We start from the raw sequence: 115,343 nt of genomic DNA on the forward strand, positions 1-115,343 counted from the left end.
TCAAGGAAATGCAGCGGCTCGCTGCCCTCAGACGTGTCGACCAGCTCACCGAGCTTGTTCTTGAGGACATAATGGACGGTAAATACAGCGGGTTTTTGCATCAGGCGTTCGTGTTTCCTGTATCCGTGGGTGTATCAGTCAGGTTCAGTCCGTGGATCACCAGGCGCTGGTCCAGCTTGGCCTTCAGCCCCTTTGGTTGATCCAGGCTCATACGCTCCAGCAATGACTGGTAGCGGCCTTCGTTGTCTTTTGCCTTCACGGCATGCCAGAGCGTCGACAGTTTACCACGACGGGTCGCCGTTGCGGCCTTCAGGGTTTTCAGTGCCTTGCCCAGCCTCAACTCTTCGTCAGTGAAGTCCCTCCCGAACGGGAACGGAGGAAACACCTCCTTGTCACCGGCGGCCCTGATGGCAGCCTGGATTGCTTCCGGCGTATTGTTGCACCATTCCGGCGGCAGACGGAACGCGGCGTCCACCTTCCCTGCCTTCTGGGCCTGCTTCAGCAGGTCTTGCTGGAACCGCGAGTCGGCAATGCGGATCAGGCGTAGATAAACCTGTTCGTCCGACTGGCCTCGGAGATCGGCGATGCCATACTCCGTCACCACGATATCCCGCAGGTGGCGTGGAATGGTGCAGTGACCGTAACTGAACACAATGTTGGACAGGATTTTGCCGCCAGAGCTCCGGGTACTGCGCAGGGTAAGAATAGATCGCGCGCCCGGCAGTTCATGAGCCATCGCCACGAAATTGTACTGTCCACCTACGCCGCTGACCACGCGGCCATCATCCAGCCCGTCGGACACCCCCGCCCCGTTAAGGGTATACATCATCGCCGAGTTAACGAACCGGCTATGCACCCTTTGTGCGACTTTCAGACGCTGGTTGCCGAAGGGGTGATCGTAAAGGTGATTGATATAATTCACGCTGGTCAGGCAGATGCGCTGTCGGTCTTTCGGCGACAGGTCCCGCAATCGCTGGTAGAACTGCTCCGGACCGACATAGAAGCCACCATGGAGGACGATACCCCCGGTCAGTCGCGCGCCCAGGGCCAGGGAGGCAATGGCCTGCCTCGCCTCTTCACTGTCCAGGTCGGGCTCAAGTGACTGCTCACCAATTCTCAGGCGCCCTCCCTTGAACTCCACACCCGAATGAAAAATGCCGTAGCGACAGAGCCACTCCACGTCCCGGGCCCGCAGCGGTGAATCAATCAGCTGTTCCCGGCGCAGAACATCCAGGGTGTCCAGCGATACGCCCTGTGGCAAATCACCCCGGTTGATCAGTGTCTGCAGGTCAGCATGGTCAAACACTTCCCTGCTCAACACGCCGGCTTCCATCAGGTAAATAAATCCGTCCACCATCATTTCACTGCAGCCATAAAGGCCCTCGGTGAAGGTATCGGTGCCGCCGTATTCGTTAACCACCGGGAACTTCCTGGCTATTCCGAGATGATCAAAGACCTTATTCCAGTGATCATTATCAACGTGCCGCAGGATCGCACTATGCACCAGCGCCGCGCCCAGGGATCCGATGCCAACCTGTAGCGTGCCTCCGTCCTTCAGCAAGGCGCTGGCATAGAAGCCGATCAGGTGGTCTTCCGGGCTGACCGACATCTGCGGTGCCGAGAACAGTGGGTAATCGGACGCCTGGTGTTCCAGAACAATATCGAAACTGCTCCGCTCGACCGCGGCATCGTTACCCATATAGGGCAAGTGACTGTTGGCTTCCGCTACAATGGCGACCGGTGTTCCGGCCTTTTCCTTATCCCGCAGCAGCGGAATGAGATCCAGAGTCAGGTCGGGATTGCAACTCAGGCTGACGTAACCCTGCTGCTCAGGCCCGGGTGCGGGCGCCACCATCTGCCCAACCACATTGACGCCCAGCGCCATCAAGTCGCGTACGGCATGGGTATAATTGGTACAGACATAGTTTCGCTGCTGGGTCTCATTGTGGAGAAAGGACCCTGCCTTGAAGAAGAATTCCGACACTTTCACATTGTCCGGCAGCGTTTGCCGGACAACATCCCGGGCATACTCAAGCTCCGGAATACGACCATAGAGCCGCTCGACAAACGGGCCCATGAAGCGCTTCTCCAGCGAAGAACTTCCGCCCGGGGCCGTGAGGGATAGCGCCGTTACGATGTGCAACTGAATGGATGAGTCATTTTTGGCGCGCTGATAAAGGGCATTCACGAAGCGAACAGGCTTGCCAAGGCCAAGTGGTAAACCAAGCGTGATGTTCTTCCCCACCCGCCGGATCAACTCATCCACACACTCAGAGCTATCCCCCAGCGTTACCGGTTGCTCCTTTGCCATAGCCAATCTCCCTCATTGATGCATCAAAATGCGTTCGACATGGATAATCACATGTGAAAACACATCAGGCAATGCGCCGGATCATATTATCGACGGTTCAGGGATGTTAAGACGAAAAGGGATAATCAGGGGCGATTCCGGGTGCGGGAAACACAGATCAGGGCGCTATCAGAAATTCCATTTCAGATTGAGGCAGGCACCTTCCTCAAGCAACGCAATACCATGATCCGCACGGGCGCGATCCGAGGCATAGGATTTCTTCCGGGAATCCGAGCGGCTGAAACCAAGGCTCAAAAGGCGTGAGCCAAGATTGGCGTACAGGTCTGCGTCTTCATGCTCAAAATCACCCGACATTTCATCCTGGAGCTGATAGATATCCTCAGCAGGCATCTGGTCTGCGAACACACGCTCATTGGCTTCGGCACGAACGACAAAGGCGATCATGTTGAGGGCGAGCAGTGCAATGAAGATACGGATAATCATGGTTTTCTGGCGACCTGTTAGCGAAACGGGATTCTACTGTCACGTACTGCTTAAGTCTAATGATTCAGGGCGGGAAAGATGTGATTTTGTACACATTTGCGCCACCTTTTTGTCGTCAAGTCGCCATGTTTTTGTCAAAAAACCATCGACTTTTGTTGCAGCCTGTAAACAGAGAGCGCTATTCCGCACCTTCAGGGGCGGCAGAATAGCGTTTACCGTGACCAGTCCATTAAAAAATCGTAACCGAGGCGTACTTACGGGCAGGGATAGGTGTACTCCCTGTTTAGGTCTTCAATCGCCTCCAGTACATCGTCACCCAGGACGACAGATGCGGACCCCAGGTTTTCTCGCAACTGCTCCAACGTCGTGGCACCAATAATATTGCTGGTAACAAAATCACGGCTGGTGACATACGCCAGCGCCATCTGCACGGGGGAAAGACCGTGGCTGGCGGCGAGATCGACATAGGCTCGTGTCGCTTCGGCACCACGACCGCCGGTATAACGTGTGAACCGCTCAAACAGGGTCAGCCTTGCACCCTCGGGGCGATTACCATCCAGGTACTTGCCGGAAAGCATGCCAAACGCCAGCGGGGAGTAAGCCAGCAGGCCGACCTGCTCGCGACAGGCGATCTCAGCCATTCCCACTTCGAAGGTGCGGTTAAGCAGATTGTATGGATTCTGCACACTGGCAATGCGGGGCCAATCGTGCTCCCTGGAAAGACGCAGATATTCATTGGTTCCCCAGGGTGTCTCATTGGAAAGGCCGATATGACGAATCTTGCCCTCTTTCACCAGTTCGGCCAGAGCCCCCAGAGTTTCTTCAATAGGCGTGGCCTGCTCATCTTCCTTGTGCCTGTAACCGAGTTTGCCAAAAAAATTGGCATTCCGGTCCGGCCAGTGAACCTGGTACAGGTCGATATAATCTGTCTGAAGCCGGCGCAGGCTGTCTTCACAGGCCTGTCGAATATGATCCCGGGTCAGGCGTGGCCCGTTACGAAGATAGCTCAGGCCATTACCCGGTCCGGCCACTTTGGAAGCAATGACCAGATCATCCCTTCCACCACGCCTCGCCAGCCAGTTGCCGAGATAGGTTTCAGTAAGACCCTGCGTCTCAGGGCGCGGGGGGACGGGGTACATTTCTGCCGCATCAATGAAATTAACACCCTCGGCGATCGCAAGGTCCAGTTGCTCAAAGGCCTGCTGCTCGGTGTTCTGCTCGCCCCAGGTCATGGTGCCGAGGCATATCTCGCTGACATCAATATCCGTCCTGCCCAGCTTGCGGGTTTTCATACGTCCTCCCGATTGTGTGGTTAAAAAGGCAATGAGCCAGTTGGTGAAAGGGTAAAGGGAATGTCACAGAACTGTCCCGCGACTGTCATGCCGGATTTCCATAGTAGGGGTATGAAAGAAAACAGCACAGGAAACACCGTGACCGGAATCACCCAGGCTTCAGGGCGCAGACATCACATTACCATTGTTTCTGAGACCTTTCCTCCGGAAATCAATGGCGTGGCCAACACCCTCAGGTATCTGTGCCTGGGGTTAATGCGGCGTGGGCACACTGTAACGGTGATACGGCCTCGTCAGAGCCATGAGTCAAGGGGCGAGTATTTCGAGGCGGGCGAGTGCCTGTTTTCACGGGAGCATGTTATTGCCGGACTGCCGCTTCCCGGTTATGGCGAATTGCGATTCGGAGTTCCCCGCCCCGGTTATCTGGCCTCACTCTGGAGGCAAAGGCGCCCGGATGCGATCTATGTGGCCACCCAGGGTCCTCTTGGCATTGCGGCCGTTTCGGCGGCCCGAGGCGCCGGAATACCAGTCAGCTCGGGCTTTCACACCAACTTCCATGCCTATAGCCAATACTACGGGGTCGGTTTCCTGGAAAAATTGCTATGCCGCTACGGCCGCTGGTTCCACAATCGCACTGCCACCACCCTGGTGCCCACTCGCAAGATAGCCCAAACCGCTGCCGACATGGGCATTCACCCCACGTCTGTATGGAGCCGTGGGGTTGACTGCAGCCGATTCTCAGCCCAGAAGAGGGACATGGCGCTACGGCAACAGTGGGGCCTGCAACGCAATGACCGGGCTGTTCTCTACGTCGGCAGACTGGCCCCGGAAAAAAATCTTCAGATGGCAGTGTCCTGCTTTGAGCGTATTCGTGCACTGCATCCCTGCGCAAAATTCATCCTGGTTGGCGATGGCCCGATGCGCAAGCGGCTTGCCGCGCGCCATCCGGACTATATTTTTGCTGGAACCCGCCGCGGTGAGGATCTGGCGAGGCACTACGCTTCCGGCGACATCTTCCTGTTTCCCAGCAAGACCGACACGTTTGGCAATGTGGTCACCGAAGCCATGGCCAGTGGCCTGGCTGTGGTCGCCTTTGATGATGCGGCCGCCAGCGAACATATTCGCCATGAAGACAACGGTATGAAAGCGCACCTGTCTGATGATGAAGGCTTCGTGGACCATGCCCTGCGCCTCGTCGACCAGCCAACTCTGATGAGCAGGATCAGGGCCCAGGCACGCCTGGACGCACTGGAGCTGGACTGGGCGGCTCAGATTGAGCAATTCGAGCACCTGATACTGAACCACCCACAGAGGAACAGCTACAATGCCCTCACCAAGCAAGGCATCTCGATTCTTTAACGTGGTGGATCAGAGGGAGTTCGCCCTCTGCCAGTCCATCAACCGGACCCTCAGGTTCCGACCAGTGGAGGGCTATTTCCGGGTGGTCAGCCGGCTTGGAGATGGCTGGCTATGGTACCTGGTGATTCTGGCGATGCCGCTGCTGAGACCGCAGAACGGGCTGTCCATCGCGCTTCTGATGGTGGCCACTGGCTTGACCTGCACCATTACCTACAAGCTGTTAAAGCGCTGGCTGATTCGCGAGCGCCCGTTCATTTCGTTTCCATCCATCAGCTGCGGAACCCCACCCCTTGACCGGTACAGCTTCCCTTCAGGCCACACATTGCACGCGGTCTGCTTCAATACTGTTCTCGCTATGACCGCGACGGAGCTGGCCTGGTTGCTACTCCCATTTACGCTGAGCGTTGCGGCCTCAAGAGTGGTGCTGGGATTGCACTACCCCAGTGACGTCGCCGCCGGGTCGCTGATTGGTGGTTGCCTGGGGCTTCTGTCGGTAAGCTGTTTTTACGATGTGTTCAGTCAAATAGCCGCAACTGCATAACGGGCGACTCATCACTGCGGAACCTTACTCCCAGCCCCAACAGGCGCACAGGTCGCTGCGCATCAGTGACCAGTTCATCCAGTAGCGGCTGATAGTCCTCCATTGCAGGCTCCCGGATCTGGTCGCGAACCCGCTCCAGGGTATGGGTAGAGAAGTCGCTGTAGCGGATCTTGATAAACAGCTTGTGAATGGGTTTACGGGCGGCCTTGCGGCTCAACCTCAGGTTGAGGTCAGCCACCAGCGATGCCATCACCGACTCGCAGGCACGCTTGTCCGGCAGATCCTGGGAAAAGGTACGCTCCACGCTGACGGATTTGGCAATTCGGGACACCACCACATCACGGTCATCCCGGCCATAGGCCATTTCCCGCAACCGATAGCCCTGTTTGCCAAACTTTTCCAGGAGCACATCCGCAGGAATGTTCTGGAGATCGCCACAGGTCGCAACGCCCAACCCATGCAGTTTACCGGCTGTTACCTGCCCCACCCCGAACAGCTTTTCAACCTTGAGATCCTGCACAAAGCCATCCACATCCTCCGGGCGAATCACAAACAGGCCATCGGGCTTTTTCCAGTCACTGGCAATTTTTGCCAGGAATTTGTTGGGAGCCACACCCGCAGAAATGGTAATCCCCACTTCCTCTTTTACACGCTGCCTCAGATACCGGGCCATGAGTGTGGCGCTGCCTTTGTGGTCGGTTACATCGCTGACATCCAGGAAGGCCTCGTCCAGGGACAGCGGCTCCACCAGGTCGGTCAACTCCCGCAATATCGCCATCACCTGTTTCGAAACCGCCCGGTAGCGGGCCATATCGGGCGGCACCGTGACCAGCCCCGGGCAAAGGCGCCGGGCTTCACCGCCAGGCATGGCAGAGCGCACCCCGAAGGCCCTCGCTTTATAGTTGCAGGTGGTCACCACGCCCCGACCACCCTCACCGCCCACTGCCAGCGGAACCTCTCGCAATGAGGGATCGTCCCGCATTTCCACGGCGGCGTAGAAGCAGTCGCAATCTACATGGATAATCTTGCGCTGGGCCATGACTCTTCAATCAGGTAAATTATCTGTACATATGTACAGCCTTGTATCTTACGGTAACATGCCGAGAATGTCAGGAACCCTCAACCCCAACTCTACAACCGGTGCAAGTAACCATGACAAATCCTATCCCAGAGCAATCACAGACAGAAATTGAAGCCGCCGCGTTTCGGAAGCTGGTCAACCATCTGCGTGAACACACCGAAGTGCAGAATATTGATCTGATGAATCTGGCCGGATTCTGTCGCAACTGTCTTTCCAAGTGGTATCGCGCCGAAGCAGCTGACAGAGGCTTCGAGCTTTCAGACCCGGACGCCCGCGAGATCATCTACGGAATGCCTTACGAGCAGTGGAAAGCCCAGCATCAGCAAGGGCCCAAGCAGGATCACAAGGTATGAACCTCAGTGACGCGGTGCGCATACATCTGGCGTCTGTAGACGCCGGCCACGGCGACTTTGACGACACTCTGGCCCTGATTGACCGGTTTTTCGAGTATCAGCCTACCGGGTTCCACAACGGTCCGCTGTACAATGGCGCTGGCGAGAATGCCGGCTCCTGCCGGGTTTTTTCTCTGGCCCAGTACTGCAACCTGAACGAGGCCGACACATTACGCCTGTTTGCAGAACATTACCGGCAGGTGCTGGATGAGCCAGCGGGCGAAAGCCACGGCAACATCCGCCAGTTTATGGGCACCGGCTGGTCCGGTATCCACTTTGACGGCCCGGCGCTTCGCAAACGCCCGGCTGCCACCCAGGACGACACCACGGAAGAGACCCACCCATGAGCGAGACTGCCGTATCGGGGGTAAAACAGTGTTTCCAGCTCAAGAGTGCCAGCGTGTCCATGACGGCACTGGAGCTGTATTTTTTTGACGATGAAGAATTCGAAAGCACCCTGCGGGACAAGATCAGTCAGGCGCCCGGCTTCTTCAAGGATATTCCACTGATCATCAGCCTCGAGAAATACGAAGGCCTGAGCAGCGAACTGGACTTCTTCAAGATCATCGGTACCTGCCGCCGCCACAATATCCACGTGATTGGTGTACGCGGTGGCAACGACGACCAGCGCCGGCTTGCCCGGGGCGCTTCCCTGGCGCTGCTTCCCGGCGGCAACCAGCGGGACCGCGAGATAGACACCGGACCGGACACCGAAGCAACCGAAGCCACGGAAAACCCGACACCGGCAAAGGTGGAAAACCACAGCGACCCGGTTCCCGCGAAAATCATCAACCAGCCTGTGCGCTCCGGCCAGCAGGTGTACGCCCCCGACGGTGACCTGATCATCCTCGCGCCAGTGCAGGCAGGCGCCGAGGTATTGGCCGCTGGTAATGTCCACGTTTACGGACCACTGCGCGGGAGGGCCCTCGCAGGCATTCACGGAGCGGAGCACGCGCGGGTATTCTGCCAATCGCTTGAAGCAGAGCTTGTGTCCATCGCCGGACACTATAAAATCTCCGAAGATCTTCAGGACAACGGCTGGAAAACCGCCGTACAGATCCAGCTCAGGGATGACCTGCTGGTGGTGACGCCACTGGAGAAGGCCTGATCACAACGCAACTGCCCGCACAGGCGGGAAAGCGACAAATCCACCGCAAAACAGGAATGCAACCTTGGCTAGAATCATTGTCGTTACCTCAGGAAAGGGTGGCGTAGGTAAAACCACAACCAGCGCCTCTATCAGCACCGGCCTGGCGAAACGTGGCCACAAGACTGTGGTTATCGATTTCGACGTGGGTCTGCGCAACCTGGATCTCATCATGAACTGTGAACGCAGGGTGGTGTACGACTTCGTGAACGTGATTCAGGGCGAAGCCTCGCTGAACCAGGCCCTGATCCGGGACAAGCGGGTCGACACTCTCTATATCCTGCCCGCCTCCCAGACCCGGGAGAAGGAAGCACTGACCAAAGAGGGTGTTGAGAAGGTCATCAACGAGCTGTCCGAACGGTTTGATTACATTGTCTGCGATTCGCCCGCCGGCATCGAGCATGGCGCCCTGATGGCGCTCTACTACGCCGACGAGGCCGTCGTGGTCACCAACCCGGAGGTCTCCTCAGTGCGGGATTCAGACCGCATCCTGGGCATTCTGCAAAGCAAGTCCCGCCGCGCGGAAATGGGCCAGGACCCGGTCAAGGAACACCTGTTACTGACCCGCTACAACCCGGACCGGGTGCAGAAAGGTGAAATGCTGTCGGTAGCAGATGTGGAGGAAATCCTCGCCATTCCCCTGCTGGGCGTGATTCCTGAGTCACAGATCGTACTGAACGCTTCCAACCAGGGGCTTCCCGTGATTCTTGAGGAAGAGAGTGACGCCGGGCAGGCCTATGAAGATGCCGTTGCCCGCCTGCTGGGCGAGGAGCGCGAGCATCGCTTCATGTCATCCCAGAAAAAGGGTTTCTTCTCACGGATGTTCAAGGGAGGCTGACGGATGAGTTTCTTCGACTATTTCAAGAGCAAGAAGAACAACCGGACCGCCAGCGTTGCCAAGGAACGACTCCAGATCATCGTTGCCCACGAACGGGGCCAGCGTGAACAGCCGGATTACCTGCCACAACTTCAGCAGGAGCTGCTGGAGGTTATCCGCAAGTATGTCCAGATCAGTGACGACATGGTGCAGGTGGAAGTCGACCGTAACGATACCTGTTCGGTGCTGGAGCTAAACGTCACGCTGCCCGAGAAGTGACTGGCCCTGGCATCCCGTGGTGAATCCCGGCAGCCTGCCTGCCGGGACTTCGCGGCCGATGCCTTTGCCCCGTCATATCGGGCCAAAAGTTACCTGACGGAATTCAGTCAGTTACCCAGTTCACAATCCCCTGATTGCAACAGGCCGACTAAACATCAGCCATGATAGACTCGCCCGGACATTTCCAAGGATGTGTGATCTATGCAAAACCTGAGGGCCCCGGGCATTAGCCATCGGGCTTGCACACTGCTGGCCGTACGGTGGATGGTGATGGTTGCGTCTGTCATGTTATCGGCAATGGCACTGGCCGAACTGCCGGATGAAGATGCTGAAGGCTGGAGCCTTCGCAAGGAAACCGACAACATTCAGGTGTTCACGATCGACCAGCCAGACTCCAGCTTTCAGGCCTTCAAGGCCGAGGCTGTTCTTGATGTTCCTATCGAAAACGTCATGGCGGTTATGGTTAATCCGCAGTCGTGCGTGGAATGGGTGCATAACTGCTCTGAATCCTACGCGTTCGGCGATGGCGATTTCCATGACCGCTATGCCTACTCTGTCAATAACATGCCGTGGCCGGTGACAGACCGGGACTATGTCATCCGCATTCGCACTCGAGGCAACCCGCACGACGGCGAGGTTGTTATGGAGCTCAACGCCATTCCCGACGAGCGCAATAAAGAAAGTGACTATATCCGTGTCGACAAATCCGACACCCTCTACCGGTTTATCCCGGAGGGCGACCAGACCCGCATGATCTGGGTCCAGCACACGGATCCCAACGGCTCGATTCCTGGCTGGCTCGTTAACACCCTGTTGGTGGATATACCCGTTCGTTCCATGAAACAGCTGGAGCGTGTGGCGGGCTGGGAGCGCTACCAGAACCACGAACTGGTCTACGATCAGGAGGGCAGACTGAAGGATGTGGTCCCCAAAACCCAAACAGGGGATGACTAGCCTGGAAGTTACAGCTAAGCTCTTTTGCAAAGGACCTGTTAACGGAGCCGAACCGTAAATGACCGTTCTCGCTTACGAGATCATGACCCCGAGTATCAAGGCCGTCCCCCAATCATGGACGATGGATCGTCTTGCAAGATTTCTCACCGATAACGAGATCACTGGCAGCCCGGTTACCGATGAAACCGGTGAGATAGTCGGCATCGCCACCCTCAAAGACATTACCGAATTTCGCTGGAACGCCAGCCGGTCTGAAATTGATACCCGCATGACGCCAGAGGAGGAACAGGAAGCCCGGCGCCTGCGCATGGCCATCTTTGAGGAAATGGGCAAAGTGCCGGTAGAAGTTCGCGACATCATGACCCCAATCGTTTTATCGGTTGACGAGCAAACGCCGGTGCGCGACATTGCCAATATCATGATGCGTGAACATCTTCACCGGATTTTCATTACCAAAGATGAAAAGATCACCGGAATTGTGACCACGTATGACATGCTCAAACTGATCTCCGACCAGGAGCTCACCAACCGCTGTGCCGGGAACGGCTGAACAGAGAGGTATCACACCCTATGCCAAGAGCACCGCAGGCTCGCAGAAAGATGTATGTCCTCGACACCAACGTCCTCATCCATGACCCGAATGCCCTCCTGAATTTTGAAGAACATGACGTCATCATCCCGATGACAGTTCTTGAAGAACTCGACAATCTCAAATCCGGCAAGCAGGCGGTCGCCGCTGACTGTCGCCAGGCCATCCGCAATATCGACAAGTTACTGGGCGATGCCAGCCCCCGAGACATCGAGAAAGGCGTTCCTATCGTGCGCGGCAAGAAGGCCCAGCCCCTGGGTGCGTTGTCGATATTGATGAGCACGGACTACCAGGGCAACCATGGCCTGCCAGAACATCTCAACGACAACAAGATTATCAATACCCTGGCGGCCCTGCAGAACCGACACAAGTCCCGCGATATTATCCTTGTCAGCAAGGACATCAATATGCGGCTGAAAGCCCGGGGCTTCGGTGTGGAAGCCCAGGACTATCACAACGACATGCTGCTGGATGACATCGACCTGCTGCCAAAAGGCTACAAGGAATTCCCCAATTCGTTCTGGGACACCATCGAAAAAGTCGAAACCATCCAGCGGGAAGGGATCACCGAACACATCCTGCGCCGGGAGGGCGACCTGGCAAAGCTGACCATCAACGAATTTGTCATTGATGAACAGGGTTTCGTGGGTAAGGTATCTGACCTGAGCGACAACCAGATTGTCATCCGCGACCTGCACCAGCACGACCTGATGAACGAGGAAGTCTGGGGCCTGGTACCACGGGACATCTATCAGGCCATCGCCCTCAACCTGTTGCTGGACCCGGACATTCACCTGGTGAACCTCACCGGCTCCGCCGGCTCCGGCAAAACCATCCTGGCCCTGGCTGCGTGCATCGAGATGACCGTTGCCAGCAAGATCTACAAACGCATTATCGCTACTCGCAGTACCCAGGGGCTGGACGAGGATATCGGCTTCCTGCCCGGCACCGAGGCCGAGAAAATGGAGCCCTGGCTGGGCGCCATTGTGGACAACCTGGAAGCGCTCCACGAAGACGACGAGAACATGACCGCCAGCGTGGATTACATTCTCAGCAAGGTACCCCTGCACTTCAAATCCATGAACTACATTCGTGGCCGCAGCTTCCAGCACAGCCTGATCATCATTGATGAATCCCAGAACCTGACGCCTCACCAGATCAAGACCATCATCACCCGCGCCGGCAACGGCTCCAAGGTGATCTGCCTTGGCAACCTGGCGCAGATCGACACTCCCTATCTGAGCGCCCTGAGCTCGGGACTGACCTACATGACCGAACGCTTCAAAACCTTCCGCCACGGCGGCCATATCCATCTGCAGGGCGTCCCGAGGTCGGTACTGGCGGAATACGCGGAAGCAAATCTCTAATCAGCCAGGTAAAAGTAAAAAGCCGCACCGGGAAACCGGTGCGGCAAGGTGGGTGGTATTCACCCGGGCACAACAACCTGTTCAGACCACTCAGAACTTGAGCCGCCCTCCGACCAGGACCGTGTCGACATCGTCAAAATCTGCGCCGGGGCGATCCAGCGAGTGGTTGTTGTAACCGGCGTAGGCTTCAAACCACTTGATCGGGGTAAAGACATAGCCAACACCCACGGTCTCAGCGGAGTCACCCTCTTCCGCCCGGTCTTCCGTTTCCATGTAGTGAATATCAAAGGCGTGCCTGCCGATTTTGTAGCCCAGTTTGGCGAGATAGAAATCGGCATCCGGATTGGCCGGGTTATCGTCGCTGGTGGTTGAGTAGGCCCCTGTCAGGTTGATACCGGTGTCATGCAGCCATGACAGCGAGCCACCAAGAGTTTCAGAATCGCCTGTTACACCGCCTACATCCCTGACGGAATACCCCAAAGCACCGTCAATCCTGCCGCCAAATTCACCAGAGAACCTGGCACCGACTTCCGTCACATCATCACCACCTTTAATACCCTGGCTTATCACGGGCTTGAACGCCCCCATGGCGGGGAGGTCGTATCTCACACGGCTATAACGGCTCTCGAAGTCCTGGTCACTTGTTGTTGCCCCGAGCGCGACCCGGGTACTGGTGGCATCATCCAGAAAGTCGAGGCTGCCACCGACCAGGCTGGGGTTGGTGTAGGAAATAACCTTGGTACCCGACAGGTCCCGTTCGATATTTCCGTTTGCCGCCCCGTCACCCTGACCGAGTGATAACTTGCCGAATCCACCTGAAACAAACAGGTTGAGCTGACGCTCGTTGAACTCGCCACTGATTGAGCGCTCTTCAAGGGTCACCTTGTTGGAAGCATTCTGCTGGTACTCCAGCTCCACATGGGCGCCGATTGTCAGGTCCGTACCATCGAGGTCGCCTTTGAGCCTGGCCCCGATCCGGCTACCGCTGTTGTCGTTATCGACGATGAAGTGCTCACTGCCGTCACCGGTATCACCCACCAGAACGCCGTAGTTCAGCTGGCCATAGACATCAACGGCGACATCCGATACCGGCATGTCACTGGAGATCTTCGGCGCCCTGGACTGGGCCACCACGCCGGATGCAGTGAAGCCACCAACAACCGCGGCAATGCAGGACACCAATACTTTTTGTTTTCTCATTGGACAATTCCTCTCTTGATTGTATTTGTTACTTTTCTGGAACAACAAAGGTCCGTTGAATCTGGCCGGACCGGGCTCAGTCACTGGTCGGGCTTTCCTTCATGGCGGCGTTCATGCGACGACGCAGCAAGGGGCCAACCACGTATGGCAATACCAGGCTCAGGCCCGCAACAAGCCAGAAGCTCTTGGCCAGGGTGCTGGCCCAAAGGACGCTCCAGTCACCATCAGACAGCACCAGGGCGTGCCCGAGGTTCTTCTCCATCTCCGGCCCCAGTAACAGGCCGAGAATGATAGGCACCACCGGTATTTCCAGCTTGCGCAGGAAGTAACCCGCCGCACCAAAAGCCACCATGAAGTACAGATCGAAGGTGCTGTTGCTTATGGAGTAGATGCCAACGAAGGCGACCATGGTCACGATGGGCAACAGGTACATGGGAGGAACCGAAAGCAGCCGCACGAAAAATCCGATCAGAGGGATGTTCAGCACCAGCAGAAGAACGTTACCAATAAGGAGGGCTGCAATGACGCCCCAGACAATATCGGCATTCTGGGTAAACATCAGGGGGCCGGGCGTGATGTTCAGTGAAATCAGCATCGCCAGCAGCACCGCCGTAGTGCCACTTCCAGGGACACCCAGGGTCAGCATGGGAACCAGTGCCCCTGAGGAGGCCCCGTTATTCCCTGCTTCAGGGGCTACTACGCCGCGTATGTCGCCTTCACCGAAGTTTCCTTTTTTGCCTAATACCTGCTTCTCAAGGGTGTAGCTGATGAAGCTGCCGAGGGAGGCACCGGCACCCGGCAGAACCCCCGAGATAAACCCCAGTATGCCACCACGCAACTGCGTGGGAATGGTGGAAACCAGCTCTTTGAAAGTAAGCGTCAGCTTGCCCACATTCATCTTTTTGCGTCCGCCACCAATTCGTGACTCGACGAAAAACAGCAGCTCAGATATGGCGAACAGGCCAACGATGGCAAGGATGAAGTCGATCCCTTCGTACAGTTCCAGCACCCCGAAGGTGTAGCGCTGGGTGCCGGTGGAGATATCAATGCCTACCGTGGAGATCATGATTCCCAGGGTGGCGGCAATAACCGTTTTCATCGGGTTCTTGCCAGTAATACCGCCAAGGGTTGCGAAAGCCAGCAGAAACAGCGCGAAATACTCCGCAGGGCCGAAACTCAGCGCGAACTTCGCCAGGACGGGTGCCAGCATGATCAGGCCGATCGTCCCTATCAGGCCGCCCGAGAAGGACGCAATTGCTGAAATCGCCAGCGCATCTGCCGCCCGCCCCTTCTGCGCCATGGGATAGCCATCCAGGCAGGTCATCATTGCCGGCTCGTCACCGGGAATGTTGAGCAGGATGGAGGAGATACGGCCGCCATACATGGCTCCCGCGTAAACCGAAGTCAGCAGGATCATGGCCGTTTCCGGTGGCAGGCCGAGGGCAAACGCCAGGGGAATAAGAATAGCCACGCCATTGGCGGGGCCCAGCCCCGGCAGACAGCCAATCAGGGTGCCGGCAAAGGCGCCGAACAGGGCAAACATCAGGTTGTACGGTGTTAACGCAACCGCAAAACCCTCCATCAGAAAACCGAGCGTTTCCATCAGTTCACCTCCAGTAGGCCAGCGGGCAGATTCAGAGAAAGCCCGTAGTTGAACAGAGCAAACACCACCACCGCGCTTACCAGCCCGGTCACAAAGGCGCGCCTGAAGGGAGCACCCATGCGCCAGCTAAGGGTGCCCACAGCCAACGTTGTCGAAATGACAAACCCCAGGGGTTCAAGCAACAGGGCATACACCACCAGAACCACCAGGGACACCACGAGCTCCAGTGCTGTCTTGCCCAGCGGCCACTGAGCGTCAGGATCCGGCTTGATCATCAGGTAGATGCTGCCAGCAGCCAGAACAACCGCGAGGATGGTCGGGAAGGTTTCCGGGCCCACAGTCTCGGCACCACCAAACGGCTCGGGCCACTGCTGTGCGACCCAGCCATAGGCAACCGCCAGAACCAGAAGGCCAATACCTAGAGACCGATCACCAAGGCCTGTCATTTCAACAGCCCTATTTCCCGGGACAGGTCCTCGATGTCCTGCACCTGTTGTTTGACAAAAGCGTTGAACTCTCCCGCTGGCGGATGGAAGGGGATGAGACCATTGGCCTTCATCACTTTTTTCCACTGGTCGCTGGCATAGAGGGTGTTGATCGCGTCGCGCCAATACTCCTTTGACTCACTGGAGGCGCCTTTGGGCATATAGAAGCCGCGCCAGTTGGGACCAACAGCATCAATCCCCTGCTCTTTTGCTGTGGGGATATCCGCAAAGTCTCCTGGCAGGCGCTCATCCGCCAGCACAGCCAGAACACGAAGGTCACCCGACGACAAGAAACCGGTCACTTCGGAGATGTCGCCAGTAAAGGCGTCCACCTGGCCACCGACCACCTGTGTCATGGCCTCGCCGCCGTTGTTGTAGGAAAGGTAAGGAATGGCAGGCAGCTGATCGGCCCCTGCAGCCTTTGCTGCGATTAGGACTTTCAGATGGTCCCAGCCACCTCTGGCACTGCCACCGGCGAACTTGACCGACTTTGGATTCTTTTTGACGGCATCCAGAAGCTGGTTCAGATTTTCATACCGGGAGTCCTTGCCCACGGCAATAACGCCATAATCTGCACCGAGCGCGCCGATCCAGGTCACCATGTCCGCGTCCAGACCGGGGAACTGCTTCTGGGCCAGACGAGTGGTGGTTGCTGTTGATGCCGCTACGATCAGCTTGTCATCTTCAGCGCGTTTGCTGACGGTGTGAGCGTACGCAACGCCACCCCCGGCCCCTGCCATGTTCACCGTCTGCACGCTGCCATCGACCAGTCCCAGGTCCCTGAGCACATTGCCGGCACTGCGGCAGGTGAAATCCCAGCCACCGCCCGGATCTGACGGGGCAATACATTCAACTTTTCCGGAAGGTTGCCACGCGGTGGCATGAAGGCTGAAAGCCGCTGCCGCGACGAACGACAGGCATCGTTTGATCATCATGATTGTCACCTCTGTCTTGTTGTTATGAGCGCTTCCGGGGCAGAGCCAACGGAGAGCGGTACAAGGCAGAGGTTAGAGGCTGACCAATGCGGCCAGAAGCTTGTGCGCGTAATGCCTTTAAAGAAATTAAAGGGCGTTTAGTTCATAAAATTTACGGGTAATACAGCAACCGGTGATTTAACCTGACCCTATAACGACAACGAACCAATCATTGCTGACAACGTGTTCCGAAAAACCAGACTGAAAACCCGGATGATCCTCACGCTCGGATGCGTCAGCGCTGTGCAGACGATCCTGATCGGCGTGTTCGCCGGCTATTACCTCAGTGACTCCCTGTTTGATGAGATCGGACAACGGGCGCTTATGGTCTCGAAAACCGTCGCGGCAGCCCCCTCAGTCATTGAAGGCGTGCAGCAGCGGGACATCGACGAACTGAACCGGCTGGCAACCCGTATGACACTGACCAACGAAGCCCTTTTCATTGTTATTGGCGACCACTACGGCATCAGGCTTGCACATCCCACCGCGGACCGCATCGGCCGTTCCATGGCGGACGACGACGGCGACTGGGGCCTGCGCGCCCTGAAGGAGGGCGAGGCCTATGTGGCAAGAGCCAAGGGCAGCCTCGGCGAGTCCATGCGTGGCAAGGCACCGGTGATTGATCCGGATTCCGGAGATATCATCGGCATTGTGTCAGTGGGCTATGGGGTCGATCAGGTGGATGCCATTATCAAGCGCTACAGTTTTGTGCTGTACAGCGTTGTTGGCCTCACCCTGCTGGTCAGCATATTCATTGCCATGGTGATTGCCGGCCGTTTCAAGCGCGCCATATTCGGACTGGAGCCGGAGGAAATCGCACGCCTGTTTCAGGAGCGTGACGCCACACTTCAGTCGGTCAGGGAAGGCATCATCGCCATCAACCGGGACGGCGTGATTACCACCTTTAACCGGACAGCCCTGGAAACCCTCGGTATTGATCCAGAAACCCCGCTTTCGGGCAAACCAATTCTCGACGTGCTGCCGGAAAGTGACCTGCTTTCGGTACTTGAATCCGGCGTTCCCGATTTTGACCGGGAGGTCTGGCTGCGAAACCGGCAGATGATCGTTAACCGGTTACCTGTCCGCCAGGGCACGGATATCATCGGTGTGGTGGCGAGTTTCAGGCTTCGCGACGAAGTGGACCAGGTAAGCCGGCAGCTCACCCGCATACAACAATACGCTGACACCCTGAGAAGCCAGACCCACGAGTACTCCAACAAGCTCCACACCATCGCCGGCCTGATCCAGATCGAAGCCTACGACGATGCGCTGAACCTGATCGGTAGCGAAGTCAGCGACCACCAGGCGCTGATTCACCTGCTGCTGGATGCTGTCCCCGACCCGGTCATTGCTGGCTGCCTGCTGGGCAAATACAACCGGGCCCGGGAAATGGGCCTGCGGCTTCACATTGATTCCGAAAGCCGCATGACGGATATCCCCCCCGACCTGCCCCGGGACCAGTTGGTCAGCGTTCTGGGCAACCTGATCGACAATGCCCTGGAAGCCACACGCCAGCACACTGGCGCAGGTGGCATTGTTCAGCTGTCCATGACTGACCTTGGGCATGAACTGATCTTCGAGGTGCAGGACCAGGGGCCCGGCATTCCCGAAGACGCCCGGCAAAGAATTTTCGAAAAAGGCGTGAGCACAAAGCCGGGTGCGGAGCATGGCTATGGGCTGCACCTGGTACGCCAGTTCCTGAATCACTGGGGAGGGTCCATCACGGTGGATGATCTCCCCGGGGAAGGCTCCCGCTTCACACTCTACCTTCCCAAGAAGGCCAAAGGGAGGAATCACCAGTGACCACCATCCGGATCCTGATCGCTGAAGATGATCGGCAAATTGCAGAAATACAGCGACGGTTTGTCGAGAAGCTTGAGGATGTGGAGCTGTGCGGGATCGCCCACAGCCTGGAAGATGCCCGTGATCTCATTGAAGTAATGGCACCTGACCTGATCCTTCTGGATATTTACTTCCCCGATGGCAGCGGTCTGGAACTGCTCCGGGAGCTCAGGGCCAGGGATAGCAGTAGTGATGTCATTCTCATCACCGCTGCCAAGGAGGTTGAATCTCTCAGGAGTGCATTGCGAGGCGGCGTCTTCGACTACATCCTCAAACCACTGGTATTCGAGCGGCTCGAGGAAGCAGTCAGCCGGTATCGCGACCACCTGCGACACCTGTCGGGCCTGGTCCGGATTGCCCAAAAGGAAGTTGATGTCCTGTTGCCCAGAAGTTCTGGCGAGCCATCCCACACAAAGCAGCCGGAAAGGCTGCCCAAGGGCATCGACAGCATTACGCTGGATAAAATCCGCGAAGTGGTTTCCTCCGGACAGCAATGGAGTGCAGAGGAAGTCGGCAACGCCATGGGAGCATCACGGACCACTGCCCGTCGCTATCTCGAGTTCCTGGTCGGCATGGGTGAACTGACTGCCGAAGTGACTTACGGCAGTGTCGGGCGCCCGGAGAGGCGGTACCATATCTAGTGCACCAATCAGGGTAGTGGCTCAATCCTTGAACTGCGCCTTATCCAGTCCGTGCTTTTTCATCTTGTCGTAAAGCGTCTTCCGGGCGATGCCAAGCTGAACCATCGTATCCTTTATGTTGCCATGACAGGCATTCAGCGCACTGACGATGGCCGAACGTTCGAACCCGTCCATCATTTCGGAGAGGGTCTGGCGCCCGCTCACATTGGTGGTATCGGATGGGGCATCTTCCTCGAGCGCCGCGGGCCCCAGCAATACGTAACGCTCCGCCAGGTTGCGTAGCTCCCGCACGTTGCCCGGCCAGCTGTGTTGCATCAACCGTGCTGCCTGGCTGGCAGTCAGTGGAATGCTTTCCCGGTCATAGCGGGCCGCAGCAATCAACACGAAATGGTGAAACAGCAGGGGAATGTCTTCCCTGCGCTCGCGCAATGGCGGAATATCCACCTTGACTACGTTCAGACGGTAATAGAGGTCAGCGCGGAATTCACCCTCATCACTGAGCGCCTTCAGATCGGCCTTGGTGGCTGCGATAATACGGACATCCACCTCCTGTACCTGGTTGCTGCCAAGACGTTCGACCTGCTGTTCCTCAAGCACCCGCAGAAGCTTCACCTGGAGCGCCATTGGCATACTTTCCAGCTCATCCAGGAACAGGGTTCCCTTGTGGGCGTGTTCGATTTTGCCAATGCGCCGCTTGTCCGCGCCGGTAAAAGCCCCGGCCTCGTGGCCGAAAAGCTCACTCTCGATCAGGTGTTCCGGTACGGCGCCACAGTTGATTGCAACAAAGTTGTGGGTGCTGCGAGGGCTGTTCTCGTGGATATAACGAGCGATTGCGTCCTTGCCGGATCCGGTTTCGCCGTGCAAGAGGATGTTGGCGGATATATCCAGGATCGGATCGATAGTCGCCATCACCTTTTGCATGCTCGGGGAGTCCCCCAGAATCCTGGGTCCCGGCCGCGCCAGATGTTTCAACTGGGCTTTCAGACGGCGGTTTTCCTGCGCCAGCTGACGCTTTTCCAGAGCGTGACGCAACAGTTCAAGCAGCTCGTCATGGTCAAACGGTTTTTCGATAAAATCATAAGCCCCGCGCTGCATGGCTGTAACGGCAGTGCTGATGTCCCCCTGACCTGTAAGAATAATCACGGGTATGGCCTCATCCACAGCCCTTACCCGGTCAAGCAGTTCCAGGCCATCCATGCCCGGCATGTTGTAGTCACACAACACGACGCCATTAAACTCCGGCGTAATTTTCTCCAGGCACGATGGCGCATCCTCAAAACACGCTACCGGCATATCTTCCAGGGTGAGTGTCTGGGCGATTGCCTGACGTATGTGCGGGTCGTCATCCACAAAGATCACTGATACATCGCTCATTCCGTGGCCTCCCGCTTTTTAAGAGTTAACACAAATTCCGCACCCGGGCCGTCGCTGCGATTGCGTCCTGTCAGGCTCCCGCCCAACGCATCCACTATCTGACGCGATATGGATAGCCCCAGCCCAAGACCCTGCTTCACAGACTTGGTCGTGAAAAAGGGCTCAAAGATCTGTTCGCTGTTGCCCGGAAGCCCGGAACCATTATCGCGTACCGTGCACCGCCAGCTATCACCGGCTTCATCAATATCAATAGTGATTTCCGGGTGAGCGGCCCCATCCACCGCCTGAACGGCATTGGCCAGGAGATTCACCATTACCTGCTCAATCCTGATCAGATCGCCATGGCACATTACCGGCTGCTCCGGGCGGTTCCAGCGGATATCAATACCGGAGCTGTTATTCTGGGCTTTGATGATCTTCAGCGAGGCATCCACCGGTTGGCGCAGATCCACCTCGGACGGGGGGCCCTCGGATTTGCGGGCGAAAACCTTGAACTGGCGGGTGAGTTCAGCCATCTTGTCGCAGAGTGCGCTGATTTCAACAAGGTTGGCGTCCACCATATCTCCGGAACCCTTCTCAAGGAAGCGGCGACTGTTTCTGGCGTATGTCTGTATGGCCGTCAGCGGCTGGTTGATCTCGTGGTTCAACCCCGCAGACATCTGGCCGAGAACCGCCAGCTTTGCAGCCTGAATCAGTTCCTGCTGGGTTTCCCGAAGCTCGTTCTGAGTTCGCTCGCGCTCACGGATCTCCTGCAACAACTGCTGGTTCGAGCGCTCCAGGTCCGCGGTTCGACGGGCTACGCTACGTTCGAGCTGCTGCCCCCTCAGCGCCAACTCTGCCTCACGGCGATAGCGCTCACGCAGGTAAAGCGCTGCCAGCAGACCACCAATAAACATTGCGATACCGCCCGCCAGGAATCCCAGCCTGGTCCAGAGCACAGAGCGGGTACCCATCATGACCTGCAGGGTCCAGTCCATGCGCGGCAAGGGTGTGCGAACCGTCAGATACTCACCATTCCTTTGCTCTCCGCGAATATGTATCAGGCCGGCCTGATCAGACACTCCCCAGGGAGATTCAACCATCTGGAACGCAACCGGATCGAGTTCACGATCCGGATAGCGTTGCGAAGCTCTTTCGACTGGGCCTTTCTGATCGTTGCCGGAAAAGTCCCGGTACAGCCATTGCGACCGGCTGGCCAGGAAGCTGATCCCGGCGTTATCCAGCACCACCATTTCAGCCTCTTTCCTCGCACCCGGCCGATGCCATTGGGACTCCAGTTCCTCCACAAGGATTTTCATGGCGATCACACCCAGTGTCTCGCCTTCATTGCTGCGAACCGGGTGTGAAAAATAGAGCCCACGAACACCGGAGGTCGTGCCCAGCGCAAAATAGATCGCTGAATCGCTGGTCCTCATGGCGTCCTGGAAATAGGGCCTGAAATCGAAATTACGCCCGACAAAACTGTCTGGCTGGTCATAATTGTTCGCCGCTATCGTTGTCCCGGAGGCATTCATCAGATACACGTCTGAGCTGCCCACAATGGTCGCCATTCGCTGCATCTGGTCATTGGCCCGGAGGACAACTCCGGGGTTTCCGGGAGATGCAAGGGCTTGTGCCAACAATGGATGCTCGGCCATCAGTTCCGGTATTGGCTTATATCGATTCAGCTCGTTAGCCACGAGTTGGCGATAACGAAACGACTCTTCCACGCTCTCCTGTTCAACCTGTCGGTACCCGTACCAGCCGCCGAGCATCCATGAGGCGGCCAGGATGACAAGGAAAACAAGGAAAACAATAATCCGGTAGGGCATACGCTCCGGTCTCTGAAAACCTCTGAAAGCCGTTAGAGTATAGCCCTGTCCGGGGCAGGGCAATCCCGCCCCGGACTTACAGGCCTGACGGATTCAGATACTGGCGGGACGAAGCCTTTGCGGTCGCTGGGCAAGGAACGCAATCACCGCCAGAGCGATACCTGTCAGGTCTGTCCACAATCCTCCTTCAATCATAAGCAACGCAGCTGCTATGAGGAGAAAACGAACCAACGCACCGGCTGACGCCCGGGCAAACCAGCCCATTACACCGCCGGACAACATATACACACCAAAGAGCGCGGTTATCAGGGCACGGGCGATATCAAACCAGCCAGCATCCATCAACAGGGCACCGTTGTAGAAGAACATGAACGGTACAATGAATGCGGCAATACCGATCCTGAACGACGCCACCGATGTTTCCATGGCATTCGCACCGGAGATACCCGCAGCCGCGTAGGACGCCAGGGCAACCGGCGGTGTGATAGCCGACACAACCGCGAAGTAGAACACGAAGAAGTGTGCGGTCAGTGGGTCAATACCCAGTTGTACCAGACCCGGCGCGACCACCGACGCAGCAACCGCATAGGCTGCCGTTGTCGGCATCCCCATCCCCAGCAGAATGGATATGAACATGGCGAAGACCAGTGCCAGCAACTGACTTGCCTCGGCCACATCCAGCAACAGCACGGAAAAACGCGCGCCCACGCCTGTCAGGGAGATAACGCCCACGATCAGGCCTGCTGCGGCACATACCACAATGATCTGGATTGCCATATAGGAGGCAATTTCCAGCGCTTCCAGTATCTTCCGAATGCCCATTTTGTTGGGAGAGAACCAGCTGACAACCGCCGCGGAAACGGTCGCCAATGTACCGGCCCGTATCACCGAATAGCCCATGAAAAGAGCCACAATCAGAATAATGATTGGCACAAACAGATAGCACTGTTTGATCATCTTCTTGAGTTGGGGCAATTCATCGTCGCGCATGCCGCGCATGCCGGTTTTAGCGGCTTCAAAGTCCACCATGAAGTAGACAGACGCGAAATACAGGATGGCCGGAATAATCGCCGCGATGGCAATTTCAGTATAGGGAATGCCGGTAATCTCGGCCATGATAAAGGCACCGGCGCCCATGATCGGCGGCATAATCTGTCCACCGGTGGAGGCGGCCGCTTCCACGGCTCCGGCAGACTGCTTGCTGTAGCCAACTTTCTTCATCAGCGGGATAGTAAGCGAGCCGGTGGACACCACATTGCCGGCACTGGTGCCGTTGATCATACCCATCAGGCCAGAGGCAAAGATCGACACCTTCGCAGGACCACCACGGGTGCGCCCGGCTGCGGCGAAGGCAAAGTTCACGAAATAGTCACCAACCTTGGAGGCCTGGAGGAACGCCGCAAAAACGATAAACAGGATAATGTATGTGGAGGAAACCGCCGTGGTGGGGCCAAGGATACCGGCGTCGGTATAGACCTGGCTGAAGAACCGCTGCACCGACAGGCCAGGATAGCCAAGAAAGCCGGGCAGATGGGGACCGGCGAACACATACACCAGGAACGCCAGCCCGATAACAACCAGGGCCATCCCGGTCAACCGGCGTGTCAGTTCCATGATCAATGCAGTGCCGGCGACAGCGGCGAATGAAATTCCGACCGGCGCAAAGGAGGTGCCCGTGGACATCCGCATGGAGGTGTTATAAACCACCAGGAAATAGGCAGCGACCGCCACCGAGCATACAATCAGCACCAGATCCGGCATGCTGAAACGCGAACGGCCAGTCTGGTAAAACCAGCTCATCACAATGCCCACACCGGTTGCAGCGAGCAGCGGCCAGCCGAAATGCCAGGTTTCCAGGTTAACCGGAATACGCAGCGTGCCATCAAGAATGATCTGATGGAACGAAAACGTCTGATAGAGGGCGTACAACGCCGGCGCCAGAGCCAGGGTGCTGACCCACTTGGCCCAGCGGTGGCGCGCGGAAACTTCTCCAGTGGATACAAAGCGGGCGCCGGCGAACAGGATGAACCCAAGTACAAGGGCGCCTGCAATATGGACGATCCGGAAGGACCAGGTTTCCAGTGGTGCGATGTTCAGGCTATACAGATGGAAGGCCGAATAAGCAATTGCCAGTACCGACACAAGCTTTGCCACGCTGCCTTCAAATAACCGGCGGTTCTCCTCGACCGGCTCCTGGTCAACATCGTGGGCCAGAATATGGTCGTCCTCGGCTTCTGGCGCGGGATGATGTTCGGTGTGTTGTTTGTCAGTCATGATAGACCCTGCTTGCGAGAAAACGGGGCCGGCCATTTGCCGGCTGGACTCCGAAGGGCCACTGTCGTGGCCCTTCATCAAACACGATGATTACTGCGCGATGTTGGCTTCTTCGATCGTGTATCCATTCTCGTTAAACCAGCGAGCGGCTCCCGGATGCCATGGCAACACCTGGTTTTTGGTGTAGTTCTCGGGCACGGAATTCTGGGCCGCCTTGTGGATGGAGACCATTTTGTCGTTGTTCTCCATGGTCAGCCTGGTGATTTCGTACACAAAACTTTCCGGTACATCACAGTTCGCGATGGCGAAGTTCCACATGGAAACCACACGGGATGGCTCACTCAGTGACTGGTAGGTACTGGCCGGAATCATGAACTCGGACACCGGGAACTCCTCGGTCACCTTCTTTGCCTCTTCCTTCGTCATACCGATAATGGTCACATCAGTCTGTACTTCCAGTTGACTGACTGCCGGAATGGGAATGCCGGCGGCGAAAGCCACCACATCAATGAGACCGTCCTGCAACTGGCCGCCCAGGTCGGACCAGCTACCGTTGCGGCGTTCGAAATCAACACCGAGGGTTTCCATGATGCGGGGAAAGTAGGTGTCGGATGTGGAGCCGGCTGGCCCGAAGCCGATGGTAGCGCCATCCGGGATGTCAGAAATCGATGTGATGCCGGAACTACTCAGTGCAGTAACAGAAAATGGCGTTTCATACATGGGAAACATCGCACACGCGTTATCCATTTTCATGCCCGGTGCCAGCGGGCTGGAACCATCAATGGATTCCTGTGCCGGCCCCATGGTGGTGAGCCCGAATTTCAGATCGCCGGTATGAACCAGCGCCATGTTCTGCATCGGGCCGCCAGTGATTTCAGCACCGCCCGACACGTCGAGATTGTCGGCGACAAAATTGGCCCATCCGGACCCATACGCAAAATAGGTTCCACCCTGGCTGGCAGTTCCCACGGTAAAGTTACTCGGCCACTCCGACCGATCCTGGGCAACAACAGAGCTGGTGACAGTGGAGGCAAATGCCAATGCCATTACGGCTGAGGTTTTCATACTGGATGCTCCCGATTTCATTGTGTTTGTTGGGTATTGATCGAAGCTCGACAGGCTTCGGTGTCATAAGTAGGGAGCAAGGAGCAGACCAGGTTTGAAAACTGCTTTTAAAACAGCAACCTTTTGAATTGATCGGGGTTCAGGAGCTTCAGAATGGGTAGAATCCCACCCGCCGGAATCCTGCAATGGGTGGGGATTGGCCAAGATGGAAACTCGCTCAGCGTTGTAAGCCAGCGCCAAAGCCAAGACTGTCAAATCTTGTCCAACACCTTCCATAGGGGAAGGTTACTGTTCACACTATAAATGGGTCCGCCTCAATGTTGAGGGTTATCCCAGCACACGCCGGAACAGCCCGCGTATCAAGGCCGAATGCAATGTCAATTTCCGCGAAAACCACCGTAATGATTCTGCTGATGGGCATCCTGCTCTCACTTTCCGCCTTTTATATCCAGCGCAGCATTGTCTACCCTGCCTTTCAAGAGATTGAGGTTGATTACGCCCAGAATAATATAGACCGTGTGGTTCGGCGGCTGGATGCACAGCGAAAGACCATCGATCTCACGGTATACGACTGGTCGGCATGGAATGACACCTACACCTTCATACAAAGCGGCCGTCAGGAGTACATCGATTCCAATCTTTATCCGGACACATTCCTTAACTTCGGGTTCGATGTTGCACTGTTTCTGAACCTTGACCAGGAACCGGTCTGGGGCAGGGTTTTCGACTTTCCTTCAGACGGCGGATACGTCGATCTGACGGATAGCTACCTTGATGAAGTTCTGTCGGCAACGAAGGGATTCGCTGAGCGGATTGATCCTGAAGATGATATTGATGACCAGAAAACCAGCGGCATCGTCGTGGTCGGCGGCATTCCGGTCCTCTTTGCCATGCGACCAATCGTGCGAAGCGACGGCTCCGGGCCGCGCAAGGGCTATGTGTTGTTCGGCCAGTTTCTGGACGACGAGCTGATCAGCGAACTTTCAGAACAGATTGTCCAGGACTTCAGCATCCAACCGGTGTCGAAAACCGACGCTACGGCGTCCCCGGACAACTACACACTGGAAGCCATCAACCGGCGCGCTCTTTCTGCCTCCAGAATCTACAGCATTGATGGCACACCAAGTCTGAGGGCAACGGCAATCCTGCCTCGCAGCATCACCGAACTGGGCAGAGACATCACCTTCTACGGAGTCGCTCTGCTCGTTCTGTTGTGCACCATTCTCGCAGTGGCGTTACTGGCACTTTTCCGGTGGATCATCATAAAGCCGATCATGGGCCTGAAGGCTGACATCTCAGGTATATCCAATGCCATGGACTACTCCCTGCGGGCCAACATCAGAAACAACGATGAAATCGGGGCCCTGTCACGGGAGTTCAACTCCATGCTGGAGATGATCGAGAGGGCCAACGCAGAGTTGAAACGGCTGTCGGAGCATGACCCTCTCACCGGCCTATCAAACCGACTGGCTCTTGAAAAGAAGCTGGAGCAAGCTTGGGAGATACTGTGCCGGACTGGTGACCCGCTCACCATCATGCTTGTCGATATCGACCATTTCAAACTCTACAACGACCGGTATGGGCACCAGGCAGGTGATAAATCCCTGAAACGTGTTGCGAAGATTCTGGCGGATGCCATGCAGCGGAAATCCGACATGGCCGCACGATACGGCGGCGAGGAATTTCTGCTGGTGCTTCCGGGGACCGGTGCTGATGACGCCATGGCGATCGCCGCATCGATTCGCGAGCAGATCATTGCCGAGAAGATTGAGCACGATTGCAGCCCGGTCGAACCATTCCTCACCGTCAGTATCGGAATTTCATCGGTGGTGCCCCACAGCGATCTTGAAATGGGCGATCTGATCAGGGCCGCGGACCGGGCCCTTTACATGGTCAAGGGCAGCGGCAGAAACAGTTTCAGATACGAGCCCGTTGACCCAGCTTCCCAGAAACAGTAGCCGAAGGCTCTACCACCGCCCCTGCAAAGTAGCCACAATTTTCCGACCACTGGCCCTGTCCCTGTGCTCACAAAGGTAGATCCCCTGCCAGGTGCCCAGCGCAAGGTGGCTGTCGTTCACCGGGATCGTCAGCGACGGACCTACCAGCACACTCTTGATATGGGCCGGCATGTCATCGGGGCCTTCCATGGTGTGCTCATAGTGGGGGGCGTTCTCAGGTACCATTACATTAAAATGCCGCTCCAGGTCGCCGCGAACGTCCGGATCAGCGTTTTCGTTGATCGCCAGGGAAGCGGACGTATGCTGGATGAACAGATGCAGCAGACCAACCTGACAATTCTGCAACGCAGGTGCCTGTGCCAGGATTTCGTTGGTGACCAAATGAAAGCCCCTCGGCAGGGGTGCCAGTTCGATAAAGGTCTGATCCCAGATCATAGCTAGCCTCGTGGTTATTTCTGGCGGTCGTCCCAGGGGTGAACGGGAACCACATCATCGCCCATATCCCCTTCGTAGCTGCTGCGGAAGTAGTCCATGGCTTTCTCCGCTTCGTTGAGCTCGTCGAACCGGGCAATGTGATAGATCGCCTCGCCCTCGTTCACCAGGGGCAGGTTGTTGACACAGATAACGATGCCGGAACAGGGTGAAAGCACAGCCGTTTCAGACTCGCCGAACGGGTCCGCTACCATAGCCAGTTTCTGGCCCTTGCGAACCTTCTGGCCCAGGCTTGCCACCGGGCGCATGATGCCATCTGTGTCCGTTCTTACCCACTGGGAGTTGGCGGCGGTCTCCGAACGTTTTCTTGGCGGCTTGGGGCCTTTCTTTGCGGGTATCATTTCCAGTTCCCGCATCACCCGGATCACCCCTTTCACGCCACTGGAAATCACCACATCGTCAAACCGCAGGGCTTCACCGCCTTCAAAGGTGACCACCGGAATATCCTGGGAATCAGCGTAGGCCCGAAGGCTGCCTTCCCGCAAGCTGGCATTGATGATGATTGGTGCGCCAAACGCTTCCGCCATGCGGATGGTTTCCGGGTTTTTCAGTTCGGCGCGGATCTGCGGCAGGTTGAACCGGTGTATGGCTCCCGTGTGCAGGTCGATAATATGAGACACGTTTTCCATAATCTGCGTGCGCAGCAGATAAGCAATGCGCCCGCCCAACGAGCCGGACTCAGTGCCCGGGAAACAGCGGTTGAGGTCACGGCGGTCCGGCAGGTAACGGGTTCGTTGCACAAAGCCGAAGATGTTAACAATAGGAACCGCTACCAGGGTGCCCCGCAGGTGACGCAGGGCGGAATTGGTCAGCACCCGCCGTACGATCTCCACTCCGTTGATTTCATCCCCGTGAATGGCACCGCACACCATCAGGACCGGGCCACTGCGACGGCCATGCACCACTTCAACAGGGATGTAGAGCGGCGTATGGGTGTACAGTTTGGCAACAGGTATCTCCACCGTTTGCCGGGTACCGGCTTTTATTTCGTTGCCGGCAATAACAAAAGGGGCCCGGGCCGCCATCTCAGCCCCTCCCCTTGGTGCGGGTTTTCCAGGGCTTCTGGTTCTTTTCTGTCCAGTTCATGATCATGCCAGCCACGTTCTTGCCAGTGGCATTCTCGATACCTTCCAGGCCCGGTGAAGAGTTTACTTCCATCACCAGCGGCCCCCGGCTGGAACGAAGCAGATCGACGCCAGCCACATTAAGCCCCATGGATTTGGCGGCGGTAATGGCGGTACGACGTTCTTCCGGTGTAATGCGCACAAGTGACGCCGTGCCACCACGGTGCAGATTGGACCGGAACTCACCTTCCCCACCCTGGCGCTTCATGGCCGCAATAACTTTGTCACCAATGACAAAACAGCGGATATCGGCACCGCCGGCTTCCTTGATGAATTCCTGTACCAGAATGTCGGCTTTCAGTCCCATGAAGGCTTCGATCACGCTTTCTGCCGCCTTGCGGGTCTCAGCCAGTACCACACCAATACCCTGGGTGCCCTGCAGTAACTTGATAACAACCGGTGCACCACCCACCATTTTCAGCAGTTCGGGTACGTTGTCCGGCTTGTTGGCAAACCCGGTCACCGGCATACCCACGCCTTTGCGAGCCAGCAACTGCAACGAACGCAGCTTGTCACGGGAACGGGTAATAGCGACCGACTCGTTGACCGGGAAAACACCCATCATTTCAAACTGGCGCAACACCGCCGTGCCGTAAAACGTCACTGAGGCGCCAATACGGGGGATCACCACATCAAAGTCTTCCAGCACTTCCTCGTGGTAGTGAATTCTCGGATCGGCAGAGGTTATGTTCATGGAGCAGTGCAGGCAGTCGATTACCTTCACTTCATGGCCCCGATTAACACCTTCTTCCACCAGACGACGTGTCGAGTAGAGATGACGGTTACGCGACAGAATCGCAATCTTCATTTTATCGTCCTTAGGGCCGGTTCACCGGCAAGATAGGAACATTCAGGAAGTACAATGGCGCGCCCGGCCATTGCCGTTCGACCAAGCAGCATACGAAAACGCATGGAGTCACGATTGGTCAAAGTCATTTCTATGAGCCATTCGGTGTCGCCTATCACCAGGCGGGTTTCAATCACCAGCCGCAACTCCTTGTGTCCACCAGAATCCGAGACGTTGCGTTCATCCAGTACCAGTGCATCGCACTCCACCACGTGGTGTAAATCGTTCTGCACCGGGTGCACCCAGAAGCGGACCCGGCGCTCGCCATTCTCGGAATAGGGTTCCGTCCGGAATGTGTGGAGGCACGAGGTACGGGCCCCGGTATCCACCTTTGCCTTTATGCGGGAAATATCAAAGTCGGGCAAGGCGACCCATTCGCGCCAGCCAAGGGCCAGCTTGCCGTCTGCCCCCGGGACCCGGCTGGTTCGTGTAGATTCATCCGTTCTGGTCGGCATCCGGATCTCCCTTGTTGGTTGCGGTTTCCGGTCGAAGCAGCTCCACCCGGAAGGGCTCGGAATGGCTTCCGGCATAGATACTGGTATGTGGGAAGGGTATTTCAATACCCTCCTCGTCAAGTGCTTTCTTGATGGCCACCATCATTTGACTGCGCCCCTCCAGTACCCTGTCACCGGGCACCCAGAAAGAAAACTGCAGGTCTACTGAGGATGGACCAAACCCGGTTACCAGCACAAACGCTTTGGGCTCCTCGAGGCTGACACTGTTCTGTCTTGCCAGATCCAGAAGCAGATTCTCCACCCGTTCCACATCTTCGGCGTAGGCAATACCTACGGTCAGATCCATGCGGCGGATGGGAAAGCGCGAGCGGTTTACTACCCGGGTCTTGATCAGCGTCTCGTTGGGGATGCGCACATAGAGGTTGTCCGGAGTACGCAGCTTCACGCTCAGCATGTCAATGGAAACCACCTCGCCAATGGTGCCTTCGACCTCTATAAAATTGCCGATTTCAAACGGCTTTTCCACCAGCAGGAAAAGCCCGCTGATCATATTGGAGGCGGAGGTCTGGGAGGCAAAGCCTATGGCAACGGTCAGTATCCCTGCTGCGCCCAGCACCACGTCCAGAGAGAAACCCGCCTCCCGCAGTGCGGCAAAGAAGAATACGGCCAGGATGATATAGAACACCAGCCTTCTTACCATGACCGCATGGTGACGCGAGGCCCGGTCCTCCATGAACCGGGAAACACCCCGGGCCGCAAAGGACGCCAGCACGATACCGAGAATCAGCAGAAACAGGGTGCTTATCCATTTGCCCCAGGCCACGGCCCCGATAAACTGCATCAGACTGCTTTCAAGCTGCTCAATCAAAAGGTAACTCCATCTACGGTATGGGTAACGACAAACAGCCGGATGTGTCAGCCAAATATGCGGTCGTAAGCTCTTATCAGGCCACCACGGGAAGTCTGCTCGCGTGCCGGAGCCACCAGTTCGCAACGCCCTGCGGCAGCAACAAGATTGTGGTCAACCTTCAGGCGTGCTGAATTCATATCCGTTTCGCAGATAACGGTCACCCCCGGCGTCCACAGGTGTCCCCTGTCATTGCGGTGTAGGGACAACAGAGGCGTGGGCAGGTTGAATCGCTCCAGCAACAGGGGATCCTGACGCTCATTGATTATTCTCACAGGTGTGATGGCACGCCATGGGCGCTTGGGCACAGCATCCAGTACCAGGCGTGCAAAGGTGGCAGCGGAATAACACAACTCGCCCTCCATCGTGGTCCGCCCCACCCAGGTGAGTGACGGATCAGCCAGCGGCAACTCCATCAGGTGCGTACCTTTGCTGCCGGCCTGGATGCGCATCCACAACAGCGTGCCCACATAGATTGTGCATTCACTGTTGGCAGGAATGGTCAGCGGCTGATAGGGACGAATCACGGTGGCGAGGCTCGACATGGCCGGCAGATAATGAAGCTGGCAGCCCCGGTCCGGCCGTACAAATCGTTGAACGTTCATGTCGGCATCAGGCAACGCGATGGTTACCCGCTGCAGCCAGCGTTCCTGGTCGTCATCTTCGGGCATTCGCTGGTAGCGAATCTGCCATTCCTGCTCCAGCAGGGTCACCCAGACCCGGGTATGGCAGAGCTCATGGTACTGTGTCTGTCCGGGTTCGAGCGTGTATTCTACTCCCCATTGGCCATCCTGCATCGTTTGCTGCGCTTCCAGACTCGTTGTCATTCCGGCCCTTTATTCATGAATTCTGACATTAACTATAATCCAATCAGCACGTTCCGGCGAATACCCTGGTTGCCACAAACCTGCCACCGGATAACGGGAAGCGCAATGACTCAGCTAGTCTGGTTCCGAAACGACCTGCGGGTGGCCGATAACGCCGCCCTGACCGCCGCCTGCAAAAGCCAGCAACCAGTGCTTGCCTGCTTTGCCGTCACCGCGAAGCAATGGCACCGGCACGACTGGTCCCCGGCTAGGGCCCGATTCGTTCTGGATCACGCCAATGCCCTGTCGGAAGAGCTGGCAAAGCTGGGGATTCCCCTGTCGTTTATCACTGCGACAGACTTTGCAGGCAGCGTTGAAAAACTGAAAGATTTCTGTCGGCGCGAGAGTATCCGGCATCTACACTTCAACGAGGAATACGGAGTTAACGAAAGACGCCGGGACAAGACCTTGAAACAGGCTCTGGACGCCATGGGCGTCACCGTTAACAAGTACCGGGACCAGACTGTGGCGCCCGTTGGCAGTATTCTCACCCAGCAGGAAGAGCCCTATTCGGTTTTCACTCCGTTCTCGCGGCGCTGGCGTAGCTGGATAGACGCGGCTCAGCCAACCCTGTGCCCTATTCCCGAAGCTGTCGGCGATATCATCGAGGCCGCCCGCTATGACGAGACTCCGGAAGGGTTCGATAGCCCGCCTCCCCGCCTGGTTGAAACCGGCGAAGACGCCGCTCACCAGCGCCTGGAGCAGTTTCTTGACACCCGCGCGGGAGACTACAAAAACCTGCGCGACCTGCCCGCAGTGGACGGCACCAGCATGCTCTCGCCCTATCTCGCCAACGGCGTGCTCTCCGGCAGGCAATGCCTGATTGCTGCCCATCAGCACCAGGCCATGGGTGGCAATCAGGAAGGCCTGGCCACCTGGACCAACGAGATCGCCTGGCGGGATTTCTATATCAACATTCTCTACCATTATCCCAGAGTGAGCATGCACCGGGCCTTCAAGCCGGAAACCGAAGCCCTTCAATGGAACACTCCCGGCGAAAAATTCGAAGCCTGGAAGGCAGGAAACACCGGCATCCCCATTGTCGATGCCGCCATGCGCCAACTGAACCAGACCGGCTGGATGCATAACCGCCTGCGCATGATCACGGCCATGTTCCTGACCAAGAACCTGTTTATCGACTGGCGACTGGGCGAGGCCTATTTCATGTCGAAACTGGTGGACGGCTTCCTGGCCTCAAACAACGGCGGCTGGCAATGGAGCGCCTCCACCGGCACCGATTCAGCGCCTTATTTCCGGGTGTTCAACCCGGCAACCCAGAGTGAGCGGTTCGATCCTAAAGGTGAGTTCATCAGAAAATATGTTCCGGAACTGGCGAAACTGGATAACAAGCGAATCCACCAGCCCTGGGCCGGCGGTGTCATTCCAGGCGGATATCCGAGACCGATAGTGGACCTTAAAGAAAGCAGGAAAGAGGCGATTGCCAGGTTCCAGGCCCTCAAAAATTGAAGTGCTGGCTTCAGATTCTGGAGGAAACGGCCAGCTGGCGGAAGGCTCTGCCAAAACACGCTGTGAATACATCCGTGTACGCTCGGCTCCGCCATCCATGGCTCCGCACGGTTTTGGCAGAGCCTTCCGCCAGCCGGCCTTATGCCGACTCTCTGCTGCTGCAGACAGGACAGCCCGGATCTCTTGCCAGTTTCATTTCCCGCCATTCCATTTGCCAGGCATCCAGAATCAATAACCGGCCTGTAAGGGGTTTGCCAACGCCGGTGATGACCTTAATCGCTTCCATGGCTTGGGAAGCACCGATCATACCGACTAAAGGACCAATAACACCCGCTTCTGAGCAGGTGAGGTCTTCGTTTCCCTGTTCTGAGTATAGGCAGTGATAACAGGGACTGGTTGCATCGCGCACATCATACACCGCCAGTTGCCCTTCTCCCCGAATCGCAGCACCCGACACCAATGGCACGCTTGCCGCAACACAGGCACGGTTAAGGGCAAAACGGGTATTGAAATTGTCGGTGCAGTCGATCACCAGGCTGGCGGAGGCAACCTGGCGTTGCAGTTCTTCTCCTTCCAGTCGCTCGTTCAATGCGGTTACTGACACTTCGGGATTTATGCGGCGCACACGATCAGCCAGGCGTTCGGCCTTGGATTCACCAAGATCCGCCTGCTCGAACGCGATCTGGCGCTGCAGGTTGGCCACTTCCACCTCATCGTCGTCGACCAGGGTAAGGTGACCAATTCCGGCGGCACCGAGGTAGAGGGCCACCGGGCAACCCAGGCCACCGGCACCCACCACCAGAGCCCGTGCGGATTTGAGTTTGGCCTGGCCGGCAATGTCGAACCGGGGCATCAGTATCTGGCGGCTGTAGCGCAGCAGTTCTTCATCGTTCAGCATGATGTTTTCTCCCAAGGGTAAAGCGGTCACGCCGACCGTAGTCCTGGCGGGTTTCCACGCTGGTCAATCCCGCCCCGGTGAAAAGCCGGCGCACAGCCTCGCCCTGTTCATAGCCATGCTCCAGTATCAACCAGCCACCCGGTGAGAGCCAGGCCGGAGCCTCGGCTGTTATCTTCCGGATATCGTCCAGGCCGTCATCGCCGGCGACCAGCGCAGAGGCCGGTTCAAAACGTACGTCGCCCTCACCCAGATGCGCATCATTGCCCGCAATGTACGGGGGGTTGGAAATGATCAGATCAAAGGTGCCGGCGGGCAAGTTTGTAAACCAGTCACTTCGCCGCACAGTCACAGGCAGGCCCAGGCGACGGGCATTGTCGGTCGCAAGAGTCACGGCTTCGGTGACGGCGTCGGAGGCACAAACCCGCCAGCCGGGCCTTTCACTGGCCAGGGCCAGGGCAATCGCCCCGGTGCCGGTGCCAAGATCCAGAACACTGGCGTCTACCGGGAGCTTCAGCGCCAGGGCCGCTTCCACCAGGCATTCCGTATCCGGCCGGGGAATGAGTGTGGAGGGATTGACCGTCAGGGGCAGCGACCAGAACTCCTGCTCGCCCAGCAGATGTGCCACCGGATGGCCTTCGCACCGACGTTCCACAAGGTCCCGGAATCGGGCTGCCTGGGCAACGGTCACCTCGCGCTCGGGCCACGCCCGGAAAGCGGTCCGGGACCAGCCGGTCACAAGCCCCAGCAATAAGTCCGCATCCAGGCGCGGGGAATCGCCGCCGATCAATTCAGCGGCTTCTTTCAGCAATGCCTCACAGGACAGTTTTTTTTCACTCATCAGCCAGGGAAGCCAGCAGATCGGCCTGGTGTTCCTGCTGCAAGGGCACGATGACCGCATCCAGGTCACCGGATATCACTTCATCCAGCTTGTACAGCGTCAGGTTGATACGGTGATCAGTCACCCGCCCCTGGGGGAAGTTGTAGGTGCGAATCCGCTCTGACCGATCACCGCTACCCACCAGACTCTTACGGGTAGCGGCCATGGTTTTCTGCTGGCGTTCAATCTCTTCGTTCTGGAGACGAGAGGCCAGGAGACTCATGGCCTTGGCGCGGTTCTTGTGCTGGGAACGCTCTTCCTGGCACTCCACCACAATACCGGTGGGTATATGGGTGATGCGAATGGCAGAGTCGGTCTTGTTGACGTGCTGACCACCGGCACCGGAGGCGCGAAAGGTATCGACCCGCAGATCGGACTTGTTGATCTCGACCGCCTCGGTTTCGTCCGCCTCAGGCATTACCGCCACCGTGCAGGCAGAGGTATGGATACGGCCCTGGGACTCGGTTTCCGGCACCCGTTGCACCCGGTGCGCCCCGGACTCGAACTTCAGGGCACCATACACGGCACTGCCGGCGATGCGGGCGATAATCTCCTTGTACCCGCCATGCTCCCCCTCACTTGCGCTGATGACTTCCACCTGCCAGCGCTGGCGCTCGGCGTAACGCATGTACATCTTGAACAGATCGCCAGCGAAAATGGCTGCTTCGTCGCCTCCAGTCCCAGCGCGGATCTCCAGGAATACGTTCTTGCCGTCGTTGGGATCCTTGGGCAGCATCAGGCGCTGGAGTTCCTCATCCAGCTCCTCGCTTCTCTGCTCCGCAAGGTTCAACTCCTCTTCCGCCATGGCGCGCATATCGGCATCGCCATCCCGGGCCAGTTCGCTAGCTTCCTTTACGTCCTCACGGGCCTGCTGCCAGGCCTGGAAACAGTGAACGACAGGCTCAATTTCGGCGAACTCCCTCGAAAGGTCACGAAACTTATCCTGGTTGGCAATGGTCCCCTGGTCGCTCAGCAACGCGCTGACTTCCTCGAAGCGGTCGGTCAGCTGCTCGAGGCGGGACTGGATTGATGACTTCATAGTTTTTCCGGGGTGATTGGGGCATCGGCTTCCAGTGCATCAAGCTGATGCAACTCTCTGAGCCACTGGGTGACTTCCGTCCTGCCCTCCGTTGTGGCCTTGCGGACCTGGATGGAGGGCTCGTGGAGCAGCTTGTTGGTCAGCCCCCTTGCCATGCTCCGCAACACGGTTTCCGGATCAGCGCCGTTACGAAGCGCGCGAATCGCCTTCTCCGTTTCCGCGTCTCTCACGGTTTCCGCACGCTGGCGGAACTGTTTCAGCGTTGACACCGCATCCAGCGCCCTCAACTGACTCAGGAACTGCTGCACTCCGTCGGTTACGAGGTTTTCCGCTTCCCGAGCGGCCCCCTCACGGGACCGCACATTTTCCTCGATGACCTGTCGCAGGTCGTCAACCGTGTAGAGGTAGACATCCGCCAGGGAGCTGACTTCCGGTTCAATATCCCTCGGGACGGCAATGTCCACCATGAAATAGGGGCGATGCTTGCGTTTTTTCAGGGCCCGCTCCACGGCCCCCTTCCCCAGGATTGGCAGGGGGCTGGCAGTGGAGGAAATAATAATATCCACGTCGGCCAGGTGGTCGGGAATATCGGAAAGCACAATACCCTTCCCGCCACGGGATTCCGCCAACGCCTGGGCACGTTCAAGGGTGCGGTTGGCCACCAGAAAGTCTTTCACTCCGGCGTCTGCAAGATGCCGGGAAACCAGTTCGATGGTCTTGCCCGCGCCAATAAGCAGAGCCTTGTTGCGGGACATATCCGCAAAAATATGATGAGCCATGCTGACGGCGGCATAAGCCACCGACACCGGGTTCTCACCAATCGCGGTCTGGGTTCGCACACGCTTGGCAACTGAGAAGGTCTGCTCAAACAGGCGCGACAGGAAGGCCCCACTGGCATTGTGCTCCCGGGCCAGGGCGTAGGCATCCTTGAGCTGACCCAGGATCTGTGGCTCACCAAGCACCATGGAATCCAGCCCCGCCGCCACCCGCATGATATGGCGCACGGCCTCGGCATCCCGGTGCACATACAGCACCTCTTCCAGATCCGCGGCCTCCATATCATGGAAGCCTGCCAGCCACCGCAGTACAGCAGGCGCGCAGTCGTCGTCACCCGCCAGGTAGAGTTCGGTGCGGTTACAGGTAGACAGGATAGCCGCTTCACTGGCCCCGGAAGTCGCACGCAATTCGGCAAAAGCCTCCGCCATTCGCTCGGGGGTGAACGCCACGCGCTCACGCAACTCGACCGGGGCGGTACGATGATTGATTCCGAGGGTGACCAGTGCCATGTCGCGGTTAGACTGCCTTATGCCGGAAGACGGAGTATTACCGGTATTTTAACGATCAGGAGCTTCAGTCGCCACCCAAAACCACTGCAATATCGGGAACTGCTGACAGGTTGGGCAATATCAGGCGCTTGTGCCATCATAGAACCTCATTGCATTACGCCACATCTGAGGCTGCCGCCAGAACCATTCCCGGCCCATCAGGTGCACTGTACACAGATCATGGGATGTTGCATGCAAAAGTCCGCATTACTGCTTGTTACCTGCCTGCTCGGGCTTTCCCTGTCCGGCTGCGCGCTTCTGAAGGACAACCAGGAACAGCAATCCGACACTGCACAGGAGGATACCGGGAAGACCACATCCTCCGCCGATCAGGAACCGGAAATCCGCTACGCGGACTTCGAACCGGAAGAGCTCTACCTGCTCCTCTCCGGCGAGATAGCCGCCCAGCGGGGCCGCTTTGACGTTACCCTTGTCAATTACATGAAGGCAGCGCAGCAATCCCGCGACAGGGCGGTTATTGAGAGAACCATGCGCATTGCCCAGTCTCTCAATGCCGACAATGCCCAGCGAAAACTGGCAGAATTATGGCTGGACGTAGATCCCGACAACATGCAGGCCCACCGGGTCTCGGCGATCCAGGCAGTGAAAAACAACGATCTGGAAACCGCGCTTGGCCACATGGAACGCATCATGGATCTGGGCGGCGACGCAGACTTTGACAGCCTGGCCGCCATGGCCGGAAATCTGCCACCGGAGCAACAGCAGGAGCTACTCCAGCTGTATCAACAGATGGAACAGCGGCATCCGGACAACCCGGAGCTGCACTACAGCATTGCCCTGCTTCTGAAAGTGACCGGTAAACCGCAACAGGCCCTGGATAAACTGACTCCCCTGCTTGACGATGAACCGGACTTCCAGCCCGCCCTGGTCCTGAAAGGCGACCTGCTTTACCAGACCGGCGAGAAGCGTCAGGCACTGGACCATCTGCTGCGCAATACCCGGCGATTTCCCAACAACCGCCAGATGGGCACACTCTATGGTCGCATGCTGATCGGTGAAGGCGAGCTCCAGGCCGCCCAGGACGAATTCAGTCGGCTGGTGCGTCGCTTCCCCGACGTGCCCGGCCTGAGACTCTCCCACGCCCTGGTGGCGCTGGAAAATGGCCAGACTGCTCTGGCCGAGGAGGAACTGACCCGGCTGATCGAACAGGGCCACCATACGGATGAAGCGCATTATTACCTGGGCCGGATTGCCGACGAAGAGGACAAGACCGAGCAGGCCATCGGCTATTACAGGAACGTCGAGAAAGGCAACTACTACTTTCCTGCCCTGGCACGGGCCAGCGAGCTTATGGCGGAGCAGGGGGACCTTGATGAGGCACTGTCCGCAATACGGGAACTGAGGGACAACAATCCTGCCCAGGAGGAAAATTTCCACCTGCTGGAAATCAACCTCCTGCTGGACAGGGAGCGGAAGCAACAGGCGCTGGAGGCCGCCAATACAGCACTGGAAGATTACCCGGATAACATCCGCATCCGCTATGCCCGCGCCATGCTGCTGGATTCACTGGACAAACCCGGGCAGGCAGAGGCCGACCTGAGGAAGATCATTGAAGAGCAGCCACAAAATGCGGTCGCTCTCAACGCTCTGGGCTACATCATCACTTCCCGCTCGGACCGCTATGATGAAGCCAGGGACTACATCGAACGGGCACTGGAAATCGACCCGGAAAACCCCGCCATCCTCGACAGCATGGGCTGGGTACTTTACAAACAGGGCGAGACGGAAGAGGCCCTGACATACCTGTCCCGCGCCTGGGAAGCCTACAAGGATCCGGAAGTGGCCGCTCACCTCGGCGAGGTTCTCTGGCAGACCGGAGAGCAGGAACAGGCCCGCATCATCTGGGAAGAAGGGTTTGCGCAAGACCCGGACCACCCGGTACTGATCGAAACCGTCGAGAGGCTGACCGGGGAGCAATCCCTTTGAGATTTCCCGCCATTGCTCTGACGCTAGCCACCCTCATTCTGGGTGGCTGTACTTCCTTGCAGGTTGACCCACTACCCGAAGGCCTGACCGAACAGCCACCGGCAAGCTGGAACGAATACCGCGCCCGGCTGAACCAGTTCCAGCAATGGGAACTCACCGGCAAACTGGCCGTCCGCCAGCCTTCTGACAGCGGCACCGCAGTTATCAACTACTGGAACCAGAATCAGGAGGCCTACGAACTGGCACTATCCTCCTCTTTCCTGGGCATGGGACGCACCACCATTGAGGGCATGCCTGGCTTCGTGGAACTGACATTGCCAGACGGCGAGCAGTATCAGTCAGGCAACCCGGAGGCGCTGATTGAAGCGGCCACAGGCTGGCAACTACCCATCAACAGCCTTACCTGGTGGATAAGAGGCCTGCCCGGCCCGGACGGCGACTACCGGCTATTCTTCGACGATCAGGACCGGCTTGCGGTAATACGCCAGAAGGGCTGGGAGATTCGCTACGACCGCTGGCAGGCGTTTATTGAAGGCTACCCCTCCCTTCCGGCCCGTGTGACTGCAGTCAAGGGAGAAAAGCGGGTCAGGCTCGCCGTGACCAGTTGGCGCCAGACAGACGGAGACAGCCGGTGAGCAGTCTTACACTTCCTTCTCCGGCCAAGCTGAATCTTTTCCTGCACATTCTGGGCCGGCGGCCGGACGGCTACCACGAACTACAAACCCTGTTTCAGTTCCTTGACTACGGCGACACCATCACCCTGACCACCCGCCCTGACGACCAGATTTTACTGGAGCAGCCCATACCCGGCGTGCCGGACGAAGAAAACCTGGTTATCCGAGCCGCCCGGAAACTGGCAGCCACAGCCAACAACCCTGTTGCCGGAGTCAGTATCGCCATCGACAAACGACTACCCATGGGAGGTGGCCTGGGTGGTGGCAGCTCCAATGCCGCCACCACCCTGCTGGGATTGAATTACCTGTGGGGACTTGGCCACTCCCTCGACGAGCTGGCGGAGATTGGCCTGACTCTGGGTGCAGATGTGCCTGTTTTCGTTCGCGGACACTCTGCCTGGGGTGAAGGCGTGGGTGAAAAGCTGACCGACGCGAATCCCCCTGAAGACTGGTTCGTGGTTATAAAACCATCTTGCGATATAAGCACCAAGGAGATTTTTTCCGAGCAAGGGTTGACAAGGGATACCCCCGGAATCAAAATAGCGCCCGCTTTTGAGGGAGACGCCTCGAGGTACCGAAACGACTGTGAGGATGTAGTTCGAAGACTGTATCCTGAGGTTCATCAAGGCCTGGAGTGGCTTGCACAATTCGGACCTGCAAGATTAACCGGAACCGGGGCTTGCATATTTGGACGTTTCCCGACAGAATCCGCAGCCCGGATTATCTGGGAAAGCAAACCCTCCGGCATCACGGGGTTCGTAGCTCAAGGGGTGAATATTTCACCACTTCACAAAAAGCTGACAGAGCTGAAATGATGCCAAAAAAGCACGATACTGGGGTGTCGCCAAGTGGTAAGGCAACGGGTTTTGATCCCGTCATGCGCAGGTTCGAATCCTGCCACCCCAGCCACCTTTCTCCCGCTTCTTCTGAATCAAACGCCGTTACCGAGAAGGATGCCGTCGTGTCCAAACTGATGATTTTCACTGGCAACGCCAACCCTGAGCTCGCCAAAGCCATCGCCCAGAAACTCCACATCCCCATGGGCCAGGCCACCGTTGGAACCTTCAGCGACGGTGAAACCACTGTCGAGATCAATGAAAATGTTCGCGGGCATGATGTCTTTATCATCCAGCCCACCTGTAACCCCACCAACGATAACCTGATGGAACTTATTGTGATGGCCGACGCCCTTCGTCGAGCATCCGCTACCCGGGTTACTGCGGTTATTCCCTATTACGGCTATGCTCGCCAGGACCGCCGCGTTCGCTCCACCCGCGTTGCCATCAGCGCAAAAGTGGTTGCAGACATGATCTCGAGCATCGGCGTCGACAGGGTTCTGACACTGGACCTGCACGCCGACCAGATTCAGGGCTTCTTCGACATCCCGGTAGATAATATCTATGCCACCCCGGTAATGCTCGAAGATATCGAGAAGCAGCGTTTTGAAAACTTTGTTGTGGTATCTCCCGACGTTGGTGGCGTTGTGCGCGCCCGCGCCGTGGCCAAGCGTCTGGACGATGCCGACCTGGCCATCATCGACAAGCGCCGCCCGAAAGCCAATGTGTCACAGGTCATGCACATCATCGGTGATGTCAAAGACAAGACGTGTATTCTGGTGGACGACATCATTGATACGGCGGGTACGCTGTGCAAAGCCGCCAATGCCCTGAAAGAGCACGGCGCCTCCAAAGTCGTCGCCTATATCACCCATCCCGTCCTCTCCGGCCCGGCTGTTGACAACCTTAACGCCTCCGAACTGGACGAACTGGTGGTCTGTGACACAATCCCACTGGGTGACAAAGCGCGTAATTGTGATAAGATCCGCATCCTCAGTATGGCTGGGCTGCTTGCGGAATCCATTCGTCGCGTCAGTAATGAAGAATCCATCAGCGCGATGTTTGAGAACGCCTGATCAGCTAACAGCCTGATTTACAGAGAAGAATTCAGACCGGGAGCCCATGGGCTCCCGGTCTGCTTAGTCCGCCGGAAAAGCTTCCGGCATTTCGCAAATGTCACCTGTTCAGGGCCTGGTCGCGGGCCGTTCCGGTGAAAATTGAGGTTATAACCATGTCTCAGGAATTTCTTATTGAAGCATTTCCTCGTGGCGATCAGGGGAGAGGTGCGAGCCGCCGCCTGCGTCGTGAGGAGCGTAAAATTCCGGCCATTATCTATGGCGGAAAAAAAGAAGCCACTCCGATTTCCATCTGGCACAACGAGCTGAAAAAAGCTCTGGAAAACGAAGCCTTCTTCTCCCACGTTCTGACCATCGAGCTGGACGGCAAGAAAGAGAGCGTGATCCTGAAGGATCTGCAGCGTCACCCGTACAAGCCGCTGCTGACCCACGCCGACTTCCTGCGCGTTGACAAGGATCACGAGATCCACGTAAACGTGCCGCTGCACTTCCTGAACGAAGACTCTGCACCGGCCATCAAGCTTCAGGGCGGCGTTGCCAACCACCAGATCACCGAAGTGGAAGTGATCTGTCTGCCGCAGAATCTGCCTGAGTTCCTTGAAGTCGACATGGCTGAAGTAGAGATGGACCAGGTTGTTCACCTGAGCGACCTCAAACTGCCGAAAGGCGTTCGTGTTGCTGCCCTGCTCCAGGGTGAGGATCACGATCTTCCGGTTGTTGCCATCCACAAGCCGCGCGGCGCCAAAGTTGATGACGAAGGCGAAGGCGGCGAGGAAGGTGAAGAAGGCGAAGGCAAGGAGTAACTGCTCCTGTACTGACGAGGGCAACGGCAGATGGCACAGGATATCCTCATGGTGGTGGGGCTGGGTAACCCAGGTCCCGACTATGCGAATACCCGCCATAATGCCGGCGCTCTTTTCGTCGAAGCTCTGGCCCGCGAAGCGGGCCAGACGCTCCGCCCCGAAAAGAAGTACCACGGCCTCTACGCCCGCATTCAAATGCAGGGCCTGGACCTGCATCTGTTGAATCCCTCCACCTATATGAACCGCAGCGGCCTGTCCATCAAGGCTCTGGCGGACTTTTTCAAGATTCAGCCCCAGCAGATCCTGGTTGCCCACGACGACCTCGACCTGCCCCCCGGCACCGCCAAACTCAAGAAAGGTGGCGGACATGGCGGGCACAACGGCCTTCGGGACACCATCGCTCATCTGGGCACCAACGATTTCCAGCGCCTGCGCATCGGTATTGGACACCCCGGCGATAGCCGTCAGGTCACCGGCTACGTACTCGGCCGCCTGGGCAAACAGGAAACCGAAGAGCTCAACGCCGTCATCGACGAGATCATTCGCGTGCTGCCGGATGCTGCCAGCGGCAAACTTCCTGCCGCGATGAACAGGCTCCATAGTTTCAGGCCCAGCCCCTAAGCCAGCCTCCGTCGGATTACGCCTGTGGCTAATCCGACCTACAACGACAGCAATGACCCGGACACACGTAGGTCGGATTAGCGAAGCGTAATCCGACGTCCCCGAAGAATTCCCTTATTCGCTTACACCCCCATACACCGGTATAATCCGCCCAAATTTTTCAAGCACCAGCAGAGGCATTCCATGGGATTTAACTGCGGCATCGTCGGCCTTCCCAACGTCGGCAAATCCACCCTGTTCAACGCGCTGACCAAATCCGGCATTGGCGCCGAAAACTTTCCCTTCTGCACCATCGAGCCCAATGCCGGCGTGGTTGCCATGCCCGATCCCCGCCTGAACAAGCTCGCCGAGATCGTGAAGCCGGAAAAAGTCGTCGCGACGACCATGGAGTTTGTGGACATTGCAGGCCTGGTAGAGGGCGCCTCCAAGGGCGAAGGCCTGGGAAACCAGTTCCTGGCCAACATCCGCCAGACCGACGCTATTGCCCACGTTGTGCGCTGCTTTGAAGACGACAACGTTATTCACGTCTCCAACAAAATTGATCCGGCCTCGGACATCGAGGTGATCAACACCGAGCTGGCCCTTGCCGATCTGGAAACCGTCGAGAAAGCCATCAAGCGGGTCCAGCGGGTCGCCAAGAGCGGCGACAAGGAAGCCAAGGCGCAACTGGAGATGTTCGAAAAACTGATGCCAGTTCTGAACGAAGGCAAGCCAGTGCGCAGCATGAACCTGGACAAGGACCAGATGGCACTGATCCGCGAGCTGTGCCTGCTGACCGTGAAGCCCACCATGTACATCGCCAACGTCAGCGAAGACGGCTTTGAAAACAATCCTCACCTGGATACGGTGCGCAAAATCGCCGAATCTGAAAATGCCGTAGTGGTCCCCATCTGCAACAAGATAGAAGCCGAGATCTCCGAACTCGAAGACGATGAAAAGTCGATGTTCCTGGAAGAAATGGGCATGGACGAACCAGGCCTGGACCGCGTTATTCGTGCGGGCTACCGACTGCTGGACCTGCAGACCTACTTCACTGCTGGTGTAAAGGAAGTCCGCGCCTGGACCGTACGCGTTGGCGCTACCGCACCCCAGGCAGCCGGCGTGATCCACACCGACTTCGAGCGCGGCTTCATCCGAGCCGAAGTGGTGAGCTACGAAGACTTCGTCAAGTACAACGGCGAAGCCGGCGCCAAGGAGGCAGGCAAGTGGCGCCTGGAAGGCAAGGAATACATTGTGCAGGACGGCGACGTCATCCACTTCCGCTTTAACGTGTAATTTTCAGAAAAAGCGGCCTCCAAGCCTTGACAGCAGGGGCCCAAATACTGAAAATACGCGCCTCGTTTGGGCCTTGGCCCACAGCGAAATGGCAAGGTAGCTCAGTTGGTTAGAGCACGGCACTCATAATGCCGGGGTCGGCGGTTCGACTCCGCCCCTTGCTACCAGTATTTAAAAAGCCTGGCTCGAAAGAGTCGGGCTTTTTTTATACCTGCCTTCCCCTCCCCCAATAAATGAAAAGCAGCCCGCTGCCCTGCTCACCTATCCAGGCCTGTGGCATACTCTCCCTGAACGCTCAATCCCAGCATCAACATTCAACAAAAAGGATACGACATCGTGAAACCGGAAACTCTCGCCCTCCACGCAGGCTTTAATGGCGACCCGACCACCAACGCCGCCACCACACCCATTTACCAGACTACCTCCTATACCTTCGACGATACCCAGCACGGTGCCGATCTGTTCGACCTCAAGGTGCAGGGCAACATCTATACCCGCATCATGAACCCCACCAACGCGGTACTGGAAGAGCGCATGGCGCAGCTTGAAGGCGGTGTCGGTGCTCTTGCGGTAGCGTCGGGCATGGCCGCTATCCTCTATGCCCTGCAGACCATCTGTAAGGTGGGCAACAACATTGTCAGCACCGGCCAGCTTTATGGTGGCACCTACAACCTGTTTGCCCACTCACTCCCCAACCAGGGTATCGACTGCAGAATGGTGAGGCATGATGACTTTGACGCTGTGGAAAAGGCCATCGACGACAATACCCGGGCGCTGTTCTGCGAATCCATCGGCAACCCCGCCGGCAACGTGGTGGACATCCAGCGCTGGGCGGAGATTGCCCACAAACATGGCATTCCGCTGATTGTCGACAACACTGTAGCGACCCCCTTCCTGTGCCGGCCCTTCGAACATGGCGCAGACATCGTCGTCCACTCGCTCACCAAGTACATCGGCGGTCACGGCACCACGGTTGCCGGCGTGGTGGTGGATTCCGGAAAATTCGACTGGGCCGCCAACAAGGCAAAGTTCCCGATGCTCAATGAGCCGGATCCCTCTTACCACGGGGTGGTTTTCGCCGAGGCTCTGGGAGAGGCAGCTTTCATTGGCCGCTGCCGGGTTGTTCCGCTGCGCAATACCGGCGCAGCCCTGGCTCCGTTCAATGCCTTTCTGATCATGCAGGGCCTGGAAACCCTGGGACTGCGCATGGAGCGCCACTGCGAGAATGCGGAAAAAGTGGCTGACTACCTGCAGAATCATCCATCCGTCGAATGGGTCAACTATGCCACACTGGCAGACAGCCCCTACAAGGCTACCTGTGACAAGATCTGTGGCGGCCGCGCATCGGGCATTCTCAGCTTTGGCATCACCGGTGGCCGCGAGAACGGCGCGAAGTTTATCGATGCCCTACAACTGATCTACCGCCTGGTAAACATTGGTGACGCCAAGTCGCTGGCCTGCCACCCGGCCACGACCACGCACCGGCAGCTGAACCCGGAAGAACTGGCAAGCGCAGGCGTCAGCGAAGACCTTGTGCGGCTGTCGATCGGTATTGAACACGTCGACGACATTATTGCCGATATCAGCCAGGCACTGGACAAAGCCACGGCCTGACCCAGCTGGCGGGTACGACGAAAGTCGTACCCGCAAACCCCGTGATTATCCGTACCCGCCTTGTATCCTCCGCTGCGGCGGATTACAGTTGAAGTTTATCCATCCCCACCCGTCAACGGCAGAGAGTCCAGTTGTAATGAGTGACAGCGCCAAACCCCGTGTTTCCAGTGGTTCCAAGTTCCGCAATGAGCATGGCTTCTCCGCCATCAAGGACGGTATCAAACGGTCGGGGTCGGGCATTATTGACACAGCCACGCAACGTAAGCCCTCATGGCTCCGCGCCCGTATGCCGGGTGGCGAGCGTTACGAAGCCGTTCGCAAGAATGTTACCGAAAACCGCCTGAGCACGGTGTGCCAGGAATCCCACTGCCCCAACATCGGTGAATGCTGGACAAACGGCACCGCCACCATAATGGTGATGGGATCCGTCTGCACCCGTGCCTGTCGCTTCTGCGCTGTCGACACCGGCAACCCCAAAGGCTGGCTTGACCACGAGGAACCTGAGAATACTGCCAAATCTGTTGAGCTCATGGGGCTGCGTTACATTGTACTTACGTCCGTGGACCGTGACGACCTTGAGGACGGCGGTGCCGCCCACTATGCCGCCTGTGTATCCGCCATCAAACAACGCACTCCGGAAGTAGCGGTTGAAGCCCTGACACCGGATTTCGATGCGGTGATGGAGAACGTTGAGAAGGTTGTCGACTCCGGCCTGGACGTATTCGCACAGAACGTGGAGACGGTGAAACGCCTGACCAGGCGGGTGCGGGATCCCCGCGCCGGCTATGAAAAAACCCTCAGTGTTCTGGCCCATGCCAAGAAGTACCGTCCGGACATACTCACCAAGACCAGCCTGATGCTGGGGCTGGGTGAAACCGAGGAAGAAATCCTGGAAACCATGGATGACCTGCGGGCCATCGGTGTCGACATCCTGACCCTGGGCCAGTATCTGCGTCCCACACAGAATCACCTGCCGGTGGAGAAATACGTCACCCCGGAGGACTTCAACCGCTACCGTGAAATCGGCCTGGAGAAAGGCTTCATGGAAGTGCCATCCGGCCCCATGGTTCGCTCCAGCTACCGTGCCGACCGGGTTTTCGAAAGAAACAACCTTGGCCTTGCCGTCCCGGAAGTCCCCGCCTCCTCCAAGGCGCAGCAGATACCTGTCAAAGCCCTTGATTGAGATCCTCCATGTTGCAGTTACTCAGGAATGCCCGGCTTAAATACAAGTTCTGGCTGCTTAACATTGTTGTGTTTGTGGTTCTCTGCCTGCTGGTGGTCTACTCCATGAACACCATTGCCGCGCTGACTGATCAATCCTTCCAGGCCGTTTTCAGCGAAACCGCGGGGGGCTTTGCCCTGGTGGTCGCCTTGCTGATGGTGCTCGAGATGGCCGGCTCACAATTACTGATTTCCTTTATCGAACGGCATGTGTACCGCCTGAAAAGCACAATGGTGTCGGTGCAGGCCTCAGGCAACCTCAGTGAACGCGCCCAGGTTGATTCCACGGACGAGATCGGTGAAATGGCACAGGCCTTCAACGCCATGCAGGACCGCACCATGGGCGTGGTCAAAAGCATGAAACAGGCCATCGATCATCTCCACAACGAAGCGCGTGAATTGGCTACCGCTGCGGACGCCCGCAGAGAGAACCTGAGCCGACAGCAGTCCGGCGCTGATCGCAGTGCCGAGGTGGTCGAAAATATGCTGCAGAGTTTTTCCGGCATCGCTGAACAGGCCGGCATCGCCAAGACCCTTTCCCACGAAGCCAGAAATGCGGCCGTTGACGGCAGTGAGCGGGTTAGCCGCAGCGCGGACTCCATTCGTAAACTGGCCACAGCAATCCAGACCTCTGCGGACAGTGTGCAGGCACTGGCTGAGAACAGTCATGAAATCAGCCATGCCGTTGCTGAAATCCGGGGCATTGCCGAACAGACCAATCTGCTGGCACTGAACGCGGCCATTGAAGCGGCTCGCGCCGGTGAGCAGGGCCGTGGATTTGCTGTGGTGGCCGACGAAGTGCGCAACCTGGCCCAGCGGGTCCAGGATTCCACTGACCAGATTCAGGACACCATCGACCGACTGCTCAAATCCATGGAGGGAGCCGTCACCCAGATGACCGGCAGCTCAGAGGATGCCTCCCGATGCGTGGATGAATCAGAAGAGGCCAGAAATTCTCTGGACGCCATCAATACCGTGGTCGGCCGCATTGACGATACCAATCAGGAAATCGCCAATGTGTCTGCTGACCAGACCGCCTCCACCGATCAGGTGCTGGCCAATGTCCAGAGCATTCGCGATACCACTGAAAGCATGGTCACACAGCTCACCGAAAGCGCGGATATGAGCCTTCGCCTGAAGCAACTGATCGATTCCCTGGAAGAAGCCTCCAACAGGGTCACCGTCAGCTGACACTTTGTGGCAAACTCTGCACTCGTTTTCATTGAGAAGGGTGCAGTTTCAGATGTCTTGGCTCCGATTGTTTTATGACCGACTGATTTTCCCCCGCCCAGTCGTGATTCTCCTGTTGTTCGGTTTGTTGCTGGTCATAGCCAGCCTTCGCCTGGATCAGTTCCGTCTGGACGCCTCTGCAGAGTCCCTGGTTCTTGAAGACGATCGTTCACTGGAACAATATCGGGAGGTAAACCGCCGCTTCATCACCTCTGACGACTTTCTCATCGTCACGTTTACACCACACGAGGAACTGTTCAGCCAGGAAGGTCTGACCGTGCTGGAATCGCTACGGGATGAGCTGGCAGCACTGGAGAACGTCAGCTCCACCAACAGCATTCTGAACGTCCCCCTCCTCCATAGTCCCGACCTGACCCTGGATACCGTGGACTCCGAGATCAAGACGATTGACGGGGACGATGTTGATCCGAAGACCGCCAGGCAGGCACTGTTAAACAACCCACTCTACCCCAACCTGCTGATCAGCAAAGATGGTCGCACTACCGCCATACAGGTCAACCTGCCCACCCCGGAGCGATACTTCGAACTCCTTCACGAGCGCAACGAACTCCGAGACAAAGTCGATAGCGGGAAAGCCTCGGCACAGGAGCAGCAACGACTGGAAGCCGTGAGCCGCGAATTCATCGAGTTTACCGAATCCCAGGGCGAGGTACGCGACCGAACCATCGACAATGTCCGGGCCATTCTCGACAGCTACCGGAACCGCGCCGAGATACACCTGGGCGGCGTACCGATGATCGTCGCCGACATGATCCGCTTCATCAAGAATGACCTGTCTACCTTCGGTATCGGTGTTCTGGTGTTCCTGCTGGTGACTCTGGCAATCATCTTCCGCCAGTGGCGCTGGGTACTCATACCCTTGTTGTGTTGCAGCTTTACCGTCTGGCTGGTGATCGGTTACCTGAGCTGGGCACGCTGGCCGGTGACTGTCATTTCCTCAAATTTTGTGTCGCTACTGCTGATCATGACACTGTCGCTGACCATCCACCTGATCGTGCGCTACCGGGAGTTCCAGCACGACGCTCCGGATGCAGCACCGAGAGAGACCCTGCGCAATACACTCCTGGCGATGATCAAGCCCTGCTTCTATATGGCGATCACCACCATTGTCGCATTCGGCTCGCTCACTTTCTCCGGCATACGCCCGGTCATTGATTTCGGCTGGATGATGACCATCGGCCTGGCCGTGGCCTTCCTGATCACCTTTATAGTTTTTCCGGCCCTTCTCTCGCTACTGCCGCCGCCGGTGGATGAACGGGTCCGCTCGGACCGGATACCGTTTACCGATCTGTTTGCACGTTTTACCGAGAACTACGGCAAAACGGTGCTACTGGGCTCCGCCATCATCGCCGTACTCTGTGTAATCGGCGTCAGCCGCCTGAGCGTGGAGAACAGCTTTATCGACTACTTCAAGTCCAGCACCGAGATCCACCAGGGCATGGTCACCATTGACGACCGGCTGGGGGGCACCACACCGCTGGATGTGGTGGTCACCGACGACAAGCCACCTGAAAGCGACGGCGAAGGCGACCCCTTCGCCAGTGACTGCGATCCATTTGTAGAGGACTGTGATCCAGCGGAAGAGTACCGCGACACCTGGTTTACCTATCAGAAGATGAACCGCCTGGAGAAGGTTCACAACTACCTGGACAGTCTGCCGGAAACCGGCAAGGTACTTTCCATCAGTACAACACTCGACGTACTGGCCCAGGTCAACGGTGGTGAACCCCTGGACGCCCTGGAACTGGCGTTTGTGCCCTCGGCCGTGCCGGAGGACCTGCAGGACATTCTGTTAACCCCCTATATCAGCGAGGAACACGATCAGGCCCGCTTCGGCATTCGCATCCTCGAAACATCCCCGGACCTGCGCCGACAGGAGCTTCTGGATCGCATACGCAATCATCTGACCGGGGAAATGGGCTTTGAGGACGATCAGGTAAAGCTCACCGGCATGACGGTGATGTACAACAACATGCTGCAGAGTTTGTTTGATTCACAGATCAAGACGTTGGGCGTGGTGTTCCTGGCCATCATGATCATGTTCCTGATTCTGTTCCGGTCGGTAACGCTGGCGCTGATTGGCATGGCGCCGAACCTGATCGCGGCGGGCTCGGTACTGGGCCTGATGGGCTGGCTGGGAATTCCTCTGGATATGATGACGATTACGGTGGCGGCGATTACGGTGGGGATTGCGGTGGACGATACCATCCACTACATCCACCGCTTCAAGACGGAGTTCGAAAAGGACGGCGACTACATCGCCACCATGCACCGTTGCCACCGCAGTATCGGGCAGGCGATGTTCTTTACCTCGCTGACGATCATTACCGGGTTTTCGATTCTCGTGCTGTCGAACTTTATCCCGACCATCTACTTCGGGTTGTTCACCGGCTTTGCCATGTTTATGGCGCTGGTTGGTGCTCTTACCTTATTGCCCCGGCTTATCGTGCTTATTAAGCCGTTCAGTGTTCCGGGGTGAGCTTTGGAGTTTTGTTCTCCTAGCCTTCTGGGATTGGGGGTAGTCGCACCAGTGCCCTCCCTTCCCGGAAACGCTACGAGCACATCCATGTGCGCTTGACTTCGGCCCTCCCTGGCCGAAGACATTCCGGGAAGGGAGGGCACCGGCGCTCCTGCAAAAACCCGTGATATCGCACACTGAAAGCGGTATTCACAACGTTCAGATGCCGTTGCGCGGCGGGGCTTTCAGAAACCGTGGAGCGCCAGGGATGGCGCGACCGAGCCCTACAGGGACGTATTCACGGGCGTGTTTCTGAAAGCCCCGCCGCGCAATGGCCACGCACAAAATTGCAGGCTACAAAGTAAAAAAACCGCCAGGGCCATATGCCTTGGCGGTTCTTCAGGCTCCGGGCCCTAGCCCGGAGAGTGGCAAAGAGCTACCGGCGCTTACTGCATGCCCTGCTGTTGCTGCTGCATCTGACGCTGTTGTTGCATCTGCTGCTGCATCTGCTGCATACGCTTGTTCAGTTCTTCACGCTGCGCTTCAGTAAACACGGCATCAACCTTCGCCTGCATCAGGGTAGACATGGCAGTCATCTCACCAGTGACATCACCAAGCTCCTCGGCTTTTTCACGAATCGTGTCTTCATCGTAATCCGGCTTTATCTGGGCCTGAATTTCCTGTTGCAGTTGCTGGGCTTCGCTCTGGAGCTCCTTAATCTCAGACTGCATGTCTTCAATGATGCCACGAATTTCCTTCTGTTGGTCATCGCTCAGGCCGACCATCTGCGCCAGCTGGTCAACCTGGTCCGGTTGCCCGCCAGACTGCTGGGCCATCGCCGGAGAAGACAGCCCAAGTGCAATCAGGGCGATTCCGAACAGTTTCACAAGCTTCATAGATTTCTCCAAATTCGATTATTTGAGTCACATCGCGTTTTCAAGTTCTACACCCTAAAACAAAACAACCGCCAATTTCACCCCGAACCGCCCTCTTTTTGTACACACTTGCCATTGGCGCAAGCTTCAGCTCCCGTCACGGGCGGGTTCAGAGAAATGTGAAAATTTAGTCATTAGCGTCCATAATGGCGCCGTTCAGCCATTTCCGGAGTATCAAACATGGCCATTAACTGGTTTCCAGGGCATATGCACAAGGCCCGCAAGGAGATCAAAAAGGTAATGCCCCAGATGGACCTCATTATCGAGGTTGTGGATGCACGCCTTCCGTTCAGCAGTGAAAATCCACTGGTTCCCGCCCTGCGAGGCGATACCCCGGTAATCAAAGTGCTCAACAAACGGGATCTTGCTGATCCCGAGATCACCGAGCGATGGCTTGCCTGGCTGGAGAAGGAGCGTGGCGTGCGGGCCATCACCATGACCCACAACCAGCGTGCAGAAGCACTGGATATTCTTCGCCTGGTGGGTGAGATGACACCGGGCCACGACCGTCAGAAACGTGCTCTTCGGGTGATGATCCTCGGCATACCCAATGTTGGTAAATCCACGCTGATCAACACCATCGCGGGCCGGCCGGCGGCCAAAACCGGCAACGAACCTGCCGTGACACGGGCACAGCAGACTATTAAATTGCCGGACAACGTTCTGCTCTACGACACTCCAGGCTTTCTCTGGCCCAAGCTGTCACCCGAGGCATGCGGCTATCGTCTGGCCATTAGCGGCGCCATCCGTAGTGCCGTGATCGAGTTTGAGGATGTGGCCATGTTCGAGGCGGATTATCTGCTGGAGGCCTATCCGGAGCTGGTGATGGCACGCTACGGCTTCGAGGAGCGGCCACAGGACGGGCTGGCCCTTATGGATGGCATTGCCCTGAAACGACGTTTTCTCGGTCGTGGTGGCGTCCCGGATCTGCACAAGGTGTCGGAAATACTGCTCAATGAATTCCGTTCCGGAAAGCTCGGGCGTATCTCTCTGGAAACACCCGAAATGGTGGAGCGAGAAATGAAAGAGGAAGCCGAACGGCAGAACGCAAAAAACAGTCCACCATGAGTTCCCACTTCTGGTTTCATACCGCCATGTACCAAGGTCAAATATCGCTCGGGCGCCAAAGCGCCTAGACTGTGATTATAGCCAGAGATAAAAAAGGACCCGTCCGGTTTTCGGTGCGGGCCTTATTAAGGAGGAAGGTATGAGACGGGTTGTAATCACCGGCATGGGCATCGTTTCCTGCCTGGGCAACTCCACTGAAGCGGTGCTGGAAAGCCTCAAGGCAGGCAAATCCGGTATCCGGTTCAAAGAGACCTATCGGGACCTGGGCTTCCGCAGCCAGATTGCAGGTTCGATTGACGTGGATACCTCGGTCATTGATCGCAAGGTCCGGCGCTTCATGGGCCAGTCCGCGATGTACAGCTTCCTTGCTATGGAACAGGCCATCGCTTTCTCAAAGCTGACAGACGACATGATCTCCAATGACCGCACCGGCCTGATTGCCGGCTCCGGCGGGGCTTCCAGTGCCAGCCAGGTGGAAGCTGTGGACATCATGCGCGAAAAAGGCGTGAAGCGTATCGGGCCCTACATGGTGCCCCGGATCATGACCAGTACCGTATCGGCATGCCTGGCCACAGCGTTCCGGATTCGCGGCGTGAACTACTCCATGTCCTCCGCCTGTGCCACCAGTGCCCACTGTATCGGCCACGCCGCGGAACAGATCCAGTCTGGCAAGCAGGACATTGTGTTCGCCGGTGGCGGCGAGGAAGAAGACTGGAGCCTGACCATGCTGTTTGACGCCATGGGTGCTCTTTCCACGAAATACAACGATGCGCCGGAAACCGCCTCCAGACCCTTCGACAGCGGCAGGGACGGCTTTGTGATTGCCGGTGGTGGCGGCATGGTCGTGGTGGAAGAACTGGAACACGCTCTCAAGCGCGGCGCGCCCATCATTGCCGAGCTGACCGGCTACGGCGCCACCTCGGATGGCTATGACATGGTGGCTCCCTCCGGGGAAGGGGCCTCACGATGCATGCAGCAGGCACTTTCTACGGTAAAGGCGCCGGTGGACTACATCAACGCCCATGGCACCAGCACGCCGGTGGGTGACGTGGCGGAGATGAAAGCTGTGCGGAACGTATTTGGCGACAGGATACCGCAGATTTCCTCCACCAAGTCGCTCACAGGACACTCGCTGGGTGCCTCCGGCGTCCAGGAAGCCATCTATTCACTGATCATGCTGCAGAACGGGTTTATCGCAGGCACCAAAAACCTGACCAACCTGGATGAGACCATTGCCGGCATGCCCGTTGTTGGGCCTGATTCCAAATCGGCTGAGCTCAATACGGTGATGTCCAACAGTTTTGGCTTCGGGGGCACCAACGCCTCGCTGGTGTTTGAAAAGGTCTGAGAAGCCTCTGTGCCGGTTCCACCGGCAGCAACTCCCGTTGCTCCTGGTCCTTTAAGGGGAAGGGGCGCCTTTACGACGCCTGCGCACGCTTGTCAATGGCATTAGTCATTGGCAAGGGCCGCGGTTCGTAATAGAGTACGGTCTTGATATGAATCAATAGCGGATGGCTCATCTACCATGGCTCAACCAATCAGACTTCGCCAGGTTTCCCCCCTCAAAGCATCCTGTCACCAGTGCAGTCTCAGCAATCTGTGTCTACCGTTGGCGATTGAAGAAAACGAACTTGATCGCCTGGAGGATATTGTCCAGCAAGGTCGGATTTTTAACCGTGGCGAGCATATCTTTGACCAGAGCACACCGTTCCGCTCGTGCTTTGCGGTGAAGAGCGGCGCCATCAAGACCTCCATCATCAGTGAGAATGGTGAGGAACAGGTAACCGGGTTCTTCATGCCTGGCGAACTGGTGGGTCTCGACAGCATGGGCAGTAAAAACTACGCCTGTACCGCCAAGGCTCTGGAGCGCACCAGTGTCTGCGAGTTTCCAATTGACAAGCTGGAAGAGCTCACCGGCAAGCTGCCGGACCTCCAACATCATATGTACCACCTCATGAGCCAGGAAATTCAGGGTAGCCATCAGCTGGCCATGCTGCTGAGCAAGAATACGGCGGAGGAACGGATTGCCGCATTGCTGCTATCCCTGTCCAGCCGGTTCCAGCGCCGCCGCATGTCCGGTACCAACTTCAGCCTGCCAATGGCCAGAAACGACATTGCCAATTTCCTGGGGCTGGCTGTGGAAACCGTCAGCCGGGTATTTACCCGCTTCCAGAATCAGGGAATTATCAGCGCCCGAGGGCGGGAAGTAGAGCTTCTTGATGTTGAGGCCCTGCAAACAGTTACCCGGGAATTCGCACGCCAGAACGCCTGACAGCGAGGCTCACTCTGACCGACGAGCAGGCGGCAATCAGCCAGCCGGTTCGTCGGTCAGCTCTTTGTCCCCGTTCCACGAAAGCAATTCCAGCTCCTCAGCCAGCCCGGAGCGCCATGGCAGCTGTTTGACACCAAAGGTATTGCGAATCTTGGTGCAGATCATCGTGGCATTGGCAGGCTCAAGTGCCGCCCAGGCCGGCATTTCATCCACCACCCGGATTCCTCCGGGAATACCGCTCAAACCGGTTATGGCCAGGCCGAGCTCATAGAGCGAAATATCTTCGGCACCCGCGTACTGGTAGGTTCCCCATACCTCGGCACCGCAATCGATCTGCAGGACAATCGCGGTAACCACCCGCGCGAGATCGCTGACAGTCACTGGCTGGCCATGGCATTTACCCGGCAGCTTGATGACGTCGGAACCGGCCGCCACCGACTGTACTTTTCGGATAAAACGCCCCAGGCTCCAGCCTGTTCGAAGGATGATATGCCGGGGCAAAAGGGTTCTCAGGGCCTGCTCGCATTCCCACTGCCAGTTGCCCAGTTCGTTGCACGGCTGGCCCGGGTTAGAAGCAATGTAGGCACTCTGCTTGCGACCGTCGAACACGTAACAGGAGGATAATTGCAACAAGGCAATACCCCGCTCGCAGGCGTGCTCAGCCAGCGCCACGGGCAAAGAGAAGGAAGCCTTGTGGGCTGCTTCCGGGTTCTTCTCCGCCATTTCCGGGTCGGCCAGCCACAGTGCGTTCACGATCAGGTCGGTATCGTCGGGAATCCACCCTTCCAGCGCCGTCAGGTCCGCCGTTTCCAGCTCACTGATCAGCAACGGGCTGACGTGGAGCGGCGTATTCCTCAGGCGCTCCAGCAATACCCGCCCCAACGGGCCATAATCATGAACAACAAGAACGTGCACGAGCGCTCACCGCCTCCGGTTTCTGTCTTTGCAACGGGTTAACAGTACCCGTGCCATATAGTCTGTATGCTGATGTGTATCGTTATCAACACTGTAATTGTTCAGGCCCGTGTTTGGAACGCCTACCCTGGATATCACTGATATGACGAGCACCTGATACCGTTCAAGCCAATGGAACGTGCTTATCTGAACATAGAATACACATCGTAGAACTGAGCAGACCTGACGAGCATACAACAACAGGATCCCATATGCTGAAACAACAGAGCCATATCGTTGCCCCCATCCCGGACGAACTGCGCACCCGCGCCCTGTATACCGTTGAGGAACTCCGCGAACGGGGCAAGGCAGACAAGGAAGCTATCGACAAGCTGTTCGAACTGATCGTCGACATGACCGACAGCGGCCTGGACTTTTTTTTCCTGGAACCCCTGCGCCGGCTGAATGCAAGCAGCATGATGATGGGTATGGCCAGAATGGGCATCAGCAGCATGCTCAAAGGCAGCAAGATGGTGGTCCACAAGGTGTTGAAAAAACTTGATGACCGCAGCCTGGCCGCCATTCTCGACTTCATCGAGGAAATCATCCACGAGCCCGAAGCGGTTTCGTGAAGTTTATCCTGTGAGGCCGTTCTCCAGATACAACCTTGGTACCCGAACTGTGATGCCGGTCAGCAGCTCATAGGCAATGGTACCAGCGTGCCGTGCCACCTCATCCACGCTCACGTGCTGGCCCCAGAGCTCCACGGGGTCACCGGGCCGGGCCTCTGGAGCGTTTGTCAGGTCCACTGCCAGCATATCCATGGACACACGACCGATCAGGCGGATTCGGTTGCCAGCCACCCAGGCTGGCGTGTCCGTGCCGGCATGGCGCGGGTAGCCGTCACCGTACCCGATGGCGACGATTCCCATCCGGGTTTCCCGTTCCGCTAACCAGCTGCAACCATAGCCCACCGACTCCCCCGCCTTGAGTGTACGCACGGCTGTCAACGGGGCTTCCAGCGTCATCACCGGTTTCAGCCCGAGCTCTGGCCCCGTCTTCTCAAGCATTGGGGAAGCGCCATACAGCATGATGCCGGGGCGACTCCAGTCAAATAGTGGCTGTGCGGGCAGAAAGTGAGCCGCAGAGTTGCCTGCGCTCTTTGCCAACAGGGGCCAGGCAACCACAGACTCGGCAAACAGCCGCGTCTGTTGGTCCGTAAAGCCGCTTGTGGCATCGTCCGCACAGGCAAAGTGAGTTACAAAACCCACCATTTTCTGCGCCAAGGCATGGTTTTCGAGCCGGCCCATTACCTCGTTCAGCACGGCTGGCGCAAAACCCAGCCGGTTCATGCCGGTATTGACCTTGAGCCAGAGTGCCGGCACTTCCGATGCCTGCTCCAGCCAGTCAAGCTGGTAGTCGCTGTGAACCACTGCCTCAAAACCTTTACGTGCACAGGTGGCGACATCCTCTTTGCTGTGCATACCCTGCAATAACACCACCGGATGCTCAAAACCCGCTTCCCGGATGGCCAGCGCTTCCTCGATACAGGCAACGGCAAATTTCGGCGCCTCATCCGCCAGCGCCCGTGCGACCTCACGAATACCGTGACCATAGCCGTCAGCCTTGATAACGGCCATGGCCCGGGCCGGACTGGCCAACCTGCAGGCAAGGCGATAATTGTGGCGAAGTGCGCTGGTATCAATATGGGCGATGGTCTTCCGTGGCATCAATAATCCCCACCATAATCGCCATGTGCGAGGTCTTCGAATTTGGTGTATTTACCGATAAAGGCGAGACGCACGGTACCAATAGGGCCATTCCGCTGTTTGCCGATGATGATTTCAGCAATGCCCTTGTCGGAAGTGTCTTCGTTGTAGACCTCGTCGCGGTACACGAACATGATCACATCCGCATCCTGCTCGATGGCGCCCGATTCCCGCAGGTCCGAGTTCACCGGACGCTTGTTGGGCCGTTGCTCCAGGCTACGGTTAAGCTGCGAGAGCGCCACCACCGGACAGCTGAGCTCCTTGGCGATCCCCTTCAGGGAGCGGGAGATTTCGGAAATCTCGGCGGTGCGGCCTTCGGTGTTACCAGGCACCCGCATCAGCTGCAGATAATCCACCATAATCAGGCCCAGCTGGCCGTCATTTTCACGGGCGATACGGCGGGCCCGTGAACGCATCTCCGTGGGACTCAGCCCCGGCGTGTCATCAATATAGAGCGGCTTGTCCTTCAGCAGGCTGACGGCCGACGTCAGCCTCGGCCAATCGTCCTCTTCCAGCTTGCCACTGCGAATACGGCTCTGGTCGATCCTTCCCAGGGAGGACAGCATACGCATAACCAGCGCATCCGCCGGCATCTCCATGCTGAATACCAGAATCGGCGTACTGGTGCTGATCAAAGCGTTCTCGACGATGTTCATGGCAAAGGTGGTCTTACCCATGGAAGGACGACCGGCCACGATCAGCAGGTCCGCCGGCTGCATACCCGACGTCCACTCATCCAGATCCTTGAACCCGGTGGTCAGGCCTGTCGTTGTCTCACCGGATTCGAACAGCTCCTCAATACGGCTGAGAGCCTTGGTAAGAATCGGGTTAATGGTCTGTGGGCCAGAGCCCTCTTTCACCCGTGATTCGGCAATCTGGAAGACGTTACGCTCGGCCTCGTCCAGGATCTCATTGCTGTTACGCCCCTGGGGATTGAACGCGGAATCGGATATCTGGCCGGATACCTGCACCAACTGACGCAGGATCGAACGTTCACGCACGATTTCCGCATAGGCACGGATATTGGCTGCGCCTGGAGTTTTCTCCGCCAGTTCTGCCAGGTAGGAGAGACCGCCGGCATCTTCGATATCGCCAGCCCGCTCAAGAAACTCGGTCAGCGTGACCACATCCAGCGGTTCGCTCTCGCCGGCAAGGCGCTCGGCAGCGCCGAAGATCAGGCGATGATCCTGGCGGTAAAAATCGACCGCGGAGATGATCTCCGAGATCTCATCAAATCGGCGGTTGTCCAGCATCAGGCCGCCAAGAACTGCCTGCTCGGCCTCGACGGAATGAGGCGGAACCTTGATTCGGCTGGTTTCAGGGTCGCTGTTTACCGGTTTGAAATTCGGATTGGCCATGGAAACGTCTTCATCTGGGCATCACATCCGTGACAGTTTACGGGGATTGTCGATGCGATGGGAGAGCAACAGTAAGCGCAAATCATACACCAGAAAGCAACAGGCCCGGAATCCACATGTGCGGATTCCGGGCCTGTATGGCTGCCACCGGAAAACCTCCGGTGTTACCACCTAACCGTCAATTCACTCGGCAACAACGGCCAGGTTAATTGTAGCGGTTACGTCGGAGTGCAGCTGAAGCTCGATCTCGTACTCGCCAACCACACGGAGTGGACCTTCTGGCAGACGAACTTCACTTTTCTCTACGTCGGTGCCGGCAGCGGTAATTGCATCAGCAATGTCGCGCACACCGATAGAACCGAACAGCTTGCCTTCTTCACCAGCCTTGGAGGTGATGGTGACAGAGGCGCCTTCCAGAGCTTCGGCACGAGCCTGGGCTTCAGCCAGCTTCTCGGCTGCGGCCTTTTCCAGCTCTGCACGACGCTCTTCGAACGCCTTCAGGTTGTCGGCAGTTGCCGGAACAGCCTTGCCATAGGGCAGCAGAAAATTACGACCGTACCCGGCCTTTACCTTGACCTTGTCACCCAGTGAACCAAGGTTTGCTACTTTTTCGAGCAGAATAACTTCCATCTCGTTAACCTCTTCGCGCTTTATTCAGCCGGGCCGGAGGGCTTGATTCGTCTCCGGATATCCAGCCAGCTATCCACAAAAGCCAGAACTACTAACAGAATCATCAGGCTCGGGCCAAGCAGCACCAGTGCCATGTAGAACAGCACCAGCCACTGGCCACTCAGATTTTTACGACCAACAAGGCCATGAACCAGGGCCAGCCCCGCCACAAACAGCGGCAACCCTCCGGCCCAGCCCAGCAGCATGGAATTCAGCCCAAGAACGGGCCCTGCCACCATGGTAATCACACAGATAACCGCGATTGCCGGTGACAGCCGGAGCGAGTGAAACTCGGCCCGGAATCCGCCGGGATTATATAGCCCGGCCTGCCAGGATCTTGCCAACATGGTCACACACACACCGATTACCAGGTAAGTGCCGGCCATGCTCGCATTCATGGTCTGCCGAATGACTGTTTCCAGCCTGTCGCCAAGACTATTGGCCACTTCGGCGTTGTACTCTTCGTAAAATCTTACTCCTGTCTGCACCAGATCGTTCAACAGATCCGGATACAGCAGAGGCAACATCATGCCTGTCACAATACCCAGGAAACTGCCTGCCAGCAGCGCTTTCTCCCACGACAGGGTTGTTCTCAGTATTGATGCCATCAGCATTACCTGAAGCAGCGCTACCAGTGCTGTCGGGTCCTGCCCGAACCAGCTCCAGCCGAGTGCCGGAAGCAATGCCCAGAGACCGATATTCAGCCCCTGGCTGATACCCAGCCTGAGAATGACCAGGCCAACAACCGCTGCACCAATCCAGAACAACAGGGGTATCGCAGTCGTAACTGCTGCCACCCCGCCTGCCTGCAGAGGACCGCGCATTACAAACTGTGCCAGTGCACGCATGGTCCCGGGTCCTGTCTATTCTGTTACTTAGTTATCGTGACTGTCCGAATACGGCAGCAGTGCCAGGTAGCGGGCACGCTTGATAGCGGTAGCCAGCTGACGCTGATAGCGTGCCTTGGTGCCGGTGATACGGCTGGGCACGATCTTGCCGGTTTCAGTAATGTAACCTTTCAGGGTGTCCAGATCCTTGTAATCGATCTCTTTAACACCTTCTGCCGTGAAGCGGCAGAACTTACGACGTCTGAAAAAACGAGCCATAACTTAACTCCTCAACTCCGGTGATGGTTTTACTCTTCTTCGTCCTGGGTTTCAGCACGCTGACGTGGTTCGTCAGATTCGGCTGAACGACGCGGACGATCATCGCCGCCACGACGGTCTTCACGGGACTCGGAAGCTTTCATCGGGGACAGGTCCGTATCGGCACCATCGCGGCGCAGGATCATGTCGCGGATGATGGCATCGTTGAAACGGAAGTTGTGAGTCAGCTCGTCCATCGCTGCCTGTGAACATTCAACATTCATCAGAACGTAGTGAGCCTTGTGAATCTTGTTGATCGGGTATGCCAGATGACGACGGCCCCAATCTTCCAGGCGATGTACCTTGCCGCCATCTTCATTGATGACGCCGGTATAACGCTCGATCATCGCGGGCACTTGCTCGCTCTGATCCGGGTGTACCATAAATACGATTTCGTAGTGACGCATGAGTTCTCCCTACGGTTTGAACAGCCTCCAGCAAACGCACAGAAAAAGATCAGGCAAATGCAAGAAGCAAGGAGGTGGCAGACAGAGCTGCCGGCTTCTTGATGCGAACTGCCCCTATTTCAGGCAATACAACACCGCCCCCTGAAAAGGGGGTCAGGTATTCTAGGCGTGTGGCGGGTACTATGCAAGCCGCTGGCGCAAAGCCTCGTAGAGGCACACCCCGGTGGCCACAGAAACGTTCAGGCTGTCCACGTGCCCAAGCATGGGGATATTGATCAACAGGTCGCAATGTTCGCGTGTCAGCCTGCGCATGCCTTTGCCTTCGGCCCCCATAACCAGCGCTACAGGGCCGGTGAAATCGGCCTGATACAAAGTACTGTCTGCCTCACCGGCAGTACCGATAAGCCAGACGCCATCGTCCTTGATGGTTCGCATGAATCTCGCAAGGTTGGTCACGCGCACCAGCGGAACCGTTTCGGCAGCCCCACAGGCCACCTTGCGGACAGTTGGGGAAAGCGAGGCCGACTTGTCTTTCGGCACCACCACGGCCTGCACGCCGACTGCATCCGCAGTACGCAGGCAGGCGCCGAGATTGTGGGGGTCAGTGACACCATCCAGAATAAGCAGGAACGGCGGTCGGTCGGAGCCGGACAGCATGGCCAGCAGGTCATCCTCACTCCATTCACGACTCTCGGACACCGCTGCCACCACGCCCTGGTGGACCCCGGAGACCCGCTGATCCAGCTCCTTACGGTGCACCACACTCCAGCGTACTCCGATCTCATTCAGAGCATCGGTAACGGTTTTGACCCGCCGGTCTTCCCGGCCGGTCTGGATCCACACCTGCTGCAGGCGCTCCGGTTCGCGCTTGAGAACGGCTTCAACCGCATGCCAGCCAAAAATGAACTCTTCAGCCACAGCTTATTTTCCTGACTTGCGGGATTTGCGTTTCTTGTCAGCGCCGTCGGTTTTGCCAGCAGGCTTCTTGCCTTTGCCTTTGCCTTTGCCCAACGCCAGCTTGGCGGCCTCTGCCACCAGCTTGTCGCGGGCTGACAACTCGCCATCATCTTCGTAGGTCGGTGCTACCTGCTCAGGCTTTGCTGATTTGCCACCGGTCTGTGGCGCGGAACCTTTCCGCCGGCGCGGCTTTGCGACGGCATCCCCGCCTTTGTCACGACCACCCTTGCCTCGATCACCGCCGGGGGAACGACCTGCAGAGCCTTTGCCCCCTTTGCCACGACCCTTACTTTTATCCCTTGGTTCACGCTTGGTGATTTCCAGAGCATCGCGGTCCGCCTGGCGATGTTGGGGTTCGCTCACCAGTTCAAGGTCGATCTTGCGGTCTTCCATGCCTACACGCACCACCTTCACCCGGACATCGTCCCCGAGGCGAAAGCTCATGGCGGTACGCTCACCAATCAGGCGATGCTTGGCAGAATCGTGATGGAAGTAGTCACCACTGAGCGTGGATACGTGCACAAGGCCTTCGATGTAGACTCCTGACAGTTCCACGAAGAAGCCGAATGGCACAACGGCGGCAATCACACCGTTGTATTCCTCGCCGACGTGATCCTTCAGATACTCACACTTGAGCCACGCCATGACATCGCGGGTGGCGTCATCTGCACGCCGCTCGGTCATCGAACAGTGCTCGCCAAGTTGATGCATCCGGGCTGTATCGTAAGGATAATCCGCAAGGTCCGGGTCAGGCTTTGGAGGAGCAACCACGTCCTTACTGTTTTCTTCACCGTGAACCACCGACTTGATCCCGCGATGCACGATCAGGTCCGGGTAGCGACGAATCGGCGAAGTAAAGTGGGCATAGCTGGAGAAACCAAGACCGAAGTGGCCGCCTTCCTCCGGACTGTAAACGGCCTGACTCAGAGAGCGCAGCATTACGGTCTGGATCACGTTGGCATCGGAGCGGTCTGAAATACTGGACAGCAGCTCCTGATAATCCGCCGAGGTTGGTTTGTCGCCTCCACCCAGCTGCAGGCCCAGCTCGCTCAGGAACAGCCGCACTGCATTAAGCCGCTCTTCCGAGGGACCGTCGTGCACACGATACAGGGAAGGCACCTTGTGCTTTTTGAGAAAACGTGCGGTTGCCACGTTGGCAGCCAGCATGCATTCCTCGACAATCTTGTGGGCGTCGTTGCGCTGGACCGGGACAATTTCCTCGATCTTGCGATTCGCATCGAACACCACCTTCGTTTCTGTGGTTTCAAAATCTATGGCGCCCCGCTCGGTTCGAGCCTTGCGCAGCAACTTGTAAAGGTTGTAAAGATTGTGCAGGTGCGGCAACACATGAGCGTACTGCTCCGACAACCTGTAGCCTGGCTCCGAATCCGGCCGTTCCAGCATATCGCTGACCTTGTTGTAGGTCAGCCGCGCGTGGCTGTGCATCACTGCCTGGTAGAAGGTATAGCCACTGATCGCACCGGCGGCACTGACGGTCATGTCCGCTACCATACATAGGCGGTCCACTCCCGGGTTCAGTGAGCACAGGCCATTGGACAGCTTCTCCGGGAGCATGGGTACCACGTGATCCGGGAAATACACGGAGTTGCCGCGGTTTATCGCCTCTTCATCCAGCGGAGTTCCCGGGCGCACGTAGTGTGACACATCTGCAATCGCTACCAGCAGGCGGTAACCACCACGAGGACGCGGCTCGCAATAGATGGCGTCGTCAAAGTCCCGTGCGGTTTCATCATCGATGGTCACCAGGCGCAGATTGCGGATATCCACCCGGTTCTGCTTGTCCTTCTCAGTGACCTCTTCGGGGATCTCTGCCGCCTGCTCACCCACCGCTGGCGGCCAGCTATGGGGAATATCGTAAGAGCGGATGGCCACATCTATTTCCATGCCCGGCGCCATGTGCTCGCCAAGCACTTCCACTATCTTGCCTGTGGGCTGGGTGCGCACCGTGGGCTGACGAAGGATATCCACCACCACGTACTGGCCATGCCGGGCTTCATTAATGTGTTCGGCGGGAATCAGCACTTCGTGGTTAATACGGGCATTCTCCGGGACCACAAAGGAAATGCCGCTTTCCTGGAACAGACGGCCGACAGTCTGATGGGTGCGATATTCCAGCACCTCAACAATAACGCCCTCGCGGCGCCCCCGGTCGTCTACCCGGTCTACCCGGGCCGCAACCCGATCACCGTGAAACACCTGCCGCATCTGACGAGCCGTCAGGAACAGATCCGAACCACCATCATCCGGAATCAGGAACCCGAACCCGTCCTTGTGCCCGGTTACACGGCCTGTCACCAGGTCAGCCTCTTCAATGGGCAGATAGGCACCACGGCGATTGCAGATCAACTGCCCATCACGACACATGGCAATCAGCCTGCGGCGAAGGGCTTCAATACCCTCCTCGGACTGCTGCCCCAACTCTTCGCACAAGGTTTCGTGCGTGGCCGGTGCACCCCTTTCTTTCAGATGCTCCAGGATGAACTCCCGGCTCTGGATCGGGTTGTCGTACTTGCTCGCCTCACGCTGGGCGTGTGGGTCATTATCTGTCTTTTTTCTGGAAACCATTCGTATCCCTAATTCTGATTTCCCACATGGAAATCAGTCGTTATTTTGCATTTGCTTGAGAGTATAACGCCGCCAGCGGCCACCTGCCTAACCGCCCACTTAAAATAGGCCCAAAAACCAGCATCAGCCAAGAAAAAATATTTGACAGCCTTTTTCCGAATGATTAAAGTACGCGCCATCGGTTGACGGCATTGCCTGTCACCGAAGCAGAAACACCGGAATTTCAACGAAGTAAAGCTGTTGAATACCCACCGGAAAAGCTGCAAATCACCTGCCGAGGTGGTGAAATTGGTAGACACGCTAGCTTCAGGTGCTAGTGGGGGCAACCCCGTGGAGGTTCAAGTCCTCTCCTCGGCACCACTTCCTCCCCCAGGAAGTGGCAAGATCAAATTACCCATATAAGCACATGTCGCAGCAGCACGCTGACTCCCCGGCTAACTATCCGAGGAGCCTACAGCCTGGCCACCTACTCCACCAGCCCCGTCAGGTACTCAGAAAGACGCTGGTAGCTATAGCTCACACGAGCATAGGCCGCCGAAGGCTCTCTCTCGAATTCCCGCCCACAGGCCCTGCTGCCGCCGTATCGGTTCAGATAGGCAGTAGCGATGAGGTTGGGCTGGTCGTCAACGAATTCAGTAGATACTTCGGAAGGGTAATAGAATGCCCAGTCGAATCCCTCCGTGCTGTTGACGCCCGGTGTGGAAGCCATGTTCTCGTCCAGGAAGCCGAATCGTAGCGGCCGAGGATGACCATATCGAGTATCAAACTCTATCGCCAACGAAGAAAATCCGTCTGGTTGTGGCATGCTTCCAGCGACGGTAAACGGCTGCCGGTCAGTAACCGCCAGTGAGAACTCCGCATCATCCGGCTCGCACGATTCTACGCTACTGGAAAGCGTGACGATTTCCTTTTCCACTCCGTCAACCAAGCGTGAGAACCCTAGAAACGCTACAGGTGAATCATCACTAGGAAGCGACACTGTTAGATAATCAGGCTCCAGCACCTCTTTCCTGTCGCCTGACATGGATGTCGCAGTCAAGGACTGGACCTTTGCATCCACCATATCCCATTTGTAACTGATCGCCGCCGTGCCACCCAATGATGACGAGGCCGCAAGGCCCGGATGGCAAGTGGTTGTCGTCTCAAAAGTCGCCCGGCGGTTCTCCCAGTCAAATATCAGCCGCTCGTCCGGGCCTTCATCCTCATAGAAGATTGCGCTCTGCTGTGACAGGGAGATACCCGGCATCCATTGAGTGCCAGTATCCGCAATTTTACCCTGTGCATTGATCAGCCTGGCCATTTCCCTTAACGAGGGCATCATGCAGCCGTGGGCGGTAATGGACTCTACCCGGCCGTCCTCGGAGTAATCAAACACCAGCTCCGCAGACACACTGAGGTTCGACATGGAAGCCGGCAGCTCGTCACCCTCACCTCGCGCAAAAACCGTCTGGCGCTCAAGGATAACGGGGTCCCCCAGTTCAATCCGTACCTCGGGCAGCACCAGCTCGTCTACATCAATGTTTTCATAGCTACCCTGGGAGGCCGCTTCGTCGACCACCTTCACCACGTCCAGCGCATGACGAACGAACGAGACACCAAGAAGGAATATTCCCTCCTCGCTCATGAAACGCTCGCGACCGTCGCCATTGCGCAAGAGCCTGGCGGATGTCTCCGGGAACTGACTCGCCATGAAACGGGCAAACGCACGGGCATAGGCATGGGCCCGGTGATCTCCGGATTTCACATAATCACTAACCAGATTCACGTTACCCAGCGCGTCCGCCAATTCAGTGGTGGTGGCCGTCAGATCCCGCACGCCGATCTCCCGACGCAGGCGCACCAGCGTGCTGAGGGGCGTGACATTACGAACGCCCGGAGGTGCGCTGAGCATGTAGGCGTCTTTCAGCGGCACATCCCCCATGCGGGTCTGCTCCAGAGTCTGCCCCGGCAGGGTCACCGCAAAAAGGGGATACTCCCGGGGATCTATGTCCGGTGACACCGACGGATCCTGCACCAGCTCGGAGATATCGAGGGAGAATCTGCCGTCTTCGCCGGACATGGCGGTGGGCTCGCCATTGGGCAGGGTAATTTCCGTGCCGTACTGGTTCTTGATAGTCATTGGCCCCGGCGTGTACTGGCTGTCCCCATCCATATCCAGCCATACCCGCGCGTTGTGCAGGTAACCATCAATGACCCTGCCGGTGTAGGGCGCCGGTTCACTGAAGCCCTGAGCGTCAAAGTCCCGGCCGTCAACCGGAGGCTCGTCGGACTCCTCGCCGCATCCGGCCAGGGCGGTTATAAGCAGGGTTATTGAAATGGGGAGCAGGCGTTTCATCGCGGCAACCATTATCCTTGTCAGAGGTCGTGCCGCTACTGTAGGGGATGTTTCGGGCGGGAACCTTGATAGGTTTGGCAATTTGTAAAGTTTGGTAACCGGCCCGGTTATGACGAGCAGCTGTAATATGAAACACCGCCAACGTTGAACAACTCCGGCGGTTTCAGTCGGCTGTATCTGTTTTCCACCTCTCCCGATTGCTCGGCGTATGGCTGCGTCATAACATCCTGCAGCTCCCGCAGTGGCGCATAGTTACCCTGCTCCGCTTGCCGATAGGCTGGTACGACTAACCATTCGCGCAGACTGTACTTTGGATTGACGAGCCTCATCTGCCGGGCAAGTTCCTCACGCGAACGGGAACTGCTTTTATTCCCGCCAGCGCTCACCAGAGATTGCCACCGGGCGAGCCATTCCGACCAGCGCTTTTCCAGCCCTTGTGAGGCGGCCGATTCCATGCCACCCGGCCGCCTGTAAAAGCTCTTTTTGAGCGGCCCAATATCATCGGGTACCGCCGAGAGCTCGCGGAAGAAGAGGGTGTAATCAACAGGCATTTTCGTCATCAGCGCCATGAGCTCACTGAATAGTCCGGCATCAAAGGCGTCGAGCCCCAGTTTCGCGGCCCACATCTTTTCCATTTCCGATTGCATTACCTTCGAGAAACCTACCTGAATCTCTTCGAGTTGCGCCAGCTCGCGCTGATGGGTAGCAAGCAGCGGCCGCAGGGCCGAACAGAACATATCAAAATTGCGTTCTGCTGCCACAGGCTGGTTCAGGAACGAGAAGTGATGGCCTCCACCCGTCCACGGTTGGTATTGTGGGTCAAACACTTCGCAGAACCCGAAGGGACCGTAATCCAGTGTGAAGCCACCTGCGGCGCAGTTGTCGCTGTTGAAGTTGCCCTGGCAGTAGCCCACGCGAATCCAGCTGGCAACGAGGGAGGCAAGACGGGCGCGGAACTCCCGTGCAAGCATCACGACTTTTGTGGCAGTGTCGAGGCTCTGATCGATAACGTCACTGTACTCGCGATCAATCAGGTGCAGTACGAGCTGCTCAAGTTCCTCCATGGCTCCGGGATGTTCGTTCTTCCGGGCGCGACGACTGAACAGTTCCAACTGGCCGACCCGGATGAATGACGGCGCAACCCGCGTAGAGATTGCCACCGGCTCCGAAACAAGTCGGTCCGGGTCCCGCAAGTGCGAGCCTTCCGAATACCACGGGCGCGTCACCTTCTCGGTTTTTGAGACATACAGGGTCAGAGAGCGGGACGTCGGCACTCCTAGCGCATGCATGTGCTCCTGTGCCAGGAACTCACGGACGCTTGACCTGAGAACGGCACGACCATCAGCACCGCGGCAGTATGGAGTCCGCCCTCCCCCCTTCAACTGCATTTCCCAGCGTCGCCCCCTGATAACGGCTTCAAGCACCGAAATTGCACGACCGTCACCATAACCGTTACCGGTCTGAAAAGGACACTGCTGGGTGTACTCGGTGCCGTAGATAGAAAGCGCATACCCACAGGCCCAACCAACCTTGCGCATCGGCTTCGGAACAGATGAAAGGTCACCGGAGAACATCCGCATAAAATCGGGCGATTCTGCCAGGCTGTCAGCGAATCCCAATTCGCTGAAAAATTCTTTGCTGTGGGCAACGTATTCGGGGGCTTCGATGGGTGTTGGCCTGACCGGGACATAGTGACCGGTAAAGACCTGTCGCGGCTTATGGTCGATGCCATCTGGGTCTGAATCCGGATCGAAGTTCAGATTATCCATAAACGAATAGTCTGCCAGACGTGCGAGCTGTTCGAGGGTGGTCACTTCAGCGTTGGCTTCCCGTGACAAGCGATTTCCCATCAGAGCGTCTCCTGATCCGGAAGAATATTGCCGAATTATGGAGGCCATGCTAAACCACAAGGGCAGGATAAACCACCGGGGTGATTACCCGAAGCCAACCACCCTTGTGATCAGAATTCTCAACCCTCCTCAGAACGAGCGGGCGACAATCTCCTTCATGATTTCATTGGTACCAGCGTAGATACGCTGGACCCGGGAATCTGCCCAGGCCCGGGCGATGGGGTATTCCCACATGTAGCCGTAACCGCCGTGAAGCTGAACGCATTCGTCCATGACTTTGCATTGCAGGTCAGTTGTCAGCTGCTTCAGCATAGCCGCGGTCGGAATATCCAGCTTCTTCTCCAGATGCAGCTCAAGGCAACGGTCACAGAAGACACGTGCCGCGGTGATCTCGGCTTTCATTTCCGCCATCTTGAAGCGTGTGTTCTGGAATGCGATCACCGGCTTGCCAAACGCCTTACGCTCTTTTACGTAGTCCAGTGTCCACTGCCAGGCAGCCTCAGCAGCGGCAACAGCGGTCAGTCCGACCTGGAGGCGCTCTGCCGGCAATTCCGCCATCAACTGGAAGAAGCCCTGCCCCTCCATGGAGCCCAGCAGTTTGTCCGCCGGCACCTGGACATCCTGGAAGAAGAGTTCGGAGGTGTCCTGGGCCTTCATACCCACCTTGTTCAGGTTCTGCCCTTTCTCAAAACCTTCCCACGCACTTTCCACCAGCAGCAGGCTGGTGCCCTTGGCGCCTTCCTTGGGGTCGGTCTTGGCCACCACGATTACCAGGTCCGCCATCTGCCCATTGGTGATGAAGGTTTTCGAACCATTGAGCACATAGTGATCGCCCGCCTCGTTCTTCACCGCCGTGGTTTTCACGCCCTGGAGATCAGAACCGGCACCGGGCTCGGTCATGGCGATAGCGCCAATCATTTCACCAGAAACCAGTTTCGGCAGGTAATACTGCTTTTGCTCTTCGGAACCGTAATTGAGTATATAAGGGGCAACGATATCGGAATGCAGGGTCCAGCCGATACCGGAAAGGCCCGCCCTGGAGACTTCTTCCATGATGACGGCGCTGTAGCGGAAATCCGCTCCTACGCCGCCATACTCTTCCGGCATGGTGGGGCACAGGAAGCCGAGCTCGCCGGCCTTGGTCCAGAGTTCCCGGCTGACCTGGCCGTCCTTCTCCCATTGTTCGTGGTAGGGCGCCGCTTCCTGCTGCAGGAACTTGCGAACGGAATCCCGAAAGCCTTCAAGGTCGGCATCGAAGAGTGTGCGTGGAATCATGGTGAACCTCGGTGAATGACTGTCTTGTGGTTGTCGTTCACCAAGTCTCGGGGGAGCGGCGTTTTCGCTCAATGATGAAAAACATCAATCGGGCTGGCCAAAACCATCGCCGGCAGTCAGTCGGGCTGCCTGGACCTGAGCCGTTTCTCACCCCAGCGCGGCATCAGATCCTGAGGCAGGCCCAGGTGGTCCAGCAGACGGGCGACGATAAAGTCCACCAGATCCCCGACCGATTGAGGCTGGTGATAGAACCCGGGGCTGGCCGGCATGATGACTGCCCCCATGCGGGTCAGCCGCAGCATGTTTTCCAGGTGCACCTCGGAATAAGGCGCTTCCCGCGGCACCAGGATCAGTTGCCGACGCTCTTTGAGCGCCACATCGCCGGCACGCTCGATGAGGTTATTGCTGGCACCGGTAGCCAGTGCGGACAGGGTTCCGGTACTACAGGGGCAGATAACCAGAGGTGCCTTTTCACCCGAACCGGACGCCGGCGGGGAAAACCAGTCTTCCCGGCCAAACACCAGCACCTGCCCCGGCCGGGCTCCGGCATAACTGGTCAGTTTTTCCTGCATGGCCGGCGTGCTGCCCGGCAGCTTCAGATCCGTTTCCGTGGCAATCACCACCTGGGCGGCCTTGCTGATCATCACATGCACCCGGCAGTCCGCGGCCACCAGGCACTCCAGCAGGCGAAGGCCGTACTGTGCCCCGGAAGCTCCGGTGAAAGCCAGGTTGATCACCCGCTGCGTGTCTGATGCTGCTGTCATGCTGATGTTCCCTGATCGGTTAGGAGGCAAACGCTCTGTCAGCCGGTTTTACGTTCCAATTCGGCAATCAGCTTCTGATGAATACCACCAAATCCGCCATTACTCATGATGACAATATGGCAGGGGCCGGATACCTGTTCCAGAACCCGGTCGATCAACGCGTCCACCGTGGACTCCACACTGTGTCGGTCCGGGAATTCCGCCGTGGCTCTGTAGCCCTCAATCAGTTCGGGCAGCCAGTCCATCTGGTTGAGGTTGGCCCAGATCACCCGGTCCGCCGCAGCCGCGCTGGGTAGCAGGGTCTGCTGGTGCACCCCCTGCTGCATGGTGTTGGAACGGGGCTCGATCAGGGCAAGGATAGTCTCCTCCCCCACCTTGTTGCGCAAACCCTCAAGCGTGGTAGTGATGGCCGTGGGGTGATGGGCAAAATCATCATATACGTGCACACCACCAACGTCCGCCAGCAGCTCCATCCGCCGTTTGACGCCGGAGAACCGGCACAGCGCCGCCACGGCATGGTCCGGCGTTACCCCTACGTGGCGTGCTGCGGCAATGGCCGCCAGAGCATTGCGTACGTTGTGCAGCCCGGTCTGTGACCATTTAACCGTGGCGACGGGCTGTTCATGGTGAACCACCATGAAGCGGCTGCCATCCTCAGCCAGCAACTCCGCCCGCCAGTCCGCCATGTAGGGCACTTCACTGCCAATCGAGGTGGCCTGAATACCGGTCCAGCAGCCCAGCTCAAGCGCCCTGTCAAGATGTGCATCCAGCGCCGGACGCACGATCAGTCCACGGGAGGGTACTGTTCTGACCAGGTGGTGGAACTGGCGCTCGATGGCTTCCACGTTGTCGAAGATATCGGCGTGATCGAACTCCAGGTTGTTGAGAATCAGGGTATGAGGCCGATAGTGAACAAACTTGGAGCGCTTGTCGAAGAAAGCGCTGTCGTATTCATCCGCCTCGATCACGAAGAAGTCACTGTTACCCAGCCGGGCAGAAACCGGAAAGTCGTTAGGCACCCCGCCCACCAGGTAGCCGGCCTCAAAACCTGCCTGTTCCAGAATCCACAGCAGCATGGCTGTTGTGGTGGTTTTACCATGGGTACCTGCAACCGCCAGTACCCAGCGATGGCGCAGCACTTCCCTCGCCAGCCATTCGGGGCCGGACATGTAGTCGATGTTCTGGTTCAGGACCGCTTCCACCTCCGGATTGCCCCTGGACATGGCGTTACCAATCAGCACCAGGTCTGGCGCCGGCTTGAGGTTATCAGCATGGTAGCCGTCCATCAGGCCTATACCCTGGGCTTCAAGCTGGGTGCTCATGGGTGGATACACCCCCTGATCGGAACCGGTCACGGTGTGCCCAAGCTCTCTGGCCAATACGGCCAGGCTGCCCATGAAGGTGCCGCAGATTCCCAGGATATGAATATGCATTCGGTTATCGACCTCTTGGATGAAACCTGCAAAGCGTCCCGTATAGAGTGCAGGGCGTCAAGGGTTCCTTACGACGATTGATGTCATGAAAAAAAACAGCGATTGGCGTATCATCTGCCGCATTCGATGAAACTGCAGGAGGCACCAGCCGGAAATGGCCACCAGAAACGCATTCTATGCCCAGTCAGGCGGTGTGACCGCCGTCATCAACGCCAGCGCCTGCGGGGTCATTCAGACCGCCCGCAAGTACCCGGATCAGATCGGAAAGGTCTATGCCGGACGCAATGGTATTATCGGCGCACTGAAAGAGGAACTGATCGACACCAGCCTGGAAAGCGATGATGACATCCAGGCCCTGATCCATACCCCGGGCGGTGCATTCGGGTCCTGCCGCCACAAACTGAAGAACTTTTCCGAAAACAAGCGGGAATACGAACGCCTGATTGAAGTGTTCCGCGCTCACGACATCGGTTACTTCTTCTACAATGGCGGCGGCGATTCCCAGGATACCGCCTACAAGGTTTCCCACCTTGCCGAGAAGATGGGCTACCCGATTACCTGCATGGGCATCCCGAAAACGGTAGACAACGACCTGCCCTTTACCGACTGCTGCCCCGGTTTCGGATCTGTGGCCAAGTACATTGCCACCTCTACCCTGGAAGCCAGCCTGGACATCCGCTCCATGTGCGAGACGTCCACCAAGGTGTTCATCCTGGAAGTCATGGGGCGTCACGCCGGCTGGATCGCTGCGTCTGGCGGACTCGCTGGCAAGGGTGAAGGGGAGCCTCCCCACGTTATTCTGTTTCCCGAAGTCCCGTTTGAACGGGAGCGGTTTCTTGAGCGCGTTGATTTCTGCGTAAAGGAGTATGGCTACTGCGTGGTGGTTGCGTCGGAAGGCGCCCAGTATGAAGATGGCCGCTTCCTGGCTGATGCCGGCGCCAAGGATGCGTTCGGCCACACCCAGCTCGGTGGCGTAGCTCCGGCGCTGGCCAATATGGTGCGCCAGGCCCTGGGTCACAAGTACCACTGGGCGGTGGCGGATTACCTGCAGCGCAGTGCGCGCCATATTGCCTCAGCCACAGATGTGGAACAGGCCTATTCGGTAGGCAGGGTGGCCGTGGAAATGGCGATGGCAGGCAAGCAGGCACTGATGCCTACTATTGTCCGCGAGCAGTCACGCCCCTATCGCTGGCACATTGGTGAAGCGCCGTTGAGCGAGGTCGCCAACCAGGAAAAGAAAATGCCGATCCACTTCATTACCGATGATGGCTATGGCATTACCCAGGACTGCCGCGACTACCTGGAGCCATTGATTTACGGCGAGAGCTTCCCGCCATTCGACGACGGCCTGCCCCGCGTGGCGAAACTGAAAAATCAACTGGTTGAAAAGAAACTGAAGGCCGACTTTCAGCTCTGATTGGCCTGCGAAAAAGGGTGCCCCTGATTAGTCAGGTGGCGCCCTTTTTTTCGTGGACGATGATTCAGCTGGCCGTCGTACCGGCCCGCGCCAGATACTCGGAGAAGTGATCAAAACCACCAACATGCTCCTGGCCCACAAAAATCTGCGGGACCGTATGCACCGGCTTACCGATGGTTTTCGACAGATCTTCTTTACTGATTCCCTCTTCAACCATGTCGACATAACGGTATGGCAGATCATTGATCTCGCAAAGCTGCCTGGCACGCATGCAGAAACCACAGGAAGCACGGCCAAAAATGGTGACTTGCTCCATAATTCAACTCCTGGTCCGGAAAATGGACGGGCCTTCACCGCCTCGAAAAGAAGGCATTATGATCGCACGTTTGCCTGAAAATAAAATTGATGACCTGAATGGCACCGATAGCAATAAACGATCCAGCCACTGACCACAACTCCCTTTGCAGCCGGACCTGACCCGGAAGATCAGGTCTTGAGACGGCTCAGCTCGGCATCCAGTGCCCGCACCTGCTCATCGAGGGACCGGCCGCTGCCACTTACCCGTTGCGCCAGTGTTCGCAGATCGTTTGCCGCATCACCAATACGGGTAAGGTTCTGATTGATTTCCTCACTGACAGAACTCTGCTCCTCTGCTGCCGTCGCCACATGAGTGACGTGCTCCACAATGGTGGCGATGCGCTCTACTACAGTAGCCAGGGAATGGTCTGCCTCACGGGTACCGTCAACCGCCCGGGTCGCCCGGTCGACGCCACTCTGGATAACGCTCACAGCGCCGCTGACATCACTCTGCAGGCCATCAATCATCTGGCTTATTTCGTCGGTCGACTCACGGGTGCGCGAGGCCAGCGTTCTTACCTCATCCGCCACAACAGCGAAACCGCGACCCTGCTCCCCTGCGCGGGCCGCTTCGATAGCGGCGTTCAGGGCCAACAGGTTGGTCTGTTCTGCGATACCACGGATAACTTCAAGAATTCGGTTTATATCTTCACTACGGGTAGCGACGTGGCCGATAGCGGTACTGGCCTCATCCATATCCCCGGCAAGTGCGCTGACACCTTCCAGCGCTGAGGTCAGTGTATCCTGGGTAAAGCGGACGCCATCCTGGGCCATCTGCGCATTTTCCGCTGCTTCCCCGGCGAAGCCGGCTACCTCGCCGGAGGCTGCCGACATTTCATTCATGGCAGTGACAACACTCTCGATATCCTGATGCTGGCGTTCAGTCTGCTCGTCCGTTTCCCTGGCGATTGCACCCACATCAGCTGCCTGCTGACCTACCTTCACGTTGACCTCTTTGAGGTCGTTAATCATTTCCCGGAGACGGCCTAGGAACCGGTTGAACCCGCCGGCGAGCTCGATCAGCTCCGCATGTGTGTCAATATCCAGCTCACGGGTGAGATCCCCTTCAGCACTGGCCAGGTTTTTCATGCGATCACGGATCTCATTGAGCGGCCGGGTGACGGAACGCACCAGCACCACGAGTATCAGAATCGCGACAATCGACACCAGCACACCCACCATGGTCTGTCGCCCGGCCGTAGCGGCCACCTCACTGGATAGCAGACCGGTAATCTCCGCAACGTCCGCCAGGGCAGCTTCGCGGGGCAACTCAATCAGCAGCGACCACTTGGTATCCGGCAGGTCGATCTCAATAGGATAGGAGACGGCCAGGGTTTCCCCGTTGTCATAGGTACCACCATCGGTATGCAGGGAAATATACTCATCAGCCTGTTCCGGCAACGCTTCCGACAGAGGCCGCCCCAGGTAATCACTATAGTGACTGGACGCCGCCACCAGCCCCTTGTTGCTCAGAAGGGTGACCCTTGAAGCTCCGTCGTAGAGCTGGTTGCTGACGTTATTGATTGCTTTCTGCAACGTCGACAGATTCAGGTCGACGCCAACCACGCCAGCAAATTCATTGCCGTCGAGAATAGGAACCACGAGGCTGGTCATCAGTTCCGAATAGCCATCCTCAATCTCATATTCGTAGGGTTCCATAATGCAGGGCTTTTTCGTGTCCCGGGAACACAAATACCATTCCGCCTGCCGAATTCCGAATTCATTCCGGTCGTCGAGGTACTTGGTAGCCGGATCTTCAGTGCGGCTGAATACCACGTCGCCTGTCGGAGAACGGTAGTAGTAGATCTCAAGGGTGCCTTCATCACTGCTGTGCTCTTCAACGCCACCCGTAAAATAGCGGTCCTGACCGTCGTAGGCATCTGGCTCGAACTGAGCATAGATGGAGCTCAGGCTTTCCTGTGCTTCAAGCACCGCGCCAACCGTTTCCTGAAGCGCACTCCGACTGATACGGCCGGAACTGTCAGCCTGAATATTCCGGCTGATGACGTTGCGCACGACTTCCGGCGTCCGATACGCTGTAGCAAACATACCACTGACCACTTCACCGTATTTACCAGCGGTCGCACTGAGCCGGTCGATAGCGAGACTGCGCACTGTGTCACTGGTTTCAGAGGTGATTCGCTGCTCCATCTGCCCCAGCGAAAGCTGTGCGGTGACGACAATGCTGATCCCCATAACCAGCAGGAGGGTAATGACGAGGGCATAAAGTTTGAAGCGTAGTGACAGTTTTTTCATTGATACGGCAACCTGTCTTGGTGCGGGGATATATATTCAGCGTAGTGTCCTTTCAACACCGCTGCCATTCGAGCCTGACACGCAATAATCTCATCAGGAGCGTCCATTGGCCTATTTCACTCTGTTCATGACCGCGCTGGCCGCGGCAACGCTGTTGCCGGCATACTCGGAAATTCTGCTTGGCGGCATGGTCACGCAAGGCTATTCACTCTGGGGGATCTGGTTCTGGGCCACTGCAGGCAATACCGCAGGCTCTGTGATTAATGGGGTTATCGGCAGGCAAGTGGATCGCTTTAAGCACAAACGCTGGTTTCCGGTTTCTGAAAACCAGCTGGAGAAGGCCAGAACCCGCTTCAACCGCTATGGGCAGTGGTCACTGCTGCTGGGCTGGCTGCCCATTGGTGGCGACGCACTGACTCTGGTGGGCGGGATCATGCGCGTGCCCTGGCTCAATTTCGTGGTGCTGGTGGGTATTGGCAAGGGTATACGCTACGCATTGGTAATCTGGCTGGTACTGGAAGCATCCGGCGTTCCCGGGTCATCATAGAGGTATTTCCGAAGCAGGTCCTCACCGTTGAACTCGGCGTTGAGTACCGCAATGAAGGTGTAGACGCCGATCAGTTTACGGTTAAGAAACACAAACTCTTTTGGCGGAACCTTGAAGTAACGGCTAATGGCGGAGCGCGCTGCCTGGCGGGCAACCCGGGACGGTAGGTCGCTTTGTTTCCAACGGTATTCACCCTTGTCGTTTACGGCGTAATCCGGCCAGTTGCTGCGGTCCCGTGACAGGGGTTCCAGCACCGACATGCAAACCGCGCCAAACTTTTCCAGCACGTCGTCCGGCCAGTCCGGGTTCATGAAACGGAGCTTGACGCCGCCATCAATCACTGCCTCCAGATCGCCCTCGTAGGACGCCCGGATCATCTGGATAACCGGATCAAGGAATTTTGCCGAGTAAGCCTGAACGGCACCAAAATCCAGTAATACAATCTGGTCGTGCCGGGTGTCGGCACCATTCTCGCCGGCAATGCGGATGCGGTAGTTGCCGAAGTTCGGGTCAGTCTGGATTTCGCCCCAGACGAAAAGCTCCCTGAAAAACAGCTCCAACGCTGCCCGGCCGAGTTCGCTGCGGCGCTCCAGGGGCAACTCCCTGACCGCGACCGAGCTGACGGAATGCCCCTGCTCGTAGGTGGAGGCAATAACATGCACGGTGCAGTATTCTTCCAGAACACGGGGCACCACGAAGCGGGGATCATCCAATAGCATTTGCCGGAATTTCTCCGTGGTTTGTGCCTCCAGGCGATAATCCACCTCCCGGTGCATCATGTCCCGTACTTCTTCCAGCCAGTCGTTGAATTCCGGACCGAACGATACCAGACGAGCAACCCGGAGCAGCTGAGCGACCGAATTAAGGTCGCTATCAACAGCCTCATCGACGCCCGGGTACTGGACTTTCAGCACCAGTTCGAGGCCATCGCTCCGTCGCCGGGCCCGGTGAACCTGACCGAGGGAAGCGGCACCGATCGGGTCGGGATCCACCTCCAGTTCCGCCAGCCGCTGGGCACCAAGTTCGTCTTTGAGTACGCGCTCAATGGACGGCCACTCAAGCCAGGTCGTCTGATCTTCCAGGGTATGCAGCGCCTCGGTCACCTCTTCCGGCAGGAAGTGTTCGCCGTACAGTGCCATCACCTGTCCGATTTTGACCACACTGCCCTTGAGCTTACCCAGCTCGTCCACCAGGAATTGGGCCTGGCTGGATAACATGGCCCGGTGCCTCGCATCCCGCCGGTCCTTGCTGCCAAACCAGTTGGTGGCCATGTGTGAGGCCATGCGCGTGCCGGCAAACAGCCCTGCCCTTGTCAGGGTAAGCCGACGCTCAAAGCTTCCAGTCTTGATACGTGCAACGGATGTACTCTTGGGTCTGGGTGCCATCAAAAACCTGCCCGGTTCAGTAAGTGTTGGCGTTATCAGCCTCTGCGATCATTATACGGATACCTCATCACTCAAGCCTAACTGACGCGCCGCCAAAACCGTGACCATGGGGCCAATGTAAAAGCCCCGACTCCTGCTTACTCATGAACTAGGGTAACGGTTTACGTTTTTACACAGATCCTTCGTTCAAAGGCGTTTAGTATGGAAGCGCGGACTCAAGGCTCCCGCTCAAACCAAAAACAACAAGACCGGCACAATGACCCAGATCATCAGCAGACCATCGGACACCAAGCTCTCGCAGTTCCGGGTAAAGGGCGAAATCCCGGTTCCCCTGCTGATCGGGCGGCTCACCCTGGCAGCTGTCCCTATTCTTCTGTTTTTTGCCTGGCGCTCACTGGATCGGGGCTTCGCCGGCTCCGCCACCATTCTGATCATTTTCGCAGCCCTGCTCAGTGTCAACGGTATTATCTATCTCGCCAGCCATAACAGCACCCTTCAACGCCGTGGCTTCATCACCGTTATTACGGTGCTGTTTACTTACCTGGCTGTCAATGCAGTAGAGGATGGCTCGGCTATTATATGGCTATTTGCCTACCCACCGATCATCTTCTACATCAGCGAGGCCAGAGTGGGGGTAATTGCCTGTGTCGGTGGTCTCGCTGCAGTAGCGCTTCTGTTCAGCCCGCTGGGAGATATGGTATTCGACACCCCCTACAGCACCAGTTTCCGTCTGACCATGCTGGCCGTACTGGGTTTTGAAATGTTTACCTGTTTTGTCCTGGACCAGAGCCGGCGGCGCAGCAAGCTCGGCCTGCTGAAACTGGCTGCTGAATTCGAATACGCAGCCAAACATGACGCCCTGACGGGACTCTATAACCGGCGGGAGGCCCATGAGCAGCTGGAGACCGAATACCAGCGTTATATGCGCAACGGTCGGGCTTTTTCAGTGCTGCTGATGGATATTGACCTGTTCAAGTCTGTCAACGACAACTACGGCCATCACGTCGGTGACGAGACTATCATGATGGTGGCCAGAACGCTCCGGGAGCAGAGCAGGAAGGTGGACACACTGTCGCGGTGGGGTGGCGAGGAATACCTCGTATTGCTCCCCGAAACAGACATCACCGAGGCCGTCCAGACTGCCAACCGGATACGCCAGGCAATCGCCTCTACCCCTGTCAGGGCAGAGAAGCGCACCGTCAATATCACCATCAGTGTCGGCACGGCCACCATCCATGGCGCCGAGTCCGTGGACCGACTGCTGCAACGGGCTGACGAAGCTCTTTACCGGGCAAAAGACATGGGGCGAAATAAGGTCTGCGATTCGGAGGGAAGCTTTAGTTAGCGTGACAGCAGGCTGATTCGAGTGGCAACGCCGGGGGTCACCACCCCGATACCCGGCGGACGGCTCCCCCTGCGAGGCCAGCCACCAGCTCGTCGGAGAGGGTTGAGGCGAGATCGGCGACCGTTGCACCGGGCACAAAGTCGCTGACCTGACACATGGCCATGCCAGCATAGCCACAGGGGTTGATCCGGCGAAACGGTTCCATGTCCATGGCCACATTCAGGGCCAGCCCGTGGAAAGAGCATCCCCGCCTTACCCGCAGACCCAGCGATGCTATTTTCGACTCTTCCACATAGACCCCGGGCGCATCCGGGCGCGGTGCCGCGGTAACACCCAGACCCGCAAGCGTTCGCACGATAGCCTGTTCGATCAGGTCAACCAGAGTGCGAATACCCAGCCGGTGACGGGTAAGGTCGATCATCAGATAGACCACAAGCTGCCCAGGCCCGTGATAGGTCACCTGCCCGCCCCGATCCACCTGGATCACCGGGATATCTCCGGGCGCCAGTATGTGTTCCGCTTTTCCGGTCTGCCCCTGGGTGTAAACCCGAGGATGCTCCAGCAGCCAGAGTTCGTCCGGGGTGGAGGCATCTCTGGATGCTGTAAACGATTTCATCGCTTCCCAGGTTTCCAGATAGGGCTGCTCCCCCAGGGTACGCACTATGAGTTCGTCCATCAGGTCACAGCACCATATGAACCCGGCCGCTGGCTTTGAGCTCTTCAAACAGGGCCTTCAACTGCGGCTCGCCAGTGGCAACGATGGTCAGGCTGACTGAAGCAAACCGCCCACCCCGGCTGTCCTTGACTGATACGTCATCATCCGACAGTCCGGGAGCGTGCTGTTCTACGACTTCCACCACGAACTCGACAAAGTCCGGGGCGGCATCCCCGATAACCTTGATTACATAGTCACAGGGGAACTCGATCTTGGGTGCCTTTGACTCGCTCATCCCGGTTTTATCTCCTGTGGGCATACTGCGCCCTTACTCAAATAACTGAACAAAGAATAGCTTGACGGCGTCCCAGAGTCGCTTGAAGAAGCCCCCCTCGGGAACATCCTGGAGCGCCAGCACCGGCTGGTCAACAACCACATCGTCTTCCAGGCTTACCGTTACGCGCCCCAGCTCATCGCCCATGGAGACGGGAGCCTTGATCACAGAGTCAAGTTCAACGGTGGATTCCAGGGAATCCCTCGAGCCCCGGGGGATGGTAACGTAGACATCTTCTGTAAGACCTACCGACAGGTTATCACTCTCACCGCCCCAGACACGCGCTTCCAACAGTTCCTGTCCGGCACGGAACAGTCGCTCGGTCTGGTAGTAACGGAAGCCATAGTTGAGCATTTTCTGCACTTCCTGGGCACGGGACGAAGTGCTGTCAGCTCCCATCACCACTGCAATCATGCGTGTATCGTTGCGCTTGGCAGAGGCCACCAGGCAATAGCCGGCCTCTTCCGTATGGCCTGTCTTCAGGCCATCCACACTGTCGTCACGCCACAGCAGGCTGTTGCGGTTCGGCTGCCGTATATTATTGAACGTGAAGTGCTTCTGCGCATACAGTGGGTAGTTTTCCGGGTAGTCATTGATAATCGCCTTTGCCAGCAGGGCGAGATCGTAGGCCGTTGAAAAGTGGTCCGGTGCCGGCAACCCGGTGGCATTGGCAAAACTGGACTCATTCATACCCAGGATCTGCGCCTGCTGGTTCATGATATCGACGAACGCGCCTTCGCTGCCTGCAACGTATTCCGCCAGCGCCACAGAAGCATCATTCCCTGACTGGATAATGACACCTTTCAGCAGATCCTCGACCGAGACTTCCGTTCCTTCCTGGACAAAGGTGCGCGAGCCTTCGGTCCGCCAGGCGTTAACGCTGATGGGTACCATATCCGACATGGATATCCGGCCCTCGTCCAGCTCCCGCTCCACAATGTAGGCCGTCATCATCTTGGTCAGGCTCGCCGGAGGCAGACGTTCGTGACTGTTTTCCTCCATGATGATCCGTCCGGAAAGCGGATCCATCAGAATGTAGGAACTCGCCGCTATCTGCGGCGGTGACGGTATCAGCACAGACTGCGCCACAACCGGCATTACTGGCAACAGGGCCAGGAGCAGAACAGCGGTGAAGGCTCGGAACACTTTGTTTATTGCCATGGGTCCATTCGATATCAAGTAGGTGATGGGTTCAATGAGAGTCCGTCAATAGAATTGACTGACCAAATCCGTGGTTTTCAAGAAGGCTCTGGGCTCTGAGGGCTTCGTCCTCGTCTCTGAACGGTCCCACCTGAACCCGGTGGAAGCGGCCAGAAGCCGTTTCTATTTCCCTGACCCGCATAGGGTTTGCCACAGCACGCCGGGCGCGATCCATCAGAGCCTCGGCGGGGTTACGCTGGCTGAATGAGCCCAGCTGTACGAACAGCGCCTCATTACCGGGCCCCGTGTTGGCCAGGCGCCCGGCAGCAACCGGAGCCCCGGCGTCAGGAAAGGGTTTTCCGGCAAGGGTCATCGACCCATCGCGGTTAACCGTAATGGCTGCCACTTCGACCCTTGCGGTTCCCCTGCCCTGATAACCAAGCTTCTTGGCCGCAGCATAGGAAAGGTCTATCAGCCGGTCGCCATGGAATGGGCCACGATCATTGACCCTGACCACGACAGAGCGACCATTATCCAGGTTGGTCACCCGAGCGTATCCGGGAATCCTAAGGCTCTTGTGTGCTGCTGACATCTCGTACATGTCAAAAACCTCACCGTTGGAGGTTTTGTGGCCGTGAAACTTCTCACCATACCAGCTCGCAGTGCCCCGCTGAACATAACCGTCATTGCTGTCCAGCACACGGTATTCCTTACCCCAGACATTGTAGGGAGATTTGTTCCCTGCCCGACGGGGCTCCTCGTACCTGGGCTTGGCGTCGGCGAGACCGGAAGCGTCAAAGTCGCCCGAAGGCGCACGATCCCGGGAAAGGGAATAACGGGAAGAGTGATCCGGCTCAGGCGATGACGCACACCCTGCAAGGATCAGTGCCCCGAAAATCAGCAATAGGACATGGATTTTCATCACGAGCTGTTACCTACCCCGTCTTTTATTTCTGCCTGCTCTACCCGCGCTTCCAGAGCCCTGGCCAGCTGGTGCACTGCCATGGCATAGAGATGACTGTGATTGTAGCGGGTTATCACATAAAAATTATGATACGTCAGCCAAAGTTGCTGTTCATCTTCGCCGACAAGGCGAATAGCCCTGGCGTCAGCATCATCTGGCACATCGGCTTCCGGCACTATACCGGCTTGCCGGTAGTCGTTGACCGTGAACTCGGGTTTCAGTTCCCGGGACAGCAATCGCGAGGACTCTGGCAGAGTGTTACCTACCTGTTCCGCAACTGGCCCGCCAGGTTGCCAGTGATGGGCCCGGAAATAATTGGCGACGCTGCCAATGGCGTCTACCGGATTGGTAAGAATATCTGCCACGCCATCACCGTCAAAATCGATCGCGTAATGACGATAACTGCTGGAAATGAACTGGCCATACCCCATTGCCCCGGCGTAGGAGCCCGTGAGTTCAAGAGGGTCGAAGCCCTGTTCACGGGTCATCAGAAGGTACTGGGCAAGTTCACTGCGAAAAAAACGGCTCCGTGGCGGATAATCAAATGCAAGCGTGGCGAGGGCATCCAGTACCCGGTATTTGCCCTTGTAGGTGCCATACCAGGTCTCGACACCAATAATCGCGGCAATGACCGGTGCCGGCACCCCGTATTCATTTTCAGCCCGCTCAAACGCCTCCTGATGCTGCTGAAGGAACTCGACCCCCTGTCCGATGCGCTCTTCGCGCATGAAAATCCGGCGATATTCGTACCATTCGAGGGTTTTCTCCGCCGGCCGGCTGATCGCATCCAGTATCGAATCACGACGCTGCGCGCTGGCCAGCAATTCCGATACCCGCTCTGTTTCAAACCCATAGCGTTCCGCCATCTCACGGACAAATTCACGTCCCTCGGGTGTCTTTTCGTACTGCCCCGCCAATGCCAGGGTCGGGAACCAAAGGCAGCCCATTGTCAAACCGATACCGATCCAATACCTGACAGCTTTCATGAATCCCCTTGACCGGATGTAACCCGTAACTTTATCAATGCCATACTGCCAGGAACGCGACTGACAATTGCCGCAACGCGAGGCGCTGCCAAGATTACCATGCTGGCGGGCCCTGCAACCATTACTCCCCGTCCATGGTCCACCACCATCACTATCGCCGTCAGGCGCCGATCATCCGCCGATGGGTATGGACCGACATCAGCACCCCGAAGGCCGCCATCAGCGTCACCCCTGACGTTCCACCGTAGCTCACCAGAGGTAACGGAACGCCTACCACCGGGAGCAGTCCACTGACCATCCCCACGTTGACAAACACGTAGATGAAGAAAGTCATAGTCAGTGCGCCGGCCAGCAGACGACTGAAAGAGTCCTGGGCTGTTGCGGCAATGTACAGGCAGCGCAGGATGATCAGCAGATAAAGCACCAGCAGAACCAGCATGCCGACAAAACCGAACTCCTCCGCCAGTACCGCTACAATGAAGTCGGTATGACTCTCCGGTAGAAACTCGAGATGGGACTGGGTTCCCTGGAGCCAGCCTTTGCCATCCATGCCGCCGGAGCCAATAGCCGTCTTGGACTGAATAATATTCCAGCCGGCGCCAAGCGGATCGCTCTGAGGATCAAGCAGGGTCAACACACGCTGCTTCTGGTACTCGCGCAGGACAAAAAACCACATCAGGGGCGCCGCAACCGACACCATGGCGAAGAAAGCTCCAATCAGCCGCCAGCTGATGCCGGCAAAAAACACCACAAAAATACCGGCTGAGCCAACCAGCAACGAAGTTCCGAGGTCTGGCTGGAGGATAATCATCGCCATAGGCAGCAGTACGATCAGCAATGCCACTCCCACGTGGCGCGCACGGGGCGGCAGATAATGACGCGACAGATACCAGGCGGTCATCATTGGTACCACGAGCTTCATCAATTCGGAGGGCTGAAAACGTGGCAACCCGGGTATATCCAGCCAGCGCTGGGCACCCTTGGCACCAACACCAACCAACAACACCGCCGCAAGTCCGGCGACCCCGGCTATATAAAGCCAGGGCGACCATCGCCTGAACACCGCCGGGTCAAGCTGGGCGAACACAAACATCACAATCAGTGCCACCCCCATACGGATGCCCTGGGCTTTCACTACGGCAATATTCGCGTCAGCCCCGCTGTACAGCACCACCAGGCCACCCGAGATAAGGGCAAGCAGCAGAACCAGCAGTACCGGATCAATATGCAGGAAAGACCAGATACCCCTGGAGCCTGACAGGGGGTGCCGCACTGGTTGATCAAAAAGACTTCCGGCTGACATCAGTGGGAAGCCTCCCCGGATTCACCGACTACCACAGCTTCACCCTCGCCCGGAAAACCCAGCAACCAGGCATCGAATATTGCGCGGGCAACCGGCGCCGCAGTCCCGCTGCCGCTACCACCGTTTTCTACAATCACGGCAACAGCAATCTGCGGATCATCCACCGGTGCGAAACCGACAAACAGGGCGTGATCCCGCAGACGCTCGCGGATTTCCTCCTCTTCGTACTCTTCGTCTTCCGCCAGGCTGAACACCTGTGCGGTACCGGTCTTTCCCGCCATTCGATAGGGGGCGCCGCGGGCCGCTCCCCGGGCCGTACCTTTGCTGCCATGCATGACTTCAGCCATGGTATCGACAACAAATTCCCAGTCGTCCGGGTTGTCAAGCTCGATGGACTGGTGGGTTCCTGTGGGCAGCACCTCGTCAATCGACTCCGCACCCTTGATATCCTTGAGCAGCCTGGGCTCGGCCCAGTTTCCGCGGTTGGCGATAACCGAAGTGGCAGTAGCCAGTTGCAGTGGCGTTGCCAACATGAATCCCTGGCCAATGCCGAGGTTTACCGAGTCTCCCGGATACCAGGGCTCATTGTGAACAGCACGCTTCCAGTCCCGGGACGGCAGCAGGCCACTCAGGGCCCCGGCTACATCCAGAGTAGCATCTTCGCCGAAACCGAAGGCGGAAAGGTACTTGTGCATGGTATCAACGCCCATGGTGACAGCTGCATCGTAGAAATAGATATCGCAGGACTCCGCCACGGCTTCTTTCAGGTCCACCCAGCCGTGACCACCCCGCTTCCAGTCACGCCAGCGACGCCCGCCCGAATTCAACTGATAGTAGCCAGGATCCCAGATGGTCTTGTCCCGGGTCACAGCATCGCTGTCGAGCGCAGCGATGGCGAGCATGGGCTTGAGCGTGGAACCCGGGGGGTATTGACCTCGCAGGGCCCGATTGAAAAGCGGCTTGTCGACGCTTGTACTGAGTTCGCGATAGGCTTCGACACCAATGCCGGTCACAAACTGGTTGGCATCAAAACCGGGAACACTGGCCAGCGCCAATAGCCCACCGGTGGAGGGTTCAATCGCAATGATAGCGCCACGCCGGCCATCCAGAAGCTCATGTGCCAGCCTTTGCAACCGCAGATCCATGTGCAGCCGGATGTCCTCGCCAGGTACTGGATTTTCCCGCTCAAGCACACGTAAGGTCCTACCCCGTGCGTTGGTCTCCACATGCTGGTAACCCACACGTCCATGCAGCAACTCTTCGTAGAATCGCTCCACCCCGGACTTGCCGATGTAGTTGGTGCCCGCGTAATTAACCGGATCAATTCGCTGCAGTTCCTGCCTGTTGATGCGCCCCACATAACCGAGGGCATGGGCAGTCAGTTCGCTGTGGGGATAGTAGCGCACGAGCTCGGCAGATACCTCGACACCAGGCAGTTCGTGGCGATGAACCGCCAGGCGCGCAATTTCCTGCTCGTTCAGATCATAGCGCAGAGGCAATTCCTGGAAGGGGCGGCGTGGCTCAAGAAGTCGGCGGTGAAATCGCTCCATGTCCTCCTCGGAAATGCTCAGCATGCCCTGGAGTTTAGCAAGGGTCTGTTCCATGTCGCCAACGCGCTCGGGCACCAGGGTCACGCTGAAAACCGGACGATTCTCAGCCAGCAACACATCATTGCGGTCATAGACCAGCCCCCGGGGAGGCGCCACAGACTGCACCTGAACGCGGTTCTTATCGGAAAGCGTGGTATAGACATCGTGTTCAACCACCTGCAGTTGGTACATTCTGGCAACCAGCAGGCCCAGCAACACGAATACCAGCAACAGCATAACCATGGCGCGCCTCTGGAACAGGCGCCGCTCGGCTACAGTGTCTTTGAATTCTCCCCAGGGCATATCGGTTTCCTAGGCCCGGTGATAAGGGTGATTACGGGTAACAGACCAGGCCCTGTACAACTGCTCGGCGAGAAGGATGCGTACCAGGGGGTGCGGCAAGGTCAGCGCTGACAACGACCACAACTGGTCGGCCCGGGATCGACAGAACTCGGCAAGCCCGTCAGGACCTCCAACGAGAAAACTGACGTCACGGCCGTCCTGTTGCCAGTTCTCAAGCTGGCCGGCCAGCTTTTCGGTGGACCAGTTGCGGCCACCGACCTCAAGGGCTATGACACGGTCACGAGGGCCCAAGGCTGACAGGATAGCTTCTCCCTCGCGCTGCATCAGCCTGGGGATATCAGGATTCTTGCCACGATGAGCCATCGGAATTTCCACCAGCTCAATGGCCAGCTCCGGCGGCATCCGGCGAGCATACTCGTTGTAACCCTGGCTGACCCATTCGGGCATTTTCTGGCCTACACAGACCAGACGTAACCGCATGACTATTCGCTACCTGCAACACCCAGATCCGGAGCATCGCGCCAAAGGCGCTCAAGATCGTAAAATTCGCGGGTTGCCGGCATCATGACATGGACCACCACGTCACCAAGATCAACCAGAATCCAGTCGCTGGCATTGGCACCTTCCACGTTGCTCGCCCGGACTCCCTGCTCCCTTGCTTCTGAAAGTACTGAATCCGCAAGGGATTTCACATGCCGGTTGGAGGTTCCGGAGGCCAGAACCATGTAATCCGTTACACTGGTTCTTCCCCTGACATCGATAATACTCACGTCTTGCGCCTTGACGTCTTCAAGCGCACCCACGACCAGTTCTTTAAGTTGCTCTGCCTGCATAATCACCCTGTTGGCGGGTGACGGCGAAGGCAGCCACCCGAAAAGTCATATTCAGACAGGATTGTAGCACTAAAAGTTCCCATCAGGTCACGCCCCGTAGAGTCCCTGGCGACGAATTTCCTGCCACACTGCGTCTGGCAGCAGATATCGGGGCGAGCGACCGGAAAGGATCCGGTCACGGATACCTGTCGCCGATATATCCAGCAAGGGCGGATCCAGCTCAAGAATATGACCGCAAGGGGCAGCATACAGGGCCCCGGCATCGCCTACGGCTCTCTGTTCGAGCAGACGTGCCGGCACACTACCCGGCTCCAGCCCCGGCCCCGGCCGTCGCACCACAACAATGTGTGCCAGCTCAGGAATGCGCTGCCATTCCTGCCAACGATCAAAACCGGCGAAGGAATCAGTGCCCAGAACCATCGTCAGCGGCTTGTCCGGGCCCAGTTCCCCACGGATCTGGCGCAGCGTCTCCGCCGTATAGGAGGCACCACCACGCCCCAACTCCCGCTCATCCAGGGTCAGACCGGGCTCATCGGCAATGGCCAGCTCAAGTAACGCCACCCGTTGCTCGCTGGTTGCACCGGGAACATCCCGATGTGGAGGCACGTGGCAGGGCATCAGCGATACCTCCGCCACGCCCAGCCGCTCTCTGAGCTCTACGGCCAGACGCAGGTGACCATGATGAATGGGATCGAAGGTACCGCCATAGATTACATGCATGCAGACTCAGGTCCTGATGTGGCCGTCGCCAAACACCACGTATTTCTGCGATGTAAGGCCTTCAAGGCCGACCGGGCCCCGGGCATGGATCTTGTCCGTGGATATCCCGATTTCCGCACCGAGACCGTACTCGAAGCCGTCAGCAAACCGGGTCGAGGCGTTCACCATCACCGAGCTTGAATCTACCTCGGTCAGAAACCGGCGTGCCCGGGTGTAATTTTCCGTGATGATGCTGTCGGTATGCTGCGAGCTGTAGCAATTGATATGGCTGATAGCTCCGTCCAGCCCATCGACAACCTTGACTGCGAGAATGGGCGCCAGATATTCGGTTGCCCAGTCCTCCTTCGTTGCAGCAGTCACATCTGTCAGGATTTCAAGGGTTCGGTCACAACCCCGTAACTCCACTCCCTTCTCACGGAATGCGCCGGCCAGCAACGGCAGGATATCACTGGCGATTTCCTCGTCCACGAGCAGGGTTTCCATGGTATTACAGGTGCCATAGCGCTGGGTTTTGGAATTGACAGCCACCGCCAGAGCCTTCTCGGGATCAGCATGGCTGTCAACATACACGTGACAGATACCGTCCAGGTGTTTGATCACCGGCACCCGGGCATCCCGACTGATTCGTTCGATCAGTCCCTTGCCCCCACGGGGAACAATGACGTCGACAAACCGTGGCATGGTAATCAGCTCACCCACGGCTTTCCGGTCGGTGGTTCTGATGACCTGGACGGCATTCTCAGGCAGCCCGGCCTCTGACAATCCCCTCGCCAGACATGCCGCAATGGCCTGGTTGGAATGGATAGCTTCGGAACCGCCTCGCAAAATGGTGGCGTTTCCGGACTTGAGACACAGACTGGCTGCCTCCACAGTCACATTCGGCCTTGATTCGTAGATGATGCCGATCACCCCGAGAGGCACGCGCATTCGCCCTACCTGTATACCGGAGGGACGGAAGGTCATATCGGTTATTTCGCCAATCGGGTCTGGCAATGATGCCACCTGACGCAGCCCCTCGATCATGGCGTCAACGCGTGCCGGGGTCAGTTCCAGCCGATCCAGCATGGCCTCGTCAAGGCCGCTGCTGCGCCCACTTTCCAGATCTTTGGCGTTTGCCGCGGCAAGCTCGTCCCTGGCGGCATCCAGCGCTTCCGCCGTTGCCAGAAGTGCCTTGTTGCGGACTGCTGTTGTGGACCGGGCTACTGCGGTAGCGGCGTCCCGCGCCTGCTGCCCCACATCAGCCATGTATGCTGCAATATCCATCCGATTACCTTTAGATTTTAAAACCGATTGTGCGAATCAGGGCCTAACTTTACCTTTCCCGTTTCAAGTACGCATCCCAAGCGATTATTATACCGCCCTGACACTTGTTATTACGCGGGTCATTGAACGGTACCTGCTGTATGCTTTGAACACACGGACGCCCGGGAGAGGACAGATACGATGGCCCAGATGGCCGAAAAATTCCTGCTTAGCCGCCTGTCGCGAACAGGATTCCTGATCCTGATCGCCATTACTGTATTTGCGGTGATCCAGGCAGAACCACTCATCGCCATCACGGCTATTACCGGCGCTGGCCTGGTCTTCACCAGCAGTGCCTTCCACCCGGGACGCTTCCGGCAACCCTGGCCGGCCATCCACCGTCTGCTGTTTGGCGCTCTGCTGTTACTGCTTGCCACCAGCCTTTGGACCGGCCCCTGGAGCCTGACTCACTGGCTCTACGTGGCACCGCTGATCGGCTTTGCCCTCCTCCCGCTCTTATGGGCGGCGGGCATCACTGTTGTAATTGCCGCAATGGCAATAGTCGCGACCCAGGTCAGTGGCGGTATGCCGGAACGCCACCAGATGATAAGCGCACTGCTGCTGACAATGATGCTGTCCGGCCTACTGGTATTTCTCCGGGAGTACAAGTCCCGGCAACTGGCTCCACTGCGCCGCACCGACGAGTTGACCCAGGCGGCCAGCCGGGAATACCTCTCGGCCGATCTGCACAAGGAAATCCAGCGCAGCGAACGTGAAGGCACCGACATGTCGGTGATCATGATCGGCCTGGACACCCACCTGAGCGACAGCGACCCTGACGCGGACATTCGCTCCATATTGCCACGAATTGGCCGTTATCTGCACTCACAGTTACGGGATTTTGACACCTATTACCGTGTCGCCGACCTGCAGTTTCTGATTATCCTGCCCGGCATTGCAACCACAGAGGCAGCTGCTCTGGCGGAGACTATCCGAAAGGGTCTGCGCACGCTGCTGGCCTCCCACCAGCTCAACCTGACGGTCAGCGCCGGAATTGCCGGGCTGAACATAGGCGATGATGCCGACAGCCTGCAGCAATCCGCCGCCAATGCCCTGCGACGGGCGCAGCAACAGGGGGGCAATCGAGCGCAGTCCTACAGTACGTGGTCCCATACGACGCCATCGGCACGGACCGAAGGCACCGGAGGGCCCATGGCATGACCGAAACCCGCCTCAGAAGTTATACACATCTGGCCGGCTACCTTTTTGCCAGCCTGTTCATCGCCAGCCTGGCAGCACAGAATCTTCGTTACGGCTTCTACGAGCTCTTCTTTCTCGCTACAGGCATGGCGCTACTGACCGTTGCCGGTGCCGGATACACGTTCATCTGTCGCCGCCACCAACTGACTGCCCCCGGGCATCTGATTATCCTGACCGCACTCAATAGCGGCCTGGTGGCAGCGATGGCCGCACTGGATCCGCCCGGCATCAGCCATTGGGTAATGCCGCTGGTGATACTGAACCTGCTGATTCTGCCCCTGCGCCAGGGCTTGATTCTCTCCCTGCTGTTGCTGACGGCCCTTTCTCTGTACCTGGTACTGGCCCACACAGTTACCCACGCGGTCACCATCAGCTCTGGCGTGTTTGCACTGATAGCGGTGGCGGCACTGTATATCTGGCACTATGACCACATGGCCCAGTCCGCGGAAAACCTCGCCATTACCGACCCGGTGACCGGCGCCCACAACGCCCGTTTCCTGGATGAGACGCTCCAGAAGGAAATCAGCCGGTCGATCGAGATGTCCCATTCCCTGTCGGTTATTTCGCTTGCGATCGACTACGCCGATGAAGCCGAGGACCTCCACGGCAAAGCCGGCATGCAGCGCCTGCTAAGGGATCTCACACAACACCTTTTTGGAGTGATCCGTGCCGGTGACACACTCTACACACTTGAGGACGGGGAATTTTTCCTGATTCTGCCCTTCACTCCCGAAGAAGGCGTCAGGGTAATCGCCGAGCGTATACGCAGGACCATTGCAGAGCAGACCTGGCCCCCGGCAGGCAAGGTCACTGTCAGCCTCGGCTGCACAACCCGAGCCAGCTCAGATAGCCGCCCTGCGGATCTTCGAAAACGGGTACGACAGGCACTGGAGGAAGCGAAAAAGCGCGGAGCGGACTCAGTCTGGTACAGTCAGGGAGACGTTCGCCAGCCATGAATCCGGAATGGCTGCAGACACTGACCACCTGGCTTGGGACCAATCCTGGCTGGCTCTCAGTCGCCGTTTTTCTTACCGCGTTTCTGGAATCCCTTGCTCTGGCTGGCATCCTGATTCCCGGTGTGGCCATCATCTTTGCAGTGGCCGCACTCGCGGGCCAGGTGTCGGTACCAATTCTTGAGGTGCTATTCTGGGCGGGTACGGGGGCGGTTGCCGGAGACAGTATCAGCTTTGCCCTTGGCAGACTGTTCCAGGGCCGGCTTGACAGGCTCTGGCCACTCAACCACTTCCCGGGTTTTATCGCCAAGGGCGAGGTTTTCTTTCATCTTCATGGTGGTAAAAGCGTGGTTATCGGGCGCTTCGTCGGTCCGATACGCCCGATCATTCCTCTGATCGCCGGCGCATTCATGATGCCCTGGCGGCGCTTTCTGGCCTTCAACCTGTCGTCTGCAGTGGCCTGGGCCCCCGCTTACGTTCTGCCGGGTTACCTGGTTGGCAGCGCCCTCGCCAGTGATTTTGAACCCCCTGCCCATTTCTATCCGGTCATCGGTATCAGCGCAGCGATTCTGCTGCTGATCTATCTGTTGTTCATCCGCTTCCAACTGGGGCTTGGCCACAGCAGCAATCTTTACCAATGGCTTGCCGGATTGATGGCACGCTATGACAGCACCCATCGATTCTGGCGACTGTATACAAGCCAGCGCCCAGCGCAGGCGGGGGAGTTTCCCCTTCCCTCGCTATCACTGGCTTTCGGCGCGGGCGCACTGTTCATGATTGTGGGGCAGCTGGCAACGGCGACGCAGGTATTCGAGCCATTCAACAGACTGACCCTTGAGTGGTTCTCACAACTGAGAAACCCGCTGCTGGACCCGGTTATGATCGCGCTGACGCTGGTGGGTGACCCACCCGTGCTGCTGGCAGCCGCGGCACTGTCAGCACTGGCCCTGGGCATGCGTGGATTCTATGCTGCCGCATTGCACATTGCCGGTGCCGCACTGATGGCGACATTGTTGGTGTGGGCATTCAAAGACCTGTCAGCAATCCCGCGACCGGAAGCTGTCCTTGGTCCACCGGCCTCCGGCGCATTTCCGAGCGGGCATACCACCGGCATTACCGTTTTCTCGTCACTCGCCGCCAGCTTCATTGCACGGGAACGCCGGCCTCGGCTGCGATGGCGATACTATCTGCTATTCAGCCTTCCCATCGTTATGGTAGCGCTGAGTCGTCTCTACCTGGGGGTACACTGGTTTACGGATGTCATTGCCGGAATTCTTCTGGGGCTGTCCATCTCCGGCCTCACGAGGGCCAGTTACAGCCGCTACGACAATATCCCGCTGACGTCAGACAGTTCATTGCTGGCAGCCGCCACTGCGTGGGTACTCTACGTTATCTGGTATGGCACAGAGAACTGGGCGGAAGCGGTTCTGCTGTATGGGCCGGCAACAGGTTGAGCGCTTATTCAGTTCTGTTCCAGCGCTTCCAGTAACCCCAACAACCTTTCCAGGCGCTCCAGAGGGTCCTGAAGCTCCACCAGGCGCTGCTTTTCCTGTTTATCCAGCGGAAGCAGTTCTGTCAGACGCCAGCCAACATCCCGGGCATCGTCGTAGTCCACATTCATTCCCAGATCACGTATAACCGGATGGCGAAACAACGCCCTCAGTACAGAGGGAAGCTCAGTAAAACGCGGGGGAACACGCAGTTCCTCTTCCGCCAGAAGACACTCTACATCACCCACGTTAAGGCCATCGGACTGCTGCCATGCGCGCACGACAGTCACCTTGTCCTGACCCTCAACGGTAATGCCCAGCAAGCCATTATCCATCTGCTGGAAATCGATAATACGCACGTAGGTGCCAATGTCATAAAAGGCTGCTGATGTACCAGTTTCCAGTCCTTCCCTCAACAAAACAACGACAAAACCCCGATCTTCCTTCAGACAACGGGTCAGCATATCAATGTATCGTGGCTCGAAGAGCTGAAGGGGGATCCTTCCCCCGGGCAGTACGACAGAGTTCAACGGAAAAAGAGGTACGTTCATTGTTGGTATTGTCACCAGTAAAGAGCTCCGGAAGACTGACCGTCCTGTCATATCCTCAGTGTATTGAAAGTAAGCGATGGACCTCGTCCACCCTTGCACGGGCTTCCGTCAGCAGTTGCAGGCTGCGGGATGCATTCAGCTCAAGTTCACCCAGCCTGCGATAGGCAGGCACTTCGTCAAATGGAGGCAGATCGCCATTCTGGCTGGAACCGATCATGGCGTGCAACTGTGCCACGATGACAATATCCACCAGCTGGGGCGACGACTCCCGGCTCTCGTGTGCGAAGTCCTCGGCATGGCGGATAGCCTCAAGAAAGCTGGCAGGGAACGACCAGCTTTCCAGGACAGCCGTACCCACATCTGCCCGAAGTTCGCGAATAGCGTGCTCGAGATTGGCCTGATCCGCAAACAGATTAACGTGATGTTCAGCCTGGACCAGTATCGGCACCACCCCGATATCGTGCAACAGCCCCGCCAGCAGCGCCTCCTCCGGGTTGATGGAAGTGGCGCTGTCGGCAAGCACCCAGCAGAGTGCAGCAACTTCGCGGGAATGACGCCAGAGTTTGTCCATCTCTTTCTGCAGCGATGCCTGCCTGGTCTTGAACACTTCCCGCAGGGAAAACACGGTCACCAACTGACGGGTTGTACGCATCCCCAGCCGGACTACGGCTTCACGAACATTGCGGACATCGCTGAACCCCCGGTACAGCGGACTGTTACAGGCGCGGACCAGTTTGAGCGCCATCGAGGGATCTGCGGAAATGGCACTTGCTACCTGGTCCGCTGTGGAGTCCTCCCTGTCCACGGCCCTGCGCACCTTCCACGCCACATCCGGAACGCTGGGCAGGCTAAGCTGGTTGGAACGCAGTTCGGAATAAAACTCCATCAGAAGATGATGTTCCTCGCTACCATCATCACCAATGCCATCACCCGAGTCCATCTCCACCTGAGGCACCGGTGCCGAGCGCAACAACTGGTTAAGGATGTCCTGCTGGATCACCAGGAACTCACTGGCCTTGGTCGCCGTTACGTCGTACATTCGCGGCTGTAACCTGGCGATGGGGTTGAGGGCCTTGTCGCTGTCTGCCTCAATGGTGTACTTGCGCCCGTCAATGGACTCCAGCTCCACACTGCCTGCAATCAGGAAAAAATCCAGCCCATCGCGGGCACCGCGCTCCACCACGCGCTGCCCCGGGCCATGGGTTCTCCGCTCCGCCCGACTCGCAAGTAACACCAACTGGTCATCGGTCAACCGGTTCAACGGCTGAAACTGTTTGAGACGACGTAAGGGCAGGCTTTCCTGGCCAGCCATAGGACTACTCCTTGATCAATTGTTCATTAACTCTGTTACACATTGTAAGCACGGATCGTCAAAACAACCATGCGATCAAGGGGTAATCTGGTATCCTCTTGACTTCCCCTTTTCACTAACAAGTTGTAGACGAGAGACCAGACAACCATGCCCCAGTATCGTTCGCGGACATCCACCGCAGGCCGCAATATGGCTGGCGCACGTGCTCTTTGGCGCGCCACCGGCATGAAAGATGACGACTTCGGCAAACCCATTATTGCCGTTGCCAACTCCTTTACCCAGTTCGTACCCGGCCATGTACACCTCAAGGATCTTGGCCAGCTGGTATGCCGCGAAATTGAGCAGGCCGGTGGTGTTGCAAAGGAATTCAACACAATAGCCGTGGACGATGGCATCGCCATGGGCCACGACGGCATGCTCTATTCCCTGCCTTCCCGGGAAATCATCGCCGATTCCGTGGAATACATGGTGAACGCCCACTGTGCTGATGCGCTTGTGTGTATTTCCAATTGCGACAAGATCACCCCGGGCATGCTGATGGCAGCCATGCGCCTGAACATTCCTACCATTTTCGTTTCAGGCGGACCGATGGAAGCCGGCAAAACCAGGCTGTCAGAGCACAAGCTTGACCTGGTGGACGCCATGGTCATCGCAGCTGACCCGAACGCGGATGACGATACAGTCGCTGAGTACGAGCGCAGTGCCTGCCCTACCTGCGGGTCCTGTTCCGGCATGTTCACCGCCAATTCCATGAACTGCCTGACCGAAGCCATTGGTCTTGCGCTTCCAGGCAATGGCTCTCTGCTTGCCACTCACTCCGACCGTGAGCAGCTGTTTCTGAAAGCAGGCCGACAGATTGTAGAGAATGCACGGCGCTATTACGAAGAAGACGACGCCAGTGTTCTGCCATTGAGTATTGCTTCCATGGAGGCATTCGAAAACGCCATGGTCATGGACATTGCCATGGGCGGCTCCACCAACACCATCCTGCATCTGCTGGCCGCCGCCCAGGAAGGCCGGGTGCCCTTCACCCTGAACGAAATCGACCAGCTGTCCCGCAAGGTGCCGCAGCTTTGCAAGGTTGCCCCCAACTCTCCGAAATACCACATGGAGGATGTACATCGCGCCGGCGGGATCATGGGCATTCTGGGGGAACTGGAACGGGGTGTGCTGATCAACACGGATCTGCCCACCGTGCACAGCAAAACCATGCGTGAAGCGCTGAAAACCTGGGATATCATGCAGGAGCCGACACCGGAAGTGGTGGAATTCTATAAGGCCGGCCCTGCTGGCATTCCCACCCAGACCGCCTTCAGCCAGAGCACACGCTGGCCCTCACTCGACGGCGACCGAGAAACGGGCTGCATCCGTTCAGTGGAACACGCCTATTCCGCCGAGGGCGGCCTGGCGGTACTCTTCGGCAACATCGCCCTGGACGGTTGTGTGGTGAAGACCGCAGGTGTGGATGAAAGCATCTACGTCTTCGAAGGCAGGGCGAGGGTTTTCGAAAGCCAGGATACCGCGGTATCAGGCATCCTGAACGACGAAGTCAAACCCGGTGAAGTGGTCATCATCCGCTACGAAGGCCCCCGTGGCGGGCCGGGCATGCAGGAAATGCTCTACCCGACCAGTTACCTGAAATCCAAAGGGCTGGGCAAGAAATGCGCCCTGCTGACCGATGGTCGTTTTTCCGGCGGCACCTCCGGCCTGTCCATCGGTCACGCATCTCCGGAAGCTGCCGCAGGTGGCGCCATTGGCCTGATCGAAAATGGCGACCTGATCCGGATTGACATCCCGAATCGCTCCATCAACGTGGAGATTGATCAGAACGAGCTGGATCGACGCCGCGAACAAAGGAACGAAAAAGGCTGGAAGCCGGAGCTGGCAAGACCGCGCAAGGTGTCGGCCGCTCTGAAAGCCTATGCGCTGCTGGCAACCAGCGCCGACAAGGGTGCGGTCAGGGACCTGGAAAAACTGGACTGAACGCAACAGGCCCGGGTAATCCGGGCCTGGAGATTGGCGTAAATACGACTCCGGTGCGGTTACTTACCAGAGGCTCCAGCCACCATCGTCGTCTTCTTCAATGTCACCTTCCTCGGTCTGGGCCTGCTCAGACTCAGGCTCGGAGGCATCATTGGTAGCGGGCGAAGCTTTCTGTGATGCCTCACCGGAGCCTGACGAGGCAACCTGTACAGATACCATACCCAGCGCCTCCTTGGTGGCATCATCCAGTTCGCCCGAGGCGTTCAGCCCCTGGTCACGCTGGAATTCCGTAAGCGCAGACCGCGTCGCCTCGTCCATTTGGGGGCTGACATTTGTGACCTCATAGCCAGCACCGTAGAGCGCATTCTTGAGCGCTACCGTCTCGTTGGCCAGGGCATGAGGGGCGGCGAACGTTATCGCTCCGAGCATCACTGCCGCCGCCAGCCGGCTTCGTTTTGCGGATCTGCTGATCATGATCTACTCCGGTTACCTGTTGTTTTTTATTGTGTTGCCAGTCCCTACAGGATGGACACCAGCACCAAAGATTAACATAGTTAGTCCGGCCGGGGCTTTTCAGATTGTTGCGTTTCTGTAGTCGTCACATGCATGTTATTCACAGGCACGCCGGGCACCTCCCCGAACTCGCGAACAAAGATTCCCCAGAACGCCATAAACAATGCCGCCACCAATGGGCCCATCACAAAACCGTTGATCCCGAACATGACTATCCCGCCCAGTGTTGAGAGCAGAACAATATAGTCTGGCAGCTTGGTATCCCGCCCAACCAGAATGGGTCTCAGAAGATTGTCTGAAAGACCGATAACGATCACTCCGAACGCCGTCAGTATCACGGCCGACACGATCTCTCCTGTGGCAGCCAGATAGATAGCTGCAGGCAGCCACACAAGGGCGGCCCCGACAGCGGGAATCAGGGACACGATAGCCATAACCACACCCCAGAGCAGTGCCCCCTGAATTCCCAGAATCCAGAAGATAAAACCACCCAGTGCGCCCTGAATGATGGCTATCAACAGGTTCCCCTTGACCGTTGCACGGGTCACCTCTGCAAATTTGGCGAACAGCAACCGCTCACGCTCGTCTCCCAGCGGCAGCGCCCTGATCAACATGTCCACCAGCTTGCTACCATCCCGGAGCAGGAAAAATGCCAGATACACCATCAGCGCCAGGCCCAGAAAGAACTGGAATGTGTTCTGCCCGAATCCGAGGGCCTGCTTCGCCATAAACTGGCTGCCACCAACAAAGGCGCTGACCACCCTGTCCCTCACCTCAGCGAAATCCATTCCGAACTGAGCGAAAAAAGCCTCTATGGCAGGAAAAGACTGATTCACCCTGTCGATGTACTCGCCGGGGCGAAGTTCCCCCTCCTGGATCTTCTGGTAGACAGACAACCCCTCGGCCACAAGGGACGTTACCAGCGCCAGCACTGGAATAATCACAATAATCAGGCAGATCAACAAGGTGAGCAATGCGATGAGGTTCGGCCGGTTGCCCACCCGCCGCGCCAGACCTTCGCGAACAGGATGGAATATCAGTGCAATCGCCACCGCCCAGAAAATAGGCCCGAAAAACGGCTTCATCAGAAGAACAAAGGCCAGGGAGACGCCCACAAGCATGGCCAGAAAAGTCCGTGTCTCCAGTTTTCCGTACATAGTATGATCCTGATGCTGATTGCCAACCGGGACACTAGACTACCACGGCGACGTGGTCAGTCTAGCGGCTTTCAGGTTATAGTGGACGGTTGTTGGTCATTCGTTAAACAGGTTGAACATTGGGCAACGAAGAGTTTGATACTGGAACAGCGCTGGATGCAGCCACCGCCCTTCATCGGGTGCTGGCAGCCAGGACTCATCGCCGAAAGGTGATGGGGCAGGAAGTGCTCGTGCCCGGTCAACTGGGGGAAGCCCTGCACATCCCTCGAATCATGCGACGCCTCCAGAGCAAACAACAGCGTCAGCGGGAGCAGGGACTGGAGGAATTCCAGGAGCTATGGCCAACCCTGTCACCCGCTACCCGCGAAAAAGTTCTCGATCGCATCGGCTGGTACGATCCAAAATCCCTCAACTGGGAAGACAAGCGCTCTAACCGCCGCCCCGCTGTAGACCCCGACCGCTGAAACCGACGATCGCAGGAAAGTGAGCCTGAACCACCTCCATTTCGTATCTGCAGATTAATTTAAAGGCCGATGACTTTGAATTGTCACCTTTCGCCCCTAGTTTGGAAGTATTGGGAGGTTTTTTATGACACAACCAGAGCATTATCACGCAATCGCCTCGGAAAGCAGCGCCGTACCCACCCTGTTGTGCGGGCATTGCCGCTCCCCCCTATCCCGAGGGCGAATCTTTCATCACGGAGAACAGCACCTCTATGGCATCAGTTGCCATACCGTCGCCCTGTGCTCAGCGGACGACTGTGGCGCGCTGAACTGCTGCGATGCGGCACTGGAGCGGCTCGAGGGCGGGGATGATCTGATCAGCAAGGCGTCCTGATTCAAACAGCCAACGCACTGTTACGTAAACCAAACACACAAAGCTTCCATCTGCTTTATCCTGATTCCTGAAGGCTGCGACAACCAGGCAGCCACGCAACCACTCAGTCAGGACAGTCGATGGCATGCGGATTCTGAGAACCGATGAGGCCCGCTTCGCGGGTCTTCCGGATTACCCTTTTTCTCCTCACTATCTGGACATCGAGCCAGGTCTGAGAATGCACTATGTAGACGAAGGGCCCAATGACGCGGCCCCGGTGCTGATGCTGCACGGAGAACCCTCCTGGTCGTACCTTTACCGGCATATGATCCCCCTGGTGGCGGAAGCCCGACACCGCGTACTGGCGCCGGACCTGATCGGTTTCGGGAAATCCGACAAACCCGCCAACGTGGGCGACTACAGCTACGAGCGCCATATTAACTGGCTTTCGCAATGGCTGAAGGCACTGGACCTGAAAAATATTACCCTGGTTTGCCAGAACTGGGGCTCGCTGCTGGGGCTGCGCCTGGCAGCAGAGCACCCGCAGCTTTTCCGCCGTATTATTGTGGGCAACGGCATGCTGCCAACAGGAGACACTCCCGTGCCCACGGTCTTCTCACTGTGGAAAGCCTTCGCCACCCACAGCCCCTGGTTTCCAGTGGGCAGGATCGTCCAGTTGGGAACAGAAAGAACCATGAGTAAGGCCGAGATCGCAGCCTATGAGGCCCCCTTCCCAAGCGCAGAGTTCAAGGCCGGGGCACGCGCCTTTCCGAAACTGGTCCCGGTGACTGCCGATGACCCGGCCAGCGAGGCCAACAAGGCTGCCTGGCGAGTCCTGGAAAATTGGAAAAAGCCCTTCATCACATGCTTCAGCAGCGGTGATCCCATAACCCGTGGCGGCGACCGTTATATGCAACGTCGCATACCCGGAGCCCTTGGCCAGCCACACATCACGCTGCGGGGCGGCCACTTCCTTCAGGAAGACTCGCCGGATGACTTTGCCCGCATCATAATTGATGCCCTGAAATCGGAAATGGCAGCCTGACGCACTACTGGGCCCAGCATGGCCAGAGAGCGATCCCTGGATCAGTTCTCATGCTTGGGCCGATAACTGCCCGCATCAACCCGGGCGTCGGAACGTTCAGAGCCCGCCTCCTCCAGCGGCTTACACTCCTGCAGGCTGGCATGGCAGCGACGGGTCAGCCTCTGGTATTCTTCAGTTCCCTTCGCTTTCCACGCCACCTCATCATCACTCAGCGTGCGCAACACCTTAGCCGGCGCACCCACTATCAATGATGCCGGGTCGCACTGGAAACCGGCTTTAACCAGGGCACCGGCACCGACAATGGACCGGGATGCTATTACTGCATCGTCCATGACCACCGCATTCATTCCAACCATTGCTCCCTCACCGACAACACACCCATGAAGAATGGCCCCATGCCCCACGTGCCCATCTTTTTCGACCACCACATCCTTGCCCGGGAAGGCGTGCGCGACGCAGGTATCCTGAATGTTCGAGCCTTCCTTTAATACGATGCGCCCAAAGTCTCCGCGCAATGAGGCTGACGGACCGACGTAGCAGCCAGGACCGATCCACACATCCCCGATCAGGACCGCTGTCGGGTGAACATAAGCAGACGGATGCACAACAGGCTGTATACCCTCGATACTGTAACTAGGCATGCTTCTCTCCTTCATCAACAGGCCCAGAATGCGACGACACATTCTGATTCATTTTTCACAACACTCTACCTCTTCGGGGGGATGTTTTCATCGATATAAGGACTCCAAAGGCGCCTAAATATGGCTTTAAAGCCCCCGTGACATGTGTCAATTACTCATATTATTCTTATTTATCAGCAACTAAAACAGCTTCAACCATAAAAACAGAATGTGATACAAAATGATGAACCCACAAACCTTGACGAGTATCAATTAATAGATATACTGATTTGAAAATCAGCCCGTTAACGACTGGAACACCGCCTCATGGCAATTCGGATTCCGGACGGCTGAGATTTCTTCAGACAAAAACAAAGCCACTTCGGATTACTTATGCCAAACAACCTGCTTGTCGAAGGGCCTGAACAAGGGGTTCAAGTCTTCACCCTCAACCGCCCTGAGGCACTGAACGCCCTCAATACAGAGCTGCTGGAAAATCTGGCCAAAGCTCTGGATGACGCAGAAGCAGATCGTGAGGTCGGTGCCGTTGTGATCACAGGAAGCCAGAAGGCATTCGCGGCCGGGGCTGACATCAATGAAATGGCCGCTCGTGATCTCGTCGGAATTCTCGAAGACCCGCGCGTCGCCCACTGGGAGCGAATTGCCCGCTTCACAAAACCCATCATTGCCGCGGTTAACGGCTTTGCACTTGGTGGTGGCTGCGAACTGGCCATGCACGCCGACATCCTGATTGCCGGTGAAAACGCCCGTTTCGGCCAGCCGGAAATCAATCTCGGCATCATGCCGGGGGCTGGTGGCACCCAGCGACTGGTGCGGAAAGTTGGCGAATCGCTGGCCATGCACATGGCACTGACAGGTGAGCCCATCAATGCAAAGCGCGCCCTTCAGGCCGGCCTCGTCAGCGAGGTCTGCCAGCCCGAACTGACCGTTGAGAAAGCCATCGGAATTGCTCGTACCATTGCCCGAAAAGCCCCTATCGCTGTCCGACTGACGAAAGAATCCGTACGCAGGGCCAATGATATGAATCTGGCCGAGGGCCTGCGCTTTGAAAGACACGCCTTCACGGTGCTTGCCGGTACAGCAGACCGTCAGGAAGGCCTTGATGCATTTCGTGAAAAGCGAAAACCCCAATTCAAGGGCCAATAGCCCCCACCACAGAGCCATCCATCACTCCAGCTATAGGATAACGCCATGACTCAACCGAGCATTCTTCTCGAAATCGATCAGGGTGTGGCTTTGCTTACCCTCAACCGCCCCGACAATCTGAACAGCTTCAATGTCGAAATGCACGAACGCATGCGCGAAGCCATCAGCACGGTGCGCAAGGATGAATCTGTCCGGGTGCTGGTTATTACCGGTGCAGGCCGTGGCTTCTGTGCCGGGCAGGATCTGGCCGACCGTAGCGTTTCTCCGGACCAGGAGGTGCCAGACCTGGGTGCATCCCTGGAGAACTACTACAACCCGCTGATGCGGAGCCTGCGGGACCTGCCGATGCCGGTGCTTTGCGCCGTCAATGGTGTTGCTGCCGGTGCCGGCGCCAACATCGCCCTTGCCTGCGACATCACTCTGGCCGCCCGCTCCGCCAATTTTGTTCAGGCATTCTGCAAGCTGGGGCTGGTACCGGATTCCGGCGGCACCTGGACCTTGCCCCGTGTGGCCGGCATGGCCCGGGCCAAAGGCATGGCTCTACTGGGCGAGAAGATCAGCGGCGAACAGGCAGAGAGCTGGGGCATGATCTGGCGCTGCGTGGATAACGAGCAACTCATGGAAGAAACCATGAAGCTGGCCCGTCATTTTGCGACTCAGCCCACCAAGGGCCTTGCCCTGATCAAACGCGCCCTGCATGCCAGCGCCAGCAATACCTTTGAAGAACAGATCAACCTTGAAAGAGATCTCCAGCGCATGGCCGGAAGAACCGAGGATTACCGTGAGGGCGTCGCCGCTTTCATGGAGAAACGCACACCAGCGTTCAAGGGGAATTAATTCATGGCACTAGACACCCAGATCAGCATCGCCGTGATCGGCGCCGGCGCCATGGGCTCTGGCATCGCCCAGGTAGCGGCCCAGGCCGGCCACCGTGTTTTCCTGCATGACCAGAGGGAAGGCGCCGCACAGAAAGGGCGGGACGGCATTGCCAGGCAACTTCAGCGCCGTGTCGACAAAGGCAAGATGGAGCAGCAGGATCTGGACGGCGTGATCAGCCGGATCCAACCGGTCGCCAGCCTTGACGAAGTCGCAGAAGCCGGACTGGTGATTGAGGCCATCATCGAGGATCTCGGGATCAAGCGTCAGCTGCTGGCAAACCTGGAGGAACTGTGTGCGGGGGATACCATCCTTGCCACCAATACCTCTTCCATCTCGGTCACCGCCCTTGGTGCGGAAATGAAAAAGCCCGAGCGCCTGGTGGGAATGCACTTCTTTAATCCGGCACCCCTGATGGCGCTGGTGGAAGTGGTGCTGGGACTGGCTACCAGCAAAGCCGTTGCCGAGACCGTTCATGCCACGGCGACCGCCTGGGGCAAAAAACCGGTCTACGCAACTTCGACTCCCGGCTTCATTGTTAACCGTGTCGCCCGTCCGTTTTATGCAGAAAGCCTGCGCCTGCTGCAGGAGAAGGCAACCGATGCAGAAACGCTGGACGCTCTCATCCGCGAATCAGGCCAGTTCCGCATGGGTGCGTTTGAGCTAACCGATCTGATCGGCCACGACGTCAACTACGCGGTCACCAACTCTGTGTTCAATTCCTACTACCAGGACCCGCGTTTTCTGCCGTCACTGATCCAGAAAGAACTGGTGGAAGCCGGGCGCCTGGGACGCAAAACCGGCCAGGGCTTCTATTCCTATGGCGAAGGCGCCGAAAAACCGCAGCCACAAACAGAACCGGAGCACCCCTGCGACGAAACGGTATTAATTGTTGAGGGCAATCCCGGTGCTGCAACCCCTCTGGTCCAGCGCCTGAAAGAGTCAGGCCTGACCATTGTCGAGCGCGACGGCCCCGGTCAGCTGCGCTTTGGCAACGCCGTACTGGCCCTGACAGATGGCCGCATGGCGACAGAACGAGCTGCAGCCGATGGCATCTCCAACCTGGTGCTGTTCGATCTGGCGTTCGACTACAGCCAGGCATCCCGGCTTGCTCTGGCTCCGGCAGAACAGACCTCGGACGCAGCAGTTTCCTGTGCCTGTGCTTTACTGCAAAAGGCGGGCATCGCTGTAAGTCTGATTGCGGACCGCCCTGGACTGGTGGTCATGCGCACCGTTGCCACACTGGCCAACGAAGCTGCTGATGCTGCCCTCCACGGTGTCGCCACCATCGCGGACATCGACCTGGCCATGAAAGCGGGCCTGAACTACCCCGAAGGCCCTCTGAGCTGGAGCGACCGCCTCGGGACGAGCCACGTGTTTAACGTGCTGACAAACATTCAGAACAGCTACGCAGAGGATCGTTATCGTCCTGCCCTGCTGCTCCGGAAAAATGCATTTGCACAAAAGGGGTTTTATTCATGAGCGAGATGGACCCGCAAACACTCGCCGAGGAATGCGCAAAAGCCATGTTTGCCCGGGACCGCGCGAGCCAGAACCTGGGCATGGACATTGAGTCCGTCGCCCCGGGCAAAGCGGTTCTCACCATGACGGTGACCGGCGATATGATCCAGGGCCACGGCTCCTGCCATGGCGGCTATCTGTTCACTCTGGCCGATTCCGCTTTTGCTTTCGCCTGCAACAGCTATGACCGGGCTACGGTCGCTTCAGGCTGCAGCATTGATTACATGTCCGGCGCCAAAGAGGGTGACCGGCTTACCGCTGTTGCCGAGGAACAGGCGAGGGGTGGCCGTACCGGCATTTACGACATCACATTAACCAATCAGGACGGCCGCAAAGTCGCCCTGTTCCGGGGTCGCTCCTATGAAGTTCGCGGCACCGTACGCAATTCGGAGGACAATTCATGAGCGCGGACAACCTTCTTAAAGACGCTTACATCGTCGACGCCATCCGCACCCCCATCGGCCGCTACGGCGGTGCTCTCTCCGCAGTGCGTGCGGACGACCTGGGTGCTATCCCTATCAAGGCACTGACCGAACGGCACCCGGACCTGGACTGGTCAAAAATTGATGACGTGCTTTATGGCTGTGCCAACCAGGCCGGTGAAGACAACCGGGACGTTGCCCGTATGTCGTTACTATTGGCAGGACTACCGGTTGACGTACCGGGGAGCACCATCAACCGCCTGTGCGGCTCGGGCATGGATGCTATCGGCACCGCCGCGCGTGCCATCCGTACCGGCGAAGCCCGGCTGATGATCGCAGGCGGCGTGGAGTCCATGTCCCGGGCCCCGTTTGTCATGGGCAAGGCAGAGTCGGCATTCAGCCGCAAGGCAGAAATATTCGACACCACCATCGGCTGGCGTTTTGTAAACCCGCTGCTCAAGAAACAGTATGGCATTGATTCCATGCCGGAGACCGCAGAGAACGTGGCTGCCGATTTCAGCGTTTCCCGGGAAGATCAGGACGCCTTCGCCCTGCGCAGCCAACAGCGCACCGCTGCAGCCCAGGCAGCCGGACGCATGGCTGAAGAAATTACGCCGGTGACCATTCCCCGGCGCAAGCAGGATCCGCTCGTTGTGGACACCGATGAACATCCTCGGGAAACCAGCCTGGAACAGCTGGCCCGGCTGCCGACACCGTTCCGCGAAAACGGAACCGTGACGGCAGGTAACGCATCGGGCGTTAACGACGGCGCCTGCGCCCTTCTGCTGGCCGGCGCCGATGCCGTGAAAGAATACGGCCTCAAGCCCAGAGCTCGTGTGGTTGCCATGGCAACCGTTGGTGTTGAACCGAGAATCATGGGCTTCGGGCCGGCACCGGCAACTCGCAAGGTGCTGGCGACAGCTGGCCTGGACCTGGCGGATATGGATGTCATCGAACTCAATGAAGCCTTCGCTGCACAGGCTCTCGCAGTAACCCGGGATCTCGGACTGCCGGACGACGCGGAACATGTGAATCCGAATGGCGGCGGCATTGCCCTCGGTCACCCACTTGGCATGAGCGGCGCCCGGCTGGTGACGACAGCGCTGTATGAGCTGGAACGTCGCCATGCAGCAGGCAAGAGAGCCCGCTACGCCCTGTGCACCATGTGTATCGGCGTCGGCCAGGGTATTGCAACCATTATTGAGCGGGTGGATGCGGCGCAGTAAATCCGCCGCCTTCACCAAACAATGATCATCACAGCACAAGAACAACGCAGGACAGAATCATGAGCTTACCACTCCAGAAAATTGGCAAACTTGACCGGATGGAGACCGCCAGCATTGACGAGCTCCGCCATGAACAGCTTCAGCGCCTGCGCTGGAGCCTGATTCACGCGTACACCAATGTGCCCTTCTACCGGAAGGCCTTTGATGACATCGGCCTGAAGCCGATGGACATCAACTCCCTGGAGGACCTGGCCAAGGTACCGTTCACCACCAAGGCGGACCTGCGTGACAATTATCCCTTCGGCATGTTCGCCACACCCATGTCTGACGTGGTGCGGGTACATGCTTCCAGCGGAACAACCGGCAAACCTACGGTAGTGGGATACACCCAGAGCGACATCAACACCTGGGCCGACGTTGTTGCCCGCTCCATTCGCGCCGGCGGCGGCTCCCGCGGTGACAAGGTCCATGTGGCCTATGGCTACGGCCTGTTCACGGGTGGGCTTGGCGCCCATTACGGGGCTGAGCGCCTTGGCTGTACCGTCATCCCCATGTCCGGCGGCCAGACCGAGAAGCAGGTCCAGCTTATCCAGGACTTCAAGCCGGACATCATCATGGTAACGCCGTCCTATATGCTGAACATTGCCGATGAGATGGACCGCCAGGGTATTGATCCGCATAAGCTGCCACTGCGTCTGGGTATTTTCGGGGCTGAGCCCTGGACCAACGCCATGCGTACCGAGATTGAGGAGCGGCTTGGCATACAGGCTCTGGATATCTATGGCCTGTCCGAAGTCATGGGCCCCGGTGTTGGCATGGAGTGCGTCGAGACCAAAGACGGCCCCACCATCTGGGAAGATCACTTCTATCCGGAAATCATCAACCCGGAAACCGGCGAAGTACTACCCGACGGAGAATATGGCGAGCTGGTCTTCACCTCGCTGACCAAGGTGGCTCTGCCGATCCTGCGCTACCGCACGCGTGATCTCACCCGCCTGCTGCCGGGTACCGCAAGGCCAATGCGCCGGATCGACAAGATTACCGGTCGCAGTGATGACATGCTGATTATCCGTGGTGTGAATGTGTTCCCAAGCCAGATTGAGGAGCAGGTGCTCAAGTGCGAAGCCCTGGCACCTCACTACGAGATTGAGGTTTACAAGGAAGGCAACATGGACTGCGTGGATATCCGTACCGAACTGAAGCCCGGAGTACCCGACAGCCCGAAAAGTCGCGCCGCGGCGGCCAAGGAGCTGGCACACCACATCAAGTCCTACATCGGCATCAGCACCCGCATAGAGGTAGTCGAAACCAACCGCCTGGCGCGGTCGGAAGGCAAGGCCAAACGTGTGTTTGACCATCGTAAAAAATAGGTCTGCATGACCCACGCAGAGCCGGTACGCATCCATTGCGGCTGGCTCTGCGCCCTCTCTGCCCTGGCTTGTCCCGCTCATTGATCGATTTAATTTTACTTTCCCGTCGCTGATCTCAATAGCATTTAGTCACGTATCATGTTTTTAATGATTAAAATCAACGTTATAAGCGTCATTAATCAATACTACCAAAAGAACATGACACACAAAGACAATTCTTGATATTTATTCAGTATCATATAATATGGATGTATTAGCCCTCTGATGTTATCCGAGGGCACCAGTGTTCACGGAGCCACAGAACAACAAGCCCGATCCGGAGGTATTTTATGTACGCCCAGCTCGTTGAAACCGGCGCCAAGCGCCTGAAGACCCTGGAAGAGATGTCGCCTGAAGAGCGCGAGTTCCAGGAAAAGATCGACGCCGAAACCAAGATTGAGCCCAAGAACTGGATGCCGGAAGGCTATCGCAAGACTCTGGTTCGTCAGATTTCCCAGCACGCCCATTCCGAAGTGGTCGGTATGCTGCCGGAAGGCAACTGGGTGACCCGTGCGCCCACGCTCAAGCGAAAGCTGCAGCTGATGGCCAAGATTCAGGACGAAGCGGGCCACGGCCTGTATCTGTACAGCGCCATGGAAACCCTGGGGGCTGACCGTGACGAAGAGATCGAAAAGCTGCATCAGGGCAAAGCCAAGTACTCCAGCATCTTTAACTACCCGACACTCAACTGGGCCGATATGGGTGCAGTGGGCTGGCTGGTGGATGGCGCAGCTATCGTCAACCAGGTTGTGTTACAGCGTACCTCCTATGGCCCCTACTCCCGCGCCATGGTGCGCATCTGCAAGGAAGAGAGCTTCCACCAGCGCCAGGGTTACCAGATCCTGCTGGACATGATGCGTGAAGGCACTGATGAGCAGAAGGCGATGGTACAGGACGCCATCAACCGCCTGTGGTGGCCGGCCCTGATGATGTTCGGCCCGCACGATGATGAGTCCCCGAACTCCCAGCAGTCCATGGCCTGGAAGATCAAGCGCAAGAGCAACGACGAACTGCGCCAGATGTTCATTGACCAGACCGTGCCGCAGCTTGAATTCCTTGGCTGCACCGCACCGGATCCAGACCTGAAGTGGAACGAAGAAACCGGCCACTACGATTTCGGTGACATCAACTGGCAGGAATTCTACGACGTTCTCAAGGGCAACGGCCCCTGCAATCGCGAGCGCATCAAAACTCGCAAGAACGCAATTGACGAGGGCGCATGGGTCCGCGAAGCGGCCGTCGCCTATGCCAAAAAACAAAAACAGCGCGCACAAGCCGCTTGATACTGGAGGAATACAACATGTCTGAATGGCGCCTTTACGAAGTTTTCGTGCGGTCCAAGCACGGCCTGAACCACAAACACGTGGGCAGCGTGCATGCCTCTGACGCCGAGATGGCCATGGAAAACGCCCGTGACCTTTACACACGCCGCAATGAGGGCGTGAGCATCTGGGTTGTGCCCTCCGACACCATCACGGCCTCCGCATCCGACGAAAAGGAAGTGCTTTTCGACCCGTCGGAAGACAAGATTTACCGGCACGCTTCTTTTTACGAGCTGCCCGATGAAGTCGGACACATGTAAGGAGCGATTCCAATGACACAAGCAGAAGCATTAAAGGAATACCTGCTGCGCCTGGCAGATTCCGACATGATCCTGGGCCAGCGCCTTTGCGAGTTGTGCGGAAAAGCGCCGGCACTTGAGGAAGAAATGGCACTGATGAACGTTGCCCTCGATCTCGTTGGTCAGGCCCGCAACTGGTACGAGTACGCAGCCGAGCTGATTGATGATGGCCGCGATGCCGACAAGCTGGCATTCCGCCGTGACGCGCACAATTACCGGAATCTGCTTCTAACCGAGCAGCCCAATGAGGATTACGCCGTCACCATGGGTCGGCAGTTCTTCTTTGACGTGTGGCACTACTTCACGCTCAAGAGCCTGACCGAATCCAGTGATGAGCGAATTGCCGGCATCGCCGCCAAGGCTCTGAAAGAGGCCACCTACCACCTGCGCCGGTCCTCCGAATGGGTCAAGCGCCTGGGTGATGGTACCGAAGAGAGCCATAAACGCATGCAGGATGCCGTGGATATCCTCTGGCGTTTCACCGGTGAACTGATCACACCGGACGATACGGATCGCGCCTTGGCCGAGGCCGGCATTGGCCCGGATCCCGACCAGTTGGCCAAAGACTGGCGCGGCATGGTCAACGAGGTGCTGACTCAGGCCACCCTGACACCGGGCGCCGAAGATGCATGGATGTATATGGGCGGCAAGCACGGCGAGCACACCGAACACCTCGGTTTCATTCTGGCAGAAATGCAGTTCCTGCAGAGGGCCTATCCCGATGCCACAACATGGTGAGTCAGACCACAGGTCAGCCGTCGATATCCTGATTGCCAGTGATCGGGTGCCGGCAAACGCCCGCCCCGATCTGCTGACAGAGGACGACATCTGGGCACTGCTTGAAGAGGTCAAAGACCCTGAAGTTCCGGCAGTCAGTGTCGTGGAGCTCGGCATTGTCCGGGCCGTTCACTGGGACGGCAAAGAGCTGTCCATTGACGTGACCCCGACCTACTCCGGCTGCCCGGCCACCGAGTTGATTGAGGAACTGATTACCGAAGCCCTGCGCGCCGCAGGCTTCCGGGATCCGAAAATCAACCAGGTGCTGAGCCCTGCCTGGACCACCGACTGGATCACAGCCGAAGGCAAAGAGAAGCTTCGGGCATTCGGAATCGCGCCACCCGAGGGCAGCTCCAGCAAGATGAGCCTGCTCGGGGAACCGGACGTCATTGCCTGCCCCCACTGTGGCAGCAAGGATACGGAGCGGGTCAGCGAATTCGGATCCACCGCCTGCAAAGCCCTTTATCGTTGCAAGGAATGCCTCGAGCCCTTCGACTATTTCAAATGCATCTAGAGCCGATACGATCATGAACAAATTCTACTCACTGACCCTCAAAGAGGTCAGACCTGAAACAAGAAACGCGGTATCACTTGCTTTTGACCTGCCGGAAGATCTGGCGGACAAGTTCAGCTACAAGCAGGGCCAGCACCTGATTGTCAGAACGCAGATGGATGGCGAGGAAGTGCGCCGCTCCTATTCGATCTGCCGCAGCGTCAACGATCAGGAGCTGCGCATCGCGGTCAAAAAGGTAGCCGGAGGTCGTTTCTCCACGTTTGCCAATGAACAGCTGAAACCGGGCCAGACGCTGGAAGTCATGCCGCCCCAGGGTCATTTCTCTATCGACCTGGACCCGGAGCGTGAAGGTAATTACCTGGCCGTGGCCGCCGGTAGTGGTATCACTCCGATTCTCTCGATTGTGAAGACCACACTGGAGACCGAACCAAAGAGTGAAGTTACCCTGTTCTACGGTAACAAGGCCACCAGCAGCACCATGTTCCGGGATGAGCTTCAGGACCTGAAGAACGAGTATATGGCGCGCCTGAATCTGGTTTATATCTTCACCCGCGAAGAGCAGGACATTGATCTGTACAACGGGCGGATTGACCACGACAAGTGCGACGCCCTGTTCGATCACTGGATCAACGCCAAGGATCTTACCGCCGCGTTCATCTGCGGTCCCCAGTTGATGACAGAGGACGTACGCGACTCCCTGCTGCGCCATGGTATGGATAAAAGCAGGATCCATTTCGAGTTGTTCACGCCAGTCGGTGGTGCGCCACAGGCCCGCAAGGACAGAGCGCCGTCCAAGGTGGATCCGCAGTCGGTAAGCGAAGTGACCGTCATCGCTGATGGCCGCTCACTGACCTTCCCACTGGTTCGTGACACCAAGAGTATTCTGGAGGCCGGCAACGAGGAAGGTGCAGATCTGCCCTACTCCTGCAAGGCCGGTGTCTGCTCCACGTGTCGTGCCAAGGTTGTGGAAGGTGAGGTGGAAATGGACCAGAACTTTGCCCTGGAAGATTACGAAGTGGAAGCCGGCTACGTGCTCTCCTGTCAGTGCTACCCGGTCAGCGACAAGGTGGTTCTGGACTACGACGAAATGTAGTTTCCGACCAGACAACAGAAAGACACTAGCAAGGCAAGCCCCGCGAAAACAGGGCTTGCCTTGGCGTTTCAGTAACGAATGGAGTTACCCATGTCAGTCCTGAAAAGTTACATTGCCGGCCAGTGGGTCGGCGAAAAGGCCGCGAAGGCCTTGCCCAGCGCCATTAACGGTGACATCGTCGCACATACCCACGACGATACCCTTGATTTCAAGAAAGCTGTGGATTACGGCCGCAAGGTTGGCGGCAAGAACCTGATGGCGATGGATTTCCAGGAGCGCGCCCTGGCCTTGAAGGCCATGGCCATGTATCTCCAGGAGCACAAAAAAGAACTTTACGCCCTGTCGATGCATACCGGTTCCACCAAGGGCGATAACGGCATCGATATCGATGGCGGCTTCGGCACCCTGTTCTCCTACGCCAGCATGGGCCGCCGGGAGCTGCCTTCCGGCAATGTTGTTCACGAGGGCCCGGTGACTCCGCTCGGCAAGAACAACCACTTTGCAGGCACCCATATTCTGGTGCCCCGGGGTGGCGTGGCCGTCCATATCGACGCCTACAACTTCCCGGTGTGGGGCATGCTGGAAAAGTTTGCGCCCACCTTCCTGGCGGGCATGCCCTCCATTGTGAAGCCGGCCACGTCTACCTGTTATGTCACCGAACTCGCCGTTCGTCTGATGCAGGAATCCGGAGCCCTGCCCGAGGGCAGTCTGCAGCTGATCATCGGCAGCACCGGCGACCTGTTTGAACACCTTGAAGAGCAGGACGTGGTCACCTTCACCGGCTCGGCTGCAACCGCCCGCAAGCTCAAGAATCACCCGAACATTATCAACCGCTCGATTCCGTTCAATGCCGAGGCCGACTCACTGAACAGCGCCATTCTTGCGCCGGACGTGACACCCGAACACGAAGAGTTCGACATCTTTGTGAAAGAGGTGGGCCGCGAAATGACGGCGAAGGCTGGCCAGAAGTGTACGGCTATCCGTCGGGTCCTGGTGCCGAAAGACCAGGTGGATGCTGTCTGCGAAAAGCTCAAGGAACGCCTGTCGAAAGTCACCGTTGGCGATCCTTCGGTTGAGGGCGTTCGCATGGGCGCACTGGCCTCCATCGACCAGCTTGAAGACGTCAAAGCCAATATTCAGGAATTGCTGAAAACCAGCGAACTGGTCACCGGCGGCACCGGCGATTTCCAGCCAACCGGCGAAGGCACCGACAAAGGCGCGTTCATCGAACCGCACCTGCTGCTGTGCCGGAACCCTGAGAATGGCTGTGGTGCCCACGACATCGAGGCGTTCGGCCCGGTGGCAACGGTGATTCCCTACGACACCATCGAAGACGCTGTTTCCCTGTGCGCCGAGGGCCGTGGTTCACTGGTCACAACCCTGACGACCCGTGATCCAGCCATTGCCGGCAGGATCGCTCCACTGCTGGCCGCCTTCCACGGCCGTCTGCACCTGCTGGACGCCGAGGCGGCGAAGGAATCTACCGGCCACGGTTCTCCCCTTCCCATGCTCAAGCATGGTGGCCCCGGTCGTGCTGGTGGTGGCGAGGAGCTGGGCGGTATCCGTGCAGTACACCATTACCTGCAGCGCACCGCGATCCAGGGCTCTCCGAGCATGCTGGCAGCGGTTACCCGCGAGTATGTGCGTGGTGCCGATGTTATCGAAACCGAAGTGCACCCTTTCCGTCGCCATTTCGAGGACCTGCAGATCAACGAATCCCTGCTGACTCACCGGCGCACGGTTACTGAAGCCGACATCGTCAACTTCGGCTGCCTGTCCGGCGACCACTTCTACATGCACTTTGACGAAATTGCAGCACGGGACTCCCAGTTCGGCAAGCGCATTGCCCACGGCTACTTCGTGCTTTCCGCAGCGGCCGGCCTGTTCGTTTATCCGGGCGAAGGTCCGGTTCTGGCCAACTACGGACTGGACACCCTGCGCTTTATTGAACCGGTTGCCCCGGGAGATACCATTCGGGCGCGACTGACCTGCAAGCGCAAGATTGATCAGGG

The 115,343-nt window shown here is 57.6% G+C and carries 108 protein-coding genes, 3 tRNA genes and 1 pseudogene (2 of these 112 running past the window's edge); 55 read left to right on the forward strand and 57 right to left on the reverse strand.

All coding sequences use genetic code 11. The features are described 5' to 3' along the window. From QPM17_RS05600 to QPM17_RS05615, 4 genes are all read right to left on the reverse strand, one after another. Positions 1-101, reverse strand: partial view of an FKBP-type peptidyl-prolyl cis-trans isomerase gene (locus QPM17_RS05600; RefSeq protein ID WP_285389496.1) — the beginning only. It extends 358 nt beyond the left edge of the window; the window shows 101 of its 459 coding nt (coding positions 1-101); its start codon is at positions 99-101; its stop codon lies beyond the left edge, outside the window. Continuing rightward, positions 101-2,311 carry an acetyl-CoA hydrolase/transferase C-terminal domain-containing protein gene (locus QPM17_RS05605; RefSeq protein WP_285389498.1) on the reverse strand — a complete coding sequence of 737 codons (2,211 nt, stop codon included), beginning with the start codon at positions 2,309-2,311 and terminating at the stop codon, positions 101-103. Before QPM17_RS05605 ends, QPM17_RS05600 begins: the two co-directional genes overlap by 1 nt. A 168-nt stretch (positions 2,312-2,479) precedes the next feature. Beyond that, complete coding sequence (locus QPM17_RS05610; RefSeq protein WP_285389500.1) at positions 2,480-2,794, reverse strand: hypothetical protein; 315 nt, start codon at positions 2,792-2,794, stop codon at positions 2,480-2,482. 254 nt (positions 2,795-3,048) lie between these two features. Continuing rightward, a complete protein-coding gene (locus QPM17_RS05615; RefSeq protein WP_285389501.1) occupies positions 3,049-4,086 on the reverse strand; it encodes an NADP(H)-dependent aldo-keto reductase in 1,038 nt (345 codons plus the stop codon). A gap of 111 nt (positions 4,087-4,197) precedes the next feature. Between QPM17_RS05615 and QPM17_RS05620 the strand changes: the two genes are divergently transcribed. Continuing rightward, entirely contained in the window at positions 4,198-5,445 is a 1,248-nt protein-coding gene (locus tag QPM17_RS05620; RefSeq protein ID WP_285389771.1) for a glycosyltransferase family 4 protein, read from the forward strand. Next, on the forward strand, positions 5,411-5,986 hold the full coding sequence (locus QPM17_RS05625) for a phosphatase PAP2 family protein (protein WP_285389503.1): 576 nt from the start codon (positions 5,411-5,413) through the stop codon (positions 5,984-5,986). The genes QPM17_RS05620 and QPM17_RS05625 overlap by 35 nt, the downstream gene beginning before the upstream one ends. Here QPM17_RS05625 and dinB read toward each other — a convergent pair. Then, positions 5,961-7,025 carry a DNA polymerase IV gene (gene dinB, locus QPM17_RS05630; RefSeq protein WP_285389506.1) on the reverse strand — a complete coding sequence of 355 codons (1,065 nt, stop codon included), beginning with the start codon at positions 7,023-7,025 and terminating at the stop codon, positions 5,961-5,963. The two genes, QPM17_RS05625 and dinB, sit on opposite strands and share 26 nt — an antisense overlap. A 113-nt stretch (positions 7,026-7,138) precedes the next feature. Here dinB and QPM17_RS05635 point away from each other — a divergent pair, with 113 nt between their 5' ends. The 8 genes from QPM17_RS05635 to QPM17_RS05670 all read left to right on the forward strand — a co-directional run bounded on the left by QPM17_RS05635 (position 7,139) and on the right by QPM17_RS05670 (position 12,612). Then, positions 7,139-7,420, forward strand: coding sequence for a DUF1244 domain-containing protein (locus tag QPM17_RS05635; protein WP_285389510.1), 282 nt, complete (start codon positions 7,139-7,141; stop codon positions 7,418-7,420). Continuing rightward, positions 7,417-7,806: a HopJ type III effector protein gene (locus QPM17_RS05640; protein WP_285389512.1), complete on the forward strand. Its 390-nt coding sequence runs from the start codon at positions 7,417-7,419 to the stop codon at positions 7,804-7,806. The genes QPM17_RS05635 and QPM17_RS05640 overlap by 4 nt, the downstream gene beginning before the upstream one ends. Continuing rightward, complete coding sequence (gene minC / locus QPM17_RS05645; RefSeq protein WP_285389515.1) at positions 7,803-8,567, forward strand: septum site-determining protein MinC; 765 nt, start codon at positions 7,803-7,805, stop codon at positions 8,565-8,567. Before QPM17_RS05640 ends, minC begins: the two co-directional genes overlap by 4 nt. 64 nt (positions 8,568-8,631) lie before the next feature. Continuing rightward, a complete protein-coding gene (gene minD, locus QPM17_RS05650) occupies positions 8,632-9,444 on the forward strand; it encodes a septum site-determining protein MinD (RefSeq protein WP_285389517.1) in 813 nt (270 codons plus the stop codon). Between the two features lie 3 nt (positions 9,445-9,447). Next, on the forward strand, positions 9,448-9,702 hold the full coding sequence (gene minE, locus QPM17_RS05655) for a cell division topological specificity factor MinE (protein WP_285389519.1): 255 nt from the start codon (positions 9,448-9,450) through the stop codon (positions 9,700-9,702). Positions 9,703-9,903: 201 nt separating this feature from the next. Continuing rightward, positions 9,904-10,656, forward strand: a complete 753-nt coding sequence (locus QPM17_RS05660; RefSeq protein WP_285389521.1) for an START domain-containing protein — start codon at positions 9,904-9,906, stop codon at positions 10,654-10,656. 58 nt (positions 10,657-10,714) lie between these two features. Beyond that, the gene (locus QPM17_RS05665) at positions 10,715-11,206 is read left to right on the forward strand and encodes a CBS domain-containing protein (RefSeq protein WP_285389523.1); all 492 of its coding nucleotides are present in this window, start codon (positions 10,715-10,717) and stop codon (positions 11,204-11,206) included. A 20-nt stretch (positions 11,207-11,226) separates the two neighbouring features. Next, the gene (locus QPM17_RS05670) at positions 11,227-12,612 is read left to right on the forward strand and encodes a PhoH family protein (RefSeq protein WP_422732725.1); all 1,386 of its coding nucleotides are present in this window, start codon (positions 11,227-11,229) and stop codon (positions 12,610-12,612) included. Between the two features lie 90 nt (positions 12,613-12,702). Here the strand turns inward: QPM17_RS05670 and QPM17_RS05675 are convergent, their stop codons facing one another. The 4 genes from QPM17_RS05675 to QPM17_RS05690 all read right to left on the reverse strand — a co-directional run bounded on the left by QPM17_RS05675 (position 12,703) and on the right by QPM17_RS05690 (position 16,835). Next, positions 12,703-13,812 (reverse strand): porin, encoded by a 1,110-nt coding sequence (locus tag QPM17_RS05675; RefSeq protein ID WP_285389526.1) that lies wholly within the window; start codon positions 13,810-13,812, stop codon positions 12,703-12,705. 76 nt (positions 13,813-13,888) lie between these two features. Further along, the gene (locus QPM17_RS05680; protein ID WP_285389529.1) at positions 13,889-15,415 is read right to left on the reverse strand and encodes a tripartite tricarboxylate transporter permease; all 1,527 of its coding nucleotides are present in this window, start codon (positions 15,413-15,415) and stop codon (positions 13,889-13,891) included. Continuing rightward, the gene (locus QPM17_RS05685; protein ID WP_285389532.1) at positions 15,415-15,861 is read right to left on the reverse strand and encodes a tripartite tricarboxylate transporter TctB family protein; all 447 of its coding nucleotides are present in this window, start codon (positions 15,859-15,861) and stop codon (positions 15,415-15,417) included. Before QPM17_RS05685 ends, QPM17_RS05680 begins: the two co-directional genes overlap by 1 nt. Next, positions 15,858-16,835 (reverse strand): Bug family tripartite tricarboxylate transporter substrate binding protein, encoded by a 978-nt coding sequence (locus QPM17_RS05690; RefSeq protein WP_285389535.1) that lies wholly within the window; start codon positions 16,833-16,835, stop codon positions 15,858-15,860. The genes QPM17_RS05685 and QPM17_RS05690 overlap by 4 nt, the downstream gene beginning before the upstream one ends. Before the next feature lie 252 nt (positions 16,836-17,087). Between QPM17_RS05690 and QPM17_RS05695 the strand changes: the two genes are divergently transcribed. Then, entirely contained in the window at positions 17,088-18,677 is a 1,590-nt protein-coding gene (locus QPM17_RS05695) for an ATP-binding protein (RefSeq protein ID WP_285389537.1), read from the forward strand. Then, positions 18,674-19,357 (forward strand): response regulator, encoded by a 684-nt coding sequence (locus QPM17_RS05700; RefSeq protein ID WP_285389540.1) that lies wholly within the window; start codon positions 18,674-18,676, stop codon positions 19,355-19,357. Before QPM17_RS05695 ends, QPM17_RS05700 begins: the two co-directional genes overlap by 4 nt. Positions 19,358-19,378: 21 nt before the next feature. Here QPM17_RS05700 and QPM17_RS05705 read toward each other — a convergent pair whose 3' ends face one another. From QPM17_RS05705 to QPM17_RS05720, 4 genes are all read right to left on the reverse strand, one after another. Continuing rightward, positions 19,379-20,731, reverse strand: coding sequence for a sigma-54-dependent transcriptional regulator (locus QPM17_RS05705; protein WP_285389541.1), 1,353 nt, complete (start codon positions 20,729-20,731; stop codon positions 19,379-19,381). Continuing rightward, positions 20,728-22,542, reverse strand: coding sequence for a sensor histidine kinase (locus QPM17_RS05710; protein WP_285389542.1), 1,815 nt, complete (start codon positions 22,540-22,542; stop codon positions 20,728-20,730). Before QPM17_RS05710 ends, QPM17_RS05705 begins: the two co-directional genes overlap by 4 nt. Positions 22,543-22,635: 93 nt before the next feature. After that, complete coding sequence (locus QPM17_RS05715) at positions 22,636-24,816, reverse strand: TRAP transporter permease (RefSeq protein WP_285389544.1); 2,181 nt, start codon at positions 24,814-24,816, stop codon at positions 22,636-22,638. 90 nt (positions 24,817-24,906) lie between these two features. After that, a complete protein-coding gene (locus tag QPM17_RS05720; RefSeq protein ID WP_285389545.1) occupies positions 24,907-25,881 on the reverse strand; it encodes a TAXI family TRAP transporter solute-binding subunit in 975 nt (324 codons plus the stop codon). A gap of 374 nt (positions 25,882-26,255) precedes the next feature. On the opposite strand from QPM17_RS05720, the gene QPM17_RS05725 reads away from it, so the two are divergent. Then, entirely contained in the window at positions 26,256-27,839 is a 1,584-nt protein-coding gene (locus QPM17_RS05725) for a sensor domain-containing diguanylate cyclase (protein ID WP_285389547.1), read from the forward strand. A gap of 9 nt (positions 27,840-27,848) precedes the next feature. Here QPM17_RS05725 and QPM17_RS05730 read toward each other — a convergent pair whose 3' ends face one another. From QPM17_RS05730 to QPM17_RS05755, 6 genes are read right to left on the reverse strand one after another with little or no spacing between them, the layout of a single operon-like run. After that, on the reverse strand, positions 27,849-28,274 hold the full coding sequence (locus QPM17_RS05730; protein ID WP_285389549.1) for a secondary thiamine-phosphate synthase enzyme YjbQ: 426 nt from the start codon (positions 28,272-28,274) through the stop codon (positions 27,849-27,851). Positions 28,275-28,288: 14 nt separating this feature from the next. Continuing rightward, positions 28,289-29,356: a succinylglutamate desuccinylase/aspartoacylase family protein gene (locus QPM17_RS05735; protein ID WP_285389551.1), complete on the reverse strand. Its 1,068-nt coding sequence runs from the start codon at positions 29,354-29,356 to the stop codon at positions 28,289-28,291. A gap of 1 nt (position 29,357) precedes the next feature. Next, on the reverse strand, positions 29,358-30,263 hold the full coding sequence (rimK, locus tag QPM17_RS05740; protein ID WP_285389553.1) for a 30S ribosomal protein S6--L-glutamate ligase: 906 nt from the start codon (positions 30,261-30,263) through the stop codon (positions 29,358-29,360). Beyond that, positions 30,260-30,757, reverse strand: coding sequence for an ATP-dependent zinc protease family protein (locus tag QPM17_RS05745; protein ID WP_285389555.1), 498 nt, complete (start codon positions 30,755-30,757; stop codon positions 30,260-30,262). The genes rimK and QPM17_RS05745 overlap by 4 nt, the downstream gene beginning before the upstream one ends. After that, complete coding sequence (locus tag QPM17_RS05750) at positions 30,738-31,625, reverse strand: mechanosensitive ion channel family protein (RefSeq protein WP_422732726.1); 888 nt, start codon at positions 31,623-31,625, stop codon at positions 30,738-30,740. Before QPM17_RS05750 ends, QPM17_RS05745 begins: the two co-directional genes overlap by 20 nt. A 47-nt stretch (positions 31,626-31,672) precedes the next feature. Further along, entirely contained in the window at positions 31,673-32,491 is an 819-nt protein-coding gene (locus QPM17_RS05755) for a hypothetical protein (protein WP_285389557.1), read from the reverse strand. Between the two features lie 105 nt (positions 32,492-32,596). On the opposite strand from QPM17_RS05755, the gene phrB reads away from it, so the two are divergent. Further along, positions 32,597-33,997 (forward strand): deoxyribodipyrimidine photo-lyase, encoded by a 1,401-nt coding sequence (gene phrB, locus QPM17_RS05760; RefSeq protein WP_285389559.1) that lies wholly within the window; start codon positions 32,597-32,599, stop codon positions 33,995-33,997. 139 nt (positions 33,998-34,136) lie between these two features. Here phrB and QPM17_RS05765 read toward each other — a convergent pair whose 3' ends face one another. From QPM17_RS05765 to hemA, 4 genes are read right to left on the reverse strand one after another with little or no spacing between them, the layout of a single operon-like run. Further along, complete coding sequence (locus QPM17_RS05765; RefSeq protein WP_285389560.1) at positions 34,137-34,895, reverse strand: HesA/MoeB/ThiF family protein; 759 nt, start codon at positions 34,893-34,895, stop codon at positions 34,137-34,139. Continuing rightward, a complete protein-coding gene (gene prmC, locus QPM17_RS05770) occupies positions 34,882-35,733 on the reverse strand; it encodes a peptide chain release factor N(5)-glutamine methyltransferase (protein WP_285389561.1) in 852 nt (283 codons plus the stop codon). Before prmC ends, QPM17_RS05765 begins: the two co-directional genes overlap by 14 nt. After that, positions 35,726-36,811: a peptide chain release factor 1 gene (prfA, locus tag QPM17_RS05775; protein WP_285389562.1), complete on the reverse strand. Its 1,086-nt coding sequence runs from the start codon at positions 36,809-36,811 to the stop codon at positions 35,726-35,728. Before prfA ends, prmC begins: the two co-directional genes overlap by 8 nt. Then, positions 36,808-38,097 (reverse strand): glutamyl-tRNA reductase, encoded by a 1,290-nt coding sequence (hemA, locus tag QPM17_RS05780; RefSeq protein ID WP_285389563.1) that lies wholly within the window; start codon positions 38,095-38,097, stop codon positions 36,808-36,810. Before hemA ends, prfA begins: the two co-directional genes overlap by 4 nt. Before the next feature lie 231 nt (positions 38,098-38,328). Between hemA and QPM17_RS05785 the strand changes: the two genes are divergently transcribed. The 14 genes and pseudogenes from QPM17_RS05785 (at position 38,329) to QPM17_RS05845 (ending at position 51,933) form a co-directional block, all read left to right on the forward strand. Beyond that, the gene (locus QPM17_RS05785; protein ID WP_285389564.1) at positions 38,329-40,083 is read left to right on the forward strand and encodes a tetratricopeptide repeat protein; all 1,755 of its coding nucleotides are present in this window, start codon (positions 38,329-38,331) and stop codon (positions 40,081-40,083) included. Next, complete coding sequence (gene lolB, locus QPM17_RS05790; protein ID WP_285389567.1) at positions 40,080-40,718, forward strand: lipoprotein insertase outer membrane protein LolB; 639 nt, start codon at positions 40,080-40,082, stop codon at positions 40,716-40,718. The genes QPM17_RS05785 and lolB overlap by 4 nt, the downstream gene beginning before the upstream one ends. Then, a complete protein-coding gene (ispE, locus tag QPM17_RS05795) occupies positions 40,715-41,572 on the forward strand; it encodes a 4-(cytidine 5'-diphospho)-2-C-methyl-D-erythritol kinase (RefSeq protein WP_285389570.1) in 858 nt (285 codons plus the stop codon). The genes lolB and ispE overlap by 4 nt, the downstream gene beginning before the upstream one ends. A 19-nt stretch (positions 41,573-41,591) precedes the next feature. Then, positions 41,592-41,666, forward strand: a tRNA-Gln gene (locus QPM17_RS05800). A gap of 52 nt (positions 41,667-41,718) precedes the next feature. Further along, positions 41,719-42,669, forward strand: a complete 951-nt coding sequence (locus QPM17_RS05805) for a ribose-phosphate diphosphokinase (protein WP_150993605.1) — start codon at positions 41,719-41,721, stop codon at positions 42,667-42,669. Positions 42,670-42,824: 155 nt separating this feature from the next. Further along, positions 42,825-43,472 carry a 50S ribosomal protein L25/general stress protein Ctc gene (locus QPM17_RS05810; protein ID WP_285389573.1) on the forward strand — a complete coding sequence of 216 codons (648 nt, stop codon included), beginning with the start codon at positions 42,825-42,827 and terminating at the stop codon, positions 43,470-43,472. A 30-nt stretch (positions 43,473-43,502) separates the two neighbouring features. Beyond that, positions 43,503-44,093, forward strand: a complete 591-nt coding sequence (gene pth / locus QPM17_RS05815; protein ID WP_285389574.1) for an aminoacyl-tRNA hydrolase — start codon at positions 43,503-43,505, stop codon at positions 44,091-44,093. Between the two features lie 183 nt (positions 44,094-44,276). Further along, the gene (gene ychF, locus QPM17_RS05820) at positions 44,277-45,368 is read left to right on the forward strand and encodes a redox-regulated ATPase YchF (RefSeq protein ID WP_285389576.1); all 1,092 of its coding nucleotides are present in this window, start codon (positions 44,277-44,279) and stop codon (positions 45,366-45,368) included. Positions 45,369-45,458: 90 nt separating this feature from the next. Next, positions 45,459-45,535 (forward strand) — tRNA-Met (locus QPM17_RS05825). A gap of 169 nt (positions 45,536-45,704) precedes the next feature. Continuing rightward, positions 45,705-46,982 carry an O-acetylhomoserine aminocarboxypropyltransferase/cysteine synthase family protein gene (locus QPM17_RS05830; protein ID WP_285389577.1) on the forward strand — a complete coding sequence of 426 codons (1,278 nt, stop codon included), beginning with the start codon at positions 45,705-45,707 and terminating at the stop codon, positions 46,980-46,982. A 136-nt stretch (positions 46,983-47,118) separates the two neighbouring features. Then, entirely contained in the window at positions 47,119-48,165 is a 1,047-nt protein-coding gene (gene lipA, locus QPM17_RS05835) for a lipoyl synthase (protein WP_285389578.1), read from the forward strand. 206 nt (positions 48,166-48,371) lie between these two features. Then, a pseudogene (locus QPM17_RS23925) lies at positions 48,372-48,527 on the forward strand (HAMP domain-containing protein); the annotation flags it as partial. A 159-nt stretch (positions 48,528-48,686) separates the two neighbouring features. After that, positions 48,687-49,394: a methyl-accepting chemotaxis protein gene (locus QPM17_RS23930; RefSeq protein ID WP_479691231.1), complete on the forward strand. Its 708-nt coding sequence runs from the start codon at positions 48,687-48,689 to the stop codon at positions 49,392-49,394. Positions 49,395-49,446: 52 nt separating this feature from the next. Beyond that, a complete protein-coding gene (locus QPM17_RS05845) occupies positions 49,447-51,933 on the forward strand; it encodes an efflux RND transporter permease subunit (protein WP_285389580.1) in 2,487 nt (828 codons plus the stop codon). Between the two features lie 425 nt (positions 51,934-52,358). Here QPM17_RS05845 and QPM17_RS05850 read toward each other — a convergent pair whose 3' ends face one another. Next, the gene (locus QPM17_RS05850; protein ID WP_285389581.1) at positions 52,359-52,808 is read right to left on the reverse strand and encodes a Spy/CpxP family protein refolding chaperone; all 450 of its coding nucleotides are present in this window, start codon (positions 52,806-52,808) and stop codon (positions 52,359-52,361) included. A 219-nt stretch (positions 52,809-53,027) separates the two neighbouring features. Between QPM17_RS05850 and ylqF the strand changes: the two genes are divergently transcribed. The 3 genes from ylqF (at position 53,028) to fnr (ending at position 56,187) form a co-directional block, all read left to right on the forward strand. Beyond that, the gene (gene ylqF / locus QPM17_RS05855; protein WP_285389583.1) at positions 53,028-53,915 is read left to right on the forward strand and encodes a ribosome biogenesis GTPase YlqF; all 888 of its coding nucleotides are present in this window, start codon (positions 53,028-53,030) and stop codon (positions 53,913-53,915) included. A gap of 139 nt (positions 53,916-54,054) precedes the next feature. Continuing rightward, positions 54,055-55,263, forward strand: a complete 1,209-nt coding sequence (gene fabB / locus QPM17_RS05860; protein WP_285389585.1) for a beta-ketoacyl-ACP synthase I — start codon at positions 54,055-54,057, stop codon at positions 55,261-55,263. 177 nt (positions 55,264-55,440) lie between these two features. Beyond that, a complete protein-coding gene (fnr, locus tag QPM17_RS05865; RefSeq protein ID WP_285389586.1) occupies positions 55,441-56,187 on the forward strand; it encodes a fumarate/nitrate reduction transcriptional regulator Fnr in 747 nt (248 codons plus the stop codon). Between the two features lie 36 nt (positions 56,188-56,223). Here the strand turns inward: fnr and QPM17_RS05870 are convergent, their stop codons facing one another. After that, a complete protein-coding gene (locus tag QPM17_RS05870; protein WP_285389589.1) occupies positions 56,224-57,102 on the reverse strand; it encodes a sugar nucleotide-binding protein in 879 nt (292 codons plus the stop codon). A gap of 251 nt (positions 57,103-57,353) precedes the next feature. Here QPM17_RS05870 and QPM17_RS05875 point away from each other — a divergent pair, with 251 nt between their 5' ends. Then, positions 57,354-57,713 carry a hypothetical protein gene (locus QPM17_RS05875; protein ID WP_285389591.1) on the forward strand — a complete coding sequence of 120 codons (360 nt, stop codon included), beginning with the start codon at positions 57,354-57,356 and terminating at the stop codon, positions 57,711-57,713. A 3-nt stretch (positions 57,714-57,716) separates the two neighbouring features. Here the strand turns inward: QPM17_RS05875 and alr are convergent, their stop codons facing one another. The 8 genes from alr to rnr form a co-directional block, all read right to left on the reverse strand. Then, positions 57,717-58,811, reverse strand: a complete 1,095-nt coding sequence (gene alr, locus QPM17_RS05880; RefSeq protein WP_285389593.1) for an alanine racemase — start codon at positions 58,809-58,811, stop codon at positions 57,717-57,719. Next, positions 58,811-60,208 carry a replicative DNA helicase gene (dnaB, locus tag QPM17_RS05885; protein WP_285389594.1) on the reverse strand — a complete coding sequence of 466 codons (1,398 nt, stop codon included), beginning with the start codon at positions 60,206-60,208 and terminating at the stop codon, positions 58,811-58,813. Before dnaB ends, alr begins: the two co-directional genes overlap by 1 nt. 183 nt (positions 60,209-60,391) lie before the next feature. Then, positions 60,392-60,838: a 50S ribosomal protein L9 gene (gene rplI / locus QPM17_RS05890; protein WP_285389597.1), complete on the reverse strand. Its 447-nt coding sequence runs from the start codon at positions 60,836-60,838 to the stop codon at positions 60,392-60,394. 20 nt (positions 60,839-60,858) lie between these two features. Then, on the reverse strand, positions 60,859-61,725 hold the full coding sequence (locus QPM17_RS05895) for a hypothetical protein (protein WP_285389599.1): 867 nt from the start codon (positions 61,723-61,725) through the stop codon (positions 60,859-60,861). 27 nt (positions 61,726-61,752) lie between these two features. Further along, the gene (gene rpsR / locus QPM17_RS05900) at positions 61,753-61,983 is read right to left on the reverse strand and encodes a 30S ribosomal protein S18 (RefSeq protein ID WP_007154918.1); all 231 of its coding nucleotides are present in this window, start codon (positions 61,981-61,983) and stop codon (positions 61,753-61,755) included. Between the two features lie 29 nt (positions 61,984-62,012). Beyond that, the gene (rpsF, locus tag QPM17_RS05905; RefSeq protein ID WP_285389602.1) at positions 62,013-62,429 is read right to left on the reverse strand and encodes a 30S ribosomal protein S6; all 417 of its coding nucleotides are present in this window, start codon (positions 62,427-62,429) and stop codon (positions 62,013-62,015) included. Positions 62,430-62,609: 180 nt separating this feature from the next. Continuing rightward, positions 62,610-63,347 carry a 23S rRNA (guanosine(2251)-2'-O)-methyltransferase RlmB gene (gene rlmB / locus QPM17_RS05910; RefSeq protein ID WP_285389604.1) on the reverse strand — a complete coding sequence of 246 codons (738 nt, stop codon included), beginning with the start codon at positions 63,345-63,347 and terminating at the stop codon, positions 62,610-62,612. Positions 63,348-63,350: 3 nt separating this feature from the next. After that, entirely contained in the window at positions 63,351-65,972 is a 2,622-nt protein-coding gene (gene rnr / locus QPM17_RS05915; RefSeq protein ID WP_285389606.1) for a ribonuclease R, read from the reverse strand. Positions 65,973-66,245: 273 nt separating this feature from the next. On the opposite strand from rnr, the gene QPM17_RS05920 reads away from it, so the two are divergent. Continuing rightward, positions 66,246-66,332: transfer RNA gene (locus QPM17_RS05920), tRNA-Leu, on the forward strand. A 106-nt stretch (positions 66,333-66,438) separates the two neighbouring features. On the opposite strand, the gene QPM17_RS05925 is transcribed toward QPM17_RS05920, so the two are convergent. From QPM17_RS05925 to mpl, 5 genes are all read right to left on the reverse strand, one after another. After that, positions 66,439-68,307 carry a hypothetical protein gene (locus QPM17_RS05925; RefSeq protein WP_285389607.1) on the reverse strand — a complete coding sequence of 623 codons (1,869 nt, stop codon included), beginning with the start codon at positions 68,305-68,307 and terminating at the stop codon, positions 66,439-66,441. 107 nt (positions 68,308-68,414) lie between these two features. Then, positions 68,415-70,157: a protein adenylyltransferase SelO gene (locus QPM17_RS05930; protein ID WP_285389609.1), complete on the reverse strand. Its 1,743-nt coding sequence runs from the start codon at positions 70,155-70,157 to the stop codon at positions 68,415-68,417. Between the two features lie 129 nt (positions 70,158-70,286). Continuing rightward, entirely contained in the window at positions 70,287-71,432 is a 1,146-nt protein-coding gene (locus QPM17_RS05935; protein ID WP_285389611.1) for an acyl-CoA dehydrogenase family protein, read from the reverse strand. A gap of 116 nt (positions 71,433-71,548) precedes the next feature. Continuing rightward, positions 71,549-72,196, reverse strand: coding sequence for a flavin prenyltransferase UbiX (locus QPM17_RS05940; protein ID WP_285389614.1), 648 nt, complete (start codon positions 72,194-72,196; stop codon positions 71,549-71,551). A 38-nt stretch (positions 72,197-72,234) separates the two neighbouring features. Further along, positions 72,235-73,629 (reverse strand): UDP-N-acetylmuramate:L-alanyl-gamma-D-glutamyl-meso-diaminopimelate ligase, encoded by a 1,395-nt coding sequence (gene mpl, locus QPM17_RS05945; protein WP_285389617.1) that lies wholly within the window; start codon positions 73,627-73,629, stop codon positions 72,235-72,237. 154 nt (positions 73,630-73,783) lie between these two features. On the opposite strand from mpl, the gene QPM17_RS05950 reads away from it, so the two are divergent. Beyond that, positions 73,784-75,046 (forward strand): 6-phosphofructokinase, encoded by a 1,263-nt coding sequence (locus tag QPM17_RS05950; RefSeq protein WP_285389618.1) that lies wholly within the window; start codon positions 73,784-73,786, stop codon positions 75,044-75,046. A 64-nt stretch (positions 75,047-75,110) separates the two neighbouring features. Here QPM17_RS05950 and QPM17_RS05955 read toward each other — a convergent pair whose 3' ends face one another. Beyond that, positions 75,111-75,362 (reverse strand): GrxA family glutaredoxin, encoded by a 252-nt coding sequence (locus QPM17_RS05955; protein WP_285389620.1) that lies wholly within the window; start codon positions 75,360-75,362, stop codon positions 75,111-75,113. A gap of 170 nt (positions 75,363-75,532) precedes the next feature. After that, positions 75,533-77,659, reverse strand: a complete 2,127-nt coding sequence (locus QPM17_RS05960; protein WP_285389623.1) for a methyl-accepting chemotaxis protein — start codon at positions 77,657-77,659, stop codon at positions 75,533-75,535. Between the two features lie 106 nt (positions 77,660-77,765). Here QPM17_RS05960 and QPM17_RS05965 point away from each other — a divergent pair, with 106 nt between their 5' ends. Beyond that, the gene (locus tag QPM17_RS05965; RefSeq protein ID WP_285389624.1) at positions 77,766-78,206 is read left to right on the forward strand and encodes a YqaA family protein; all 441 of its coding nucleotides are present in this window, start codon (positions 77,766-77,768) and stop codon (positions 78,204-78,206) included. On the opposite strand, the gene QPM17_RS05970 is transcribed toward QPM17_RS05965, so the two are convergent. Next, positions 78,149-79,591: an ABC1 kinase family protein gene (locus tag QPM17_RS05970; RefSeq protein WP_285389625.1), complete on the reverse strand. Its 1,443-nt coding sequence runs from the start codon at positions 79,589-79,591 to the stop codon at positions 78,149-78,151. The genes QPM17_RS05965 and QPM17_RS05970 overlap by 58 nt on opposite strands. A gap of 256 nt (positions 79,592-79,847) precedes the next feature. On the opposite strand from QPM17_RS05970, the gene QPM17_RS05975 reads away from it, so the two are divergent. Further along, positions 79,848-80,936: a GGDEF domain-containing protein gene (locus QPM17_RS05975; RefSeq protein ID WP_285389626.1), complete on the forward strand. Its 1,089-nt coding sequence runs from the start codon at positions 79,848-79,850 to the stop codon at positions 80,934-80,936. 37 nt (positions 80,937-80,973) lie between these two features. Here QPM17_RS05975 and lipB read toward each other — a convergent pair whose 3' ends face one another. The 11 genes from lipB to QPM17_RS06030 form a co-directional block, all read right to left on the reverse strand. After that, the gene (lipB, locus tag QPM17_RS05980) at positions 80,974-81,612 is read right to left on the reverse strand and encodes a lipoyl(octanoyl) transferase LipB (protein ID WP_285389627.1); all 639 of its coding nucleotides are present in this window, start codon (positions 81,610-81,612) and stop codon (positions 80,974-80,976) included. Between the two features lie 4 nt (positions 81,613-81,616). Then, on the reverse strand, positions 81,617-81,886 hold the full coding sequence (locus tag QPM17_RS05985) for an HP0495 family protein (protein WP_285389628.1): 270 nt from the start codon (positions 81,884-81,886) through the stop codon (positions 81,617-81,619). A gap of 33 nt (positions 81,887-81,919) precedes the next feature. Then, positions 81,920-83,086, reverse strand: coding sequence for a D-alanyl-D-alanine carboxypeptidase family protein (locus QPM17_RS05990; RefSeq protein ID WP_285389630.1), 1,167 nt, complete (start codon positions 83,084-83,086; stop codon positions 81,920-81,922). A gap of 31 nt (positions 83,087-83,117) precedes the next feature. Beyond that, positions 83,118-83,987, reverse strand: a complete 870-nt coding sequence (locus QPM17_RS05995) for a septal ring lytic transglycosylase RlpA family protein (protein ID WP_285389631.1) — start codon at positions 83,985-83,987, stop codon at positions 83,118-83,120. Further along, complete coding sequence (mltB, locus tag QPM17_RS06000; protein WP_285389633.1) at positions 83,987-85,015, reverse strand: lytic murein transglycosylase B; 1,029 nt, start codon at positions 85,013-85,015, stop codon at positions 83,987-83,989. Before mltB ends, QPM17_RS05995 begins: the two co-directional genes overlap by 1 nt. 160 nt (positions 85,016-85,175) lie before the next feature. Beyond that, the gene (rodA, locus tag QPM17_RS06005; RefSeq protein ID WP_285389634.1) at positions 85,176-86,318 is read right to left on the reverse strand and encodes a rod shape-determining protein RodA; all 1,143 of its coding nucleotides are present in this window, start codon (positions 86,316-86,318) and stop codon (positions 85,176-85,178) included. Next, a complete protein-coding gene (mrdA, locus tag QPM17_RS06010; protein ID WP_285389635.1) occupies positions 86,318-88,210 on the reverse strand; it encodes a penicillin-binding protein 2 in 1,893 nt (630 codons plus the stop codon). Before mrdA ends, rodA begins: the two co-directional genes overlap by 1 nt. Positions 88,211-88,219: 9 nt before the next feature. Further along, positions 88,220-88,690: a 23S rRNA (pseudouridine(1915)-N(3))-methyltransferase RlmH gene (rlmH, locus tag QPM17_RS06015; protein WP_285389638.1), complete on the reverse strand. Its 471-nt coding sequence runs from the start codon at positions 88,688-88,690 to the stop codon at positions 88,220-88,222. 2 nt (positions 88,691-88,692) lie between these two features. Continuing rightward, positions 88,693-89,043, reverse strand: coding sequence for a ribosome silencing factor (gene rsfS / locus QPM17_RS06020; RefSeq protein ID WP_285389641.1), 351 nt, complete (start codon positions 89,041-89,043; stop codon positions 88,693-88,695). An 87-nt stretch (positions 89,044-89,130) separates the two neighbouring features. After that, on the reverse strand, positions 89,131-89,763 hold the full coding sequence (gene nadD, locus QPM17_RS06025) for a nicotinate-nucleotide adenylyltransferase (RefSeq protein ID WP_285389643.1): 633 nt from the start codon (positions 89,761-89,763) through the stop codon (positions 89,131-89,133). A 6-nt stretch (positions 89,764-89,769) separates the two neighbouring features. After that, a complete protein-coding gene (locus tag QPM17_RS06030; RefSeq protein WP_285389645.1) occupies positions 89,770-91,026 on the reverse strand; it encodes a glutamate-5-semialdehyde dehydrogenase in 1,257 nt (418 codons plus the stop codon). A gap of 180 nt (positions 91,027-91,206) precedes the next feature. Between QPM17_RS06030 and QPM17_RS06035 the strand changes: the two genes are divergently transcribed. The 3 genes from QPM17_RS06035 to QPM17_RS06045 are packed head-to-tail and all read left to right on the forward strand — an operon-like array spanning position 91,207 to position 94,672. Further along, a complete protein-coding gene (locus QPM17_RS06035; RefSeq protein WP_285389648.1) occupies positions 91,207-92,226 on the forward strand; it encodes a GGDEF domain-containing protein in 1,020 nt (339 codons plus the stop codon). Continuing rightward, the gene (locus QPM17_RS06040; protein ID WP_285389651.1) at positions 92,223-93,221 is read left to right on the forward strand and encodes a GGDEF domain-containing protein; all 999 of its coding nucleotides are present in this window, start codon (positions 92,223-92,225) and stop codon (positions 93,219-93,221) included. The genes QPM17_RS06035 and QPM17_RS06040 overlap by 4 nt, the downstream gene beginning before the upstream one ends. Beyond that, positions 93,218-94,672: a bifunctional DedA family/phosphatase PAP2 family protein gene (locus QPM17_RS06045; protein ID WP_285389654.1), complete on the forward strand. Its 1,455-nt coding sequence runs from the start codon at positions 93,218-93,220 to the stop codon at positions 94,670-94,672. The genes QPM17_RS06040 and QPM17_RS06045 overlap by 4 nt, the downstream gene beginning before the upstream one ends. Before the next feature lie 8 nt (positions 94,673-94,680). On the opposite strand, the gene QPM17_RS06050 is transcribed toward QPM17_RS06045, so the two are convergent. Both QPM17_RS06050 and QPM17_RS06055 read right to left on the reverse strand, forming a co-directional pair. Continuing rightward, positions 94,681-95,259, reverse strand: coding sequence for an LON peptidase substrate-binding domain-containing protein (locus tag QPM17_RS06050; protein WP_340366181.1), 579 nt, complete (start codon positions 95,257-95,259; stop codon positions 94,681-94,683). Between the two features lie 55 nt (positions 95,260-95,314). Beyond that, the gene (locus QPM17_RS06055) at positions 95,315-96,571 is read right to left on the reverse strand and encodes an HDOD domain-containing protein (RefSeq protein ID WP_285389659.1); all 1,257 of its coding nucleotides are present in this window, start codon (positions 96,569-96,571) and stop codon (positions 95,315-95,317) included. Between the two features lie 147 nt (positions 96,572-96,718). Here QPM17_RS06055 and ilvD point away from each other — a divergent pair, with 147 nt between their 5' ends. After that, the gene (gene ilvD, locus QPM17_RS06060; RefSeq protein ID WP_285389662.1) at positions 96,719-98,554 is read left to right on the forward strand and encodes a dihydroxy-acid dehydratase; all 1,836 of its coding nucleotides are present in this window, start codon (positions 96,719-96,721) and stop codon (positions 98,552-98,554) included. Between the two features lie 63 nt (positions 98,555-98,617). On the opposite strand, the gene QPM17_RS06065 is transcribed toward ilvD, so the two are convergent. Continuing rightward, complete coding sequence (locus QPM17_RS06065; protein ID WP_285389665.1) at positions 98,618-99,028, reverse strand: peptidoglycan-binding domain-containing protein; 411 nt, start codon at positions 99,026-99,028, stop codon at positions 98,618-98,620. An 80-nt stretch (positions 99,029-99,108) separates the two neighbouring features. Then, complete coding sequence (locus QPM17_RS06070; protein ID WP_285389668.1) at positions 99,109-100,224, reverse strand: AI-2E family transporter; 1,116 nt, start codon at positions 100,222-100,224, stop codon at positions 99,109-99,111. A 119-nt stretch (positions 100,225-100,343) separates the two neighbouring features. Between QPM17_RS06070 and QPM17_RS06075 the strand changes: the two genes are divergently transcribed. The 3 genes from QPM17_RS06075 to QPM17_RS06085 all read left to right on the forward strand — a co-directional run bounded on the left by QPM17_RS06075 (position 100,344) and on the right by QPM17_RS06085 (position 102,085). Continuing rightward, on the forward strand, positions 100,344-100,688 hold the full coding sequence (locus QPM17_RS06075; RefSeq protein WP_285389669.1) for a hypothetical protein: 345 nt from the start codon (positions 100,344-100,346) through the stop codon (positions 100,686-100,688). Between the two features lie 124 nt (positions 100,689-100,812). Continuing rightward, positions 100,813-101,061, forward strand: coding sequence for a hypothetical protein (locus tag QPM17_RS06080; RefSeq protein ID WP_285389670.1), 249 nt, complete (start codon positions 100,813-100,815; stop codon positions 101,059-101,061). Between the two features lie 124 nt (positions 101,062-101,185). Next, positions 101,186-102,085, forward strand: coding sequence for a haloalkane dehalogenase (locus QPM17_RS06085; protein ID WP_285389671.1), 900 nt, complete (start codon positions 101,186-101,188; stop codon positions 102,083-102,085). 41 nt (positions 102,086-102,126) lie between these two features. Here QPM17_RS06085 and QPM17_RS06090 read toward each other — a convergent pair whose 3' ends face one another. Continuing rightward, positions 102,127-102,726 (reverse strand): phenylacetic acid degradation protein PaaY, encoded by a 600-nt coding sequence (locus QPM17_RS06090; protein ID WP_285389673.1) that lies wholly within the window; start codon positions 102,724-102,726, stop codon positions 102,127-102,129. Between the two features lie 372 nt (positions 102,727-103,098). Between QPM17_RS06090 and paaF the strand changes: the two genes are divergently transcribed. From paaF to paaZ, 12 genes are all read left to right on the forward strand, one after another. After that, entirely contained in the window at positions 103,099-103,872 is a 774-nt protein-coding gene (gene paaF / locus QPM17_RS06095) for a 2,3-dehydroadipyl-CoA hydratase PaaF (protein ID WP_285389675.1), read from the forward strand. A gap of 45 nt (positions 103,873-103,917) precedes the next feature. Then, positions 103,918-104,709 carry a 2-(1,2-epoxy-1,2-dihydrophenyl)acetyl-CoA isomerase PaaG gene (gene paaG, locus QPM17_RS06100; protein WP_285389677.1) on the forward strand — a complete coding sequence of 264 codons (792 nt, stop codon included), beginning with the start codon at positions 103,918-103,920 and terminating at the stop codon, positions 104,707-104,709. A 3-nt stretch (positions 104,710-104,712) separates the two neighbouring features. Continuing rightward, positions 104,713-106,230 (forward strand): 3-hydroxyacyl-CoA dehydrogenase PaaH, encoded by a 1,518-nt coding sequence (gene paaH / locus QPM17_RS06105; protein ID WP_285389679.1) that lies wholly within the window; start codon positions 104,713-104,715, stop codon positions 106,228-106,230. Further along, positions 106,227-106,673 (forward strand): hydroxyphenylacetyl-CoA thioesterase PaaI, encoded by a 447-nt coding sequence (paaI, locus tag QPM17_RS06110; protein WP_285389681.1) that lies wholly within the window; start codon positions 106,227-106,229, stop codon positions 106,671-106,673. The genes paaH and paaI overlap by 4 nt, the downstream gene beginning before the upstream one ends. Further along, positions 106,670-107,917, forward strand: coding sequence for a 3-oxoadipyl-CoA thiolase (gene pcaF, locus QPM17_RS06115; protein WP_285389682.1), 1,248 nt, complete (start codon positions 106,670-106,672; stop codon positions 107,915-107,917). The genes paaI and pcaF overlap by 4 nt, the downstream gene beginning before the upstream one ends. A 59-nt stretch (positions 107,918-107,976) precedes the next feature. After that, positions 107,977-109,287 carry a phenylacetate--CoA ligase PaaK gene (gene paaK, locus QPM17_RS06120; protein ID WP_285389684.1) on the forward strand — a complete coding sequence of 437 codons (1,311 nt, stop codon included), beginning with the start codon at positions 107,977-107,979 and terminating at the stop codon, positions 109,285-109,287. A 329-nt stretch (positions 109,288-109,616) separates the two neighbouring features. Then, the gene (gene paaA, locus QPM17_RS06125) at positions 109,617-110,609 is read left to right on the forward strand and encodes a 1,2-phenylacetyl-CoA epoxidase subunit PaaA (protein ID WP_285389685.1); all 993 of its coding nucleotides are present in this window, start codon (positions 109,617-109,619) and stop codon (positions 110,607-110,609) included. A gap of 17 nt (positions 110,610-110,626) precedes the next feature. Beyond that, entirely contained in the window at positions 110,627-110,908 is a 282-nt protein-coding gene (paaB, locus tag QPM17_RS06130; RefSeq protein ID WP_027831090.1) for a 1,2-phenylacetyl-CoA epoxidase subunit PaaB, read from the forward strand. 12 nt (positions 110,909-110,920) lie between these two features. After that, positions 110,921-111,685 carry a 1,2-phenylacetyl-CoA epoxidase subunit PaaC gene (gene paaC, locus QPM17_RS06135; RefSeq protein ID WP_285389686.1) on the forward strand — a complete coding sequence of 255 codons (765 nt, stop codon included), beginning with the start codon at positions 110,921-110,923 and terminating at the stop codon, positions 111,683-111,685. After that, positions 111,669-112,238, forward strand: a complete 570-nt coding sequence (gene paaD / locus QPM17_RS06140) for a 1,2-phenylacetyl-CoA epoxidase subunit PaaD (protein ID WP_285389688.1) — start codon at positions 111,669-111,671, stop codon at positions 112,236-112,238. Before paaC ends, paaD begins: the two co-directional genes overlap by 17 nt. A gap of 13 nt (positions 112,239-112,251) precedes the next feature. Then, complete coding sequence (paaE, locus tag QPM17_RS06145) at positions 112,252-113,331, forward strand: 1,2-phenylacetyl-CoA epoxidase subunit PaaE (protein ID WP_285389689.1); 1,080 nt, start codon at positions 112,252-112,254, stop codon at positions 113,329-113,331. Positions 113,332-113,421: 90 nt separating this feature from the next. After that, positions 113,422-115,343, forward strand: partial view of a phenylacetic acid degradation bifunctional protein PaaZ gene (gene paaZ, locus QPM17_RS06150; protein WP_285389690.1) — the 5' portion only. The gene runs 124 nt beyond the window's last position; only the first 1,922 of its 2,046 coding nucleotides appear in the window; its start codon is at positions 113,422-113,424; the stop codon falls past the right edge of the window.

This window comes from Marinobacter azerbaijanicus (assembly GCF_030250645.1).
In the GTDB taxonomy this organism is placed as follows: domain Bacteria; phylum Pseudomonadota; class Gammaproteobacteria; order Pseudomonadales; family Oleiphilaceae; genus Marinobacter; species Marinobacter azerbaijanicus.

Bases quoted from the DNA above. Each gene is read 5' to 3' on its own strand.
- QPM17_RS05605 (WP_285389498.1), bottom strand. From the start codon at position 2,311: ATGGCAAAGGAGCAACCGGTAACGCTGGGGGATAGCTCTGAGTGTGTG.
- QPM17_RS05610 (WP_285389500.1), bottom strand. From the start codon at position 2,794: ATGATTATCCGTATCTTCATTGCACTGCTCGCCCTCAACATGATCGCC.
- QPM17_RS05615 (WP_285389501.1), bottom strand. From the start codon at position 4,086: ATGAAAACCCGCAAGCTGGGCAGGACGGATATTGATGTCAGCGAGATA.
- QPM17_RS05620 (WP_285389771.1), top strand. From the start codon at position 4,198: ATGAAAGAAAACAGCACAGGAAACACCGTGACCGGAATCACCCAGGCT.
- QPM17_RS05625 (WP_285389503.1), top strand. From the start codon at position 5,411: ATGCCCTCACCAAGCAAGGCATCTCGATTCTTTAACGTGGTGGATCAG.
- dinB (WP_285389506.1), bottom strand. From the start codon at position 7,025: ATGGCCCAGCGCAAGATTATCCATGTAGATTGCGACTGCTTCTACGCC.
- QPM17_RS05635 (WP_285389510.1), top strand. From the start codon at position 7,139: ATGACAAATCCTATCCCAGAGCAATCACAGACAGAAATTGAAGCCGCC.
- QPM17_RS05640 (WP_285389512.1), top strand. From the start codon at position 7,417: ATGAACCTCAGTGACGCGGTGCGCATACATCTGGCGTCTGTAGACGCC.
- minC (WP_285389515.1), top strand. From the start codon at position 7,803: ATGAGCGAGACTGCCGTATCGGGGGTAAAACAGTGTTTCCAGCTCAAG.
- minE (WP_285389519.1), top strand. From the start codon at position 9,448: ATGAGTTTCTTCGACTATTTCAAGAGCAAGAAGAACAACCGGACCGCC.
- QPM17_RS05660 (WP_285389521.1), top strand. From the start codon at position 9,904: ATGCAAAACCTGAGGGCCCCGGGCATTAGCCATCGGGCTTGCACACTG.
- QPM17_RS05665 (WP_285389523.1), top strand. From the start codon at position 10,715: ATGACCGTTCTCGCTTACGAGATCATGACCCCGAGTATCAAGGCCGTC.
- QPM17_RS05670 (WP_422732725.1), top strand. From the start codon at position 11,227: ATGCCAAGAGCACCGCAGGCTCGCAGAAAGATGTATGTCCTCGACACC.
- QPM17_RS05675 (WP_285389526.1), bottom strand. From the start codon at position 13,812: ATGAGAAAACAAAAAGTATTGGTGTCCTGCATTGCCGCGGTTGTTGGT.
- QPM17_RS05680 (WP_285389529.1), bottom strand. From the start codon at position 15,415: ATGGAAACGCTCGGTTTTCTGATGGAGGGTTTTGCGGTTGCGTTAACA.
- QPM17_RS05685 (WP_285389532.1), bottom strand. From the start codon at position 15,861: ATGACAGGCCTTGGTGATCGGTCTCTAGGTATTGGCCTTCTGGTTCTG.
- QPM17_RS05690 (WP_285389535.1), bottom strand. From the start codon at position 16,835: ATGATGATCAAACGATGCCTGTCGTTCGTCGCGGCAGCGGCTTTCAGC.
- QPM17_RS05695 (WP_285389537.1), top strand. From the start codon at position 17,088: ATGATCCTCACGCTCGGATGCGTCAGCGCTGTGCAGACGATCCTGATC.
- QPM17_RS05705 (WP_285389541.1), bottom strand. From the start codon at position 20,731: ATGAGCGATGTATCAGTGATCTTTGTGGATGACGACCCGCACATACGT.
- QPM17_RS05710 (WP_285389542.1), bottom strand. From the start codon at position 22,542: ATGCCCTACCGGATTATTGTTTTCCTTGTTTTCCTTGTCATCCTGGCC.
- QPM17_RS05715 (WP_285389544.1), bottom strand. From the start codon at position 24,816: ATGACTGACAAACAACACACCGAACATCATCCCGCGCCAGAAGCCGAG.
- QPM17_RS05720 (WP_285389545.1), bottom strand. From the start codon at position 25,881: ATGAAAACCTCAGCCGTAATGGCATTGGCATTTGCCTCCACTGTCACC.
- QPM17_RS05725 (WP_285389547.1), top strand. From the start codon at position 26,256: ATGTCAATTTCCGCGAAAACCACCGTAATGATTCTGCTGATGGGCATC.
- QPM17_RS05730 (WP_285389549.1), bottom strand. From the start codon at position 28,274: ATGATCTGGGATCAGACCTTTATCGAACTGGCACCCCTGCCGAGGGGC.
- QPM17_RS05735 (WP_285389551.1), bottom strand. From the start codon at position 29,356: ATGGCGGCCCGGGCCCCTTTTGTTATTGCCGGCAACGAAATAAAAGCC.
- rimK (WP_285389553.1), bottom strand. From the start codon at position 30,263: ATGAAGATTGCGATTCTGTCGCGTAACCGTCATCTCTACTCGACACGT.
- QPM17_RS05745 (WP_285389555.1), bottom strand. From the start codon at position 30,757: ATGCCGACCAGAACGGATGAATCTACACGAACCAGCCGGGTCCCGGGG.
- QPM17_RS05755 (WP_285389557.1), bottom strand. From the start codon at position 32,491: ATGACAACGAGTCTGGAAGCGCAGCAAACGATGCAGGATGGCCAATGG.
- phrB (WP_285389559.1), top strand. From the start codon at position 32,597: ATGACTCAGCTAGTCTGGTTCCGAAACGACCTGCGGGTGGCCGATAAC.
- QPM17_RS05765 (WP_285389560.1), bottom strand. From the start codon at position 34,895: ATGCTGAACGATGAAGAACTGCTGCGCTACAGCCGCCAGATACTGATG.
- prmC (WP_285389561.1), bottom strand. From the start codon at position 35,733: ATGAGTGAAAAAAAACTGTCCTGTGAGGCATTGCTGAAAGAAGCCGCT.
- prfA (WP_285389562.1), bottom strand. From the start codon at position 36,811: ATGAAGTCATCAATCCAGTCCCGCCTCGAGCAGCTGACCGACCGCTTC.
- hemA (WP_285389563.1), bottom strand. From the start codon at position 38,097: ATGGCACTGGTCACCCTCGGAATCAATCATCGTACCGCCCCGGTCGAG.
- QPM17_RS05785 (WP_285389564.1), top strand. From the start codon at position 38,329: ATGCAAAAGTCCGCATTACTGCTTGTTACCTGCCTGCTCGGGCTTTCC.
- QPM17_RS05810 (WP_285389573.1), top strand. From the start codon at position 42,825: ATGTCTCAGGAATTTCTTATTGAAGCATTTCCTCGTGGCGATCAGGGG.
- pth (WP_285389574.1), top strand. From the start codon at position 43,503: ATGGCACAGGATATCCTCATGGTGGTGGGGCTGGGTAACCCAGGTCCC.
- ychF (WP_285389576.1), top strand. From the start codon at position 44,277: ATGGGATTTAACTGCGGCATCGTCGGCCTTCCCAACGTCGGCAAATCC.
- lipA (WP_285389578.1), top strand. From the start codon at position 47,119: ATGAGTGACAGCGCCAAACCCCGTGTTTCCAGTGGTTCCAAGTTCCGC.
- QPM17_RS23930 (WP_479691231.1), top strand. From the start codon at position 48,687: ATGCTGCAGAGTTTTTCCGGCATCGCTGAACAGGCCGGCATCGCCAAG.
- QPM17_RS05845 (WP_285389580.1), top strand. From the start codon at position 49,447: ATGTCTTGGCTCCGATTGTTTTATGACCGACTGATTTTCCCCCGCCCA.
- QPM17_RS05850 (WP_285389581.1), bottom strand. From the start codon at position 52,808: ATGAAGCTTGTGAAACTGTTCGGAATCGCCCTGATTGCACTTGGGCTG.
- ylqF (WP_285389583.1), top strand. From the start codon at position 53,028: ATGGCCATTAACTGGTTTCCAGGGCATATGCACAAGGCCCGCAAGGAG.
- fabB (WP_285389585.1), top strand. From the start codon at position 54,055: ATGAGACGGGTTGTAATCACCGGCATGGGCATCGTTTCCTGCCTGGGC.
- fnr (WP_285389586.1), top strand. From the start codon at position 55,441: ATGGCTCAACCAATCAGACTTCGCCAGGTTTCCCCCCTCAAAGCATCC.
- QPM17_RS05875 (WP_285389591.1), top strand. From the start codon at position 57,354: ATGCTGAAACAACAGAGCCATATCGTTGCCCCCATCCCGGACGAACTG.
- alr (WP_285389593.1), bottom strand. From the start codon at position 58,811: ATGCCACGGAAGACCATCGCCCATATTGATACCAGCGCACTTCGCCAC.
- dnaB (WP_285389594.1), bottom strand. From the start codon at position 60,208: ATGGCCAATCCGAATTTCAAACCGGTAAACAGCGACCCTGAAACCAGC.
- rplI (WP_285389597.1), bottom strand. From the start codon at position 60,838: ATGGAAGTTATTCTGCTCGAAAAAGTAGCAAACCTTGGTTCACTGGGT.
- QPM17_RS05895 (WP_285389599.1), bottom strand. From the start codon at position 61,725: ATGCGTGCACTGGCACAGTTTGTAATGCGCGGTCCTCTGCAGGCAGGC.
- rpsR (WP_007154918.1), bottom strand. From the start codon at position 61,983: ATGGCTCGTTTTTTCAGACGTCGTAAGTTCTGCCGCTTCACGGCAGAA.
- rpsF (WP_285389602.1), bottom strand. From the start codon at position 62,429: ATGCGTCACTACGAAATCGTATTTATGGTACACCCGGATCAGAGCGAG.
- rnr (WP_285389606.1), bottom strand. From the start codon at position 65,972: ATGGTTTCCAGAAAAAAGACAGATAATGACCCACACGCCCAGCGTGAG.
- QPM17_RS05925 (WP_285389607.1), bottom strand. From the start codon at position 68,307: ATGAAACGCCTGCTCCCCATTTCAATAACCCTGCTTATAACCGCCCTG.
- QPM17_RS05930 (WP_285389609.1), bottom strand. From the start codon at position 70,157: ATGGGAAATCGCTTGTCACGGGAAGCCAACGCTGAAGTGACCACCCTC.
- QPM17_RS05935 (WP_285389611.1), bottom strand. From the start codon at position 71,432: ATGATTCCACGCACACTCTTCGATGCCGACCTTGAAGGCTTTCGGGAT.
- QPM17_RS05940 (WP_285389614.1), bottom strand. From the start codon at position 72,196: ATGACAGCAGCATCAGACACGCAGCGGGTGATCAACCTGGCTTTCACC.
- mpl (WP_285389617.1), bottom strand. From the start codon at position 73,629: ATGCATATTCATATCCTGGGAATCTGCGGCACCTTCATGGGCAGCCTG.
- QPM17_RS05950 (WP_285389618.1), top strand. From the start codon at position 73,784: ATGGCCACCAGAAACGCATTCTATGCCCAGTCAGGCGGTGTGACCGCC.
- QPM17_RS05955 (WP_285389620.1), bottom strand. From the start codon at position 75,362: ATGGAGCAAGTCACCATTTTTGGCCGTGCTTCCTGTGGTTTCTGCATG.
- QPM17_RS05960 (WP_285389623.1), bottom strand. From the start codon at position 77,659: ATGAAAAAACTGTCACTACGCTTCAAACTTTATGCCCTCGTCATTACC.
- QPM17_RS05970 (WP_285389625.1), bottom strand. From the start codon at position 79,591: ATGGCACCCAGACCCAAGAGTACATCCGTTGCACGTATCAAGACTGGA.
- QPM17_RS05975 (WP_285389626.1), top strand. From the start codon at position 79,848: ATGACCCAGATCATCAGCAGACCATCGGACACCAAGCTCTCGCAGTTC.
- lipB (WP_285389627.1), bottom strand. From the start codon at position 81,612: ATGGACGAACTCATAGTGCGTACCCTGGGGGAGCAGCCCTATCTGGAA.
- QPM17_RS05985 (WP_285389628.1), bottom strand. From the start codon at position 81,886: ATGAGCGAGTCAAAGGCACCCAAGATCGAGTTCCCCTGTGACTATGTA.
- QPM17_RS05990 (WP_285389630.1), bottom strand. From the start codon at position 83,086: ATGGCAATAAACAAAGTGTTCCGAGCCTTCACCGCTGTTCTGCTCCTG.
- QPM17_RS05995 (WP_285389631.1), bottom strand. From the start codon at position 83,987: ATGAAAATCCATGTCCTATTGCTGATTTTCGGGGCACTGATCCTTGCA.
- mltB (WP_285389633.1), bottom strand. From the start codon at position 85,015: ATGAAAGCTGTCAGGTATTGGATCGGTATCGGTTTGACAATGGGCTGC.
- rodA (WP_285389634.1), bottom strand. From the start codon at position 86,318: ATGTCAGCCGGAAGTCTTTTTGATCAACCAGTGCGGCACCCCCTGTCA.
- mrdA (WP_285389635.1), bottom strand. From the start codon at position 88,210: ATGCCCTGGGGAGAATTCAAAGACACTGTAGCCGAGCGGCGCCTGTTC.
- rlmH (WP_285389638.1), bottom strand. From the start codon at position 88,690: ATGCGGTTACGTCTGGTCTGTGTAGGCCAGAAAATGCCCGAATGGGTC.
- rsfS (WP_285389641.1), bottom strand. From the start codon at position 89,043: ATGCAGGCAGAGCAACTTAAAGAACTGGTCGTGGGTGCGCTTGAAGAC.
- nadD (WP_285389643.1), bottom strand. From the start codon at position 89,763: ATGCATGTAATCTATGGCGGTACCTTCGATCCCATTCATCATGGTCAC.
- QPM17_RS06030 (WP_285389645.1), bottom strand. From the start codon at position 91,026: ATGGATATTGCAGCATACATGGCTGATGTGGGGCAGCAGGCGCGGGAC.
- QPM17_RS06035 (WP_285389648.1), top strand. From the start codon at position 91,207: ATGGCCCAGATGGCCGAAAAATTCCTGCTTAGCCGCCTGTCGCGAACA.
- QPM17_RS06040 (WP_285389651.1), top strand. From the start codon at position 92,223: ATGACCGAAACCCGCCTCAGAAGTTATACACATCTGGCCGGCTACCTT.
- QPM17_RS06045 (WP_285389654.1), top strand. From the start codon at position 93,218: ATGAATCCGGAATGGCTGCAGACACTGACCACCTGGCTTGGGACCAAT.
- QPM17_RS06050 (WP_340366181.1), bottom strand. From the start codon at position 95,259: ATGAACGTACCTCTTTTTCCGTTGAACTCTGTCGTACTGCCCGGGGGA.
- QPM17_RS06055 (WP_285389659.1), bottom strand. From the start codon at position 96,571: ATGGCTGGCCAGGAAAGCCTGCCCTTACGTCGTCTCAAACAGTTTCAG.
- ilvD (WP_285389662.1), top strand. From the start codon at position 96,719: ATGCCCCAGTATCGTTCGCGGACATCCACCGCAGGCCGCAATATGGCT.
- QPM17_RS06065 (WP_285389665.1), bottom strand. From the start codon at position 99,028: ATGATCAGCAGATCCGCAAAACGAAGCCGGCTGGCGGCGGCAGTGATG.
- QPM17_RS06070 (WP_285389668.1), bottom strand. From the start codon at position 100,224: ATGTACGGAAAACTGGAGACACGGACTTTTCTGGCCATGCTTGTGGGC.
- QPM17_RS06080 (WP_285389670.1), top strand. From the start codon at position 100,813: ATGACACAACCAGAGCATTATCACGCAATCGCCTCGGAAAGCAGCGCC.
- QPM17_RS06085 (WP_285389671.1), top strand. From the start codon at position 101,186: ATGCGGATTCTGAGAACCGATGAGGCCCGCTTCGCGGGTCTTCCGGAT.
- QPM17_RS06090 (WP_285389673.1), bottom strand. From the start codon at position 102,726: ATGCCTAGTTACAGTATCGAGGGTATACAGCCTGTTGTGCATCCGTCT.
- paaF (WP_285389675.1), top strand. From the start codon at position 103,099: ATGCCAAACAACCTGCTTGTCGAAGGGCCTGAACAAGGGGTTCAAGTC.
- paaG (WP_285389677.1), top strand. From the start codon at position 103,918: ATGACTCAACCGAGCATTCTTCTCGAAATCGATCAGGGTGTGGCTTTG.
- paaH (WP_285389679.1), top strand. From the start codon at position 104,713: ATGGCACTAGACACCCAGATCAGCATCGCCGTGATCGGCGCCGGCGCC.
- paaI (WP_285389681.1), top strand. From the start codon at position 106,227: ATGAGCGAGATGGACCCGCAAACACTCGCCGAGGAATGCGCAAAAGCC.
- pcaF (WP_285389682.1), top strand. From the start codon at position 106,670: ATGAGCGCGGACAACCTTCTTAAAGACGCTTACATCGTCGACGCCATC.
- paaK (WP_285389684.1), top strand. From the start codon at position 107,977: ATGAGCTTACCACTCCAGAAAATTGGCAAACTTGACCGGATGGAGACC.
- paaA (WP_285389685.1), top strand. From the start codon at position 109,617: ATGTACGCCCAGCTCGTTGAAACCGGCGCCAAGCGCCTGAAGACCCTG.
- paaB (WP_027831090.1), top strand. From the start codon at position 110,627: ATGTCTGAATGGCGCCTTTACGAAGTTTTCGTGCGGTCCAAGCACGGC.
- paaC (WP_285389686.1), top strand. From the start codon at position 110,921: ATGACACAAGCAGAAGCATTAAAGGAATACCTGCTGCGCCTGGCAGAT.
- paaD (WP_285389688.1), top strand. From the start codon at position 111,669: ATGCCACAACATGGTGAGTCAGACCACAGGTCAGCCGTCGATATCCTG.
- paaE (WP_285389689.1), top strand. From the start codon at position 112,252: ATGAACAAATTCTACTCACTGACCCTCAAAGAGGTCAGACCTGAAACA.